Raw genomic sequence first — 115,343 nt, forward strand, 5'->3', positions numbered from 1 at the left:
CCGCTCTCGACCCTTACGGCTACGACACCCATGAAGTGCTGAACCAGGCGCCGGCGCTGGCGGATTACGATGCCTTCGCGGCGGACCCCGCGCTCGGACGCATCCTCAATGCCTTCGGCGCGGGCTGGTTCCGCGAGCAGGCGAGTGTCGTCGGCGGCCATGTCGGTTCGCAGCGCGTGCAGGATCTGGCGCGGCAGGCCAATCGCAGCCTGCCGGAATTGCGCACCCATGACCGCTGGGGCCGGCGCGTCGACCAGATCGAGTTTCATCCCGCCTGGCACGAATTGATGGGGCTCGCGATGCGCGACGAATTCCATTCGCTGTGCTGGACGAAGCCCCGGCCCGGCGCGCAGGTGGCGCGTGCCGCGGTTTCCTATCTCTGGAACCAGGGCGAGAACGGCATCTGCTGCCCGCTCGGCATGACCTATTCGGCAATCCCGGTCCTGCAGCGCGATCCCGAGCGCTGGGCGGAGTTCGGCCGGCTGGTCACCTCGTCAGACTACGATCCGCGCCCGCTGCCGGCGGCGCAGAAGCGCGGCGGCACGGTCGGCATGGCGATGACCGAGAAGCAGGGCGGCTCGGATCTCCGCCAGACCCAGACCGTGGCGACGCGCAATGCCGACGGCACCTATGCGCTCACCGGCCACAAATGGTTCTTCTCGGTCCCGCATTCGGATGTGTTCCTGACACTGGCGCGGACGGAGGAAGGCGTCTCCTGCTTCGTCGTGCCGGGCTGGCTGCCGGACGGCTCGCGCAACCGGCTGCAGATCCAGCGGCTCAAGGACAAGTGCGGCAACAAGTCGAACGCCTCCTCCGAGGTCGAATTCCGTGGCGTCATCGCCCATCTCATCGGCGAGCCCGGTCACGGCATCCGCGCCGGGCTGGAGATGAACCACTATACGCGGCTCGATTTCGCCGTCGGCTCGGCCGGGCTGATGCGTCACGCCGTGGCGCAGGCGGCGCATCACACCGCGCATCGCCGTGCGTTCCAGAAGGCGCTGATCGACCAGCCGATCATGACGAATGTCATCGCCGATCTCGCGCTGGAAGCAGAGGCCTCCGCCTGGCTCGCCTTCCGCTTTGTCCACGCGCTCGATCGCGAAGGCGAGAGCGAGGCCGAGAAGCTCATCGGCCGCATCGGCGCGCCGATCGCGAAATACTGGAACTGCAAGCGCGCCACGCCGGTCGTCACCGAGGCGCTCGAATGCCATGGCGGCAACGGCTTCATCGAGGACCATCTGATGGCGCGGCTCTATCGCGAGGCGCCGCTCAACGGCATTTGGGAGGGCACGGGCAATGTCGTCTGCCTCGACGTGCTCCGCTCGATCCGCCGCTATCCGGATTGCGTGGCAGCCCTGCTCGACGAGTTGCGCGCCGCGCGCGGCAACGATCCGCGCTACGATGCTTTCCTCGCAGAGTTGGAGACCGATCTCGTCGACGTGCTCAAGCATGAGCATCTGGCGCGCCGCTTCGTCGAGCGCATGGCGCTGGCCTTGTCGGCCGCGCTGCTGATCCGCCATGCGCCCCATGCGGTCGCCGATGCTTTCGTCGCCTCGCGGCTGGCCGGTGGCTGGTCCGGCCATTTCGGCTCGCTGCCTGCGGGAGCCGATCTCCAGGCGATCGCGCGTCGCGCCGTGCCGGTTCCGGATTGAGGCCGAAAAACCGAGATGCATGCCACGCGTCATGCTCGGGCTTGACCCGAGCATCTCATGCCTAAAGGGGCTTCGGTGCCTTATTTGCAAGAGATTCTCGGGTCTGCGCGCCGCTCCGCCCGAGAATGACGGGCGGGCGTCAGAGCAGCGCGGCAGCCAGCAGCGCCGCCAGCACCCAAAGCAGGCCGCAAGCGCGCCGGTAGAGCGCAAGCGCGCGCCTGATATCGGCCGCCGTTGCCTCGGCCCGGCCATCGCCCATCCAATGATCGTCGATGCGGGTCTGGCCGTAGACACGCGGCCCGGCGAGACGCAGGCCCAGCGCCCCCGCCATGGCCGCCTCCGGCCAGCCGGCATTGGGCGAGCGGTGCCTGCCGGCATCGCGCCCCACAGCCCGCCAGGCACCGCCGGCATCCGCCGACCGATCGAGCGCCGCCGAGGCAACCAGCAGCAACGCGGTCAGCCGCGAAGCCGGGAGATTGACGAGGTCGTCGAGGCGCGCAGCGGCCCAGCCGAAGGCGATATGGCGCGGCGTGCGGTGGCCGATCATCGAATCGGCGGTATTGATCGCCTTGTAGGCGGTGATGCCCGGTAGCCCGCCAACGCCGAGCCAGAAGGCCGGCGCGACGATGCCGTCCGAGAAATTCTCCGCCAGGCTCTCGATCGCGGCGCGGGCCACCCCCGCCTCGTGCAAACTCTGCGGATTGCGCCCGACGATCATCGACACAGCCGTGCGGCCGCCCTCCAGCCCATCCCGCTCCAGCCCTTCGGCAACGCGCGCGACATGCTCGTAGAGGCTGCGCTGCGCGATCAGCGTCGAGGCGATCAGCGCGAGCGGGATGAGACCGAGCGGTCCGAAGAATAGGCACAGGCGCTGGACCAATGCCGACAATGCGATGGTGACGGCGAGCAACAGCGCCAGCGCCAGCACGCCCATGGCCCTGCGGGTGATGAAGGACGAAGCGTCGCGGTTGAGGGCCCGGTCGAGCATGCCGATCACGCGCCCGATCCAGGTGACGGGATGGCCGATTGCGGCATAGAAGCGCTCGGGATAGCCGAGGGCTGCCTCGATCGTAAGCGCGAGCACGAGCAGCGGCAGGCTGGCGGAGAGGTTCATGCGGGGCGCGGGCAGGGTCGTGGCTGAGGACGGTATCTGGCATGGCGGCGATCTCGCCAGGGCCCGCGCGCTCTTTCCGGATGCGCCGCAGCCCTGGGTCGATCTCTCCACCGGGATCAACCCGATCCCCTATCCGCTTCCGGCGCTGCCGTTAAGCCTCTGGACGCGCCTGCCCGGTGCCGATGACGAGGCGGCGCTGATCGCCGCTGCCCGTGCGGCCTATCGCGTGCCCGATCATGCCGGCATCGTCGCAGCGCCCGGCACGCAGATCCTGATCGAGCTGCTGCCGCGCCTTGCGCCGTCTGGTCCCGTCGCCATCCTCGGCCCGACCTATGCCGAGCACGGCCATGCCTGGCGCAAGGCGGGCTTCTCGGTCGCCGAGGCGGGGCCGCCTGAAGAGACAGCCGCGACCATCGTCGTGGTCAATCCCAACAACCCCGATGGGCGGCAGCTCTCCCGCACCGAACTGGTGAGCCTCGCCGCGCGTTGCGCCAGGCGCGGCGGCCTGCTCGTCATCGATGAGGCGTTCGCCGATTTCACGCCCGAGACCAGCGTCGTGCCGGATTTGCCCGAAGGCGCGATCGTGCTGCGCTCCTTCGGCAAGACTTATGGGCTCGCGGGCCTGCGTCTCGGCTTCGCCATCGGCGCCGCCGACATGATGGCAAGGCTCAAGGCGGCGCTCGGCCCCTGGTCGGTGGCCGGTCCAGCCCTTCATGTCGGCGCCCAGGCTCTGGCGGATGCCGACTGGCTTGCCAGGGCCGGTGAAGCGCGGACGCATGATGCCTCTCGTCTCGACGCGCTGCTCGCGCCGCATGGCCGCATCGTCGGCGGCACCAGCCTGTTCCGGCTGCTCGAGACGCCCGCGGCGCCGGCGCTCTTCGCCCGCCTCGGTCGCCACGGCATCTATGTCCGTCGTTTCCAGAACGCGCCGGTTCGTCTGCGCTTCGGCCTGCCGGGCGACGAGGCCGGCTGGTCGCGCTTGCGGGCGGCGCTGGCCGCCGATGCGCGGGAGGCATCGCCTCCAGCGTGAAGCTTGCATGCGGCGGATGCGGGGACGGGAGCCGGCGCGCCAGCTAACGTCCACCGAAAAGGATTCGGGGAGAGACAACGCATGGCACTCCTGCCGCCGGAAGGCGAACTGACGATCGGCTTCGCCCACGCCGCCTATCAGCTGGGTGACGAGTTCGCGACGCGCGGCCATTCGGCCGGCAGCTTCGAGGTCCGCACCCTCGACGAATTGCGCGAGCGTGCGCCGGAGGCCGATGTGCTCGTCGTTTCCGGCCTGTGGCGCAACGAGCTGCTGCCGCGCCTGCCGAAGCTGCGTTTCATCCAGTCGATCAGCGCCGGTACCGACCAGTTCGACAAGGCGGCGATCGCCGCGGCCGGCGTCCGCCTTGCCAGCGCGCAGGGGAGCAATGAACGGGCGGTGGCGGAGCATGCGATGTCGCTGATCCTTGCGCTCGCCCGTCAGATCCATCTCGCTCGCGACAATCAGGCGAAGCAGCACTGGCGCCCGATGATCGGAGAGCGTGCTCGCCGCGAGGACGAGCTCGGCGGCAAGACATTGGTCGTCGTCGGGCTCGGCCGCATCGGCCAGAGGCTGGCGAAGCTGGCAGATGCCTTCGACATGCGCGTCATCGGCGTGCGGCGCAGCTCCGAGCCTCAGCCTCATGTCGAGGCGGTCGTCCATCCCGAAAAGCTCGAAGAAGCCGTGGCAAACGCGGATTTCGTCGCGCTGACCTGCCCGCTGACGCCCGAGACCGAAGGGTTGGTCGATGCCCGCATCCTCGCGGCGATGAAGCCCTCCGCCTTCCTGGTCAATGTCGCGCGCGGCCGCGTCGTCGACGAGGCGGCGCTGCTCGATGCCCTCGGCAACGGCCGGATTGCCGGCGCCGGGCTCGACTGCGTCCATGAGGAGCCGCTGCCGGCCGCCTCACCGCTCTGGCGCCTGCCGCAGGTCATCGTTACGCCGCACAGCGCCGGAGAGACCCGTGCCTATGAAGGCAATGTGGTCGACATCCTATTCGACAATCTCGCTCGCCTCGCCCGTGGCGAGACGGCGTTGCGCAACCAGATCGTCTGACCGGGAACAGGGGGCGGCCATGCCCTGGCCCAAATTCGGGCGGCCCGGCGGGCCGTCGCTCATTCTCGCGCTCGGCATCACCCAGGTCTTCGGCTACGGCGCGCTGTACTACGCCTTCACGGTGCTGGCGCCGCGCATCACCGCAAGCTTCGGCTGGGCGCCGGAATGGACCTATGGTGGTCTTGCGGCCGGTCTTTTTCTCGGTGGTGCCGTCGCGCCCGTCACCGGCAGCCTGATCGATCGCTACGGCACGCGGCTGGTGATGACCGTGGGCTCCGCGCTGGCCGGTCTCGCACTGCTGGCGCTGGCCGAGGCGCGCGGCATCGTCAGCTATGTCCTCGCCATGGTGGCTCTGCAGGCGGTCACCACCGCGGTCTTCTACGATGCCGCCTTCGCCGCGCTGACGCAGGCGCGCGGCAGCCAGGCGCGCCGCGCCATCAGCCAGCTCACTCTGATCGGCGGCTTCGCCTCGACGCTGTTTTGGCCGCTCACCAGCAGCCTGCTCGCCATTCTCGACTGGCGCGGTGTCTACCGGCTCTATGGCCTCGCGCAGATCCTGGTCTGCATGCCGCTGCATCTCGTCTTTCTGCCTGGGCGGGTGAAACGGCCGCTCTTGGCGCCGGCGGCTCATGCCGCGGCGACAGCCCCGCAGGAGCCGGAAGCGGCCTATCTGACGGGCGATGCCCGTCGCCGCGCCTTTCTGCTGCTGGCGCTGGCCTTTTCGCTGCAGGGCTTCGTGGTCTCGGCCATGGCCGTGCACATGCTGGCCCTGCTCCAGGGCTTCGGGCTCAGTGCCGCCGTCGCGGTCGGCCTCGGCGCCATGCTCGGGCCGTCTCAGGTCGCCGGGCGCCTCGCCGAGATGCTGTTCGGCCGCGCGCTCTCGCCGGTCACCACCGCCTGGGTCTCGGCCTGGCTGATGCCCTTGGGCCTTGGGCTTCTCCTGGTCGGCGGCTCGCTCCCGGTGGTCGCGGGCCTCTTCGCCATCGCCTTCGGCATCAGCATGGGGCTGAGCTCGATCGTGCGCGGCACCGTTCCGCTCCAGCTCTTCGGCCCGGTCGGCTTCGGCGCCACGATGGGCAAGCTCTCGGCGCCCGGCCTCGTGATCAAGGCGGCGGCGCCGCTCGTCTTCGCCGTTTCGCTGCAGCGCGGCGGCGTCACGGTCTCGACGTTGCTGCTGATCGCCTTCTCCGCTCTTGCGGCGACAGCGCTCGTCCTGCTGGCGCGCAGCCGGCGCTAGCGCGCTCTCAGGCGACGAGCCCCTGCCACCACCGCCGGGCGGCGTTGCGTGTGCGGATGGCGAAGCCATAGGCGGCCGAGGCGCGAACCCAGCCAAGCACCTGATCGCGCACGCGCACCACCTGCCCCATGATCCAGGCGAACCAGCGATAGCTCAACAGCTTCTCGCGGCCGGCATGGTAGATGCGCTCGACGAAGACGAAGCTCATCAGATGCGCGAAGGCCGTCACCACGAGCCCGGCCCAGAACTGCCCGCGCGCGAACAGCAGCAGGCCGACGAGCTTCAGCGGCTCGGCGATGGCGAAGGGGATCGCCAACGCCAGAAGGACGAGTGGACGCGGCAGCCCGGCGACAATCTCCTCAAGCCTGCGCATGACACGCAGGCCCGCGAGCCTGCGGATCAGCGGCCGGTAGAGCGGCCGCAGCAACTCGTCGAGGACGATGAAGACGGTGAGGACCGCGCGCAGTGCCGCAAGCAGCCCGCGCTTCAGCGGGCCGCGCTCCGGGGCGGGCGGGGGCGGGATTTTGTTGGACATTGCTGCCAGACTCATTGGCCCGAATTTATGGCATTTCGATGCAGCGCGCTGCTCGCATCGCGAGGAGCTCCAGCTGAGAAGCGATCCAGGAGGGCAGGGTGAAAGGTTCTCGCCCGGATCGCTTCGCTCCGCTCGCAAATGACGGTTCAGTTGCCCGCTCTAACCGCGCGCATCCTCTTTCAGCATCGCCACGCCCTTCTCGGCGATCATCATGGTCGGGTTGGCGGTATTGCCGGAGGTGATGGTCGGCATCACCGAGGCGTCGATGACGCGAAGGCCCGAGACGCCGCGCACGCGCAGCCGCTCGTCCAGCACGGCGCCCGGATCGTCGTCGGCACCCATCTTCGCCGTGCCGACCGGATGGAAGATCGTGGTGCCGAGCTTGGCGGCCGCCTCCAGCAGCGCTTCGTCGGACTGAGCCGTGTCGCCCGGCAGATATTCCTCAGGCAGGAAGCGCGCCAGCGGCTGCTGCGCCACGATTCGGCGCGTCAGTTTCAGCGCGTCGATCGCGACCTGCCGGTCTTCCTCGGTATCGAAGTAGTTCGGCGAGATCACCGGGTTGTCGAACGGACCGGCGGACCGCAGATGGATGCTGCCCCGGCTCGTCGGCCGGAGATTGCAGACGCTGGCGGTGAAGGCATCGAACGGGTGCAGGCCGGAACCCCAGCTGTCGAGCGAGAGCGGCTGGAAATGATATTGCAGATTGGCTGTCTCATAGCGCGGTGACGATTTGGCGAAGGCGCCGACCTGCGAGGGCGCCATCGTCAGCGGCCCGGAACGCAGGGCTGCCCATTGCAGCGCCATCAGCGGCCGGCGCCAGATCCTGGCGTAGTCGCTGTTCAGCGTCTTGACGCCGTGGACTTTGTAGACCGGCCGGATCTGGAGATGGTCCTGCAGATTCTCACCGACGCCGGGGGCGTCGACCAGCGTGTCGATGCCGAGGCCCTGCAGCCGCGCACCGGCGCCGATGCCGGAGCGTTCGAGCAGAAGCGGGGAGGCGACCGCGCCGGCCGAGAGCACGACCTCGCCGCCCACCTCGACCCGCAGCTTCTCTTCGCTGGGGGTGCCCAGGCCATGGGTGAACTCGACCGCTTTCGCCCGGCCGTCCTCGAAGACGATGCGCTCGACATGGACGCGCGTCTCCAGCCGGAGATTGGTGCGCTCGCGCTGGTCGAGCAGCGGCTTCAGGAAGGCGCGATAGGCGCTGAGGCGGCGTCCACGCCGCTGGTTCACCTGGAAATAGGAGGAGCCTTCATTATCGCCGGTGTTGAAATCCGGAATCTTGGCGATGCCCGCTGCCTCCGCCGCATCGCGGATGGCGTCGAGGATCGCCCAGCGCACGCGCGGATGCTCGACGCGCCATTCCCCGCCGGCCTTGTGCATCCCGCCGGGCGACGGCGCGATATGATCCTCGTGTTTCAGGAAGTACGGCAGCACGTCGTCCCAGCCCCAGCCGGTCAGGCCGCGCTGGCGCCAGCCGTCATAATCGGCGGCCTGGCCGCGCATATAGACCATGGCGTTGATGGCCGAGGAGCCGCCGACGACCTTGCCGCGCGGATAGGCCAGCGCCCGCCCGCCGAGGCCGGGCTGGGGCTCGGTCTGGAACAGCCAGTCGGCGCGGGGGCTGCCGATGGCGAAGAGATAGCCGACCGGAATGTGGAGCCAGATCCAGTCGTCCATGCCGCCGGCTTCCAGCACCAGAACCTTGGCCTCCGGATCGGCCGCGAGCCGGTTCGCCACCACGCAGCCGGCCGAGCCCGCACCGATGACGACGTAGTCGAAGGTGCCGATCAGGCGGCGGGCGGTGGAGGCGACGTCAGGCATGGCGTGTCCAGGGGCTTCGCTACCTGCCCGTTTTGTCGGCAGTCGGGAGCAATCTGGCATAGGTCGGAGTGCGGTGTCAGTCGGTGAAAACGCACAGCTCGTTGGCGGCGATTGAGGCGCTATCGATTTGCGTGCTCGCGGGCGTTCTCCGAGGCGATTGCTTAGGACAGATTAGGGTCGTCGCATTCTCCCGTTCGAAGGTAGGTCCGTCGACCCAGATGCGGTGGAGAATTACGGGGTCTTGCTTGCAATTGCGACCGCGTCGTTTTCATGCCGATCCGTTTTGATGCGCGACTCCGCGGCTAGACAGCATCACGCCGCGTTTTTGTCGTGAGCCGGGCGTTGATCCCAAAATAGCTGAGCGCGGAGTGCAGTCTGCTTGCGAAAGCACGGCGCTCCTACCAATTGCTGGCAGGCATATTGTCCAACTCAGTGGGTACTCCATTTGCCGACTTACGGCGTCCAAAACTTGCGTGCCGAAACACACCTGGTCGCCCTTTTTTAATCCCGCCTATCGCTCGAAACCGCGCAATCGCAAAGTTCCTCACTGAGAAACGCATACTACGCTACAACTACTTCTGGACATTTGCCTCGGATATTGAACGGTTGTCGCGCGCCCCGCCGAACGGATTTGGGCGCCGTTTAGTCTTATTTGGAGGCTTTCGCTCGTGCCAGTGCAAACTCTGGCTCACTTGGTAGGCCACTTGCCTACGCCGCTGCGCAGGTCGTTGCGGCGGGCCATCGGCGGCGAAGGCCATGCTCAACACTGGACGCACACTCTCTGGGCTTGGCACCGGGCCCGAGGCGAAAAGCGCATCGACCGAATTGGCCCTGGGCTCGCCGCCTCGATTAGAGACACATGTGGCTCCGTTGAAGGCCGTTCCTGCCTTGAATTCGGCCGTGGGCACTTGCGCTCGGAGGCGCTGGTCTTCTGGCTCGCCGGGGGGGCGCGTGAGTCGTGGCTGTCGACTATTTCTCCCTCTTGCACCTGCATTTCGCGCGCCGCGCGTTTACGTCTGCCGACCGCGATGTGTTGCTGGCCGCTTTGGCGCCGGCGGCGTCGGGGGCGACCGTTGCGGAACGCATCACAGAGCAGGGGATCGACTACCTGGCCCCGGCTGATTTTGGCCGGGAGACGGAATTCGCCGGCACCTTCGATCTCATTCACTCCGCCACGGTGTTGGAGCATCTGCCGCTCGCCGATGTCAGAGCCATCGTCGCCAACACGCAGGCCGCGCTACGCCCGGGTGGGGTTGCCTTGCATGCCATCCATCTTGAAGACCATCTCGATTACCGACATAATCCGCATGCCTTTCTTGCAGTCGACACCGACTGGCGGGAAAGCGATGCGGATGCACGCGGAAATCGGCTACGTGCATCAGATTGGCTACGAATCTTCCGATCGATGCCGGCTGCGCAGGTCGAGGTTCTGTGGGATGCCGTACGCGAAGACGCCCCATAGCCGAGCGTTCTTGATGCAGTGTTCGCGAATTACGCAGAACGTGATCTCCGTATTGGCGGGATCATGCTTGCGGGCCGCTCCAGCACCGAGGCTTCCGAGCAACTGCCCGTCAAATGAAGAGCTGGCTTACGGCGCATGGCTGAGCACGGCGCGCGGCGCGGCGTCCTCGCGCGCTACGATCTACAACTATTGCGATCATAGCTTCGGAAAGCCCGATGGCCGGGCCTACGGTCGCGCGCTAGAACGCCCTTCTAGTGAGCAAGCTCACAAGAGACGCTGCAATTCCTGGATTAGCTCTGCTTCGACCTGCTCGGCAATCGGCGCTCGATAATGGGTTCTATCGAAAAAGTTCTTGGGGGTTTTCGTGAGGGCATCCGCCTTTCTGCGGTCAATGAATATTCCGCGGTGAAGAGACTCGGCGAAGTTCTTGAAGGCGCGCTTGCACAGTCCCTCGGAGATCAGCTCGGCGCCTCCTTGTGGCAGCGTTTCGGCCCAAACGGGGAGCATAATCAGCGCGACGGCCACATCGGGTGGTGCCAGCGATAGAGTTTGCTGAAGTAATCCCAAGGCGGGATAAGTTCCGGACAAGTTGGTCGAGTGAATCCAAGGCTTGGAAAGCTCGGAGCGAATCTTCTCTTCGTCCCATTTATAGTCCAGTTCGAGATCCCAAAAACCGCGAGGATCAGGCGGCCGCGCGACGGATCTCTCGGAGTTGGTGAAGCGCTGTACCGCCTGCTCCACACTGTCGTAGCGAAACAGCTTTGCCGCATACGACAATGAACTGTCGCTGATGAGCCAAGTGGGAAGCGCAGGCTCCTCCACATATTTTGGCGATTGTCGGCACCAAACATCGTCGATGCCGACGACGATCAGCCTTGGCGGCGCTTTTCGATGGGTGAGGAACCACTTCAGCAGTTGCAACTCGGGTTGAACCGACGCTCCTGGAAGAGTCAGAGATACGAACTCCAGCCTGGTCTTGGTGGAGAGCCGATGGGGCGATAGAGGAGCAACATGGGAGTTACCGATGATCGCTGCATCGAACCGATCATTTCGGCCGAGGCTGGCGATTGCCATCCGCGTTGATATCGACGACAGCGGTCGCTTACCGAAGGTCGCGAAGCGACCCGTATCATACGGATCCGCCATCAAGGTGAAAAGCCATGTGGCTGCGACCGCAACGGCAATAGTTACAAGTATAGTCGCCGAGAAGCGGCTCCAAGATTGTTGCATTCGTACCATACTCGATCGGCCCAACTGGCCCCCAACTGTTCGACCACCGGACGTTCGGGGCCGGCATTCCTAGTTCGGAGACTGCGCTCCTCGATCGAACATTTTTTACCGTGGAACCCCAAACGAAGGAAGGCGCTGTGCCTACGTCTGCGCAATCCTATTGATTTCGCTCGTACCGCCTGCTTGGCAGGCTTGGCGAACTTTCGCCAGCAGCGATCCGTCATTTTCAGCCGATACCGTGCGCATGACCAATTTGGCCGTTGCCCTCAATCTTGTATGGCATAGGTCGGAACGGTGTCTCAGCGCGTGGGGCCGCACATCCGGACGGCTTGCCTACGGTTCATCTTTGCTCGAAAGCCAATCGCGAGTCGCCGCGCCGGAAGCAAGTTACGGACCCAGCATACTTGTCATGGCCGCGAGGATGTGGCCGAAAGTGGGTTGCTAGGCGTTCGCATGCATCCATTTCGCGAGGAGCAGCAACGGGTGCCCAGCATCGAAACTCCTGCTGTGTCCGTCTGAGAATGATCGCTATGAATGAAATTCTGCCGGATGAGGCGGCGAAGAGGCTGCTGCAGCGCGTGCGCGACCGTAGCTTTCGAGTTGGTGTCATCGGCCTGGGGTATGTCGGCGTCCCGCTCGCCTTGGCTGCTCTCCGTGCCGGATTCGACGTACTCGGTTTCGATATCAACCCTGCAAGGGTGTCCGAGCTCAACGCGGGCAGAACCGGGATCAAGCATATTCAAGCCGACGATCTCGCCATGGCCGCGAGGGCAGGGCGCTTTCTCGCCACGGACGATTTTTCGCGGCTGGATGAGCCGGATGGCCTTATTATCTGCGTGCCGACACCGCTCACGCGCCACCGCGAGCCGGATCTCAGCTTCGTCGTCCAGACCGCGGAAGCCATCGCGGGACGTTTGCGAAAGGGGCAGTTCATCGCGCTGGAGTCCACGACGTATCCGGGGACGACCGAGGAAATCCTCAAGCCGATTCTCGAACGAACCGGGTTAAAAAGCCAGAAGGATTTCTACCTGGCCTTCTCGCCCGAGCGGGAAGATCCGGGCAACCTGCGCTTTGGAACCGCCTCGATACCCAAGGTCGTCGGCGGCGATGGTCCCGAGGCGCTCGCGATAGCGCAGGCGTTGTATGGCGAATTCGTCGTTCAGACCGTGCCGGTCTCGTCGACCTCCGTTGCAGAAGCCGTGAAGCTGACGGAGAACATCTTTCGCTCGGTCAATATCGCGCTCGTCAATGAGCTGAAATTGATCTACGCGGCGATGGGCATCGATATTTGGGAGGTTATTGAGGCCGCCAAAACCAAACCATTCGGCTTCATGCCGTTCTATCCCGGCCCTGGGTTGGGCGGGCACTGCATCCCGATCGATCCATTCTATCTTTCATGGAAGGCCCGAGAATACGGGATCACGGCCCGCTTCATCGAACTGGCGGGCGAAATCAACACGGCCATGCCGCACCTTGTGGTCGAACGGCTCGCGCAGGGGCTGGATCAGCGTTTCGCGCGCGGACTGAACGGAGCGCGGATTCTCGTCTTCGGCGCCTCCTACAAGAAGAACGTCGATGACATGCGCGAAAGCCCGTCATTGCGCCTGATCGAGCTGATCGAGCAACGCGGCGCCCAGACGTCCTATCACGATCCGCATGTTCCGATCATTCCGCAGACCAGGGAGCACGGGGGCCTAGCCGGGCGCCGATCCATTGACCTCGCCCCCGGTACGATAGGCGATTTCGATGCCGTTCTCATCGCGACAGACCACGACGCCGTCGATTACAAAAGACTCGTCACGGAAGCTCGTCTGGTTATAGACACGCGTAATGCTTGCGAGCGGCACGGCGTCTTGGCTGCTAACGTGATCAAAGCCTGACGAGTTCTGCCACGCGAGGTCTGACTGATTGTCGACTTCGGCATGCGAGGTTCCTGCCGTTGACCGTGCTGTCGGGCGGGTGCTATGCGCTCGCTGCGCCGGTTGGGTTGAGGCGTCTTGGCCTTTCAGGATGTAGTACGCAGTATAATGAAGCGCTTAGCGATTGTCACAACTGCGGTGCCGCCCTCCGCCAGCGGTCAGGCGCGGGTGCTGGGCGCGCTTCTGGCACAAGAGCGCGGCGAGTCACGCCATCTTTTTCTATCCGATCAGCTTCATGCGCGCGACGCAGGCGAAGCTGGATTTGGGGTTTACGTCGCCTTGTCGCCGCCGAGATTCCAGATCATGCGGACTCTCGGAAATGAACATATCCAGCGGTTCAATAATTTCGCCGGGCTGGTGCGGGACGTTTGGGCACGCGCGGGCGAAATCGTGGCTGCCGTCAAGAGGCACCCGGTGCAGATGATCGTTGGATGCAGCGGCAACCCCTTCGATCTGCCGGCTGCTGCCATCGCTGCAAGGCGTTTGCATCTCCCCTTTGTAGCCTATCTGTTCGATGATCCGGTCTATCAATGGGAGGAGGGTCCCTACCGCAGTCTGGCCCGGTTCTGGGAAAGGCGGTGGGCCGTGGCTGCGGCGAAGGTGATCGTTCCGAATGAGGTGCTGGCCCAGGATGTGCGCGCCCGCGTTCCTAAAGCCTCCATTGCCATCGTCCGCAATCCGGTGGATCTGGCGCGGATCGAGCATGGGGAGATCGGTCCGGACAGCGCGGCGCAGGAAGTCCCCCTGCCGAGTGCGCAATCTCCCTGGACGGTGCTGTACACCGGTTCAGTTTATAGCGCGCAGGCGAGCGCGTTCCGGAATCTGATCGGTGCGCTGGAGCGGGCCGAGGGGCGCTTTCATCTTCATGTCCACACGGCGCAGAGCGAAGTGCAGCTTCGGTACAACGGTCTTGTTGGCCCCTTCGTTCGCCGTTTTGACCACTTGCCGCAGGAGCAGGCGCTCGTGCGGCAGCGCGAGGCCGACATTTTGTTTTTGCCGCTTGCTTTCGAATCTCCGATCCCTGAGGTCGTACGTTCATCGGCACCCGCCAAAGTCGCGGAATATCTCGCCTCGGGACGGCCTGTCGTGGTTCACGCGCCGCGAGGGTCGTTCGTATCGTCGTTTTTCACGGAGCGCGAGGCGGGGCTGGTGATCGATCAACCGGATGTCGAGACACTCGCACAGGCCCTGACTCGGTTGAGCGAAGATGCGACCCTGCGGGCCAATCTCGTCGCCAACGCGCGGGTCGCGGCGAAGGAATTTGGTGTCGATCGCGCCCGTGCGGCCTTTTCGGCCGCGCTTGGCGAGGTCGCATAGAATGAAGCCTTTGTCGGGCGGAAGACGCCCCCGCATCCTATTCGTGGCGATGCATCATTCCGTGCATGCGGCACGTTGGATCGAAGCTCTTCTGGACGCGGACTTCGACTTGCACTTGTATCCGGTCGACCCCGCTCCCCCACACGCTTACATCCGCGGCCTGACTCTACATCGACCGACGCCGGCATCCCCTGTCGCCGCACCGTCGGTTTCGATCAGCCGGCGGGTGGCACGCTTTCTTCGGCATGTTCTCCAGGATCCGTTGGACGCGATCCGCCTGCTGCGCGAGAAACTCGCCCGCCATGCGGCCTCGACGCCCGCGCCGGAGCCGCGGCCGCGCGCTGGAGACCCTCTTCGCGTTCGCCCGGTTCCGTTCGATGGCGACGATCCGCAGGCACGGGTGCGGCTCGGTCGCCCCGACGAAAGCGAGGAAACCATTATGGCGCTTCACGGTCCGCAGATGCTGGCCAAAGTGATCGCCGAGGTGCAGCCGGACCTCATCCACTCGCTGGAATTCCAGCACAACGCCTACCTTGTGCTGGCAGCGCGCGATCTCATGCTCGCGGCAGATCCGTCCCGTGGCTTCCCGCGTTGGCTGGCGACGAACTGGGGCAGTGACATCTATTACTTCGGTCGGGACGAAGCGCATGCGCGCCAGATTCGGCGGGTATGCGAGGCGGTCGACCTCTATTCGTGCGAATGTCGGCGCGATCTCGCGCTTGGGCGCAGCTTCGGCTATCAGGGCCCGGAATTGCCGGTTCTGGCCAATTCCGGTGGCATCGATGTCGACGCCGCCCAGCGCCTGCGCAGCCAAGTCCCCCCATCGCAGCGCAAGCTCATCATGGTCAAGGGCTACGACCACTTTGCCGGCCGCGCCATGGTCTCTCTTGCCGTGCTCGAGCGTTTCGCCGACCGCTTGAAAGACTATGAGATCGTCATGTTTTCGGTCGGTTCCCGTCCTCGCGTCCGTGCACTCGAATTGAAGGCCGCCGGTATCCTCAATATCCGCGTCATCGATATCGCCACGCATGACGAGATTTTGGAATGCTTCGGACGTGCTCGAGCATATCTGGCCGTTAGCATATCCGACGGAATCTCGACCTCGGTGCTCGAGGCGATGCTGATGGGTGCCTTTCCAATTCAGACCAATACGTCTTGTTGTGAGGAATGGTTCGTGCAGGGGGAGACCGGTTTCGCCGTTTCTCCCGACGATTTCGATGAGATTTGTACGCAGTTCGAACGCGCGCTAACGGACGACGCCCTGGTCGACGAAGCGGCGATACGCAATCTCGATATCATACGGTCCCGCCTCGATCAGACTGTCATGACACCGGCCATCCGAGACTTCTATCGTCAAGCGCTCGGCATGCCGTCCCGTCACGAGGGGAGTGAACCCCGCTGAAAGTCCTCCAGGTCAACGCAAGCGATGTCGTCGGCAGTCGTTTCAATAATTTCGACATTCGCCATCTGCTCGCCGCGGAAGGCATCGATTCGACGCATCTTGTGTGGAGCAAGCTGAGCGACAGCCCGGACTCCCGGCTCTTCTTCGACGTGCCCGGCGCGCGCCTGGCCAACAGGGCCATCAACCGGATCGAATCCAGACTGTCGATCCATTCGCGGCTGCAATGGCAGGCTTATACGCTGGCGTTGTCGAAAGCCTATCGCGAGGCCGATCTGGTCCATTTCCACATCGTCCATGACGGCTATTTCAGCCTGGACGCCCTGCCTTGGCTAACGCGCGGCAAGCCGAGCGTATGGACCTGGCACGATCCCTGGCCGATGACCGGCCATTGCATCTACTCCCTGGAATGCGAGCGGTGGCTGGATGGTTGCGGGCGGTGCCCGTCGCTCGACCTGCCCTTCGCTATGCGCAAGGATCGCACGGCCGAGCAGTTTGCCTGGAAGAAGCGCATCGTCGCCAAAAGCCGCGCGCAGATCGTCGTCGCCTCACGCTACATGCGCGACATGGCTGCACGGTCCCCTATCGCCGCGGGCAAAAACATCGAGGTTATTCCGTTCGGCATCGATCTCACACGCTTCCGACCCGTCGATCCAGAACCGGCGCGGTCCCGTCTGGGAGTCCTGCCCGGCAGGCTGGTGCTCGGCGTGCGTGCTTTTGCCGACAGCCCGTTCAAGGGGTTCGAATATGTCGTCGAGGCGTTGCGGCAGCTACCCGACACGGGCGTCCCTCTGACCATTCTGACGACCCACGGCAAAGGGCACCTCAACGAGTTTATCGGGCGTCATCAGATCATCGATCTCGGCTGGGTCAATGACAATGCGACCATAATGGATACCTTCGCTGCGACGGATATTTTCCTGATGCCCTCGACGGCCGAAGCCTTCGGCATGATGGCGATCGAGGCACTCGCCTTCGCCAAGCCGATCATTGTCTTTGAGGGCACTTCGCTGCCCGAGGTTGCGGGAGCGCCGGATGTTGCGATCGCCACCCCGATGCGGGATGCGGCCTCGCTAGCTGCAGCGATTGAACGCCTCGTCGGGTCGCCCGACGAGCGCGAGCGGCGGGGCGCTGCGGGCAGACGCTGGGCCGAAGCGCATTACAGCGACGTCGATTTCACGCGCAAGATGTCGGCGCTCTATCGAAAGGTTGTGCAGGGATGACGCGGGAGGCTCCGAAGAAGCGTATCCTTCTCCTGACCGACATCCCACCATGCAGCAATCTAACTGCGGGGATCGTGACGGCGCAGATGTGCCGCTTCCTGCCGAAAGATGAGCTTGCGATCTTCTGCGTCATGAATCCGCATCTTCAGCCGAAGCGCTACGACGATCTAGCGGGCATCGAGATGAAGACTGTCCGCAAGCCCACCGAATTGCAGAGCCGGGTGCTGCGCGGCATCAGGGTGGGGAGAGCGGGTGCGGCGGCGATCGAGGCGATGAGGCGCATAGCCTTGCCCCGCCGCCTCATCCGCCAAGCGATCGACTACGGCCGGGTGGTAGGTGCGACCGATCTGTGGGCGATTCTCCAGGGGCAGACGATGGTGCGTATCGCCGCGCCTGTGGCGCGGGGGCTCGGCGTGCCGTTGCGCGTTCACGTCTGGGACCCGCTGCGCTGGTGGCTCGACGCCCACGGGGTCGACCCGGTCAATCGCCAGCTCGATCTCGCGATGTTCGATCGCACCTTGCGGCAGGCGGCGAGCTGTGCCGCGGCATCGGACCCGATGGCGCGGCACTATGAGGAGACCTATGGCGTCCCCTCGACAGCGGTCATCGCCTCGATCGACCCGGCGCTCGCCCAAGCGCCGCCGCCGAAGCTTGTCAGCGACGACAGCGTCGTCATCGGCATGGTCGGCCAGTTCTATGCCAGCGAGGAGTGGGCACAACTGGTCGCAGCCCTCAAGATCGCAAAGTGGCGGGTCGGTGAACGGAAGGTCGTTTTAATGACGTTCGGCCACGAGCGACCGCCAAACGACGTTCCTGATGAGCATCTCAGGTTCATGGGCTGGATGGATCAACCTGACGTGATCCGAACGATCGCCCGGCATTGCGACATCGCCTATTGCCCCTATCCTTTCGCGGAAAGGATGGCGGAGGTCTCGCGTCTCAGCTTTCCGTCGAAGGTTCCCACCTATCTGGCGGCGGGGCGGCCGATCCTGTTTCACGGCCCGTCTTACTCGGCGCCTTACGCCTATTTGAAGGAACGGCGCGCAGCCTATCTCTGCCGTGACCTTCTGCCGTCGGCGGTCTATAACGGCCTCGCCCATCTGGTCGAGGATCGCGCGCTGTATGAGGCGACGGCGTTGGCCGCGAGACGGGCATTTCTCGCTGATTTCACCCTGCCGCAGATGGAGCGTGTGGTGCGCCGGTTTCTTGGTTACAAAGATGGCGAGGCGGAAGCAGGCCCAAGCATCGGGGACCGAGGCGTCTGACGATGGGCGGCGCTGATGTTGAGGCGGCGGCGATAGTTTGCTATCCGGGTTAAGTGACCAAAGCGGCGAGTTTTGCGAAGCTCACGGGTACGCGAGAAACGCGCCGTACCCGACTGCGATAGCCCTGACCTTCTTGAGCTTGTTGAAGAAGCTCCAGGCTCAATGCCGTCGAAGCCCTGAGCCAGGCTGCACTTCATCAGAGCGGCAATCGCCTTGCCTTTTGATCCAGCTTTGTGGAACTCTGAGCTCTCCGAGCGTCGAAGCTTGAATTTCTCCTGCGTACGACAGTTGCTTCGGCCTTCGATAACAGGATGCGAGTAATTGTGATGGTATTGCGTCGGATCGCTCGCGACACTGCCCGCCTCTTTCCGCCCTTTCGTCGCCTGCATGATTTTGCCCTGCAGGCCGAGACAGGGAGAATAGCAGCGAGGCAGGAAGCGGACAGGTTGGCTGCGGAGCTAAACGCGTTGCTTGCGCAGTCGGATGCGGAAGGGCGGACGAGCGCAACTGCACACTACGGGTTGCATTCAAAGCAGGATGCAATCGGCTCTGGTCCCGGGGTCTCGGCCGAAGAAAGCGACCGCAACGCGCATTGGCTATATCTCAAGAACCGCCGTCAGCTCATTGAACTGGACTTTCCGGTTACTCCAAAAGTGCGCCATGGCTATGGTCAGCCACCTGAGCCGCTCATGCTGGCTCGGCTAAAGGCTTGCTCGCATCAATTTGCTTCGCAAATGCGCACGATGCTCCCTTTGCTGGAGCCGATGCTGACGATCCCGAGCAATCCTGTTGCGGATGCAACTGAACCGAATTGGGTTAATCCGGCTTTCCCTGCCCTGGACGCGATGGCGCTCTATGGAATGATAGCGCTCCACAAGCCGCGGCGCCTGATCGAGATTGGTTCGGGCTTTTCCACCAAATTTGCCAGGCGCGCGATCCGCGATCATCGCCTTGACACGCAACTGATATCAATTGATCCGGAGCCGCGTACCGAAATCGACGCAATTTGCGATGAAGTAATTCGAGCGCCGCTTGAGGATGTTCCTATCGAATTTTTCGAGAAAGCTACGTCAAGCGATATGATATTTTTCGACGGTAGTCACCGGTCTTTTCAGAATAGCGATGTAACCGTATTTTTTAACGAAATACTCCCCCGTCTCAAGAGCGGAACCGTATTTGGAATACATGACGTATTCCTGCCGGACGACTACCCGGCTGCGTGGTTGGAATGGTATTTCAATGAACAGTATCTACTGGCCTGCTGGCTGCTTGCCGGTGATAAGTTGAGGCCCGATTTCGCCGCCTATTTTATTGGCGAGACGCCAGAGCTTCACGCGATCTTCTCATCCATGTGGCGCCATCCGAATCTTGATGGCGCAAACCACAAAGGGGGAGCCTTTTTCGCGACGATTTCCTGAGAGGCGTCATGCTGTCGCCTGCCTAAGGGAAATGGCGAGGGCGCTGGTGCCAAACGCTTGGTGCCCAAAGAGGACTCGGCATCGGATCGAAAAGCGGCTTCCACTTTTCAATCCGATGCTAAAAGGCACGGTCAGCGTCGAATGCTCGCCTCGCGCTGTGAAACCGCGTCATGCTTCATAGGGGAACACGCCACCAGACCGCAGCGCCGTCCACGGGCTCCATTGGCGCTTCGATGCCATGCTGACCACGAAAATCATGGATCGCCTTGGCACAGGGCTCGAGCACATAATCGTCCACGATGACGAAGCCTCCCGGCGATACTTTGTGATAGAGCGCGTTGAGCGCATCCATCGTGCTCTCATACATGTCGCCGTCGAGGCGCAGCACCGCCAGCCGGTCTATCGGCGCGGCGGGAAGCGTGTCCTTGAACCAGCCTTCAAGAAAGACGACTTGCTCGTCGAGCAACCCGTAGCGGCGGAAATTGCCGGAGACGGCCTCACGGGAAATAGCGAGCTGCCCATAGGTGTGGTGGGTGTCGCCAGTATCGGCCGGATTGTGAGCTGAGTCGGGTTCGGGCAGGCCGCGGAAACTATCGGCGACGAAGACCTTGCGATCCTTTGCGCCATAAGCCTCGAAGATTCCCTTAGCGTAGATGCAGGCGCCACCCCGCCATACGCCGGTCTCGATGAAATCGCCGGGAACGCCTTCTTCCAACGCCCGTGTCGCCAGCATCCGCAGATTGCGCATGCGCGCGGTTCCGATCATCGTGATCGCCTGCTCGGGCCAGTCGCGGCCGATGGCGCGCAGCGACGGGTCGAACTTCCGCTCCGTCCAGGGTGCCTGCGAAGCATCCTCGATCAGCAGGCCGGTCAGCGACGCTTCCAGCAGGTCGAGGTAGAGCTCCGCGGCGCGCCCATCGCCGCCAAGGCTGGCGCCGTCGCCGCGCAGCCGGCGCCCGAGGCGAGCGACAGCTTCCTCCTGACGCGCACTCACGCCGAGGATCTGGGCGGAGACATTGTCCAGCTTCAGATATGTGGAATCGTGATAGGCGCCGATCCGCTGGAGCAAATGGTTGACTTGGTCCTCCAGCGTCGCCTTCGCGGCCAACTGCTCGACCAGGGCGTTACGCTCCTCTGCAGACTTGCGCGCGGTCTCGCGCCAGGCGTCGCGCTCTTCGGCGGCCTTGCGAGCTGCCTCGCGCAAATCGTCGCGCTTGCGCGCTTCCTCGCGCAAAATTGGAAGACGGCGCAAAAGGCTGCTGGTGAAAGAAGATTGCGTCACTGGACTACCCATCGCTGCGCACCCAACCCTGCGGAAAATCGAGCGCTCGCATCATCAACCCGGCGGAGAAAGACCAAACTTTCGACGCCACTCGTGGATTACAAAATATTGTCAGTTCCATACAACCCATTGCCGAGATCCTGAATCCAGGAGCGGCACTGGCTAATTAATGAACCGACGACCTTGGTGGCGGCCCGTGTCGACCCGTGGTGGCCCCGGCTAGACATTCATCGGCGTCAAGCATCGGTCGTTTCCTTCGGCTGGTGCGGCTCGACAGGAGCGATCTCGACGCGGTCCATATCGATCGCGAGCAGAACACCGTTCCGGAACGGCGAATGGACGTCGAACATCAACGCGTCGTGCATCCATTGATGCTGCACGTGGTTCTCCAACGTTCCGGAAGCGCAGGCGGCGGTCACCGAATAGCGTCCGGACGCGAGCGCGGGCAATCGGAACGCGAAGGTTGTTTCGAGTGTCTGGCCGGCACGAGCTGTGAGCGGGTTGGCGAGAGTCTTGAGGAAGGTGTTGTCGCCGAGGATCGGCTGGCCGAGACGGTCCTTGACGTGGAAGCCCACGATCGGCGCCTCGAAATCCTCGAGGACGGCGATGTCTATGACAAGCTGCACGTCCTCCCCACCCTCTATCCAATGCAGCGGTGAGCCGTCGGCATGGGTGAGGCTCACGCGCTGGATGCGCGCCTTGCCGCTCCCGAAATCGGCGCTATCTGCCATGGTGTCGAAGATGGCCGGACGGTCCGGCCTGGGCGGCTCGGGGAGCGAAGCGCGTTTCGGCTTCGCTGCGGGCGGAGTCTCCTCGCCCGCCGTCGCCGGCGCATCGGCCGGGCCCGCATTCGCCTTGACGCGAGGCCGCGGGGCCGGCCGATCCGACAATCCTTGCGCCTGGCTCATGATGGCCGCTGAATAAGCTTCGCAGACATCCTTCGCGGAGCCCTGCATCACCAGATCGCCCTTGTCGATCCAGATCGCGCTGTCGCACAGGCTCATCACCGCGCCGGTGTCATGGCCGCAGAACAAGACTGTTCCGCGTTCGCGGAACTGCCGGAGCCAGCGCAAGCATTTCTGCTGGAAATAGGCGTCGCCGACCGCGAGCGCCTCGTCGATGATCAGCACGTCGGCGTCGACATGGGCAATCACCGCGAAGGCCAGGCGCATCGCCATGCCAGTCGAATAGGTCTTCACCGGTCTTTCGATGAAGTCGCCGATATCGGCGAAGGCGAGGATGTCGTCGAAGCGGGCCTGCGTTTCCTCGCGGCTCATGCCAAGGATTGAGGCATTGAGATAGACGTTCTCGCGGCCAGTGAATTCCGGGTTGAAACCCGATCCCAGTTCCAGCAGCGCAGCGACGCGCCCCTTGACGCGCGCCTCGCCCGCAGTGGGGGCCAGGGTCCCGCATACGAGCTGCAGCAGCGTGGATTTCCCGGAGCCGTTGCGGCCGATGATCGCCATGCTGTCGCCGCGCGGAACCTCGAAGGTGATGGATTTGAGAGCCCAGTGATTGGTGTAGTAGTTCTTCTCCGGCCATTTCACGCCGAACGCGCGCAGGGCTGGCGCCATCGCCCGCCGCAGACGCGGCATCACGGCCTGGGCGAGCCGGTCGGATGGGCTCTGATAGATGTGATAGGCTTTTTCGAGCCGTGTGGCCTCGATCGCGATCTCAGAGGACATCGGCGAAACCCGCGCGCAGGCGATTGAAGACCCAGAACGCGGCGGGCAGGCTCACCAGCGCTCCCAGCCACAGAAATGCCAGGGCCTGCCAGTCCGGAGCTCTGCCGAACAGTAGCACATTGCGGGACTCCTCGACCACGATGGTCAGGGGATTGAGCTGCATCACGGCCCGGAAACCAGGAGGAACCGAGGAGATCGGATAGAAGATCGGCGTCAGGAACATCGAGGCCGTGACGATGAAAGCCACGATCTGTCCGATATCGCGGAGATAGACGCCCAGGGCTGAAAGCACATAGGCCGTCGCGAGCAGCAGCAGCAGATAGGGGATGACGATCAGAATAAAGAGCGGCGCGGTCGCCTCGACGTGACCGCTATGCAGGAAATGGCCCAGCACGACGATCAGCAGGCCGAAGGCTGCGGTGATCAGGGCCCCCAATACGACGACGATGGGCAGGATGCCGAGCGGGAAGACGACCTTCTTGACGTAGCTGCTATGGGCGAGGATCAATCCCGCAGCCCGGTTCAACGTCTCCGCGAGCATCGAGTGCAGCAGAACGCCGACGAGCAGAATCAAGGTGAAGTTGGCATCGGTCCCGTCTTGCCCGGTTCCCCAGCGAGCCCGAAACACGGCGGAGAAGACGAAGGTGAAGATCAGCGCCGTCAGCAGTGGCGTCAGGAAAGCCCAGCCGACGCCCAATACACTGCCACGATAGCGCGCTTCGAAGTCACGCATTGTTAGGCGCAGGGTCAGTTCTGTCGTTTGGCGCAGATGGTCGCCCCAACTCGTCAACGCTTTAATCCTTGGACTCCAGCCGCACCGGGTGGTCGGCCGCGGCGCCCCTTTAGCACCTCGTATCCGCGTCCCGCAAACGCGTTCTGTCGTGGTGCGGGTCGGGCGGCTCGACAATCCCGGATCGGTTGAGTAAATCCTGCTCGCCTCGGCGGACGCGATTGCGACGGAAAGACGCCGTTTCACCGTTTGAGCGGAGATGCCCTTGACCAAAATCCTCATTCTCGGCGCGGCGGGCATGCTCGGCAACGCCGCCTACCGGTTCTTTGCCGCGTCGCCGGGCTTCGACGTCGTCGGCACGATCCGTGGCGGTGCGCCGGTCGGGCTCCCGCAGAGTGCGACGGCCCGCCTGCTAGGAGGGGTCAATGCGGCCGATCAGGACGGCCTTGTCCGGATGATTGGCGAGACGCGGCCCGACGTGGTGGTCAACTGCATCGGCGTGGTCAAGCAACTTTCTGCCGCCAAGGACCCGCTTGTCTCCATCTCGTTGAATTCGCTGCTGCCGCACCGTCTCGCTGAACTCTGTGCGGCGGCCGGGGCGCGTTTCGTGCATATCTCGACGGATTGCGTTTTCGACGGCCGCAAGGGTGACTACAAGGAAACGGACCTTTCGAACGCCGAAGATCTCTATGGCAAGAGCAAGTTTCTCGGCGAGGTCGACTATCCCAACGCGATCACGCTGCGCACGTCGATCATCGGGCATGAGCTCAATTCTGCCCATTCGCTGGTTGACTGGTTCCTGAGTCAGCCCGGTCCCGCGGTGAAGGGGTATCGCAAGGCGATCTATACCGGCCTGCCGACGGTCGAACTCGCGCGCGTCATTCGGGATGTCGTCATTCCGCGCCCGGAGCTGCGCGGCCTCTGGCATGTCGCCGCTGGCAAGATCGATAAATTCGAGCTGCTGAAGCTGGTGGCGCAGGAATACGGGAAGACGATCGACATCATCCCCGACGATGCGGTCGCGATCGACCGTTCGATGGACGGCTCGCGCTTCCAGGCGGCAACGGGATACGTGGCCCCGGCCTGGCCGGAGCTGATCGCACGCATGCACGCCGCACGCTGAGCGCACGCTAGGAGAAAGTGACCTATCCCATGGATATCAAGGGCAAGACCCTGCTCATCACGGGCGGAACCGGATCCTTCGGTAACGTTGTTCTGCGCCGCTTTCTGCGCGAGGGCATCGGCGAGATTCGTGTCTTCAGCCGTGACGAGAAGAAGCAGGAGGATATGCGCCTCGAGCTGAAGAACGATCGCGTCAAGTTCTATATCGGCGACGTGCGCGAGCCCGGCAGCTTGCGCGCCCCGATGCGCGGCGTCGATTTCGTCTTTCACGCTGCGGCGCTGAAGCAGGTGCCCTCCTGTGAGTTCTATCCGATGGAGGCGGTGCGCACGAACGTCCTCGGTGCGGGCAACGTGCTCGAAGCCGCCATCGACGCCGGCGCTCGGCGTGTCGTCGTGCTCTCCACCGACAAGGCGGTCTATCCGATCAACGCCATGGGCATCAGCAAGGCGATGATGGAGAAGATCACGGTCGCTCGGGCCCGCCTGCTCTCCAAGAGCGATACCACGCTGTGCGCCACCCGCTATGGCAACGTCATGGCTTCGCGCGGCTCGGTGATCCCGCTCTTCGTCTCGCAGGTGAAGGCGGGCCAGCCGATCACCATCACCGATCCGAACATGACCCGCTTCCTGATGTCGCTCGAGGAATCGGTCGATTTGGTCATCTATGCTTATCGCAACGCCGAGCAGGGCGACATCTTCATCAAGAAGGCGCCCGCCTCGACCATCGGCCATCTCGCCGAGGCGGTGATGCAGATCTTCGACAAGCGCGTTCCAGTCAAGGTGATCGGCACCCGCCACGGCGAGAAGCGCTATGAGTCGCTCGTCTCGCGCGAGGAGATGGCGCGCTCCATCGATCATGGCGGCTATTACCGCGTGCCGCAGGACGATCGCGATCTCAACTACGCCAAATATTTCGTCGAAGGCGAAAGCGCGATCTCGATGGCGGAGGACTATACCTCCGACAACACCGAGATTCTCGACGTCGAGGGGGTGAAGAAGTTGCTCCTCGGCCTCGATTACATCCAGGCTGAGCTGCAAGGCTAGACATGCGCAAGGTAATGTCGATCGTGGGCACCCGCCCCGAGCTGATCAAGATGTGCCGCGTCATCGCCCTGCTCGACGAGCAGACGCAGCACGTCCTCGTCCACACCGGCCAGAATTACGACTATGGCCTCAATCAGGTGTTCTTCGAGGATCTCGACATCCGCAAGCCCGATCATTTCCTAGAGGCGGCGGGCGGCTCGGCGATCGACACCATCGCTGAGGTGCTCAAGCGCTCCGACGCGGTGATGGAGCAGGAGAAGCCCGACGCCTTGATGATCTATGGCGACACCAATTCGGGCTTGGCGGTGATCGCGGCGAAGCGGCGCAAGATTCCCGTCTTCCACATGGAGGCCGGCAATCGCTGCTTCGATCAGCGCGTTCCCGAGGAGCTCAACCGCAAGGTCATCGACCACCTCTCCGACGTCAACATGACGCTCACGGAGCATGCGCGGCGCTATCTGGTTGCCGAGGGGCTGCCGCCCGAGCTCACGTTCAATGTTGGCTCGCACATGCATGAGGTGCTCGAGCATTTCCGCCCCCGCTACGAGGCCTCCGACGTCCTCGATCGCCTCGGTCTGACCGAGCGTCGCTTCTTCGTCGTCTCCAGCCACCGCGAGGAAAATGTCGACAGCGAGCGGAATCTCGCCGACCTGCTCGATTCGCTCAAGGGCCTCGCCGAAACCTATGATTGGCCGGTGATCGTTTCGACCCACCCGCGGACGCGCAAGCGGCTGGAGGCGCTGGGCGAGACCGATCTCGATCCTCGCATCCGGTTTCTGCCGCCCTTCGGCTTCCACGACTACATCAAGCTGCAGATGACAGCCGCCTGTGTCGTTTCCGACAGCGGCACGATCACCGAGGAAAGCTCGCTTTTGGGTTTCCCGGCCGTGACCATCCGCCAGGCGCATGAGCGTCCCGAGGGCATGGATGAGGGCACGCTCGTGATGTGCGGCCTCACGCGCGAGTCGGTTCTCGATTCCGTGCGCTTCGTCATGCACGCCGACGTGGCCGGACTCACGCCGCGGCCGGTCGCCGACTATGTCGCCGGCCCCGTGTCGCGCAAGGTCGTTGCTATCGTTTTGAGCTATATCGACTACATAAATCGCACGGTGTGGCGCAAACCGTGAGGCGAGAGGGCGCGGCATGGCCGGGCTGAAAATCCTGCATGTTGCGCCCCATCTGCGCCAGGGCGGTGCTGAACGGCTGCTGTTCGAGCTCGCGACGCATCCTTCTGACGGCGTAACCCACCATGTTGCGCTCATGCAGGACGAGGTCTTCTTCGACCGGGCCAGCCTACATGTCGAGGATCTCGGCTTCGACCTGGGGCACCGCTTCGGGGCCTTGACCCATCTGCCGGCGTCACGTCGGCGTCTGCGCGCCCTGATCGAACGGCTCAAGCCCGACGTCGTGCAGGGCTGGCTCTATTACGGCGCGTTCCTCAGCCTTGCCGTCGGCGCACGCGCGCCGCTCGTCTGGTCGATCCACAACACCACCTTTCCACGGCTTCTCGCCAATCCTCTGCTGCATCTGGTCGATCGCGCGCTCGCCACGCGCTCACGCGCGGCGCCCGATGCGATCGTCTATTGCGCGTCGTCCGCGCGAGCCTTCCACGAGGCGCGCGGCTATGCGGCGAAACGCGGCCTCGTCATCGAGAACGGTGTCGATCTCGCTCTTTTCCGCCCTGACGCGGCGCGGCGCGTGGCGCGCCGCGCCGGTTTGGGCCTTTCCGACGACGCCTTTGCCGTACTGTTGAGTGCCCGTAACGATCCACAGAAGGACTTGCCCAATTGCCTCGACGCCTTCGCTCTATTCCGGAGCAAGGCGCCGCAGGCACGGCTGCTGCTGGCGGGGCGCGGCATGGACGGTTCAGATGTGGGGCTGGGCGCCATGATCGCCGCGCGCGGACTTGAGGCCGCTGTCCTGACACTCGGGGCAGTCGCCGACATGCCCGGCCTCCTCGACGCCGCCGACGCCGTTCTGCTCGGCTCGCGCTATGGCGAGGCCATGCCCATGGCGTTGCTCGAGGCGCTGGCGATGGGCAAGCCGATCGCCGCGACCCGCATCGGTGATGTCGGGCGGCTGCCTTGTCCGCCCGAGGCGCTGGCACCGCCCGCCGACCCGCGATCGCTGGCTTCTGCCTTGTCCTTCGCGCGGGCCGGAGATCCGCGCTGGGCAGCGTCCTTTGCCGAAGCCCGCACGCATTACGGGCTCGACACGATGACGCGCGCCTATGAAGCGCTCTATCGCCGCCTTGCCGCGCAGGAGCAGGTGTCATGACGTCGGGTCCTCGGCTCGCCGTCGTCACGCCGGTCTTCAACGGCGCCGACTACATTGTCGAGACGGCGCGCTCCGTCACAGAGCAACTGCGTCCCGGCGACCGTTACGTCGTGGTCGACGACGGTTCGACCGATGACACGCGGGCGCGCCTCGTCGCTGCCGATCTGCCGATCGAGCTCGTCGCACAGGCCAATGCAGGCGAGGCACAGGCCGTCAATGCCGGGATCGCACATGCGGCCTGCGACATCGTCGGGATCGTGAACGCCGACGACCCGATCCTGCCTGGCCTCCTCGATGCGGTGCGGGCCGCCTTCCACGACGATCCCACCCTCGATGCTGTGTATCCCGACTGGCTCAAGATCGAGGCGGACGGGCGGCAACTCGCGCGCATCGCGACGCGCGAATACGACTACGATGTGCTGCTCGGCCAGCATTTCTGCATTCCCGGCCCGGGCGCCTTCTTTCGGGTCAGTGTTCTCGCCGGCGAGCCTGTCCGCGACGCTCGCGCCTCACTGATCTCCGATTACGACTTCTGGCTGCGTTTCGGCTCGCGTGGCGCCAAGGTCAGGCGACTCCCACACGTGCTTGCTACCTGGCGGTTGCACGCCGGTGGCGCGACCCGCCGCGGCCAAGGTCCGCGGCTGGCGCTCCAGAAAATTGAAACGATCAAGCGCCTCCTGGGCCGATCTGATCTTCCCCAACATGTGCGGAGGCTGGGGCCGCAGGCGCTCAGCGCCGCCTATTATCATGCTGCGCTCGTCGGGCTTCGCGCGCCCGACACACCGGCTCTGCGCTATGCCGTGCAATCCTATCTTCTGAAATGGCGCTGGGCCGAGCCGGTCGAGGCCACGCAGCGCCGGGCGGCAGGCCATCTCGCCTACGCTGCGGCGCAGCCTCTGTCGGGTTGGCTGCACGCGCTCGCGTCGCCCTTGCTGCCTGCCCGATTCAACAGGCAAGCGGTCCTCGACCAGACATTCGGTCTCGATCCCATCCCGCGGAAGGAGGAGACATGACGGCATCGACACCGCATGTCAGCGTCGTGATCCCGATGTTCAACCGCGCCGCCACCATCCGGCGGGCGGTGGAGAGTGCCCTGACGCAGAGCTTCCGCGACATCGAGGTGATCGTCGTCGACGACGCTTCGAGTGACGATTCCGTCGCGACCGTCGCCGCTATCGACGATCCGCGTGTGCGGCTGCTGCGCCGCGAGCGCAATGGCGGCGCCTCTGCCGCGCGCAATGTCGGCGTGGCCAACGCGCGCGGAGCTTTGATCGCCTTTCTCGACTCCGACGACGAATGGTTCCCGCGCAAGCTCGAAATCCAGGTTGCGGCGCTCGAAGCCGCGCCCGCCGAGGCCGCCGTCTCCTGCACCGGCGTCGAGATGCATCTGCTCGACCATGCGGTCACGCGAATGCAGCCACTGGAGGACAGCCCCGATTGGGCGCGGCGGCTGGCGATGGATTGCGACCTGAGCCCCGGCACGACACAGCTCACGCGCCGTGCGGTTTTCGACACCATCGGCCCGCTTGATGAGACCTTGCCCCGTTTCGAGGACTGGGACTGGCTGATCCGCTATACGCGCAAGGGCACGATCGTCGCGGTTCGCGAACCGCTGGCGCGCGTCTATAATCGCCGCGCGCGACTAGGGGAGGTTGTGGAGCGTTCGGCCGAGCTGCTGCTCGCGAAGCATCGCGATGTCTTCGCGGCCCTTGCACCGGCCGACCGCCGCAAGGCGGTGGCCGACGTTTGGTTGCAGGCGGTCGGCACCTATGCCTTCGAGGGCAAGCTCGGCGCCATCCTGCGCCCGGCGGCAGGAGCCTTCGCCCAGCGGCCCGTGCACACGCTCGGTCGCCTCGCGGCCGGGGCCGGGGCGGTGGCTCGCGGGCGGCTGGTGCGTGCTATGAAAGGACGCGGCGGATGATCCTCTACTGCGCGCCGATTTCGCCCTTCGCCCGCAAGGTGCGCATGCTGACGCGCCATCTAGGATTGGATGGGCAGGTCGAGGAGCGTTTCGTCGATACGGGCGCGCCCGACGCTGCCTTCCTTGCTGCCAATCCACTCGCCAAAATTCCCACGCTGGTCACGCCACAGGGTGAGGCACTCTTCGATTCCGCCGTGATCGCCGCCTATCTTGACGTCCGCGCCGGCAGCCCACTGACACCGCAGGGGGAGGCCGGCTTCGTCGCTCGAGCCTACGAGGCTTTGGCCGACGGCGTGATGGAGGCGATCGTCCTCGTTGTCTACGAACGGCGCTGGCGCGAAGAAGCAAAGCGCGAACCGCGCTGGGTAGCGCATCAGCAGGGCAAGATGTCACGCGGCCTGGCGCGCGCCGCTCAGATTGTTTCCCGACCTGATCACGGGCTCCAGATCGGTGATTTCGCCCTTGCCTCGGCGCTTGGTTATCTCGACCTGCGCTTTGAAGGCGCCTGGCGGACGGAGTTTCCTATGCTGACGGGCTGGCTCGATCGTTTCGCGGCACAGGTGCCTGCTTTCGAGGCGACGCGCTATCGCGATCCTGCCGCAGCCTCGCGCTGAGCGGTCCTTGCCTGGAAGGTGGCCGGGATGTGTATTGCTCGGCGACGAAGCTTCCGTCGAGATATCTGGGCAGGCGGATGCCTATCGCCTCAACACTGGCGGAATAGCGGCTAGCGGCTGGATTGACCTGCCTTGGGTTTCTTGATCCGTCAGCCGGGCCGGGATGCAGGAGCAGCATTGCTCTGGGATTATCGTCTGCGCGATAAGCAGTGGCCGTGTTGTCGGCGTCCGAGCCTAACGGAGTCTCCATGAGTTTCCGCAACATCCATTCGCACGGTCTCGTCCGGATCGCTTGCGCCGCGCCGCGCCTCAAGGTGGCTGATCCGGCCTTCAACGTGGCCGAGACGATCGCGATGCTGCGGCGGGCGGATGAGAGCGGGGCGTCGCTGACCCTGTTTCCCGAACTCGGCATCAGCGCCTATGCGATCGACGATCTGCTGCAGCAGAATGCATTGCTGGATGCCGTGCGCGACGCCTTGGGTCGCCTCGTCGAGGAGAGCCGCGCGCTGCGTGGCGTCGTCGTCGTCGGGGCGCCGCTGCGGGTCGAGGGGCGGCTGTTCAACTGCGCCGTCGCTGTTCATCGCGGGCGCATCCTCGCCGCTGTGCCCAAGACCTATCTGCCGAACTATCGCGAATTCTACGAGCGCCGGCAGTTTGCCTCGGGCGAGCGGGCGAGCGCGCTCTATATCGATCTTTGCGGCCAGGACGTGCCGTTCGGCACCGATATCCTGCTGGCTGCGGCCGATATCCCGGATTTCGTCGTCCATATGGAGATCTGCGAGGACGTCTGGACGCCGATCCCGCCCTCGTCCTTTGCGGCGCTCGCGGGCGCGACCGTCCTGCTGAATCTCTCGGCATCCAACGTCACCATCGGCAAGTCGGACTGGCGCCATGCGCTCTGCAAGGCCCATTCCGGCCGCTGCATCGCGGCTTACGCCTATTCCGCTGCCGGCACCGGCGAATCGACCACCGACCTCGCCTGGGACGGGCAGGCGATGATCTACGAAAATGGTGCGCTGCTGGCCGAAGCCGAGCGCTTCGCCGCCGAGCCGCAGCTCACCCTCGCCGATATCGATCTCGAACGGCTGGCCATGGACCGCATCCGCCAGAACACCTTCGGCGACAGCGCCGATGTGAACCGCGACCGGCTCGGCTTCCGCCGCATCGACTTCACGTTGGAACCAGACCGCGAGAACGATCTCGGCCTCGCCCGCACCGTCGAGCGCTTCCCCTTCGTGCCGAGCGACGATGCCAGGCTGAACGAACTGTGCTTCGAGGCCTACAACATCCAGTCGCACGGCCTGCGCAAGCGGCTGGAGAGCACGCGGCTCGACAAGGTCGTCATCGGCGTTTCCGGCGGTCTCGATTCGACGCAGGCGCTGATCGTTGCGGCCCACACCTTCGATGCGCTGGGCCTGCCCCGCGAGAACATCCTCGCCTATACCTTGCCGGCCTTCGCCACCAGCAAGGACACCAAGGACAATGCCTGGCGGCTGATGCGGGCGCTTGGCGTCAGCGCCGAGGAGATCGACATGACGCCGGCCTGCCGGCAGATGCTGGTCGATATCGGCCATCCCTTCGCGCAGGGCGAGCCGGTCTACGACATCACCTTCGAGAACGTGCAGGCCGGCGCGCGCACCTCCGTGCTGTTCCGCCTCGCCAACCGGCACAATGGCCTGGTGATGGGCACCGGCGACCTCTCGGAGCTCGCGCTCGGCTGGTGCACCTATGGCGTCGGCGATCACATGTCGCATTACAACGTCAACGGCTCGGTGCCGAAGACGTTGATCCAGCATCTGATCCGCTGGGTGGCGCAGTCCGGCCGCTTCGGAGCGGAGGCGTCGGATGTGATGCTCGATATCCTCGCCACCGAGATCTCGCCGGAGCTGGTGCCGGGCGATGGCGACAAGCCCGCCCAGAAGACCGAGGATTTCGTCGGCCCCTACGCGCTGCAGGACTTCAACCTGTTCTACACGACGCGCTACGGCTTCCGCCCGAGCAAGATCGCTTTCCTGTCCGAGCATGCCTGGCGCGATGCCGGAGCAGGCGACTGGCCGCCGAACATGGAAGCGGGCAAGCGCGTCGCCTACGATTTGCCGGTGATCAAGCGCTGGCTCGGTGTCTTCATCCGCCGCTTCTTCGAGACCAGCCAGTTCAAGCGTTCGGCCGTGCCGAACGGCCCGAAGGTCTCGTCCGGCGGCTCGCTCTCGCCGCGCGGCGACTGGCGCGCGCCGAGCGATGCGTCGGCAGCACCATGGCTCAAGGACTGGGAGCGGATTCCGGATTGAGGGAGGGAGCCGGGGCCGGCGGCCTCTATCCCAGCCCAAACGGCGAAACCCGTCACGTCGGCGGTCGACCCTGCGTGGCGCGCGTTTGCTCGGAACGATCTCCCCAAGGCGCCGGGCAACCTATCCGAACCCGGCCGGGCCTCCTGACGGCGCCTTGATCGGCTCCCGGCGGCACCTTGTCGAGATCATCGTTCAACGAAGGTGATTACCGAGTTGCTGATCGAGGCTACATTCACCTTGGGCGGTCAGGCGCCGGAGGCGGCTACGACGACGACGGGGATCGCGACCAAGCTGGGCAAAGCCCACCGATCTGTCCAAGAATAGGGGAGCGCCTTACTCGCCGGACAGAGCGGCTGAGCCAGCCGAAGACGGGGGAACAGGTCGATGCGATTTGTCCTATGGACAGGGGCTCTCCTCATCGTCGCCGCCCTCGCGGCGGCAATCCATTACTGGTCCCCGCACGCGACCTTGCGGGTGACAACGGGGGCCTTCGGCACCGACGCTCAGCGCTTTATCGGCGCTCTCATCACCGAGACGGCCAAGGATCACCCCCGCATCAGGCTCCAACCCGTTCAGGTCAACGATCTGGCTGCCAGTTCAAAAGCGATCGAAAACGGCGATGTCGACCTCGCGCTGATCCGCAGTGACGTCTCGCCTCCGACCAATGGCCAGACGATCGCGATCCTGCGCCGAGACGTCGTCGCTTTCGTGCTCCCGCCGAAATCGGCCATCGACAGCATCGGCAAACTCGCCGGCAAGACGATCGCAATTCCGCAAGGGCGTCTGCAGGACACCAACTCCGTGCTGCTCGACGTGATCCTGAGCTACTACAATGTCGCGCCTCAAGAGGTGAAGCGCCTGTTCCTCTCGCCCGACGAGCTGGTCGCGGCGGTTCACCTACGGCACGTTGCCGCCATCCTTGCCGTGGGGCCCATCGGGCCGGGGGAGGTGGTGGGCGCCGTTACGGCGATGGCCAAGGGGGCCGCGGGGACACCGACGATCCTGGCGTTCTCTGATGCGGATGCCTTCAATCGGCGCTTTCCGGCGTTCGAGTCGTATGATGTGCCGGAAGGTGCCTTCAAGTCTCGCCCGGCGACGCCCGACGACACGGTCACGACGCTCGCCGTGACATACCGGCTCGTCGCGCCTGACACGATGCTCGATCTTGTCGCCGGGGCCATAGGCCGGACCCTCTTCACCTCCAAGTCAAAGCTGACTGCGCTGACCCCCCTGGCGAGCCAAATCGAAGCGCCAGACCCCGACGCGAAGAACCCCATCCTGCCGATCCATCCCGGCGTCGCCAATTACCTCAACAACGGCGAACAGAGCTTTTTCGATGAGTTTCAGGGCTATTTCTACCTTGCGGCGGCCCTGTTCAGCCTCCTGGCTTCGCTTGCGACGATTATCATGGGGAGTGTGAAGTCGAGGCGCATGCATCAGGAACAGGGGCGGATCGGGCAGTTGATCCAGATCGCCGACCAGGCGCAGAGCGCTGATGCCGAGGCACTGGAGGCGCTTGATCGCTCACTTCATCACCTGATCGCCGAGGCCGTTGCCTCCGCTGGCCGCTCTGGCAATGATTCCACGATGGCCCTCGCGATCAACCACGCCCGTTATTCCGTCAGGGAGCGCCGGGCACTGCTGAGTTCCCGGGGCATGCGAGCCTCCGGGCATTCTTCGGTGTCGATCTAGAAGGCTGGGCCTCCGGCCCAGGCAGGAGGATCGCATGAGCGCCCGCTTACGGTCCCGAGGCCAAGGTCGGCGCATGGCGCCACCCGGCCCAGGGACGGCGCCCAACGAGCTTCCGCGTCCCACCCGACTGGGACATTCCCGCCGCCCAGTAAAAAGCCCGCGGCTGGCGCCGCGGGCTGATCGTTTCGAGTTTCGAAGGACTTAGGCCGCGACGGCGGCGGGCTCCTTCTTTTCCCATTCCTCGCCCCAGATCATCACGGCATGGCCGGGCGAGACCTCGCGGTACTGGCGCACGGGCACGACATAATCGGGCGCTCGCACCGGGCTCTTGATCTCGTCGTTCGAGACAGGGCGCTTTTCCAGGCGCCGGGCCGGGTCGGCAATCGGCACCGCCGCCAGCAGGCGCTTGGTGTAGGGATGCTGCGGGTTCTGGAAGATCGCCTCGCGCGGGCCGATCTCGACGATCTCGCCGAGATACATCACCGCGACGCGGTGGCTGACGCGCTCCACCACCGCCATGTCGTGCGAGATGAAGAGATAACCCAGACCCATGCGGGCCTGCAGATCGAGCATCAGGTTGACGACCTGCGCCTTCACCGAGACGTCGAGCGCCGAGACCGCCTCGTCCGCCACGATCAGGCGCGGCTCCACCGCGAGCGCACGCGCGATGCAGATGCGTTGGCGCTGGCCGCCCGAGAATTCGTGCGGGAAGCGGTTGGCCATCTCAGGCAGCAGCCCGACGCGCTTGAGCAGGTCGGCGACCTTGTCGCGCGCTTCCGAGCGGGTGGCGAGGTTGTTGATCAGCAGCGGTTCGGCGACGGCCGTGCCGACATTCATGCGCGGATTGAGCGAGGCGAACGGGTCCTGGAAGATCATCTGCATGCGCTTGCGCTGCTCGCGCAGGTCATGCTGGTTGAGCTTGAGGACGTCGACGCCGTCGAGCAGCACCGAGCCGGCGAGCGGCTCGATCAGACGCATCACCGAGCGGCCGGTGGTCGACTTGCCGCAGCCGGATTCGCCGACCAGCGCCAGGGTCTCGCCGGCCTTCAGGCTGAAGGAGACGTTCTCGACCGCGTGAACCCGGCCCTTGACCGAGGAGAGCAGGCCGCCGCGGATTTCGAAGCGGGTGGTGAGGCCGGCGACCTCGAGCACGGGGCGCTCGGCCGCCTGGACGGTATCGGGCACCTCGGTCGGCACGTCCGAGAGACCGGTCGCGCGGTCGACGACCGGAAAGCGCATCGGCCGCCGGCGGCCCTCCATCGAGCCCAGCTTCGGCACGGCCGAGAGCAGCGCCTTGGTGTAGGGCTTCTGCGGATTGCGGAAGATGTCGTCGGTGTTGCCCGTCTCGATCTCGTCGCCGTTGTACATCACGACGGTGCGGTCGGCGATCTCGGCGACGACGCCCATGTCATGGGTGATGAAGAGGACGGACATGCCCTCTTCGTCCTGCAACTGCTTGATGAGCTCGAGGATCTGCGCCTGGATGGTGACGTCGAGCGCGGTGGTCGGCTCGTCGGCGATCAGGAGCTTCGGCTTGCAGGCCAGCGCCATCGCGATCATCACGCGCTGGCGCATGCCGCCCGAGAAGCGGTGCGGATATTCGTGGAAGCGCGACTTCGCCGCGGGAATGCGGACCTTCTCGAGCAGGCGGACCGTCTCGGCCTCGGCCTCCGAGCGCGACAGGCCGCGATGCAGGATCAGCGCCTCGGCGATCTGGAAGCCGATGGTCAGCACCGGGTTCAGCGAGGTCATCGGCTCCTGGAAGATCATCGCGATCTCGTTGCCGCGGATGTGGCGCATGTCGGAATCCGGCAGCGTCAACAGCTCCTTCCCGTTGAGCTTGATCGAGCCTTCGATCTTGCTCGACTGGGGCGGGGTGAGGCGCATGATCGAGAGCGCGGTCACGCTCTTGCCGGAGCCGGATTCACCGACGACCGCCAGCGTCTCCTTCGGCTTGATGTCGAAGGAGATGTTGCGGACGACGGATTTCCATTGGCCTTCCACGCGGAAGGAGGTCGAGAGGTTCGAAACCGACAGGATCGGGGAGGTCATTTCGGGTCCTTCTCTGGATCAGATCACGCGGCGCGGGTCGAGCGCATCGCGCAGGCCGTCGCCGATGAAGTTGATCGACAACACGGTCAGGAAGATCGCGGCGCCGGGGAACAGCGCCCAGTGCGGCGCCGAGTCGAGGTGGTCCTTGGCGTCGAACAGCAGACGCCCCCAGGTCGGGATGTCCGGCGGGAAGCCGAGGCCAAGGAAGGAGAGCGTCGATTCCGCGATGATCGCCGATGACACCTCGATCGTCGAGGCGACGATGACCGGACCGAGCGCGTTGGGCAGGATGTGGCGCGTCATCTGGCGGAACTTGGTCGCGCCCTGGGCGCGGGCTGCCTCGACGAACTCCTTCTCGCGCAGCGAAAGGAACTGCGCGCGCACCAGCCGCGCCACCGGCATCCAGCGCAGCCCGCCGATGACGACGACGATCAGSACGAAGACRCCGCCCTCRACGCCGAACACCGCCTTCAGCTGCTCGCGGAACAGGTAGATGATCAGCAGCAGCAGCGGCAGCTGCGGCAGCGACAGGAACAGGTCGGTCACCCACATCAGGACGGGGTCGGCGACCTTGCGGGACATGCCGGCGAAGGCGCCGACGATGACGCCGACGATGGTCGCCACGATCATCGCGGCGAGGCCGACGGCGAGCGAGATGCGCCCGCCATACATCATCCGCGCCAGGATATCCTGGCCGAGGTCGTCCGTGCCGAGCGGGTGCGACCAGGACGGCCCCTGGAGCTGTGCCGAGAAGTCGATATCGTTGATCGGGATGGTCCAGAACCAGGGCCCGACGACGACAGCGAGGATCAGGAAGGCGAGCACGAAGGTGCTGGCCATGGCGAGCTTGTGCCGGCGGAACCGGCGCCACGTCTCGCGCCCCGGCGAGACCACGGCGGTGGTGGCTGCTGCGGTTGCCATCGGATCAGCTGAAGGAGATGCGAGGGTCGAGCCAGCCATAAAGGACATCCGCGATGAGATTGAACAGGACCACCAGGCAGGCGAAGACGAAAGTCACGGCCATGATCACAGGTGTGTCGTTGGCGAGGATCGCGTCGATCAGAAGCGAACCGATGCCGGGGATTCGGAAGATTTGCTCGGTCACGATGGCGCCGCCGAAGACGGCGGGCATCTGCAGCGCGACCAGCGTCACGACCGGGATCAGCGCGTTGCGCGTGATGTGCCGCAGCGTGACCTTGCGTTCGCTGAGGCCCTTGGCGCGCGCCGTGGTGACGTAGTCGAGCCGGATGACGTCGAGCACGGCCGAGCGCACATAGCGCGTATAGGAAGCCGCCTGGAACAGGCCGAGCACCATGATCGGCATGATCGCCTGGCGGAACATCTCCCAGTACCAGCGCCAGCCGGTGGCGGCGACGTCGGAGCGATAGACGAAGGGGAACCAGTCCAGCGTCACCGAGAAGAGCAGGATGAAGAGCAGGCCGGTGAAGAAGGTCGGCAGCGAGAAGCCGACGAAGGCGAGCGTGTTGGCGATCTGGTCGAAGACCGAATAGGGCCGCGTCGCCGCGTAGATGCCGACCGGCAGGGCGATGCATAGCGCCAGGATCTGCGAGGAACCGACCACGAACAGCGTCGTCGGCACGCGCTGCAGAATGAGCTGGTCGACATTGATGCGGCTGGCGAAGGAGAAGCCCCAATCACCCTGCACCATCGCGCCGAGCCAGCGCAGATAGCGCACCATGATCGGGTCGTTCAGGCCAAAGCTGGCACGGATGGCTTCACGCACCTCGGGCGGCACGTTGGGATTCGTCGCCATCTCGGAAAAGGGATCGCCCGGCGCCAATGCAAGCACCGTGAACAGGATCAGGCTGATTCCGAGAAGGCTGGGAATGGCGATCAGAAGCCGCCGTATGAGATAGGTCGCCATGTAGTGTTTTTCTCTTTGCGTGCGCGGCGTCGCCGCGGACCGAACGCCGATTGCAACCTACTCACCCCTTGCAGCTACCGAAAGCCGAGGGGATGAGCGGGTGCAAAAGCGCCCCTCGCGAAGATCACCTCTCCGCGAGGGGCTAATCGGCACTTAGCTGCGATACCAGGCCGCGAGGTTCCAGGTATCGACGTCCCAACCGGAGTGGTCGTGGGAGATATTGTTCAAGGCTGCAGCCACGCGGGTGCGCGAGAGCAGCGGCAGGATGATGTTGGCCTCGCAGAAGATCTCGTTGACCTTGATCAGGAGCGCTGCGCGCTTGGCCGGGTCGAGTTCCTTCTGCGCGGCCTTGTAGGCCTTGTCGGCCTCAGGGTCCGAGTAGCGCGAGACGTTGCGGCCGAGCCACTTGTTCTCCTTGGTCGCGATCTCCCAGGAGGTGAACTGGTTGAGGAAGCGCTCCGGGTCAGGCTGCGGCTGCGTCGTCGTATACATCTCCATGTCGACATAGAGCTTGGTGTAGGTGTCGGGGTTGGCGACGTCCGACGAGAAGAACACCGACGCCGTGACCGACTTGAGCTCGAGGTCAATGCCGGCGCGCTGGCAGGCCTGCTTGATGATGGCCTGGGTCTTCTGGCGGGGGGCGTTGATCGAGGTCTGGAAGACGTATTTGAGCTTCTTGCCGTCCTTTTCGCGGATGCCGTCGGCACCCTTCTTCCAGCCGGCCTCGTCGAGGATCTTGTTGGCCTTGTCGATGTTGAACTCGTATTTGAGCTTCTGCGACTTGAACTGCTTGGGCTCGTTGACGAAGCTCGCCGTCGCGGTGCCGCCGCGGCCATAGATGAACTTCTGCACCGAATCGCGGTCGATCAGCAGGTTGATCGCTTCGCGAACCTTGGGGTCGGACAGCGTCGGGTGCTTGGTCTTGACGCTGGAGCGCTCGCCATCGACCTCGGTCCACGGATCGGTCGGGTTCAGGATGATGAACTCGATGTCGCCCGAGGGCACGGCGCTGACCTTGCCGCGTCCACCGGTCTCCATGCGCTTGAGGACCTCGTCCTCGACCTGCAGGTTCCAGGCGTAGTCGTATTCGCCGGTCTGGAGGACGGCGCGCGCCGCCGAGACCGCGTCACCGCCGCCCTTGACCTCAAGCGTGTCGAAATGCGGCTGGTTCTTGACGTGGTAGTCGGGATTGCGCTCGGCGGTGATGATGTCGCCCGGCTTGAACTCGACGAACTTGTAGGGGCCGGTGCCGATGGGCTTCAGGTTGCCTGGAGCCTCGCGCGACTTGGCGCCGATGTAATCGCCGAACTGATGCTTCGGCAGGATCTGGCCTGTCACGCCGACGAAGGCGTCGGCCCAGAACGGCGTCGCCTCGGGGAAGATCACCTTGACGGTGAGGTCGTTGACCTTCTCGACCTTGATGTCCTTGTAGGCGCCCGTGGTGTAGGCGGCTGTCGCCGGATCCTTGGCATATTCCCAGGTGAAGACGACGTCGTCGGCGGTGAGCGGCTTGCCGTCATGCCACTTCACGCCCGGCTTCAGCTTCCAGGTGACGGACTTGCCGTCCTCCGAGAGGCCGCCATTGGCGCGGGTCGGAACTTCAGCCGCGAGCTGCGGAATGAGGTTGCCTTCCTTGTCCCAGCCGGCGAGCGGCTCGAAGAAGATGCGCGAGGCGATCTGATCCTTGGTGCCGGAGGCGAAGTGGGGGTTGAGCAGGGTCGGGGCCTGCCAGAGCAGGATCTTCAGCGGCCCGCCGCCACCGGCCTTGGTCGGCTTGTAGGGCAGCGTGGCATCCGCCATCGCAACGCCGTTCCAGACGAGGATCTGGCTCGCGATCGGCGCGGCAATACCCACCGCCGCCATCTTCTGGATGAAGGATCGTCGCGACAGCGCGCCACCCTTCACATCCGCGACCATGCCGCGGATTTCCTGCTCATTCATCGAACTGCCTCCACCATATAAACAATAAGTCATCCCCAGCGCTTTCGCGCCGTTTTCTCGTTGATGGTCTCAGCAAGGCATGTGCCAACGAAAGCGTCAACTGTGCGGCGCGGGACCGTTCGGTCCCGGTGAGGGCTTTGGGCGGTTTGAAGCGGTAAGCTTTGCATGAATGTGCCTTCCATTCACGCGATGTCGCAATTTTATGCGGGTCACCCCGTAAAGACGACAGTTTTCTTTCCGTTGAGAATGATGCGGTCCTCCAGATGATGGAGGACGGCACCCGCCAGGACCCGCCGCTCGATGTCGCGGCCCTTGCGGACGAGGTCGTCGGGCGTGTCGCGATGCGAAATCCGCTCGACGTCCTGCTCGATGATCGGACCCTCGTCGAGATCGGAGGTCACGTAGTGCGCGGTGGCGCCGATCAGCTTCACCCCGCGCTCATGCGCCTGATGATAGGGCTTGGCGCCTTTGAAGCCGGGCAGGAAGGAATGATGAATATTGATGCAGCGCCCGGCGAGCTTGGCCGAAAGCCCGTCCGACAGGACCTGCATGTAGCGTGCGAGAACGACGAGGTCGGTCTGCGTCTCTTGGATCAACTGCCAGATCTGCCCTTCCTGCTCCATCTTGGTCTGGCGGGTGACCGGCAGATGGTAGAAGGGCAGGTCGCCGAGATCGGTCGAGGCGATGTGCTCGCGCGCGTGGTTTGAGACGACGCCGGCGATGTCCATCGGCAATTCGCCGATGCGCCAGCGATAGATCAGATCCGCGAGGCAATGGTCGAATTTCGAGACCAGCAGCATGACGCGCTTCCGGCGGCTGGCCTCATGCAGGCTGAGCTCCATGCCGAAGCGCCGGCCGAGTTCGGCGAGCGCTTCGGCGATGGCCTCGTGCGGCTGGCTGCCTTCGAGCCGGTTGAACACGACGCGCATGAAGAACCGGTCGGACTCGGTGTCGTCGAACTGCTGGGCGTCGAGGATGTTGCAGCCGGCTTCGAACAGCAGGGTCGAGACGGCGGCAACGATGCCCGGGCGGTTCGGGCAGGCGAGGGTGAGGGTCGAGCTGAGATCGAGCATGGCTGACGCCGCCGAGGGGGCGGCCCTTTCAAGGAAACGACAACGACGCGGAACGAAGACGGCTGCGCGCGGCGCGCTGCGGTCAACCTCGTCCGGTCGCGCGCCGGAAGGCGACCGGTTCTGAGCTACGCTGTGGCCGGGAAAGGGCCTTCGGTCTCGCGGTCGTCATGATCGTATGGTTTGCACGGGCTCGCTGGTCGGGGACCATGCCGGACCAAACACCGCCTTCGCCGCTTTTTGTCAACGCGAGCGTCCGGATCGTCTTGACTTGCCTATGCCGGAAATGGAATGTTTATTCCATCGAGCGGGAAGCCTAAAAAATTCCTGCCGTTTCCGGGAGACAGCTACCTTGCCGCAAGCCAGTTCGTTCAGCCGTGACCTTCATGGCAAGGCGGCCGTCATCACCGGTGCCAGCCAGGGCCTCGGCGAGGCAATCGCGCGCGAATTCGTCGGCCGCGGCCTCAAGGCGGTGCTGCTGACCGGGCGCAATGCCGCGCGCGGCGAGGCGGTGGCGGAAAGCCTGCGCACAGAGGGCTGCGATGCCCGCTTCCATCAGGTCGATCTCGCCGACCTCGATGCCGTCAGGCAGATCGTCCCGGCAGCCGAGAAAGCCTTCGGCCGGCTCGACATCCTCGTCAACGCGGCGGGAGACACCGATCGCGGCACGATCTTCGACACCTCGCCCGCGCTCTACGAACGCATCATGGCGGTGAATCTGCGCGCGCCCTTCTTCCTGATTCAGGATGCGGCCGAGCTGATGCGCCGGCAGGAGATCGCGGGCGCCATCGTCAATATCCAGTCCATGTCGGCCCATGGCGGCCAGCCCTTCCTCGCCGCCTACAGCGTCTCGAAGGGCGCGCTCGCGGTGCTGACGAAGAACGTCGCCTACGGCCTGATCAAGCACCGCATCCGCGTCAACGGCCTGAATATCGGCTGGATGGCGACGCCGGGCGAGGATGCCATCATGAAGCTGCGCCACGACGCCAAGGACGGGTGGCTGGAGGAGGCCGAGGCCGGTCAGCCCTTCGGCCGGCTGATCGATCCGCGCGAGGTCGCCAAGGCCGTCGCTTATCTCGCATCGGCCGAGTCCGGGCTGATGACCGGCGCCAATATCGACTTCGACCAGAACATTCTCGGCGCGCACGACTAGCGCCGGCCCCAATCGCGGCAGGAGCGCCGCCTGACATGACCACGGGACTGAAGACGACCATGAAGATCGGATTGCTGGGCGCCGGCCGCATCGGGCGCATCCACGGGCTGAACGTTGCCGCGCGTGGCGATGCCGAGTTGGTCGCCGTCACCGACGCGATGCCGGGGGCCGCCGCCTCGCTCGCCGCCGCTGCCGGTGCCAAGGCGATGACGACCGAGGCGATCCTTGCGGATGCCGCGATTGACGCCGTGCTGATCTGCACGCCGACCGACACCCATGCCGATCTCATCGAGCAGGCGGTTTCCGCCGGCAAGGCCGTCTTCTGCGAGAAACCGGTCGATCTCGACGCCGCCCGCATCCGCCGCTGCCTCGCCACCGTCGAGAAGTCCGGCAAGCCGCTGATGATCGGCTTCAACCGCCGCTTCGACCCGAACTTCGCCGCGCTGGAGAAGCGGCTGCGCGCGGGCGAGGCCGGCGCGATCGAGGTCGTCACCGTGATCTCGCGCGATCCGTCGCCGCCGCCGGTCGATTACGTCAAGCGCTCGGGCGGCCTCTTCCGCGACATGATGATCCATGATTTCGACATGGCCCGCTTCCTCTTGGCCGAGGATCCCATCGAGGTCTTCGCGCTGGGCTCGGCCCTCGTCGACAAGGCGATCGGCGAGGCCGGCGACGTCGATACCGCCGCGGTGGTGATGAAGACGGCCAGCGGCAAGATCGCCCAGATCTCCAATTCCCGCCGCGCGACCTATGGCTACGACCAGCGCATCGAGGTCCACGGCTCGCAGGGCATGCTGCGCGCCGGCAATATCCACGAGACGACCGTGGAAATTGCCACCGCCTCCGGCTTCCGCGCCGATCCCGTGCAGAATTTCTTCCTCGAGCGGTACGCTGCGGCCTACCGCGCCGAGCTCGACGCCTTCATCGCCGCCTGCCACGGCAAGGCCGCGGCCTCGCCGACCGGCCTCGATGGCCTGAAGGCGCAGATCCTCGCCGATGCCGCGACCGAATCCGCGCAGACCGGCAAGCCCGTCCGCGTCGACCTGGGGGCCAAGTGATGGCTGGTGGTTCGATGACCCCGGCGGAACGCGATCTGCGCTACTATGCGGCGCTCGGCCTTGCGGCCGAGGCGAGCCATCTGGCGCTGGGCTACTTCAACAAGCGCGAGTCGCTCGGCATCACCATGAAAGGCGCGCAGGACTGGCTCACCGTCGCCGACGGCAAGGTCGAGGACTTCCTGCGCCAGCGCCTGTCCACGCTGTTCCCGAACGACTCCGTCATCGGCGAGGAGGGCGGGGGCCAGGCTTCGGACGCGGTCTGGATCCTCGATCCCATCGACGGCACCGCCAACTTCGCCCATGGCGACCGCAACTGGTGCATCTCGATCGGCTTCCTCGCGAACCGCACGCCCGAGATCGGTGTCGTGGCGGCGCCGGCGCTGGGCGAGGTCTATGCTGCCCGGCGCGGTGCCGACGCGACCCTGAACGGCGATCCGATCAAGGTTTCCGGCGCCACCGACATCGCCCGCGCCTCGGTGGAACTGGGATGGTCGACCCGCGTGCCCGCGGCGAACTATCTCAAGGTGATCGAGCGTGGCTATACCGCGGGCGCGGCGATGAAGCGCGGCGGTTCGGGCACGCTCGGTCTCTGCCATGTCGCCAACGGCAGCAGCGATGCCTATGCCGAGCTGCACATCAACGCTTGGGACGTTGCGGCCGGCATCGTCATCGCCAGCGAGGCGGGTGCCTCCATCAACGATTTCTTCGCGGGCGAGGGGATCGCGAAGGGCAACCCGATCCTGTGCTGCACGCCGAAACTGGCTCCGACACTCCAGGAGATCACAGGAATCGCTTAGCCGGCGCTGTATTTCGTTGATCTTTCGCAACCATTCGTCTCAGTTTCACATCAGTCACAAGAACCGGACATAGAAGCCGGGTTCTTCGATCAGGGAGGTTAGCATGTCATCGAAATCCTGGCTCAAGGCGGGGCTTTTCGCCGCGCTTGCCACAGCGGCCTTCGCCGCCACCCCGGCCCGCGCGCAAGGGTCGCTCGTCATGTATTGCGGTGTCCAGGAGGAATGGTGCCGCGCCATGTCGACGGCCTTCGAGAAGGACACCGGCATCAAGGTCGCCATGACCCGCAAATCGGCGGGCGAGATCTATGCCCAGCTCAAGGCCGAGTCCTCCAACCCGCGCGGCGACATCTGGTGGGGCGGCACGGGCGATCCGCATCTGCAGGCGGCTGAAGAGGGGCTGACCCTCGAATACGAGTCGCCGAAGAACGCCGAGCTGCATAGCTGGGCGCTCGATCAGTGGAAGGCGGCCAAGCAGCGCTCCATCGGCATCTACGCCGGCGCGCTCGGCTTCGGCTACAACACCGAGCAGATCAAGGCGAAGGGCATTCCGGAGCCGAAATGCTGGGCCGATCTGCTCAATCCCAAGCTCAAGGACGACGTCCAGGTCGCCGATCCCAATTCGTCGGGCACCGCCTACAACCTGCTCGCCACCGTCGTGCAGTTGATGGGCGAGGAGAAGGGCTTCGACTATCTGAAGCAGCTCCACAAGAACGTCAGCCAGTACACCAAGTCGGGTGCGGCACCGGCCAAGGCGGCGAGCCTCGGCGAGACCGCGGTCGGGATCGTCTTCATCCATGACGCGGTGGTCTTCGCCGTGCAGGGCGACCCGATCAAGCCGGTCGCACCCTGCGAGGGCACGGGCTACGAGATCGGCTCGATGTCGATCGTCAAGGGCGCGCGCAATCTCGACAACGCCAAGAAGTTCTACGACTGGGCCCTGACCCCGGCGGCCCAGGCGCTTGCCGCCCCGGCCAAGTCCTATCAGGTGCCGTCGAACAAGGCGGCGCCGGTGCCGGCGCAGTCGCCCAAGATGGATCAGATGAAGCTGATCAACTACGACTTCGTGAAATACGGCTCCTCGGCCGAGCGCAACCGCCTGCTCGCCAAGTGGGACAAGGAAGTCAAGGCGCTGCCGAAGTAAGGCGCGTCTCTCCGGCGTGTTTCCGGATGATCGCGGAAACACGTCGTCATCCCGGGCTTGACCCGGGATCCATGCCTGAACCTCCGCCGGATGCGCTCCGGCATGGATCCCGGATCTCCGCTTCGCTGCGTCCGGTATGACGCTGGAGATTCGGGCGCAGGACAAGGGCTGGGCTCTGAAAGCCGGGGCAACCGGTTCGGGCCAACGGAAACTGTGAGGGCAGGGCAAGCATGGCACCGGCGACGCGATTCGTGCTGCTGATCGGCTGGCTCGGCTATGCGCTGATGCCCTGGTATCTCGTCGAAGGCATGAGCCTGACGAGCTGGGGCTGGCTGGCGGAATATCCGTTCGGCAAGGCCGGTAGCGCGCTGGCGCTCGCCCTCTCCGGTCAGACGCCCTGGCTCCTGCCGGTCGGCGTCGCGCTCGCGGCGGCGACGTTCTTCTGGGGCAGTCAGGACCGTCAGCGCACGGCCGCCGTGCTGATCTGGGCCGGCGCGCTCGGCCTGCTGCTGTTCTTCGCCCAGGCCTTCGCCATCGTGCTGAAGGATCAGGGCATCGGCTGGCTCGCCGCCTTGCTCGGCGGCGCCGGCGCCGCGCAGCGCGGCATTGGCGGCGGCGCCTTCGTCACGCTGCTCTCGCTGCTCTTCCTGCTCTGTCACGGCCTCGCCTATCGCGGTGTCTGCCGGGGCGATCTCTTCACCACCTCGACGATCGGCCTGATCATCCTGCTGATCGGCGTCTTCATCTTCTTCCCGGTCGCGATCATCCTGAGGAGCGCGCTGGTCGACCAGAGCGGCGCCTTTGCCCTCTCGGCCTTCGTCGCGCGCTTCCTGGATTCCTCGATCTGGGGTCTTGGCTGCGTCACCAGCAACACCAATTGCGGCGTCGCCTGGAACACGCTGGTCCTGGCCGTGCTCTGCGGCGTCATCACCACGCTGCTCGGCCTCGCCTGCGCGCTGCTGATCCTGCGCACCGGCATGCCGGGCAAGCGCATCATGCGCGCGCTCACCGTGCTGCCGATCATCACCCCGCCCTTCGTCATCGGCCTCGCGCTGATCCTGCTTTTCGGCCGCGCCGGCGCCTTCTCGACGCTGCTGTATGAGTGGTTCGACATTCCGCGCTCGCGCTGGCTCTACGGCCTGCCGGGTGTCCTTCTGGCGCAGGTGCTCGCCTTCGCGCCGATCGCCTTCCTCGTGCTGATCGGCGTGGTGCAGGGCATTTCGCCCAGCCTGGAGGAAGCCTCGCAGACGCTCGGCGCCAAGCGCTGGCAGACCTTCCGCACCGTGACCTGGCCGCTGCTCAAGCCCGGCATCGCCAATGCCTTCCTGCTCGGCTTCGTCGAGAGCATGGCCGATTTCGGCAATCCGCTGGTGCTCGGCGGCAATTTCGAGGTGCTTTCGACCAAGATCTTCTTCGCGGTGGTCGGCGCTTCCTACAATCAGGGGCAGGCGGCGGTGCTCGCCATCGTGCTGCTTGCCTTCACGCTCGGCGCCTTCTGGGTGCAGCAGCGCTGGCTCGGCGGCAAATCCTATACCACCGTGACCGGCAAGGGTGACGCCGGCCTGCCGACGCCCTTGCCGCGCCGCATCACCTGGCTCTCCGTCGCTGTGATCGTGCCCTGGGTCGCGCTGACGCTGGTGATCTACATCGTCATCCTCATCGGCGGCTTCGTCCGCAACATGGGCCGCGACTTCACGCCGACGCTGCAGCATTATCTCACCGGTTTCGCCATCGATTTCAGCAACGGCATCTATTTCCAGGGCTCCGCCTGGCCGTCCTTCTTCACCACGATCAAGGTCGCGGCCATCTCGGCGCCGCTGACCGCGATCATCGGCCTGCTGACCGCCTATCTGCTGACGCGCCAGCGCTTCCGCGGCCGCGGCGCGCTCGAATTCGCGACGATGCTCTCCTTCGCCATTCCCGGCACAGTGCTCGGCGTCGCCTATATCCTCGCCTTCAACGTGCCGCCGATCGAGATCACCGGCACGGGGTTGATCCTCATCATCGCCTTCGTCTTCCGCAACATGCCGGTCGGCGTCCGCTCGGGCATCGCCGGCCTGTCGCAGATCGACAAGAGCCTGGACGAGGCTTCGACCACGCTGCGCGCTCGCAGCTTCACCACGCTCTGGCGCGTCGTGCTGCCGCTGCTGAAGCCCGCGCTGGTCTCGGCGCTGGTCTATTCCTTCGTGCGCTCGATGACGGCGGTCAGCGCCGTGATCTTCCTGGTCTCGGCCGAGTACAACCTCTCGACGGCCTATATCGTCGGGCGTGTGGAAGCCGGCGAGTTCGGTCTCGCCATCGCCTATTCCTCGGTGCTGATCGTCTTCATGGCGCTCGGCATCGGCCTCATCCAGCTCGGCGTCGGCGAGCGTAAGCTCGGCCGCCGCAAGCTCATCCCGCTGTCGAGTTCGGCCGCCGAGCCGCTCAAGCCAGGAGTAGCCGCATCGTGAAGGCCGGGCCCGCTTCCGTCGAATTCCGCAACGTCTCCATGCGCTACGGCGCGGTGACGGCGGTCGACAACGTCAATTTCACCATCGAGGCCGGCAAGCTCGTCACGCTGCTTGGCCCCTCCGGCTGCGGCAAGACCACGACTTTGCGCATGATCGCCGGGCTCGAGATCGCCAGCGAAGGCCAGATCCTGATCGGCGGCAAGGACGTGACGAAGCTCTCCGCCGCTGACCGCGACGTCTCCATGGTCTTCCAGTCCTACGCACTCTTTCCGCATATGAGCGTGCTGGAGAACGCGGCCTACGGCCCGACCGTGAAGGGTCTCGGCAAGGAGCAGGCGAAGCAGATGGCGCTGGAGAAGCTGGCGCTCGTCGGCCTCAAGGGCTTCGAGAACCGCTACCCGTCCGAGCTGTCCGGCGGCCAGCAGCAGCGCGTCGCAGTGGCGCGCGCCCTCGTGCTGGAGCCGCAAGTGCTGCTCTTCGACGAGCCGCTCTCCAACCTCGATGCGAAACTCCGTCGCCGCGTGCGCGAGGAGATCCGCGAATTGCAGCAGGATCTCAACCTGACCGTCGCCTATGTCACCCACGACCAGGAGGAGGCGCTCGCCGTCTCCGACCGCATCATCGTGATGTCGAATTCGCGGATCGCGCAGGAGGGCGCCCCCCGCGACCTCTATGAGCAGCCCTCCAACGCCTTCGTCGCGGACTTCATCGGCGATGCCAATCTGGTGGATGTCACCGTGAAGGCGGTGGCGGACGGCCGCGCCGATGTCGGCATCGGTTCGGCGACCGTGTCGCTGCCGGCGCGCGGGCTCGGTCCCGGCCCGGCCAAGGTCGCGATCCGGCCGGAATCCCTGCTGCTCGGCGAGACCGGTCTGGCTGGCTCGCTGCCGGGCACGATCCGCAAATGCGCCTATCTCGGCAATCACCTCGACATCATGGTCGAGACCGAGGTCGGCGAGCTTTTCGTGGTGCAGTATGGTGCTCGCGATTTGCTGGAGCAGGGTGCTCCGGTCGCGGTTTCCTTCGCGAAATCGGGCGTGACGCTGATTCCGCCGGCCTGAAGGCCGCCAGAGACAGGAAATCGCTCACATATGCGGCAGGAAACTGCCGCATTCTCAGCACTTTCACTGCTTATATCTGTTGAGTTGGCTAATCAAAAACTGTTAGATTCGGCCTGTCATCGTCACCTGAATCGGGAAAAGACCGCACAAAAATGGCCACGGGCGAGAGCGCAACCAATATCCTGATCCATCTGGCGGGCGGCGTCGCGCTGCTGATCTGGGCGGTCAGATTGGTGCGAACCGGCGCGATGCGCGCCTTCGGCTCGCAGCTCAGGCACGCCCTGCAGAGTTTCACACGGAATCGCTTCGCCGCCTTTGGCAGCGGCGTCGTCGTGACCATGGTGCTGCAGAGCTCGACGGCAACGACGCTCCTGGTCTCCTCCTTCGCCGGTCAGGCGCTGATCGGCTCGGCCATGGCGCTCGCCGTGCTGCTCGGCGCCAATCTCGGCACGGCGCTCGCCGCCTTCGTCATCTCGATGGATCTCGGCTGGCTCTGGGGCCTCTGCATCGCCATCGGCGTCGCCATGTATCTTTCGAGCGAGGCGATGGAGCGGCCGCGCAATATCGGCCGCGTCCTCGTCGGCATCGGCCTGATTCTGCTCTCGCTGATCGAGCTGAATACGGCGGCGGCCCCGCTCGCCCAATCGCCGACCTTCCGGGTTGTCCTCGGCGCTCTCGGCAGCGAGCCGCTGCTCGCCGTCCTCGTCGCCATCGCGGCGACCTGGATGGTGCATTCCAGCATCGCGATCATCCTGCTGGTCGCGACCTTCGCGGCGTCGGGCCTGTTCCCGCCGGCCACCGCGCTGACGCTGGTCATCGGCGCCAATCTCGGCAATGCGCTGATCCCGGTGCTCGACCAGCTCGGCGCGCCCGCAGCCCAGCGCCGCGCCGCCGTCGGCAACCTGCTGACGCGCCTCCTGCTGGCGCTGGCCGTCATCCCCTTCGTCGGCCCGCTCTCGGCCTGGCTCACCAGCCTGCCGATCACCGGCCAGCGTTTCGCCATCGAGTTCCATGTCGGGCTGAATCTGGTCGGCGCGCTGATCTTCCTGCCCTTCGTCGGGCCGATCGCCGCCCTGGTCGAGCGTTTCATGCCCGGCAAGCAGGAGAAATCCGAGGCGGTGACGCCGCGCTATCTCGACCCCAACGCCCTCGACAGCCCGACCGAGGCGCTCGCCGGCGCGATGCGCGAGGCGCTGCGGCTGGGCGACCGCGTCGAGGCCATGCTGCGCGACACGATGACCCTGCTGGAGAAGGACGAGCTCAAGCTCTCCCGCGCCATCGCCCAGGCCGATGACGGCGTCGACACCATCCACGAGTCCATCAAGCTCTATCTGGTCAAGGTCTCGCGCAACGAGCTGACCGAGGAGGAGAGCCGCCGCTTGTTCGAGATCATCACCCTGATCACCAATCTCGAGCATATCGGCGACATCATCGACAAGAACCTGCGCGAGCTCGCCGAGAAGAAGATCCGCAAACGCTACAGCTTCTCGCCTGAGGGGCTGGCCGAGATCCGCGATTTCCATCAGCGCGTCGCCTCGGCGCTGGCGCTGGCGCTCAACGTCTTCGCCACCCGCGACATCGTGCTCGCCCGCCAGCTCTTCGCCGACAAGGCGGCGATGCGCGAGGCCGAGCGGCATGCCGCTGACAGCCATTTCCAGCGCCTGCGTTCGGGCCGGCCGGAATCGATCGAGACCAGCGCGATCCATCTCGACATCATCCGGGACCTCAAGCGCATCCACGGCCATGTCGTCTCGATCGCCTATCCGATCCTCGAGAGCGCCAACGAATTGCGCGAAAGCCGCCTGCGCGAGAACAAGGAAGCGGCGCGCAACCGTGAGACGCCGGCCGTGCTCGTCCCCGCCCCGCATTCGGGCAGGTGATCCACCGCCCTACCGCGGCGCTGCCAGGATAATCGCGGCGCCGGCGAGGCAGATGGCGCCGCCGGTCAGGTCCCAACGATCCGGCCTGACGCCCTCGACGGCCCAGAGCCAGCCCAGCGAGGCGGCAATGTAGACCCCGCCATAGGCGGCGAAGGCGCGCCCTGCCGCCGCGCTCTCCACCAGCGTCAGCAGCCAGGCGAAGAGCCCGAGCGACACCAGCCCCGGCAGCAGCCACCAGACCGGCTTGCCGAGCCTGAGCCAGCCCCAGAAGGCGAAGCAGCCGGCGATCTCGAAGAACGCGGCGCCGATATAAGCGGCTATAGTGGGCATGGAGCGTCCTGGTGGGGCTTCTCGCGGCGGGAGCGCCAGTCTAAAGCCAAGCCTTGCGGAAACAACGCTGTCCTGGATCTCCGCTTCGCTCCGTCCGGGATGATGCCTCAGGATGCGAGAGCCCATGCCCGACATCGCCATCATCGGCGCCGGCCCCGCCGGACTGATCGCCGCCGAGCGGCTGGCAGAGGCCGGGCATCGCGTCACGATTTATGAGCGCATGGCCTCCCCGGCCCGCAAGCTCCTGCTCGCCGGGCGCGGCGGCCTGAACCTCACCCATTCCGAGCCGTTCGACGCCTTTCTCAGCCGTTATCGCGAGGCGCAGGGCTGGCTGGAGCCGGCGCTGCGGGCCTTCCCGCCACAGGCCTTGCGCGACTGGGCCGATGCGCTCGGCGCCGAGACCTTCATCGGTTCGAGCGGCCGCGTCTTTCCGCGCGCGATGAAGGCCTCGCCGCTGCTGCGCGCCTGGCTGCGGCGTCTCGAAGGGTTGGGCGTGACGCTCGCGTCGGGCCGGCTCTGGACCGGCTGGGACGTGGATGGCGCCCTGAACTTTCGCCTTGCGAGCGGCGACATGGAGCTTGTCCGCCCCGATGCGGCGTTGCTGGCGCTGGGCGGCGCGAGCTGGCCGCGGCTCGGCTCCGATGGCGGCTGGGTGCCTTTGCTGGCCGAGCGCGGCGTCGCTGTCTCGCCGCTCCGGCTGGCAAATGGCGGCTTCGCGGTCGCCTGGTCGCCATTGATGAAGGAGCGCTTCGCCGGCCACCCCCTCAAGCGCATCGTGATCCGTTTCGGCGGCGAGGCAGCCTCTGGCGAGGCGATGATCGATGCTGATGGCATTGAGGGCGGCGCGATCTACGCGCTCTCGGCGCCGATCCGCGAGGCGATCCTGCGCGATGGCGCCGCTGGGATCGCGATCGACCTGCGGCCGGATCTTGCGATGGGCGATCTTGCCATGCGCCTGGCGAAGCGCCGCAAGGGCGAGACGCTGAGCAACCACCTGCGCAAGGCCGGGGGGCTTTCGCCCGTCGCCGCCGCGCTCCTGCGCGAGTCGACTGGTAACGCACTGCCGACTGAACCGGAGGGTTTGGCATCGCTGATCAAGGCCGTGCCGCTGCGCCTCGACGCGCCGATGCCGCTCGCACGCGCCATCTCGACGGCCGGCGGCATCGTTCATAACGAGCTCGATGCCGGCTTCATGCTGAAGCGCCTGCCGGGCGTCTTCGCCGCCGGCGAGATGCTCGACTGGGAGGCACCGACCGGCGGCTATCTGCTGCAGGCGAGCTTTGCGACCGGCGTCGCTGCTGCCGCCGGAATCGCAACTTGGCTACAGGAGGAAGGCCGCACCGGTTGAACCTCTGCCTGCCCCTGGGCGTTGTTTCCAGACCGAAGGAGGGGAGTGTCGTGCGATGATCATGAGGGGAGCGGCTGCGATGCAGCATGTCGACCTCACGCCGCCTGAAACCGTCGCCAAGGCGGCTGCGAAAGGTCTGAGATTGCGCCAGAAGTTTAACCGCGGCGGCACGCAGATCGGCGTCGCGCGCGCCCGCGATCTCAGTCATCGCAGGCCCCTGAGCGAGGAAACCGTGCGTCGCATGGTGAGCTATTTCGCTCGCCACGCTGTCGACTGCCAAGCCAAGGGCTTCGGCGACAAGGACAATCCCTCTGCTGGCTGGATCGCCTGGCTGCTCTGGGGCGGCGACGAGGGCCGCGTCTGGTGCGAGCGCAAGCAGGCGGAACTCGACCGGGCCGAAGGACACGGGCAGAAGCCAGCCTGAGCCCGCTCATCCCGTGGCGCTCAAGCGGCGCGCGAAGCGGCGCCCGCCATCGGCAGTCGAGATTTCGCCGACGCGGGCCAGCGACACCAGGATGCCGCGGATTGCGCGCTCGACCTTGCGGCCCTGCCGGAAGCGCGCGGCGATTGCGGCAGCGTCGAGCGCTGTCGGAGCATAGACGAGAACCGACAGCACGCGGGCGACCCTCTCCACCGGATCGAGCGGGAAGAGCGGCCGCTGCGTGCCAGCCGGCAGCGCAGCAGCCAGCCCTTCCGCCTCGATCTGCTCGCCGCCCCGGCCGGCATCGCCGAAGCGCGGGCGCTGATAGTCCGGTCTCAGCCAGCGCACCATGCCGCGCGCCTCTTCCTGAAGGCGCTGCCGGTTCAGGGCGACGAGCCGCGTCAGCATCTCCTCGGCGGCCAGATCGACCGGCCAGCCATAGGCGGCGGCGACCGCGGCATCGATGGCGTCGTGATGCTCGTCGAGGATCAGAACAAGCCCGCGGTCGCGGATATCGGCTTCGGCCGTCGTCAGGGCGCGGCCGGCGCGGATCGCCTCGCGCACATTGTAGAGCTTGGTCAGGGTGAGATCGGGGTGATCGGCCAGCACCTGTTTGCGCAGCGCGTCCAGTTTCTCCGTGGGTCGGCGGATGGCTTCCTTCTGAAGCTCCGCCGCATCGGGAAGAGGGAAGGGGTCGAAGCAGCGGGATTTCGAGTAGCGCGGGCGATCTTCCAGAGTCGCGCCCTGCGCCAGGCACCAGGTGACGTGGATGCGCGAGGATAGCACGCCGAGATGGAACGCGTCGGATAGCGCCACCGCGACCAGCATGTTGTCGGGCAGGATCGACGCGTCGAGGAACTGGAAGACCCGGTGCTTGGCGGTCTCGACCGTGGCGATATAGCGCTGAAGCGGCGCGAGGACGGGGCGGATTTCATCGCGCGTCCGTCCGAAGAGCCACCATCGTGCCCTGATATCGGCATCCCTGTTGCGGTCACGCTCGACCTTCACGGTCCGGAGCAGATGCTGATAGACCTCCGGGTATTGTTCCCGGACATGGTCGGGCCGCAGCCCATAGAGATCGATGGCCATCGCGCCTCGCGGGCGAGCCATCAGGTCGCGGCCGTTGCGATAGAGGCGGATGTGCTCCTCCAGGCCTGCCCTGCGTCCGAGGCCGAGCGCTTCCGCCTGTTGAGGCGACACGATGAACCCCTTGCCGAACAGCATCATCCCGCGTGAGCTCAGCCCTGCATTGGCCTGCAGGCCCATGGCCTGGCTGGTATCGGTGCCGACCGTCAGATCGGCGTTGATCCGCCCCTCGCATGCGCGCAATTCGATATGAGGCTGGTCGGTGTCGAGCGCCGCCTCGGACGTGACCTCGCAAAGCCTTCCATCACGCCGCCCCGCCTGCGCCACCGTCATCGCGATCCGCACCGCGGCGGTGTCCTTGCCGGCCTTGGTCCAGGGGTGGTCGGGGATCGCCATGACCAGCGAGAGCGGCCGTCGCGCCGCCAGATGCCGCTCGATCGTGCGGCGCTGGAAGAGCTGCGTGATCGAGTTGGTGGTGACGAAGCCGAAACGCCGCAGTTTGGTGTCCGGCCGCGTCAGCAGCTCGGCGGCCCGGTCCCACCAATACATCACGAAATCGGCGCTCTCGTTCATCTGCGGATGCACCGCCCACAGCGCCTCCGCATAGACGTCGGTGAGTCGGCCGCGCAGGTCCTTGCCGCCGATGAAGGGCGGGTTGCCGACGATGAACTCGCTCTCCGGCCATTCCGGAAGGCGCGGATTCGGCAGGAATTCCTTGCCATTGCGCCAGCCCGGGATCGGCCAGTCGTCCCACGACAGAACGGCGTCGCGCTTGTGGATGTGATTGAGCTTTTCGAGGATCGGTTCCTTGGGAGCGAAGCCGCGCGTGCGGAAATGCCATTGCAGATGACCGATCCAGAGCACGAGATCGGCAATGGCGACAGCGCGGCGATTGATCTCCATGCCGAGGAACTGGTGCGGACCTACCGCATGTCGCGCAAAGCCGCCGAGCGATTCGGCACTGCCGAGCTCACTTGCGGCGTCGAGCACCTCGCCTTCGAGCTTCTTCATCAGCTCCTGAGCAACGTGGAGGAAGTTCCCGGTTCCGCAGGCCGGATCGAGCACGCGCGTTCGGCACAGGGCTTCGTGAAAACTTTCGACCAGCGCCAGCGCCTTGTTCGCGTCGCCGCCATCGCGCGCCTGCTGGGCGGCGGCGAGCACCGCCCGCCAATCGTCCCGCAATGGGCCGATCACCGTCTCGACGACAAGCCGCTCGACATAGGCCCGCGGCGTGTAATGCGCGCCCAGCCGGGCGCGCTCCTTCTCGTCGAGCGCCTGCTCCAGCAGCGTGCCGAAGATCGCGGGCTCGACTTCCTTCCAGTCATGCTCGGCGGCGGCGAGCAATTCGCCGATCTCCTCGCGCCCGAGCGGGTAGACCTTGGCGTCCTCGTAAAGCTTGCCGTTGAAGCGCTTCATCCGCTCTCGCACCGAGGTCGAGTAGGAGCCCTTGTCCATCGCCTGCCACAGCTCCGATACCAGCGGCAGGAAGGAGGCGGGGTCGTCGCGACAATCCCGCAGCAATGTCTTGAAGGCGTCCTTGCGGATCAGCCCGACATCCTCGGCGAACATCGTGAACAGGCAGCGCATCAGGAAGAGCGCGACCTCCTCGGGGTCGTGCTCGCGCTCCAATGCCTTGGAGACGGCCGCCAGCCTCTCGGCGATGGCGCGGGTAACGCGCGCCGCATGGCGGGTCGGGTCGAGCGAGAGCGGGTCGGTCCAGACCATCGCGAGGCGGCGACGCACAGCCTCGTCGCGCAGATCGTCGAGATAGACGCGGTAGCGCTGCCGGTCCGGGAACTGGACGTAGTTCTTACCATGCCCGGTGAAGTCGGCGTAGAACTCGAAGCAGTGGCCGACGTCGCAGACGATCAGGAAGGGCGGCCAGCCATGCGGGGCCGGCAGGTCCTTGGCATAGTCCTCCGCCTGGCGCCTGGCGTTGAGCATCAGCACGTCCCAGGCGCGATCGGCCCCGCGCCGGCCGCGCGGTCCCGCCGGCTCCGCGAAGGGCAGGGCGCCCTGTGCCGGCAATATCTCCTTCGCCTGCCCCTTCAGCCGGCTCTGCTTGGCTTCGAGGACGAAGGCGCCCTTTCGGTAAAGATCGATGCGCCCCGTGCTGTGGCCGCCCTGCCCATCGGGAAAGCGCACGGGATACTCGAAGCGATAGGTCACAGCGTCGGAGTCGCTGGTCGGCGGCTGCGGCGGCTCGACGCCGATCAGCCGGCAGAGCTCGCTGAGGAACTGCGCATAGGCGGCGCGCTCCGCTCCCTCCGAAACCCGCCAGCGGGCGATGAAGGTCTCGATTTCATCGCCCGCCGGCACGGACCTACTCCTCAATATGGCCCGTCCTTCAGGTTGTTGGAATCGATTATATACAACTTAAAATAGCAAGACGATCCCCTGTCAACTCCTGTCACCAATCGCGCTGGCGAGGCGCCGCGCCCTCTCGCATCCGCAGCCGTTCCGCCCCATATTGCGGCCATGCCGAAAAGCCCCGACAGCACGACCACCAAGCCGAAGGCCGCGAAGAAGCCGTCGAGCGCCCGCACGCCGAACTCGAAGGCGTCGAAGCCGGAGCTGAAGCCGCTCGAAGGCTATCTCGCCGATCTGCTGAACCCCGCGATCAACCGCGGCACGGCGGTTCCGGGCGGCGCCTCGGGCTTCAGTGACCAGCCGCAGGCCGGCTACGAGGCCGAGGCCGAGGCCCGCCCCGGCGATGGCGACACCCGGCCGAAGAAGAAGCTGTCGAAGAAGGCCGATTCCGCTTTCGCCGGCGCCGAGGGGGCGGCGGCCGCGACCGCGACTTCGCTGCAGCACCTCCTCGAAACCGGCAGCCCCTTCATCGATCCGGGCAAGGCCTGGACGCCGCATCGCCCGCCGCGCCCCGAGAAATCGGAAGGCGGCATCGCCTTCACGATGAAATCGGAGTTCTCCCCATCCGGCGACCAGCCGACCGCCATCGCCGATCTCGTCGACGGCATCCGCCGTCAGGAGCGCGACCAGGTGCTGCTCGGCGTCACCGGCTCCGGCAAGACCTTCACCATGGCCAAGGTGATCGAGGAGACGCAGCGCCCGGCGCTGGTGCTCGCGCCGAACAAGACGCTGGCGGCCCAGCTTTACGGGGAATTCAAAAGCTTCTTCCCCGACAACGCGGTCGAGTACTTCGTCTCCTACTACGATTATTACCAGCCGGAGGCCTATGTTCCGCGCTCGGACACCTATATCGAGAAGGAATCCTCGATCAACGAGCAGATCGACCGGATGCGCCACGCCGCGACGCGCTCCCTGCTCGAACGCGACGACGTGATTATCGTCGCCTCCGTCTCCTGCATCTACGGTATCGGCTCGGTCGAGACCTATACGGCGATGACCTTCTCGGTGAAGCTCGGCGAGCGCATCGAGCAGCGCCAGCTCATCGCCGATCTCGTCGCCCTGCAATACAAGCGCACGCTCGGCGATTTCGCCCGCGGCACCTTCCGCGTGCGCGGCGATGTCATCGAGCTGTTCCCGGCGCACTATGAAGACCGCGCCTGGCGCATCGGCTTGTTCGGCGACGAGGTCGAGAGCATCAGCGAGTTCGACCCGCTCACCGGCCAGAAGACCGGCGAGCTGGAGTTCATCAAGGTCTACGGCAATTCGCACTACACCACGCCGCGCCCGACGCTGACCCAGGCCGTCAAGTCGATCAAGCAGGAGCTGAAGGCCCGCCTCGACGAGCTCAACCGCATGGGCCGCTATCTCGAGGCGCAGCGGCTCGACCAGCGCTGCACCTTCGACATCGAGATGATCGAGGCCACCGGCTCCTGCAACGGCATCGAGAACTATTCGCGCTATCTCACCGGCCGCAAGCCGGGCGAGCCGCCGCCGACYYTGTTCGARTAYCTGCCCGACAAYGCGCTSGTCTTCACCGATGAGAGCCAYGTCWCSGTSCCGCAGATCGGSGSSATGTACMRGGGCGACTTCCGCCGCAAGGCGACGCTGGCCGAATACGGCTTCCGCCTGCCCTCCTGCATGGACAACCGGCCGCTGCGCTTCGAGGAATGGGACGCGATGCGGCCCCAGTCGGTGCATGTCTCGGCCACGCCCGGCGGCTGGGAGATGGACCAGACCGGCGGCGTCTTCACCGAGCAGGTCATCCGCCCGACAGGTTTGATCGATCCGCCGGTCGAGATCCGCCCGGCCAAGCATCAGGTCGCGGACCTCCTCGACGAGGTCAAGGAGGTCACTTCGAGCGGCTACCGCACCCTCGTCACCGTGCTGACCAAGCGCATGGCCGAGGACCTGACCGAATACCTGCACGAGAACGGTATTCGCGTGCGCTACATGCACTCGGACATCGACACGATCGAGCGCATCGAGATTCTCCGCGATCTCAGGCTGGGCGCGTTCGATGTCCTCGTCGGCATCAACCTGCTGCGCGAGGGCCTCGACATCCCCGAATGCGGCTTCGTCGCCATCTTGGACGCCGACAAGGAGGGCTTCCTGCGCTCTGAGACCTCGCTGATCCAGACCATCGGCCGCGCCGCGCGCAATGTCGACGGCAAGGTCATCCTCTATGCCGATCACATCACCGGCTCGATGGAGCGGGCGATGGCGGAGACCAATCGCCGCCGCGAGAAGCAGGTCGCCTATAACGAGGCCAACGGCATCACGCCGCAGACGATCAAGCGCGCCATCGGCGACATCCTCGGCTCGGTCTATGAGCGCGACCATGTCACGGTCGACAAGGGGCTGGTGGCGCCGGCCTCGGGCCACAACCTCAAGGCCGCGATCGCCGATCTCGAGAAGCGCATGCGCGAGGCCGCGGCCGATCTCGAATTCGAGACCGCCGCGCGTCTGCGCGACGAGATCAAGCGCCTGCAGGCGACGGAGCTGGCGATCTCGGACGACCCGCTCGCCCGCCAGAGCGATGTCGAGGCCTCCGCCGGCAAGTACAAGGGCGAGCGCTCTTACGGCTCCAGCGCCAACCTGCCGCCGACCCGCGCGCGGAAACCGACCGACGCCGATATGGGCCCCCATAATTTCGGCGGTGGCGAGGGCAAGCCGAAGAGCGACCCGCTCGCCTCACGCGCCCGCAAGCCGACCCTGGACGAAATGGGCCCGGTGCCGGAATCGCGGCCGAAGGGCGCGGGAGAGAGGCGGAGGAGGTAGGCTACTTCGCCATCAGCTTATTCGCCGCCGAAGCTAGGATCTTTGCGCGCTCGTCGATGAATTTTTCAAAGTCGTCATCGAATATAGATATAGGTATGAGATTTCCAGGGAGTGTTTTTTCAACGTTGTCGGCGAGCCTTGGCTTGTATTGAGATGGTTGAAGGCTGCCGACCTTTTTGTTGTCAGCAGCAGATAAGATGCAAAAATTTGCAAGAGCATTTATTCTTACGGAGTCGATTCCCTTTGATCGCAGGAAGGCCTGAGGATAAAGATGGTGAAACTCTGCTCGATTTCCGGCAGTGAGGACTTTTGAGATATTAATACTATTGCCATTTACAATAGATTTTGGGTTTTGATGGCTAAGGAGCAAAACAAAAACGCGTGTATCGACCGTTCCGATAATGAATCGACGATCCTTGAAGTAGCTCTCGCTTATAGGCGCGTCGAAATTTCCGAGCGTGCTATCTCCTTCCGCACGAAGGGTTTTCGCTCCGCTGATGTCGGCTTCCAAATTGCGTTTGGTCGCGCTGCTGTACCGCCGAGAGAATGCCGATCGCCAAAACCATTGCTTAATTACGTCGGATTGCTTGCGGTAAGCGAAAGTTGCTCTCCTTCCGGCCCTTCAAAGAAGGCCGTAAGAGGAATCAGCATTGTTGGATAAGGCAGGTTGCCTAGTCGCTGGATTCCGAAGTTTTGCTTAAGAAAATCGATAGACGCTTTGATGCCTTTCTTTATTCGAGGCAATGTGTCTCTAACGGTTGCTCCATCGACGAGTAGAAGGCTTTCCGGGCTTTCCTTGCCTAGCAATACTGCCGCTGCGCATCTAAGGAGCAAATCGGTATCGTCTCCGATTGACTCAAATCCAAAAGGCTCAAGCTCGTCGGCGAGTTCTTCGAACTGCTGTTTAAGCTCGAAATCTTCACTCCATGTCCAAGCTGTGAGAAGCTGAAACGTATCGAGCGGAATTCCTTTGCGATTGATGCGTTCAAATACGATTGCGATTTTTTGCTTTTCTTCCGTTTCCATCAGAAAATACGGAAATTGCGCCTGCTGGAAGCGTTTCTGTAGATCGTCTAAACGAGCGCTCAATTCATCGCTAAAATTTCGCGTTGTTCTTCTATAAGAAGTTGAATCGAAGATAATCTTGAGCGGAAAGTGCCTCTCAGGGTCGACTTCGGGAGGATCGAGCGCGATAAACTGAGAGTTCTGCGCGTTCTCGGGCGCTTGCATATCAAAATAAATATCCTTCCAATCTATGATGTTGGTTCTTGGAAGGTCATTTGCGAAAACACCCAAAATCGACGTTAGCCTTTGCTGCCCGTCGAGGACATAATCAATAGGGTAATCAGCTTCTGGCTTCGGTATCTCAAAGGGCCCTAAGTTCCTCTCTTGCGTGAGTTTTATTTTTGTTCGCCAGAGTAGGACGCTCCCGAATGGATAATCTTTATAGATGCTGTCCATAAGAAAGGCTACATCGTCCGGCGTCCAGACAAACCCACGTTGAAACGCGGGTATGCGAAGTTCGCCCCTTTTCAGTTTTCCAACAATGTCCTCAATAAAGAGATGAGCCACTAATCGCCCCGCTGATTCGAAATGCATTTCCGCTCAATTGGAGGTTGTGGGGTGAAGGCCGTCAAGAGGCTCCCGCATGACCGTCCCCTGCACCTCCACCTCCACCTCCACCTTCGTCTACGCCTCGCGCGATCTCGAACAACCTCGCTGCGCGATGCAATGAAGCGCGGAGAACCCCTCTCCCGGATGGGGGCGGGGCAGGGGTGAGGGACTGCCGCTGATCGTCAAGCCGCAACGGAGCCGCTGCGCCTTCTACGGATAGGGCGCGCCCTCATCCGGCGCTCCGCATCACCTTCTCTCCTGCGGGAGAAGGATAGCGTCGCGGTGCATGCGCTCTGCCGTCATGCTCGGCCTTGTGCCGAGCATCCACGTCTTGCGGCGTTGATGACGGGCGCCCCCATCGGGAATGCGTCGCTCGGCCAGGGCAAAGACGTGGATGGTCGGGACGAGCCCGACCATGGCGGAGGAGGCGCCATCGCTTATCCTCCCGCCATGACATCCCCTCCACCTTCGTCTACGCCTCACGCGATCTCGAACGACCTCGCTGCACGCGATGAGTTGAGGCGCGGGGAACCCCTCTCCCGCAGCGTAGTCGGCTGTTGCCGACTACGCCACTTGAAGTGTTGATCTCGGGCAACCCCGAGGTCAGTGAGAGGGGCAGGGGTGAGGGGCCGCCGCTGACTACCAGAGCGCAACGGAGCCGCTGCGCCTTCTATGGATACGGCACACCCTCATCCGGCGCTCCGCGCCACCTTCTCCCATCCGGGAGAAGGATAGCGTCGCGGTTCATGTGCTCTGCCGTCATGCTCGGCCTTGTGCCGAGCATCCACGTCTTGCGACGCTGATGACGGGCGGCCCCATCGGGAATGCCTCGCTCAGCCAGGGCAAAGACGTGGAAGGTCGGGACGAGCCCGACCATGACGGCGGAGGCCCCGTCGCCCATCCTCCGGCGATGACCGTCCCCTCCGGCGTCGCGGTCCCCCGCACGAAACTTGTCCCCGCCTTGCCAAATCGCCCTATCCTCGGCCCACCTCACCCCGAGGGGCGGCCATCCGGAGGCATGCTGCATGGCGGGGTGGGGGCGGCGCCCTGCGGCCGGGTTTGCACCCCGGACTCGGGAGGCTGCGGGGCACCGCCCTGGGGGTACTACGGCCCCTGTGCGAGGAGCTCGCTGGAAGGTTGGGGGCGTCCAGCTTTGACGCGGAGCGGATGACGAGGCGATGAGCCGAACTGATCCGCGAAGCGTCGGGCACGAGGAGACCCCGGCCGGATAAGCGCGGCCCGTGGCTTTCAAATCGCCGGCAAGCGGAGCGCCACGGGGCGTGCGGAAGGTGGCTCAATCCTTCCGCGCCGCGTCCTGGCTCAACGGAAGCGGCCCGATACCTCGCGCCTCGCGGCGCTCCGCTGCCCCTCGATCGCGAACGCCCGCGCGGAAGCGTGGGCGGGTGAAAACACGCGCGTCATTCTCGGGCGACCGGCGGGAGACCCGGGAATCTCAGGCCGGAACAGCCTGCGGGAGACTCCTTGCCCGGAGATGCCCGGGTCAAGGCCGGGCATGACGCGAGCGGCAAGCCCGGGCGTGAGACGGGAGGGAGGCCCGGGTGTGATGCGACAACAAATACATCGATCGCCGCCAGCGCGTCCGGTCGGGCGCATGGTGATCCACGCGCGGTCCCTCTCAGGGGGAGATGCCCTGCACCGCCCAGGCGCGCGCCTCCAGCGGGATCGTGCCGTCGGAGGCGAAGCACAGGCTTTCGCGCAGCCGCTGCCGCAGCAGTTCGCGCGCGGCCAGTGACAGATTCGCGCAATAGCCGGGCGCCGGGCCGGTGCCGAGCGTGAAGGGTTGCCAGAAATCGTCGAAGCTGCGGAACAGCGTCGGCACGGAGATCGGCTCGCAGGCGATGTCGATCAGCCCGGCGGCGGCGGCGAGTTCCGTCAGCCCCTCAGGCGTGCAGAAGGGAAAGCGCCTGTCCACGGCCAGGTCCGTCGCCTGCGGGTCGAGCGCCGTCGCCGCGGTCCAGAAGGCGTGCACGAATTGTGGGGCTCCGCCCGGATAGTCCCAGACATAGAAGCTGACGAGCCCGCCCGGCCGCACGGCGCGGCGCATCTCGGCCAGCGCCTTGCCCCGGTCAGGCACGAAGTTGAGCATCAGCCCCGAGCCGACGGCGTCGCAACTCGCGGTCTCGACCGGCAGCGCCTCGGCGCTGCCCTGCCGGAAGCTGACGCGCCAGTTGGTGATGCGCTCGCGCGCCAGTGCCAGGAGCCCCTCCGAAGGGTCGATCCCGATGATGCTGACCGGCACGGCGCCGCCGAGCAGCGCCTCGGTCAGCGCGCCGGTGCCGCAGCCGACATCGAGCCATTCGAAGCCGGGCAGGGGATTGAGCCAGTCGACGAAAAGAGGCGCGAGCTCGCGGCTCCAGCGCCCCATATAGCGATCGTAATTCTCGCCGGCCTGCCATGCGTCATGGCGAGTCTGGTCGGGCATTCTTTGGCCCTTTGGTCCGGAAAGGCTGACTTTACGTCATTTGGGCAGATTCTGCCAGTTGAAGATGTGTTGCAGCGCGCAAGCGGCGATGCCTCGGCGGAATCTACACGAATTCGTTTCCGTTTTTTATTGGCTTCAACTTATTCGCGAGCCGTGCCATCAGAACGATATGCCGTATTCGAGGTGGACGCGGCTGCGCTCATGCATCGAGAGGCGGCCTCACGCCGCCAAAGCGGGCAGGCGTTCCAGCTTGCGGATGGCCGTGCTGAGCTCCGGCTCGTCGACGAGATCGGCGGCGTCGGCCAGTTTGAACCAGTGCAGGTCGCGCTGATGCTGCTCGGAGAAGTTCTCGAACTGCTCCTCGACCTCGAGCAGATAGAGATTGACCTCGCAGAGCACGAAATGGTCGCTCATGCGCTTCCAGTAATTGTAGCGCCCCGCCGGCTCGCTGCTGATGCGGCCGACGACGCCGGCCTCCTCGAAGGCCTCGCGGGCGGCCGCGTCATGATCCTTCAGGCCCTTCATGGGCCAGCCCTTAGGCACGATCCACCGGCGCGTCGTGCGCGAGGTGACGAGCAGGATCTCCCGCGAGCCGTCGGCAGCGTGGCGGATCGGCATGGCGGCGATCTGCGACCGCTTCTCCCCCGGTTTCCGCTTGGCCTTCTTCATCGGCTCTGGACGCTCCTCGCTGCTTGCGGGCTCGCTCCGGCTACGAATCGGGAATGGCTGCCGGACCGAATAAATATTGCATCGCTGCGCGAAAATGGAAGAGGCGTTCTGCCAAAAAGGTGAACAGATCAGCCTTGCTTCTTGTGCATAACCTCGCCCGGACAAAGCCTTAGCAGCAGCCAGCCGCCGATGCCGGAGAGCAGCGAGCCGGCCAGGACACCGATCTTGGTCTGGTTTTGGAGCGCCTCGGAATCCGGGAAGGCGAGCAGGCCGATGAAGAGGCTCATGGTGAAGCCGATGCCGCAGAGCAGGGCGATGCCATAGAACTGCGGCCAGGAGGCGCGAGCCGGCAGATCGGCGAGGCCGGCGCGGATCGCTAGCCAGCCGAAGCCGAAGACGCCGACCTGCTTGCCGAGGAACAGGCCGAGCATGATGCCGAGCGGCACCGGCGCGGCGAGCGTCGCGAGCCCGAGGCCGCTGAAGGAGACGCCCGCATTGGCGAAGCCGAAGACGGGGATGACCAGGAAGGCGACATAAGGGTGGAGCCCGTGTTCGAGCTTGTGCAGCGGCGATGCGGCGTCATCGGGCCGGGCCGGGGAAGGCTTCAGCGGGATGGTCAAGGCCAGCGCGACACCCGCCAGCGTCGCATGCACGCCGGACTTCAGGGTGAAGTACCAGAGCGCCGCGCCGAGCAGGAGATAGGGCACCAGCCGCGTCACGCCGAAGCGGTTCAGCGCCGTCAGGACGACAAGCGTCGCCGCGGCGAGGCCGAGATACAGGCCCGACAGCTCGGCAGTGTAGAAGATCGCGATGATGATCACCGCGCCGAGGTCGTCGAGGATGGCGAGTGCCGTCAGGAAGACCTTGAGAGAGGCCGGCACGCGCGGCCCGAGCAGCGAGAGCACGCCGAGCGCGAAGGCGATGTCGGTCGCCGTCGGGATCGCCCAGCCCCGCAGGCTTTCCGGTGAGCCGAGGTTGAAGGCGAGGTAGAACAGCGCCGGCGCGATCATGCCGCCGAGCGCGGCGAAGCCGGGCAGCACCCGCCGCCCCCAGCTGGAAAGCTGGCCGTCCAGCATCTCGCGCTTGATTTCGAGGCCGACGAGCAAGAAGAACACCGCCATCAGCGCGTCGTTGATCCAGTGCAGGACGGAGAGGCCGAGCATATAGCTCTTCAGCGCGCCGAAATAGAGCGGCGCCGCTGGCGAGTTGGCGATGACGAGCGCAAGCGCCGCTACCGCCATCAGGATGATGCCGCCGGCGGCCTCGCTGCGCAGGAAGTCCCGCAATGCGGAAAGGGGTCTCGTCCGGGGGGCGGGGCCGGCCATCGGGCTCTCCTCTGTCGATCAGGCAGAAGGAGATACGACAGGCCGGCGCCGAAGGCCAAATTCGCTGTCGTCGCAGCGCGGTTCAGAGCTTCCGGCCGTCCTTGTCGAATTGCTTGAGGAAGACGATCAGATCCTTGATCTCCTTCTCGCTCTTGATGCCCGCGAAGATCATCTTGGTGCCGGGGATCTTGGCCCTGGGATCCTTGATGTAGTCGGTGAAGGTGGCCTCGTCCCAGGTCAGGCCGGAAGTCTTGTTGGCGGTCGAATAGCTGTAGGCTTCGACCGCGCCCGAATGCCGGCCGATGAGGCCGTTGAGCTCGGGGCCGACGAGGTTGCGCGCGCCTTCGCCGATCTGGTGGCAGGCGCGGCATTTGTTGAAGGATCGCTCGCCGGCAGCGGCGTCCTGCGCTGCGGCAGGCTGCGCGAAAAAGGGCAGGATGAGGAGGAGGCTCGGGAGAATCACGCGCATGGGCAGGTCTTTCGACTTGGAGGCGTTCTCATTTAGCCCGAAGCCGCGCGGCGCCGCATGGGCCATTTCGCCGCGCCGTTGCTCCAGGTTCGGCCTCAGAGTTCGCCGATCCACTCCGCCACGGTCGCCGTGAAGGCGTCCGGCCGCGACACCGGGAACAAATGCCCGCCGGTCTCCATGATCGCCCGGCGGCAGCCGGGCAGAGCGGCAGCGAGCGCTTCCTGATGGTAGACGGGGACGACGATGTCGTCGCGCGTGCCGAGGATCAGGATCGGCATCGGCAGCGAGCCGATATCGGCCGAGCCGTCGAAGGCGAGGAGGGCGTTGAGCCGCTCGCGGGTCACGATCTTCGCGTGCTCGCTGACCGGGGCCGCTTCCAGCGCATCGTCATAGACGTGCCAATTCTGCTCGATCCAGCGTGGCTGATAGCCGCTGAGCACCGAAATGGCGGCATAGGCGTAGGGGTCCGCCTCGAGGATTGCGAGGCGCGCCCCGAACAGCGCGCTCAGGAAACGGCTGGGGGCAAGCCAGCTTGCGCTGAGGATGAGTCCGTCCACGCGCTCCGGCGCGAGTTTGGCGATCATCTGGGCGATGCAGCCGCCGGTGGAATGGCCGAGCACCACGGCGCGCCCCACGCCGGCTGCGTCGAGCACGGCAAGGCTGTCGCGGGCCAGGAGTTCCATGTCGCAGGGAGCATCGCCGCGCGTGCTGGCGCCGATGCCGCGCTGATCGAAGCGGATGACCTGAAAGGAGCGCGACAGCGTCGTCGCGATGTCTTTCCAGAACGCGGCTGTGCCGCTGAGGCCGCTGACCAGAAGAAGCGGCTGCCCATGTCCTTCCTTGAAGGCGTGCAGCGTCGCGCCGTCGGGCGTTTCGACCTTGAAATCGGTGATCTCGGTGGTGGCTGTCATGCGTCACCTCGCGAAAGGCGGCATGCGTTGTTGCGCCTGGCGCGCAGGATCCCGGACATGGCCCCATCCTCCCTGAAAGCTTAGGTCGCCCACCCGCCGGTCGTTCGGCCTTGATCTGGCCGATAGGACCGGTTCGTGCGAGGATGGCGCATCAGGGCCGCACCTGCCATGGCTTGAGCGCAGGGGGCGGGATGTTCCTGGCGCAGGTCGAATAGACCAAAGACTAATTGGCCTGCGTCTAGTGCATGGCTTTGTGCCTTATCGCCGCAAGCCATTCTGCCGAGCAGGGAAGAGGCTTGGCGTACAGGTGTCAGCGACGCCGGTTCGCCGCTGCCGGATCCTCGCGCCAGGTCGTCACGGACATGGTCGGCAGGTCGAAATAGTCGCGCGTGGTCGCGTAGCCATGTCCGCCCATGCGGCCGACGGCATCGAGCGCGGCCGGGTCGACATAGAGCTTCTGCGGATCGACCGCGTCGGCGCGGAAATGGGCGTAGACGACCTCGCCGAGAATGATTTCGCGCGAATTGCCGATGCCGAGCGTCGTGTGGTGCCGGCATTCGAAGGCTGCCGGCGCCTGTCCGATCCACGGGCAGGGCACCTTGACGCCGGGCATCGCGGTCAATCCGGCTTCGGCCAGTTCGTCGGCGCCGGGCTCGAAGGGCACCGCGCAGACATTCATGCCTTCCAGGAGCGCGTCCGAGACGATGTTGACGGTGAAGGCCAGGGTCTGCCTGACATTGCGGCCGGTGTCCTTCTGCGCCCCGGTCGGTCGGTATTCGACCCCGAGCGCGAGGATGGCCGGGTCGGCGGACAGGCAGTTGAAGAAGGAGAAGGGGGCAGCATTGACCGTGCCGTGCTCGTCGACCGTGGTCACCAGCGCGATCGGGCGCGGCACGACGGCGCCGATCAGCAGCTTGTAGCGCTCGCGCGGGGTCAGCGCTGCGAAGTCGAAGGTGACGATGCCGGGGGCAGTTTCGGCGCGCGGCTGTCCGGTCGGGTGGGCGGTCACGATGGGGTCAATCCTTCGCTGCGGGCGTAGGGGGCGAGCACGTCGCGGATGTCCCGCTCGACGCGTGGCGTCAGCAAGGCGCGGGTCACGACGGCGCGCAGATGGTGGTCCATGAGATCGGCGGCGCGGGCGGCATCGCCGGAGCGCAGGGCCTCGATCAACTGGCGGTGCTCGGAGACCGCGCATTCGCTGGAGTGCGGGCGGCCGTAGATGGCCAGGATCAGCGAGCAGCGCGACGATGCTTCCTGGACATAGCGCAGCAGCAGCGCATTGCCGGTCATCGTTGCGAGCTTGATGTGGAACTCGCCGGAGAGGCGGATCGATTCCGGCCCGTCCTGTTCATGCGCCTTCTCTTCCTGCTCGACATGGGCTTCGAGCTCGGCCGCCTGGGACGCCGTCAGGCGCCCGGCCAAGTTCTCCGCGACCAGCCGCTCCAGCCCGCGCCGGACCTCGAAGACGTCGCGCGCTTCTTCCAGAGTCGGATAGGCGACGGAGGCGCCGCGATTGGGCTTGAGTTCCACCAGCCCTTCGACGGCGAGGCGCCCGAAGGCCTCGCGCACCAGCGTGCGGCTGACCCCGAGCTGCTCCCCGATCGAATCCTCCGGCAGCTTCACGCCGGGCTTCAATGCCTGCTCGATGATCGCGCGCCGGAGCGCCCTGTATACGGATTCCGCCCGCAGAACCGGCGTACGACGCTCGCCCATCTCCGCTTTCCCTCGTCCTGATCTGACCATTTGCGGGGGCGTCAATGTCACGATCGCGGGCTCCGATCCAGTTTCTGCTTGTGTTCAATAATTGCATACAATACGATATTTTCATCGTATGCAAGTTTGTTCAATAATCGCACACGAGATGGCGATCAAAACGCCACGGTGCCCAAACAGGCGGCAACGACGATCCGGGCCCGCTACGGCGGGGTCGAACACAAAAGGGGAGAGTTGGATGAAGAAGGCCTGGTTACTGGCGGCCGTTGCCGCTTTCGCCCTGACGGGAGCCGCCGAGGCGAGGACGCTGAAATGGGGGTCGGCGCGCGAAATCGCCTCGCTCGATCCCTACTCCTTCGGTGAGACCTTCACCCTGTCGGTGCTGAACCATGTTTATGAGGGGTTGGTGCGCTACACCGGCGACCTCAAGATCGAGCCGGCGCTGGCGGAGTCGTGGGAGACGGTGTCGCCGACGATCTGGCGCTTCAAGCTGCGCCAGGGCGTCAAGTTCCACAACGGCAATCCCTTCACGGCCGATGACGTCATCGCCTCGCTGGCGCGCGTCACCCATCCCGACTCCCCGCTCAAGGGCAATTTGCCGGCCTATAAATCCTCGAAGAAGATCGACGACTACACCGTCGAGATCGAGGTCAACGGCCCCTATCCGCTGCTCCTCAACGACCTCACCAACATCTTCATCTTCGACAAGGAGTGGATGGAGGCCAACAACTCGCTGCTCCCCACCGATTCCGGCAAGGGCGTGAAGGGCTATGCCACCGACAACGCCAACGGCACCGGCCCGTTCTTCGTCGAAAGCCGCCGCGCCGACTCCAAGACCGTCTTCGCAAAGAACCCGAACTGGTGGGACAAGCCGAAGCACAACATCGATAAGATCGAGTTCACGCCGATCACCTCGTCCTCGACGCGGGTCGCGGCCCTGCTGTCCGGCGAGATCGACTTCACCAACGTCGCCCCGCTGCAGGACCTGCCGCGCCTGTCCGCCTCCCCGGATGTCAAGGTGCTGCAGACCAACGAGCTGCGCTCGGTCTTCTTCGCCTTCAACCTGACCGACAAGCTCTTCGAGAGCGACGTGAAGGACAAGAACCCCTTCAAGGACATCAAGGTGCGCGAGGCGCTTTACCGCGCCATCGACATCGATGCCGTCCAGAAGCGGGCGATGCGCGGTCTCTCGCGCAACACCGGCGCGCTCGTCGCCCCCGCAATCCCCGGCTACGAGCCCTCGCAGGACGAACGCCTGCCCTTCGACCTGAACGGCGCCAAGAAACTCCTGGCGGATGCCGGCTATCCCAACGGCTTCTCCTTCCAGCTGAACTGCCAGAGCGACTCCCTCGTCAACGAGGAGGAGTTCTGTCAGGCGGTCGCCTCGATGTGGGCGCGCGCGGGCCTGAAACCCAATCTCAGCATGGCCCCGCGCAGCCAGCAGGCGCCGAAGCGCGTCAAGGGCGATTTCGACGTCATTTCCTTCGGCTGGGCCAACGAGCCGATGATCGACGCCTATTCGCTGCTGGTGCAGGTGATGCGCTCGAAGAGCGGCACGGGCGGCGTCTTCAACTGGGGCAATTGGGGCGATCCGCGCATCGACGCGCTGATCGACAAGGCCGGTGTCGAACTCGACACGCCCAAGCGCATCGAGCTGATGAAGGAAGCGCTCAAGATCGCCAAGGCCGAGCACCTCTTCATCCCGCTGCACCAGCAACCGATGGCCTGGGCGATGCGTTCGACCGTGGCCTCGACCGTGCAGGCCTCGGACAACAAGCCGCGCCTCTGGCTGACCATGATGAAGTGAGGCAGGCGCGACGTCATGGCCGGGCTTGACCCGGCCATCTCGGAAACCAGCGCCCTCTCGTCCTGAGATTCCCGGGGTCTTCGCTCTGCGAAGCCCGGGAATGACGCCGGAACGCAGGAGCTTTCCATGCCGGCCTTTCTCTTCAAGCGACTGCTCAACGCCGCCGGCGTCATGCTGGCGGTGGCCTTCCTCGCCTTCCTGATCTTCCGCTTCGTCGGCGATCCCGTCGAGCTGATGCTGAACGAGCAGGCGAGCCAGCAGCAGCGCGACGAGCTGCGCGTCCGGCTCGGCCTCGACAAGGGCTTCGCGATGCAGTTCGCGACCTTTGTCGGCAATGCCGCGCGCGGCGATTTCGGCATCTCCTACCGCAACCAGCAGGACGTCTTCACGCTGATATCGGAGCGCTTCCCGGCGACCTTCGAGCTCGTCCTCGTCGCGACCTTCCTGTCGCTCGCCATCGGCATCCCGCTCGGCGTCTATACCGCCATCCGGCGAAACAGCATTCTCGCCAGGGCGCTGGAGTTCGTCTCGGTGCTCGGCGTTTCGCTGCCGAGCTTCGCGCTCGGCATCCTCTTCATCCTGGTCTTCTCGGTCTCGCTGCAATGGCTGCCGGCCTTCGGCCGCGGCGAGGTCGTTCAGCTCGGCTGGTGGAGCACCGGCTTCCTCACCGCTTCCGGCCGCAAGGCGCTGATCCTGCCCGGCATCACGCTCTCGCTCTTCCAGATCACGCTGGTGATGCGTCTCGTCCGCGCCGAGATGCTCGAGACCATGCGCACCGATTTCATCCGCTTCGCCCGGGCCCGCGGCCTGCCGTCGCGCGCCATCCATTTCGGCCACGCGCTGCGCAACTGCCTGATGCCGGTGATCACCGTCACCGGCCTGCAGATCGGCAATCTCATCGCCTTCGCGCTGGTGACGGAGACGGTGTTCCAGTGGCCGGGCATGGGCATGCTCTTCGTCCAGGCCGTCACCTTCGTCGATATCCCGGTGATGGCGGCCTATCTGATCGTCGTCTCCCTCATCTTCGTCACGCTCAACACGCTGGTCGACCTCACCTATGCCTGGGTCGATCCGCGCCTGCGCGAAGACGCCCTCACGGGAGGCGCCAATGCTCGTTGAGAAGACCCGGCCCGCTGACACCGCCAGGAAACCCGGCCGCCTGCGCCGCTTCCTCGACAGCGACATCGGTTGGAGCTTCTGCCACACCCCGGTCGCCTGGCTCTCGGCACTGGTGCTGGCGCTGCTCGTGCTCAGCGCGCTCTTCGCGCCGCTGATCGCGCCGCAGAACCCCTACGACCTCACCCAGATCTTCATCGACAAGGCGGAGATTCCGCCGATCTGGCAGGAGGGCGGCGAGTGGCCCTTCCTGCTCGGCACCGATCCGCAGGGCCGCGACGTGCTCTCCGCCATCCTCTACGGCTCGCGCATCTCGCTGATCATCGGTTTCTCCGCCGTCGTCGTCTCGATGCTGATCGGCGTCTCGATCGGGCTTTGCGCCGGCTTCTATGGCGGGCGCGTCGACAACCTGCTGATGCGCCTCGGCGATACCGTACTGTCGATCCCGACGCTGCTGATGGCGATCCTGGTCTCGGCGATCTTCCGCGAGATGCTGCCGCCGGCTTTGCGCGAACCCTTCGCCGCCGTGGTGCTGGTGCTCTCGATCGCGCTGACGAGCTGGGTGCAATACGCCCGCACCGTGCGTGCGCTGACCATGGTCGAGCGTCGCAAGGAATATGTGCTGGCAGCCCGGATCATCCGCGTGCCGGCGGCGCGGATCATGGGCCGCCATATCCTGCCCAACACCATGACCCCGGTGCTCGTCTCGGCCACACTCAATCTCGGCCTCGCCATCCTCTCGGAGGCGACTTTGTCCTTCCTGGGGGTCGGCATGCCGATCACCCAGCCTTCGCTGGGTACGCTGATCCGCATCGGCAACCAGTACCTGTTCTCCGGTTCCTGGTGGCTCGTCGTTTTCCCCTCGCTGCAGCTCGGCCTGATCGTGCTCTCGGTCAACCTGCTCGGCGACTGGCTGCGCGATGCGCTCAACCCGAAACTCCGCTGACAAGAAACCACGAGGATACGCCCGCGATGACTGCCTCCCTCCTGATCCGCAATCTCCGCCCGAACGCCGGAGCGGCGGTCGACATCCTGGTCGAGAACGGCCGCATCAGCCGCCTGGCGAAGGATATCGCCGCGCCCGCAGGTGTGCCGGTCGAGGATGGTCGCGGCGAGATCGTCATTCCCGGCCTCGTCGAGGCGCACACCCATCTCGACAAGAGCCTCTGGGGCCAGTCCTGGTACGTCAACGAAGTCGGCCCCAAGCTCCTCGACAAGATCGACAATGAGCGGGAGAGCAAGAAGCGCCTCGACATCGATCCCGCGCGCCAGTCGGCCCGGCAGGCGATCCAGTCCTCGCTGATGGGCACGACCCATATCCGCAGCCATGTCGACATCGACACCGAGCACGGGCAGTGGGGCGTCGAGGGCGTGATGAAGACCCGCGACGGCTATCGCGACATCGTCGACATCGAGCTCGTCGCCTTCCCGCAATCGGGCCTGCTGCGCCGCCCCGGCACGCTGGAGCTGATGGACCAGGCGATGAAGGCCGGTTGCGAGATCGTCGGCGGACTCGATCCCTGTGGCATCGACCGCGACCCGAAGGGGCATCTCGATGCGGTCTTCGGCCTCTGCCAGACCTATGGCAAGCCGCTCGACATCCACCTGCACGAGCCCGGCGAGATGGGCGCCTTCTCGATGGACCTGATCATCGAGCGCACCCGCGCGCTCGGCATGAAGGGCAAGGTCACGGTCAGCCACGCCTTCTGCCTCGGCTCGCCCGACATGGCCCTGGTCGATCCGCTGATCGAGCAGCTTGCCGAGCTGGACATCGCGATCATGACGACGGCTCCATCCCGCAGCGCCGCGCCGCCGGTCAGGAAGCTGCTCGAGGCCGGCGTGCGCGTCTGCTCCGGCTCGGATGGCATCCGCGACACCTGGGGCCCCTATGGCAATGCAGACATGGTCGAGCGCGCGATGTTCGTCGGCCTGCGCAACAACTTCCGCCGTGACGACGAGCTGAAGCTCGCCTTCGACGTCTGCACGACCGAAGGCGCCAAGGTCATGGAGATCGCCGATTACGGTCTCGCCGAGGGCAAGGCCGCCGATTTCGTCATCATGCCCGGCGAGACGCTGGCGGAGCTGATCGTCACCCGTTCGCCGAAGCGCCGCGTCGTCAAGCGCGGCCGCGTCGTCGCCCGCGACGGCGTATCGGTGAGGGCCGCCCCGTGAGCCTGCAGGCAGCCAAACGGCCGCAGGGCCGCGTCCTGATGACCGCGCGCTGGGTCGTCGGCCACAAGGACGGGCGCCATCGTCTCTACGAGAACGGCGAGGTCGTGTTCGAGAACGGCGCAATCGTCTTCGTCGGCCACGGCTTCCCCGGAGAGATCGGCAGGCGCATCGACTATGGCAATGCCCTGATCGGGCCGGGCTTCGTCGATTGCGACGCACTCTCGGACCTCGATACGACGATCATCGCCTATGACAATCAGCCGGCCTGGAAGAAGGGCCGGGTCTGGCCGCGCAGCTATCTCGAGGCCGGCCCCTACGAGATGTATACCCGCGAGGAGCTGGCCTTCCAAAAGCGCTATGCCTTCGCCTCGCTGATCCGCAACGGCATCACGACCGCCCTGCCGATCGCCTCGCTGTTCTACCGCGCCTGGGGCGAGACGGTGCAGGAGTTCGAGGATGCCGCGCAGGCTGCCGCCGATCTCGGCCTGCGCGCCTATCTCGGCCCGGCCTATCGCACCGGCAACCAGATCGTCGAGACCGATGGGCGCGTCGTCACCCACTATGACGAGGCGCGCGGCCTCGCCGAGCTCGACGCCGCCATCGACTTCGCCAAGCGCCATGAAGGCGCGGCCGGAGGCCTCATCCGCGCCATGTTCGCGCCCGACCGGGTCGAGACCTCGACCGCCGAGCTGCTGCGCCGCACCGCTGCCGCCTCGCGCGAGCTCGACGTGCCCTTGCGGCTGCATTGCTGCCAGTCGAAGATCGAATACGACCTCGTCCTCGCCCAGCACGGCATGAGCCCGCCGGAATGGCTGGAGAGCCTCGGCTTCCTCAGCGAGCGCTGCCTCCTGCCGCACGGCACGGTCGTCTCCGGCAGCAGGCTGATCGATCGGCCCGGCCGCGATCTTGAGATCATCCGGGATTCCGGCGCGAGCATCGTCCACTGCCCCCTGGTCTCTGGCCGGCACGGCAATGCCATCGACCATTTCGGCCGCTACCGCGCCATGGGGCTGAACATCGCCATGGGCACGGATACCAGCCCGCCGGACATGGTGATGAACCTTCAGACCGGCATGATCCTCGCCCGCACCATGGCGGGAAATGTCGCCGCCGTGCGCTCGGAGGACTATTACGACGCAGCGACCATCGGCGGCGCGGATGCGCTGCAGCGCCCCGATCTCGGGCGGCTCAAGCCGGGTGCGCGGGCCGACATCACCGTCTTCGAGCTCGACCGGCCCCATAGCGGCCAGGTCATCGACCCCATCCAGACGATGATGCTCACCGGCCATGGCCGCGATTTCGCGACGGTGGTGATCGACGGGCGCTTCGTCATGGAAAACCGGGCAATCGCTGGCCAGGACGAGGCTGCGGACAACGCCCGCGCCCAGAAGCAGTTCGAGGGCGTCATGGCGCGTTATCCCGAGCGCACGCTCGGCCACCCGCCGATGAGCGAGATCTTCTCGTCGAGCTACGCGATCGAACGCAGCGAGGCCATCGCATGACCGCTTCCGCCGCCGCGCCTCTCCTGTCCGTGCGCGACCTGCGCATCGTCTTCGACGGCCGCCACGGCCCGTTGACGGCGCTGGACGGCATCAGCTTCGACATCGCGCCCGGGGAGATCCTCGGCATGGTCGGCGAGTCCGGTGCGGGCAAGTCGCTGACGGGCACCGCGGTGATCGGTCTGCTCGATCCGCCCGGGCGCGTCGCCGGCGGCGAGATCCATCTCTCGGGCCAGCGCATCGACAACCTGCCGGCAGAAGCGATGCGCAAGCTGCGCGGGCGGCGCATCGGCGCGATCTTCCAGGACCCGCTGACCTCGTTGCATCCGCTGCTCAGGGTCGGCGACCAGATCGTCGAGACGATCATGACCCATCTGCCGGTGAGCCGGGCGCAGGCCCGCAAGCGGGCGCTCGATCTGCTCAAGGAGGTCGGTATCCCCGCCGCCGAGTCGCGTATCGACGCCTACCCACACCAATTCTCGGGCGGCATGCGCCAGCGCGTCGTCATTGCGCTCGCGCTTTGCGCCGAGCCCTCGCTGATCATCGCCGACGAGCCGACGACCGCGCTCGATGTCTCCATTCAGGCGCAGATCACCACGCTGCTGAAGCGGCTCTGCCGCGAGCACGGCACGTCGATCATGCTGGTCACCCACGACATGGGCGTGATCGCCGAGACGGCCGACCGGGTCGCCGTGATGTATGCCGGCCGCATCGTCGAGATGGGGCCGGTCGAGGAGGTCGTGCGCCGCCCGCGCCACCCGTACACCGCCGGGCTGATGGCCTCGATCCCCAGCGTCCACGCCCGCCACGAGCATCTCAACCAGATCGACGGCGCGATGCCGCGCCTCAACGCCATCCCGCCCGGCTGCGCGTTCAATCCGCGCTGCGGCCGGGCCGAGGCCTTCTGCCGGGACCACAAGCCGGGCCTGCCGGTGATGGGCCATGCCGCAGCCTGCCATTTCCCGCTGAAGGAGGCGGCGCATGCGTGAGCATATGGAAGCCCCTATCGCGAGCCCTCATCCTGAGGAGCCGCGCGGCGGCGTCTCGAAGGATGTTCCGGTGCGCTCTGAGGCATCCTTCGAGACGCAAGCTGCGCGTGCGCCTCAGGACGAGGGCTCAGTTGGCCGATCGTCTGGGGGAGGCAGCGATATCATTCTCGACGTCGCCGCGGCGTCCTGCCGCTTCAATGTCTCGGCGCCGGCCCTGTCCCGGCTGTTCTCGAAGGAGCCGCGCCGCATCCTGCGCGCGGTCGAGAACATCTCCTTCACGGTGAGGCGTGGCACCACCTTCAGCATCGTCGGCGAGTCCGGCTGCGGAAAGTCGACGCTGGCGCGCATGGTCGTGGGGCTGCAGCGTCCGACCGAGGGCAAGCTCAGCTTCCGCGACATCCGCCGCGGCGATGGCTCGTTCGGCCCGCCGCGCGTGCAGATGATCTTCCAGGACCCTTATGCCTCGCTCAACCCGCGCTGGCGGGTCGGGGACATCATCGCCGAGCCGATCCGGGAGCTGAAGCTCAGGCCCGACGAGACGGCGGTCCAGCAGCGTGTCGGCGATCTACTGGAGGTCGTTGGCCTCTCCCGCACCGATGCGAGCCGCTACCCGCATGCCTTCTCCGGAGGCCAGCGCCAGCGCATCTCAATCGCACGCGCGCTCGCCACCGAGGCGGATTTCCTCGTCTGCGACGAGCCGACCTCGGCGCTCGACGTTTCCGTGCAGGCGCAGATCCTCAATTTGATGGTCCGGCTGCAGAAGCAGTTCGGGCTGACCTATCTCTTCATCAGCCACAATCTCTCGGTCGTCCGGCACATGTCGGACGATCTCGCCATCATGTATCTCGGCCGCTTCGTCGAGGCGGGGCCGGCTGAGGACGTTTTCACCAACCCGCGCCACCCCTATACGCGGCTGCTGCTCGACACGATTCCCGATGTCGAGCGGCCGAACCGGGAGCGCCGGCCGATGTCCGGCGAGGTGCCGAGCCCAATCGCCCCGCCGCCGGGCTGCAGCTTCAACCCGCGCTGCTCGCGTGTAGCCGAGCGCTGCCGGGCCGAGCGGCCGGAGTTGCGGATGCTGGGCGACGTCCGCGTCGCCTGCCATTATGCCTGACCGGCCAGGCGTTGTTCCCGGGCACCGCGGAACCCATGAACGCAACACCCGTCATGGTCGGGCTTGTCCCGACCATCCACGTCTTCGCTGGTCGAGGGCAGTGTTCAAGACGTGGATGCTCGCCACAAGGGCGAGCATGACAGCACGGCTCGTGAAACTCAGCCGACCAGCGTCGCTTCCAGCGTGATCGGCGCCTTGAACAGCTTCGAGACCGGGCAGCCGGCCTTGGCCTTGCCGGCCAGCGACTCGAACGTCGCCTGGTCGGCACCCGGCACCTTACCCTTGAGCGTCAGGTGGATCGCGGTGATCGCATAGCCGTCGTCGAGCTTGTCCAGCGTCACGCGCGCGCTCGTGTCGAGCGCATCGGCCTTGAGATTGGCTTCGCCCAGAATGAGCGAGAGCGCCATCGTGAAGCAGGCCGCATGCGCTGCGCCGATGATCTCCTCTGGGTTGCTGCCGGGCTTGCCTTCGAAGCGGCTGGAGAAACCGTAAGGGTAGGCGCTGAGCGCGCCGCTCTCGGTCGAGATCGTGCCCTTGCCGTCCTTGATGCCACCTTCCCAATGGGCCGAGCCGGTCCTGTTGATCGCCATGACGCTATCTCCTGTTCTGGTTGGGGTGGATATGCTGCGGCTGGAAAGCTACCCTTCGATAACGGTTTCGGGGCGCCTCGGGTTCACTTGCTGGTGACCGGCACTCGAAGGCGGCGAAAAATGTGTTCGAATGGGATGATCATAGCGGGAAAGGCAGGATAGGTAAGTCGGCTTCCAGCCCATCCCGGACATCGGCCTGGGTCAAATCCGCAAATGCGGCTTCGCAGCGAAACGATTGAACATAGTTCGCAACGGGAGACAGGAAGATGAGAACGATTCAACGGGCATGCCTGTTTATCGCCATCGGGATGTTGCTGTCGGGCTGCGCGGTGACAGAATATCGGAGCCCGGAGCTTGCTTCCGTCTGTGCCGTTCCGGTCAATCGAACCATCCAATCCGCATACTGGCTTGACTGCCAGTCGTTCTATTCGTCCTCAGACCCTTATCTTAGCCACTATTAGGCGCCGATCGGGCGCTGGAACCGGCGCGCGCGTGGATCGTGTCTCCGCGGATGAGCCGCCTGTCATCCAATAGGGAAGCCCGCACCGATCGCTCGATGCGGGCCAGGTGTTTGCGGTGCGCTCAGCGGAACAGAGCCAGCGATTTCGACAGCGTGATCCAGACGCCCCAGGCGATCGGCAGGCCGACCACTGCCCAGGCGAGCAGGGCCGTGCCGTCGAAGCCGCCCTTGCCGATGCCGTAGGAGCCGTAATGCGTGGTCGCGGTGGCATTGGCGGTCTTCGCCTGCAAGGAGGCGACCTCGGCATCCTTCATGAACCACTTCGCCGCGACGGGGCGGATCAGCAGGTTGCATATGAAGCCGAGCACCAGCATGCCGGCGAGGATGTACATGGTGCGGTCATAGACCTGCGCGCGCGGCACGCCGGCATTGATCTGCGCCTCGCGGATATAGTTCACGACGACCGGGCCGATGATGCCGGCGGTCGACCACGCCGTCAGCAGGCGGCCATGGATCGCGCCGACGAACTGCGTGCCGAACATGTCGGCGAGATAGGCCGGCACCGTCGCGAAGCCGCCGCCATACATCGACAGGATGATGCAGAAGAAGCCGACGAAGAGCGCCAGCGACCCGGCATGCGCCGCCCAGGGCGAAAGCGCGTAGAGCAGGATGCCGAGCCCGAAGAAGGTGGCATAGGTCAGCTTGCGGCCGAGCTTGTCCGACAGCGAGGCCCAGAAGAAGCGCCCGACGATGTTGAACAGCGAGAGCAGCCCGACGAAGGCCGCCGCGATTGTGGCGATCTGCGTCTTCTGCCCGGCGTCGAGGGCGGCGAAGCCGATCTCCGGCTTCCCGATGAGTTTGCCCGCGAAGATCTCCTGCAGCATCGGCGAAGCCATGCCGAGCACGCCGATGCCGGCGGAGACGTTGAGGCAGAGCACGGCCCAGATCAGCCAGAACTGCGGCGTCTTATGCGCGTTCTTCAGATGGACATGGCCCGAGGTGATCATGGCGTTCTGGGTCGCGGGCGGCGTCCAGCCTTCCGGGCGCCAGTTCGACGGCGGCACACGGTAGCCGAAGGTGCCGGCCATCATGAAGACGAAGTAGATCGCTGCCATCGCGACGAAGGTCTGCCAGACGCCGACCGAGGCGGGCGTCTTGAAATAATTCATCAGCATGTCCGCCAGCGGCGAGCCGATCATCGCGCCGCCGCCGAAGCCCATGATCGCCATGCCGGTCGCCATGCCGCGCCGGTCCGGGAACCACTTCACCAGCGTCGAGACCGGCGAGATGTAGCCGAGGCCCAGGCCGATGCCGCCGATGACGCCCGAGCCGAGCCACATCATCCAGAGCTGGTGCCAGTAGACGCCGAGCGCCGAGATCATGAGGCCGCCGCACCAGCACAGGGTCGAGACGAAGGCCGCCTTGCGCGGGCCGACGCGCTCGAGCCACCCGCCCCAGATCGCGGCGGAGGAGCCGAGGAAGACGAAGAACAGCGTGTACATCCAGCCGAGATCGGCGACCTTCCAATCGCAGGCCGTGGTGAACAGCGAGGCGACGAGGCCGACATCGGCGGCGCAGGCCACCGGCTTGGTGATGCCGATCGCCTGGCTGAGCGGCAGCCAGAACACCGAGAAGCCATAGGCCATGCCGATGCAAAGATGGATGCACAGGGCGGCCGGCGGCACGAGCCAGCGGTTGAAGCCCGGTTTGGCGATGGTTCGTTCGCGGTCGAGCAGGCCGATGCCGCCCCCGATCTGTCCGATATCCTGTGCGACGCTCATTCCCCGTTTCCTTTCCCCATGGCTTCGCCGTTCGGGCCGGGTAGGTTCCCGGCTCGTTGAATTGCTCCGCGCACCGCTCTGGCGGCGCCTTGCTTGCTAACCGCCGCGCCCCGGCCTGATCCGCGGCAGGGCGCGCCGCAGCAGGGGCGGGAGGTCCTCCGGACAAGTGGCGAAGGCGGCGAGGAAGTCCCCGCGCATGCGCCCGGTCCAGAACTGGTTGATGTGATCGGCGACGGAGGCGGCCGCCTCCTCTTCCGGATAGGCCTTGAAGAAATCCGCGATCTGCCCGGCCATGCGCCGGAGCTTCGCGATGTTCTCGTCGTGATGGTCGCCTGGGGCGTGCCCGGTCGTCAGCGCAGCCTCCATCATTGGGCGATGGTCTCGGGCTCGGGCGCGAGCGCCCCGGTGAAGACGATGCAGCCGTCGCGCCGTGCGACAGCGGCGAGCGTCAGGCCGAGATGCCGGGCACGCTCGATCGCGAGCGAGGTCGGCGCGGAGATCGCGACCAGCGTTGCCGCGCCGAAGATCGCGGCCTTCTCGACCATTTCGAAGGAGGCGCGGCTGGTGACGAGCAGGAAGCCGTCGCTGGCATCCGCCCCGGCGCGCAGCCGCGCGCCGATCAGCTTGTCGAGCGCGTTGTGGCGGCCGACATCCTCGCGAACAGCGAGGATCGCGCCGTGGAGATCGCACCAGGCTGCGGCATGGACGGCGTGGGTGAGCTGGTTCAGCGGCTGACGGCGGTCGAGCGCGGCCAGCGCAGCTTCGACCGCCGAGGCGGGTACGGCGCGCGAGGCTCGCGTCGCGGCATCGGCCATCGGAATCTCCTCGATGGTCTCGACGCCGCAGAGTCCGCAGGAGGTGCGGCCCGAGAGATTGCGCCGCCGCGCCAGATGCTCGCGGAAGCGCCCGGGCGCGAGCTCGACCGTGACGACGACGCCCTCGTCTTTCGCCTCGACGGCGATGCCGCGGATCTCGGAGGCCTCCCGGACGACGCCCTCGGTCAGGCTGAAGCCGGTGACGAAATCCTCGAGATCGGACGGGCTCGCCATCATCACCGCATAGGGCATGTTGCCGTAGACGATGTTGATGGGAGTCTCGACCGCGACCTCGATCTCGCGCCCACACTCCGGCGCCGCGCCGAAGCGCAGCGGCTGCGCCTTCACGGCAGCCGAGGCCGGCGGCTGGGCGGGCGGGTTATCGGGCGGGTTATTCTGCGGCATCGGGCAGGCGCTCCGCGATCCGGCGCAGGGTCACGTCCTCCTCGAAGTTCTTCTCCTGCCAGGCCGACCAGGCGTTGGTGCGGCGCACCTCGACGGCGGTGACCTTGTATTCCGGGCAGTTCGTCGCCCAGTCCGAGAAGTCGGTGGTGATGACGTTGGCGCCGGTCTTGGCGTGGTGGAAGGTGGTATAGACCACGCCCGGCTGCATGCGCTCGGAGATTTCGGCTCTCAGCGCGATGTCGCCCGAGCGGCTGGCGAGCGCGACGAGATCGCCGTCGCGGATGCCGCGGCTCTCGGCGTCGAAGGGGTGGATTTCCAGCACGTCCTCGTCATGCCAGGCGCCGTTCTCGGTGCGCCGCGTCTGCGCGCCGACATTGTATTGCGAGAGGATGCGCCCGGTGGTGAGCAACAGGGGGAAGCGCGGGCCGGTCCGTTCCTCGGTCGGGACATATTCCGTGATCATGAACTTGCCCTTGCCGCGCACGAAGCGGTCGACATGCATCAAGGGCGTGCCGGTCGGCGCCTTGTCGTTACAGGGCCACTGCACCGAGCCGAGTTTCTCCAGCTTGTCATAGGAGACGCCGGCGAAGCTTGGCGTCAGCCGCGCGATCTCGTCCATGATCTCGCTCGGATGGCTGTAGCCCATCTCGTAGCCGAGTGCCCGCGCAAGATCGATCGTGACTTGCCACTCGTCCTTGCCGGAAAGCGGCGCCATCACCTGCCGCACGCGGTTGATGCGCCGCTCGGCATTGGTGAAGGTGCCGTCCTTCTCCAGGAAGGAGGCGCCGGGCAGGAAGACATGGGCGTATTTCGCCGTCTCGTTCAGGAAGATGTCCTGGATGACGACGCACTCCATCGCGGCGAGCCCCGCCGTGACATGCTTGGTGTTGGGGTCGGACTGGGCGATGTCCTCGCCCTGCACATAGAGGCCCTTGAACGTGCCGCCGACCGCCTCGTCCAGCATGTTGGTGATGCGCAGGCCCTGCTCGGGATCGAGCGGCACGCCCCAGAGCATCTCGAAGACCTGGCGGGTCGAATCGTCGGAGACGTGGCGATAGCCCGAGAATTCGTGCGGGAACGAGCCCATGTCGCAGGAACCCTGGACGTTGTTCTGCCCGCGCAGCGGATTGATGCCGACGCCGTCGCGCCCGATATTGCCGGTCGCCATGGCCAAATTCGCCATCGCCATCACCGTGGTCGAGCCCTGGCTGTGCTCGGTGACGCCGAGCCCGTAATAGATCGCGCCATTGCCGCCGGTGGCGTAGAGACGCGCCGCGGCGCGGACATCGGCCGCGGGCACGCCGGTATATTGCTCGCTCGCCTCGGGCGAGTTCTCCTCGCGGGCGACGAAGCGGGCCCAGTGCTCGAAATCGCCGAGGTCGCAGCGCTCGCGCACATAGGCCTCGTCGATCAGCCCCTCGGTGACGACGACATGGCTGAGCGCGTTGAGCAGCGCGACATTGGTGCCGGGGCGCAGGGGCAGGTGATAATCCGCCTTGATGTGGGGCGACTGCACCATGTCGATCCGGCGGGGATCGGCGACGATCAGGCGGGCGCCCTCCCGAATGCGCTTCTTCATCCGCGAGGCGAAGACCGGGTGGCCGTCGGTCGGGTTGGCGCCGATGACGAGGATGACGTCGGATTTGGCGACCGACTTGAAATCCTGCGTGCCGGCCGAGGTGCCGAGCGTCGTCCGCAGACCGTAGCCGGTCGGCGAATGGCAGACGCGGGCGCAGGTATCGACATTATTGTTGCGGAAGGCGGCGCGCACCAGCTTCTGGACGAGGAAGACCTCCTCATTGGTGCAGCGCGACGAGGTGATGGCGCCGACCGATTCACGGCCATACTTCGCCTGGATGCGCTTGAATTCCGAGGCCGCGTAGTTGATCGCCTCTTCCCATGACACTTCGCGCCATGGGTCGGTGATCTCTGCCCGGATCATCGGCTTGGTCATGCGGTCGGTATGGGTCGCATAGCCCCAGGCGAAGCGGCCCTTCACGCAGGAATGGCCCTCGTTAGCCTTGCCGTCCTTGTAGGGCACCATGCGGATGACACGGTCGCCTTGCATCTCCGCCTTGAACGAGCAGCCGACGCCGCAATAGGCGCAGGTCGTGACCACGGAGTGCTCCGGCTGGCCGTGCTCGATGACCTTGTTCTCGATCAGCGTCGCCGTCGGGCAGGCCTGCACGCAGGCGCCGCAAGAAACGCATTCCGAGCCGAGGAAATCAGTCGGTCCCGCCGCGACGCGAGACTCGAAGCCCCGGCCCGTGATCGTCAGCGCGAAGGTGCCCTGCACCTCCTCGCAGGCGCGCACGCAGCGATTGCAGACGATGCATTTCGAGGGGTCGTAGGTGAAATACGGGTTAGAGATGTCCTTCGCGAGCCAGTTCTCGTTGACTGCGCCGTCCTTGCCTTTGGCGAAGATGTGGTTCTCGCCCTCGTAGCCGTAGCGCACCTCGCGCAGGCCGACCGCGCCGGCCATGTCCTGCAATTCGCAATCGCCATTGGCCGAGCAGGTCAGGCAGTCCAGCGGATGGTCGGAGATGTAGAGCTCCATCACGCCTTTGCGCAGGCCGGAGAGGTTCTCCGATTGGGTACGCACGACCATGCCCTCTTCGGCCGGCGTGGTGCAGGAAGCCGGCGTGCCGCGCCGCCCCTCGATCTCGACGAGGCAGAGCCGACAGGAGCCGAAGGGTTCGAGCGAGTCGGTGGCGCAGAGCTTGGGGATCTTGGTGCCGAGGCTCATCGCCGCCGCCATCACCGAGGTGCCGGCCGGCACCGTGACGCTCTGGCCGTCGATGCTCAGCGTCACCGTCTTCTCGGAGAGCCGGATCGGCGTGCCGTAGTCGATTTCCTTGATCAGGCTCATCTCAGCCTCCTCACTCGGCCGCCAAAGGCAGCGGAGGACGGTCGAAATCCTCGGGGAAATGGTTGAGCGCGCTGAGCACCGGCATGGGCGTCAGCCCGCCCATGGCGCAGAGCGARGCGTCGGTCATCAGSYKCGARAGATCGCGCAGCACGGCGATGTTCTTCGGCACTTCTGTGCCGGAGATAATGCGGTCCATCGTCTCGACGCCGCGCGTCGCGCCGATGCGGCAGGGCGTGCACTTGCCGCAGGATTCCTTGGCGCAGAATTCGAAGGCGAAGCGCGCCTGCCTGGCCATGTCGACGCTGTCGTCGAAGACGACGATGCCGCCATGGCCGAGCATGGCGCGCATGGAGGCGAGCGCCTCGTAATCCATCTGCACGTCGAGCTGTTCGGCCGTGAGATAGGCGCCGAGCGGCCCGCCGACCTGCACCGCGCGGATCGGCCTGCCCGACAGCGTGCCGCCGCCCATATCCTCGATGATCTCGCGCAGGCTGATGCCGAAGGCGAGCTCGATCAGCCCGCCGCGCTTGACGTTGCCGCCAAGCTGGATCGGCAGCGTGCCGCGCGAGCGGCCCATGCCGTAATCCGCATAGGCCTGCGCGCCATGGTTCATGATCCACGGCACGGCCGCGAAGGACAGCACATTGTTGACGACGGTCGGTTTGCCGAACAGACCCTGTAAGGCCGGCAGTGGGGGCTTGGCGCGGACGATGGCGCGCTTGCCTTCCAGGCTTTCGAGCAGCGAGGTCTCCTCGCCGCAGATATAGGCGCCTGCGCCGAGCCGTACCTCGAGATGGAAGGCGTGCTCCGAACCAAGCACCGAGGCGCCGATCAACCCCGCCGCTTCCGCCTTGAGGATCGCGCGCTGGAGCATGCGATGGGCGTGCGGATATTCCGAGCGCAGATAGATGTAGCCGCGTGTCGCACCGACCGCGATGGCCGCGATCGCCATCCCCTCGATCGTGAGATAGGGGTCGCCTTCGAACAGCATGCGGTCTGCGAAAGTGCCGCTGTCGCCCTCGTCGGCATTGCAGACGATATATTTCTCCTCGGCCTTGGCGTCGTGCACCGTCTTCCACTTGATGCCGGTCGGGAACCCCGCCCCGCCGCGTCCGCGCAGTCCAGAGGCTTTCACGGCCTCGACGATCTCGCCGCCGGTCATGGCGAGCGCCTTCTTCAGCCCGATGAGGCCGCCATGGGCGCGATAATCCGCAATCGACAGCGGGTCGATGACACCGACGCGCTCGAAAGTCAGCCGCTGCTGGCGCTTCATCCAGTCGAGCTCTTCGGTCTTGCCGAGGCGCAGTGCATGCGCCCCGCCGGCGATCAAGCCGGCATCGAAGAGCGAAGGCACATCCTTGGCCGCGACCGGCCCGTAAGCGATACGCCCTTCCGGCGTCTCGACCTCGACCAGCGGCTCCAGCCAGAGCATGCCGCGCGAGCCGTTGCGGATGATCTCGACGGAAAGCCCGCGCGCGGCCGCTTCGCTGGCAGCCGCCTGCGCGACGGCTTCTGCGCCGACCGAAAGGGCGGCGGCGTCGACGGGGATGAAGATGCGAACCGGGGCGGCGCTCATCATTGCGCCTTTCCGTGCTGGCAGAGCCCGGCGATGCGGGCAGCGTCGATGCGCCCGATCAGTTCGCCATCGACCAGGGCCGAAGGCCCGAGCGCGCAATTGCCGAGACAATAGACCGTTTCGACCACGGCGTCGCCGGTGTGGTGGTCGTCGACCGTGATGCCGTGCTCGGCGGCGAGCTCGGCGACGATCTTTTCGCAGCCGAGCGACTGGCAGGCTTCGGCCCGGCAGAGCTTGATCACGCGGGCAGGCTGCAGCGCGGTCTTGAAGTCGTGATAGAAGGAGATCGCGCCATGGACCTCGGCGCGCGACAGGTTCAGCGCCTCGGCGATCAGCGGCACGGCCTGCGGGTCGACATAGCCGAACTCGTCCTGCAGGGCATGCAGCATCGGCAGCGTGGCGCCTTCCAGATGCGCCAGGCCGGCAATGAGCGTGCGCGCGTTGTCCTGATCCCAGGCCGGATAACCCGCCATCTTTCCTCCATCGGCCCGGTTCGCCGGGCGCTCCTTGTCGGAAAAGGTGGGGTATCCTGGAATGATTTCAAATCGTTTGTTTCAACTGCATGATAGTTTTTAGCTATCAAACCTGCGCGATTGCTGGGCCTCGCGGCCAAGCGAGCCGACGCGGCGGTCCAAAAATTTCGCAACCAAGCAATTTTGCGCCGCACAATGCTGCGGTGCTTCTAAGACGATAGGCTAGGTCTATCGCACGATGGGCCGCCGCGGCAGCCGCGCATCGGTCACCGGCTTCGTCATCATCAGCAGGTTGCGGGCGAGTGGCGCGACGGGCTGACGGTCCGCCACGATCAGCCCGATCGTGCGCTGCGCCTCGGGCTCGACCAGCGACAGCGCCCTGGTGCCGAGCGGCACGCCGAAGAATTCCAGCAACTGCAGCGAGACGATGCTGGCGACGCCCTGAATGCCGGCATGGGAGCACAGGTTGAAGATCGAATTGGTCTCGATGACCGGGCGCGGCGCCGTGCCGACCGAGCGGAAGATGCCGTCGATGATGCGCCGGTTCTGCATGTCGCCGGTGAGCAGGCAGAGCTTATGCTCGGCCGCCTCGGCCCAGGTGATGGTGTCGCGCGCGCCCAGCGGCCCGTCCTCGCGCGTCAGCAGCACATATGATTCCTGATAGATCGGCTTGGAGATCACCCGGTCGAGCGGTTCGTTGTCGAGATAGGTCAGCCCGACATCGAGCTCGAAATCGTCGATGCCCTGTTGAATTTCCTGCGAAGTCAGGGAGAGCACCGTGAGCGATACCGCCGGGTAGCGATCCGAGAAGGGCGCGGTGATATGCGCGATCATCGGCAGCGCGGTCGGGATCGCGCCCAGCCGGATGCGGCCGGAGACGCCCTCGCGCAGTTCGGCGATCGAATCCTTCATCACCTCGGCTTCGGCCAGGATGCGCCTGGCATGGGCGAGCACGACCTCGCCTTCCTTGGTGAAGCCCTGGAAGCGCCGGCCGCGCTCGACGATCATCACGCCGAGTTCTTCCTCCAGCTGCACGATCGCGGCCGAAAGCGTCGGCTGCGAGACATGGCAGGCCTCGGCCGCGCGGCGGAAATGCTTCTCGCGGGCGAGCGCATCGAGATAGACTAACTGGCGAATGATCATGGTGTCGTTTCGGAAGCGGCGGAGAGCGCCGCGCGCCCGAGCATCGGCAGCTTGCGCGGGCGATGCAAGCGCGGCGGTTGCATCCGTGCAAACAGCCTGTTGCTGCCGGGGCAACGCCTGGAGAATTGCGCTGCGGCAATCTCGATCCTAACTCCCTCAGGCCGGGATGGCCGGCAGGCAAAGGGTCGCGTCGCGGCCTCGGGATGATCATGGCACAGGACCTGGAATTCGGACTCGACACCTTCGGCGACGTCACCAACGGGGCGGACGGCAAGCCGCTGCCGCATGCGCAGGTGATCCGCAATCTCGTCGAGGAAGCCGTCCTGGCTGACAAGATCGGCATCGATTTCATCGGCGTTGGCGAGCATCATCGCGCCGATTTCGCGGTGTCCTCGCCCGAGACGGTGCTGGCCGGCATGGCCACGCGCACCAGCCGCATCAAGCTCGGTTCCGCCGTCACCGTGCTGAGCTCGGACGATCCGATCCGCGTCTTCCAGCGTTTCTCGACGGTCGATGCGCTCTCGAACGGGCGCGCCGAGGTCATCCTCGGGCGCGGCTCCTTCACCGAGTCTTTTCCGCTCTTCGGTCTCGACCTGCGCGATTACGAGAAGCTCTTCGAGGAGAAGCTCGATCTCTTTGCCGGCCTGCTGCCGCAGGAACCGCTGACCTGGCAGGGCTCGATCCGCCCACCGCTCAAGGATCAGCTCGTCTACCCGCCGGTGGAGCATGGCCCGCTCAAGACCTGGATCGGCGTCGGCGGCAGCCCGGAATCGGTCGCGCGTGCGGCGCGCTACGACCTGCCGATGATGCTCGCCATCATCGGCGGCGATCCGCTGCGCTTCAAACCCTATGTCGATCTCTACCATCGGGCTTATGGCCAGATCGGCAAGCCCGCGAAGCCGGTCGGCGTGCATTCGCCGGGCTATGTCGCAGCGACCGACGAGCAGGCCAGGGAGGAGTTCTTCCCGGCCTTCAAGGCAAACCGCGACCGCATCGGCGCCGAGCGCGGCTGGCCGCCGATGAGCCGGGAGGATTTCGAGCAGGAGGTCGCGCGTGGCTCGCTCTATCTCGGCTCGCCCGAGACGGTGGCGCGCAAGATCGCAGCGACCGCCAAGGGGCTCGGCATCGCCCGATTCCAGCTCAAATACAGCGCCGGGCCGCTGCAACACGAGCGGGCGATGGAGTGCATCCGGCTCTACGGCGAGAAGGTCGTGCCGTTGGTGCGGGAGATGTTGGCGTAAGAGGCCTGTCGGGCTCTGGTACCGCGGCGCTGTTTCCTTCTCCCGGATGGGAGAAGGTGGCCCGGAGGGCCGGATGAGGGCCCGCGCTCACCGCCGAGGGCGAAACGGCACCGCTCCGTTTTAACAAGCAGCGGCAGGCCCTCACCCCTGCCCCTCTCCCATCCGGGAGAGGGGTTCCCCGCGCCTGTCATCGACGACACCGCTCACCCCACAACCTTCAACGGATCGACCGACAGCGTCCGCTTCAGCGCCCTGAGACCGAAGGTCGTCCGTGTCTGGCGCACGCCGGGGATGCGGTAGATCGTTCCGCGCAGGAAGCGCTCGTAATGGTCGGTGCCGCTGACCACGACCTTGGCGAGATAATCGTACTCGCCGGTCACGAGATGCGCCTCGACCACCTCCGGCGCGCGGCTCAGCGCTTCGCCACACTGGTCGAGCACCTTGTCGTCATGCTTGTCGAGCGTGATCTCGACGAAGACGATATTGTTGTAGCCGAGCGCCTTGTGGTCGAGCAGCGCGACATATTTCTCGATCGCGCCGGACTCCTCCAGCCGCTTCACCCGCGTCCAGCAGGGCGAGGGCGAGAGCCCGACCTTCTCGGCCAGTGCCTGCGTCGTCAGCCGTCCGTCATCCCGCAACGCAGCGAGAATCTTGCGATCGATCAGATCCAGAGCAGGACCGTTCTGGCTCTTTTTAATCATCGGCGGATCATTCTGCGTTGGGTAATTCTTCCAGAAATATCTTCTGCCGGATTTTGTCGAAGCCGGCAAATTCGGAAGGAACCTCCGGGGCGGCACCGCTAGCGTTGGTTGCAAGGGGAACGATCGCAGCGCCGGCTGCGTTCGCCGCTGCATCACGGCCGGGCGCGAGAGGCGCTTGCGGGATGCGCGCGAAGGCGGAATGCTGGCGGCGACAGGGATGGAGGCGCTCATGAGCAGCGACAAGGCAGGCCAGGCGCCGGCGGCAACCCAGCCACTGCAGTTCCATGTCCCCAAACCGGCGAGCCGTCCCGGCGAGAAGCCGGACTTCTCCCATGTCGTGATCCCGAAGGCGGGCTCCGTCGCCCGCCCGCCTGTTGATGTCGATCCCAAGGACATCCGCGACCTCGCCTATTCGATCATCCGCGTGCTCGACCGCGAAGGCGAGGCGGTTGGCCCCTGGGTGCCCGATCTCTCGCATGAGGACCTGATCCGGGGCCTGCGCCACATGATGACGCTGCGCACCTTCGACGGGCGCATGCAGATGGCGCAGCGCCAGGGCAAGACCTCGTTCTACATGCAGCACACCGGCGAGGAGGCGGTGAGCTGCGCCTTCCGCATCGCGCTCCAGCCCGGCGACATGAATTTTCCGACCTATCGCCAGGCGGGCCTGCTGATCGCGAACGACTACCCGCTCGTCTACATGATGAACCAGATCTACTCGAATGAGCGCGACCCGCTGCGCGGCCGGCAATTGCCGATCATGTATTCCTCGAAGGAGCACGGCTTCTTCTCGATCTCGGGCAATCTTGCCACCCAGTTCGTCCAGGCCGTCGGCTGGGCGATGGCCTCGGCAATCAAGCAGGACACCCGCATCGCCACCGCCTGGATCGGCGACGGCTCGACCGCGGAATCGGATTTCCACGCCGCGCTCGTCTTCGCCTCGACCTACAAGGCGCCCGTGGTGCTCAACGTCGTCAACAACCAGTGGGCGATCTCGACCTTCCAGGGTATCGCCCGCGGCGGCTCCGGCACCTTCGCGGCCCGCGGCCTCGGCTTCGGCATTCCGGCGCTGCGCGTCGACGGTAACGACTACCTTGCGGTCTATGCGGTCGCGCAATGGGCGATCGAGCGCGCCCGCCGCAATCTCGGCCCGACGCTGGTCGAATACGTCACCTACCGCGCCGGCGCCCATTCGACCTCGGACGATCCTTCCGCCTACCGCCCCAAGCATGAATCCGACGATTGGCCGCTGGGCGATCCGCTGATCCGGCTGAAGCAGCACCTGATCGCGGTCGGCGCCTGGACGGAGGAGCGCCACAAGCAGGCGGAGGCCGAGATCCTCGCCACCGTCATCGCCGCGCAGAAGGAGGCCGAGAGCTTCGGCACGCTGCATTCCGGCGGCAAGCCTTCGGCGCGCGACATCTTCGAGGACGTCTATGCCGAGCTGCCGCCGCATCTGCGCCGCCAGCGCCAGCAGATCGGGGTGTGACGATGGTTTGCGACGAATTCCACCGCGTCATTCTCGGGCGAAGCGAAGCGCAGACCCGAGAATCTCAGGACGCGAAGGCTCTGGCTTCCGAGATGCTCGGTTCAAGCCCGAGCATGACGCCCTGCAACGCCCGCAACGTCGTCATCGGAGCCCGCTGAGCATGGCCAGGATGACGATGATCGAGGCGATCCGCTCCGCCATGGACGTCTCCATGGGCCGCGACGACGATGTCGTGGTCTTCGGCGAGGATGTCGGCTTTTTCGGCGGTGTCTTCCGCTGCACGCATGGGCTTCAGCAGAAATACGGGGTGTCGCGCTGCTTCGACGCGCCGATCAGCGAGGCCGGCATCGTCGGTACCGCGATCGGCATGGCGGCCTATGGCCTCAAGCCCTGCGTGGAGATCCAGTTCGCCGACTACATGTACCCGGCCTACGACCAGATCGTCTCGGAAGCCGCTCGCCTCCGTTACCGCTCGGCCGGCGATTTCACCTGCCCGATGGTGATCCGCATGCCGACCGGTGGCGGCATCTTCGGCGGCCAGACCCATAGCCAGAGCCCGGAAGCGCTGTTCACCCATGTCTCCGGCCTGAAGACCATCGTCCCGTCCAATCCCTACGACGCCAAGGGCCTGCTGATCGCCGCGATCGAGGACCCTGATCCGGTGATCTTCCTGGAGCCGAAGCGGCTCTATAACGGCCCCTTCGACGGCCATCATGACCGCCCGATCACGGCCTGGTCGAAGCATGAACTCGCGGAGGTGCCGGAAGGCCACTACATCGTGCCGCTCGGCAAGGCGGTGACGCGGCGCGAGGGCAATGCCGTCACCATCCTCGCCTATGGCACCATGGTCCATGTCGCGCTGGCGGCGGCTGAGGACACCGGTATCGACGCCGAGGTGATCGACCTGCGCACCCTCGTTCCCCTCGATCTCGAAGCGATCGTCGCCTCGGTCGAGAAGACCGGGCGCTGCATCGTGCTGCACGAGGCGACGCTGACCTCAGGCTTCGGCGGCGAACTCGTCGCACTGGTGCAGGAGCACTGCTTCTACCATCTGGAGGCGCCGGTGATGCGCGTCACCGGTTGGGATACGCCCTATCCGCATGCGCAGGAATGGGACTATTTCCCCGGCCCCGCCCGCCTCGGACAGGCGCTGCTAGATATCATGGAGGCACGCTGATGGGCGAGCGCATCATCAAGCTGCCGGATGTCGGCGAAGGCATCGCCGAGGCGGAGCTGGTCGAGTGGCACGTCAAGGTTGGCGACATCGTCCGCGAGGACGATCTGCTCGCTGCCGTGATGACCGACAAGGCGACGGTGGAGATTCCCTCGCCGGTCGAGGGCGAGGTGACCTGGGTCGGAGCCGAGGTCGGCGACACCGTCGCGATCGGCTCGGCCATCGTGAAGCTGAGGGTCGCGGGCGCGGGTGCCGCGGCAGAGGAACCCGCGGAAGAAGCGCCCGCCGAGAAGCCGGCTCCGGCTCCTGTCGCTGCTCCGCCCAAGGCCGAAAAGCCAGCCGCGTCGGCTGTTCCAGCCAAGCCGGCTGCTCCGCCTCCGCCGGCTCCCAAGCCCATGCGCGCCGACGCAGCCCCCGCCCAGCGCCGCGCTCCGGGCGAGAAGCCGCTGGCGTCGCCGGCCGTGCGTCTGAAGGCGCGTGAGGCCGGCGTCGACCTGCGCCAGGTGCCGGGCACCGGCCCAGCCGGCCGCATCACCCATGAGGATATCGACGCCTTCCTGCTGCGCGGGCCGGAGCCGGTCCGGGGCGGCGGGCTCGTCGAGCAGAGCGCCGTCACCGAGGTCAAAATCGTCGGCCTGCGCCGCCGCATCGCCGAGAAGATGGCGCTGTCGAAGGCGCGCATCCCGCACATCACCATTGTCGAGGAGATCAATGTCTCGCCGCTGGAGGATTTGCGCGCGACGCTGAACAAGAAGCCGACGCCCGAGCGGCCGAAGTTGACGCTGCTGCCCTTCCTGATGCGCGCCATGGTCAAGGCGCTCGCCGAGCAGCCGGCGCTGAACGCGCTCTATGACGACGATGCCGGCATCGTGCGCCAGCATGCCGCGATCAATATCGGCATCGCCACGCAGACGCCGACCGGCCTGATCGTGCCGGTGGTGAAGCATGCCGAGGCGCGAGACCTCTGGGGCTGCGGCATCGAGCTCGCCCGCCTCGCCGAGCGCGGCCGGCAGGGCAACGCGACGCGCGACGAACTGACCGGCTCGACCATCACCATCACCTCGCTCGGCGCGCTCGGCGGCATCGCGACGACGCCGGTGATCAACTACCCGGAGGTCGCCATCGTCGGCGTCAACAAGATGGTCGTGCGCCCGGTCTGGGACGGCACTACCTTCGTGCCCCGCAAGATGATGAACCTCTCCTCCAGCTTCGACCATCGCGTGATCGATGGTTGGGACGCCGCCGTCTTCGTGCAGCGGCTGAAGGAGCTGCTGGAGAACCCGGCCACGCTCTTCGTGGACATCTGAGGGGCGTGCCATGACAGAAATCACCTGCAAGCTCCTCGTCATCGGTGCCGGCCCCGGCGGCTATGTCTGCGCCATCCGCGCCGGCCAGCTCGGCGTCGACACCGTCATCGTCGAGAGCACCAAGCTCGGCGGCAGCTGCCTCAATGTCGGCTGCATCCCCTCCAAGGCGATGATCCATGTCGCCGAGGAATTCGAGAAGGCGGCTGACGCCGCCGCCGGCAAGACGCCTTTCGGCCTGACCGCGGCCGAGCCGAAGCTCGACCTGAAACAGGCCGTGGCCTGGAAGGACGGCATCGTCCAGCGCCTCAACAACGGCGTCGCCGCCCTGCTGCGCAAGGCCAAGGTCAAGATCGTCCATGGCAAGGCGCGTTTCCGCGACGGCAAGACCGTCGTGGTCGAGACCGAGACCGGCCCGAAGACGATCCAGGCCGAGGCCATCGTCATCGCGACCGGTTCCGTCCCAGTCGAGCTGCCCTTCCTGCCTTTCGGCGGCAATGTCATCTCTTCGACCGGCGCACTCGCGTTGACCGAAATGCCGAAGCGCTTCGTCGTGGTCGGCGGCGGCTATATCGGGCTGGAGCTGGGAACGGCCTTCGCCAGAATGGGCAGCAAGGTCACGGTGGTCGAGGCGCAGGACAAGATCCTGCCGCTCTACGATGCCGAGTTGACCGGCCCGGTCGCGAAGCGTCTGACCGGGCTCGGCGTCGAGGTGCTCACCGGCGCCAAGGCGCTCGGGCCAACCGCGAAGGGCGATGGCCTGCGCATCGAGACTGCCGATGGCACCGAACGCAGCCTGCCGGCCGACAAGATTCTTGTCACGGTCGGCCGCAAGCCGGTCACCGGCGATCTCGGCCTCGAAAACCTCGTCCTCGACATGGACGGCCGCTTCATCCGCATCGGCGAGCGCTGTGAGACGGCGATGCGTGGCATCTATGCGATCGGCGACGTCACCGGCGAGCCTATGCTGGCCCATCGCGCCATGGCGCAGGGCGAGATGGTGGCGGAGATCATCGCCGGCCTGCCGCGTGCCTGGGACAAGCGCGGCATCGCGGCGATCTGCTTCACCGATCCCGAGATCGTCTCGGTCGGCCTCTCGCCGGAGGAGGCCAAGCGTGCCGGCCATGAGCTCAAGATCGGCCAGTTCCCCTTCGCCGCCAATGGCCGGGCCATGACCCGCCATGGCGAGGCTGGCTTCGTGCGGGTCGTGGCGCAGGGCGGCAGCGAACTGGTGCTCGGTATCCAGGCGGTCGGGCAGGGCGTTTCGGAGCTCTCGGCCGCTTTCGGGCTCGCGATCGAGATGGGGGCGACCCTGCAGGACATCGCCGGCACGATCCACGCCCACCCGACGCTGGGCGAGGCCTTTCCGGAGGCCGCGATGAAGGCGCTGGGACACGCGCTGCATATTTGAGGGGACCGGCGCTCCTCTCCCTAAAAGGGCGCGGGTCATCCCGGCCGGAGCGCAGCCCAGAGCCGGGATCCATTCCGGAGCGCCCCGCCGTCATGCTCGGGCTTGACCCGAGCATCTCCTGCCGGAGGAGGCTTTTGTGCCTCACCTGCCAGAGATTCTCGGGTCAAGCCCGAGAATGACGCTCTGCATTGGTCTCGGCCTTCGGGGCTCTTCGCTAAGGCGAGCGCCGCAATCACTGGTTCTTGGTTCTCACAGACCACGCCATCCCGCGACCGATCCGCGCAGGCAGTCAGCTAAGATGCATACAATCTTGACATTGTCTTCATCGAAGAAGATCTGAAAGGCGACGCCGATCGAACGGCGCCGTCCCGAGGAGACATCCCATGTCCGGCGAGCATTGGCCGCCACTTTCTCCGCTCCAGACCGGCCTGCGCGGCCGCTGCCCGCGCTGCGGACAGGGCAAGATGTTCGAGGGCTTCCTGAAGCTGAAGCCGAAATGCGAGGTCTGCGGCCTGGATTATTCCTTCGCCGACCCGGCCGACGGACCGGCCTTCTTCGTGATGATGTTCGTCTGCATTCCGGCCGCGGCTTTTCCGCTCTGGCTGGAACTGACCTACAACCCGCCGACCTGGGTGCATCTCGTCACGACGCTGCCGCTGATCCTGCTGACCTGCATTCCACCGCTCCAGCCGCTCAAGGGCTGGCTTGTCGCCTCGCAGTTCTTCCACAAGGCCGAGGAAGGCCGGCTCGCCCGCCCGGCTCCGCAGGACAAGCCGGTCGCCTCCAACTGAGCTGATCGGGCGCTCAGCGCCCGGCTTGCCCACCGTCGCGGATCAGGCCGGCGAGAAGGCTCAGTGCCTCCGCCAGCCTCGCCCGCTCCGGTATCGCACCGAGCGCGATCCGGATCGCGTCCGGCGCCGCGCCGTCCGTGCTGAACGCATCGGCGGCCATCACGCCGAGCCCGGCGACGCGGGCGCGCCCAATCAGGCTGTTGCGCTCCCAATGGGCAGGCAAGGTCTGCCAGACATGCAGCGCATGCGGATGGCCCTGCATCGTCTCCGGCAGGATTTCCCGCGCCAGTAATTGTCGCTCGGCTGCCTCGCGCCGGACGCCCTCCAGCAGATCCTTGGCCGCGCCAATCCTGATCCAGTGCGCGGCGAGCGCCGTCATCAGAGGCGGGGGCATCAGCGCCGTCGCGCGCAGGGCGGCGAGGAACGGAGCGCCGTCGGCTCGCTCCGGCATGACGACGAAGGCCGTGCGCAGGCCGGGCGTCAGCACCTTCGACAAGGTTGCGACATGCCATGTCCGCTCGGGTGCCAGCGCGGCCAGCGGCGCGGGCGCATCGCCGGCGAGCAGGCTGTAGGGATCGTCCTCGATCAGGATGAGGTCACGCCGTCGGGCTACCGCGACGAGGTCCCGCCGCCGCCGTTCGGACAGCGTGATGCAGGTCGGATTCTGCAGCGTCGGCGTCAGCGCGAACAGTCGCGCGCCAAGACGGGCGGCAGCTTCGTCCAGTGCGTCCGGCAGCGGTCCATCCGCGTCGCTGGTCACGGGCACCATGGAGAGAGCACGCTGCCGCGCCGCGCCGATCAGGCCGGGATAGGCGAGGGGTTCCATCAGGATCGTTTCGCCGGGCCGGGCCAGCAGCGAGAGCAGCGCGTTGAGCCCGGGCTGGGCGCCCGGCACCACGGCGATCCGCAGCGGCGCGATTGAGCCCATGAGCGGCGCGAGCCAGGCCGCTCCGGCCGCGCGCTCGGCCAGCGATCCCGCGCCGCCATGATAGTTCATCAGTTGGTCGGCATCGCTGCGCGCCAGGATTTCGGCAATGCCGCGTTGCATCAGCTCGCCCAGCCGCAGGCCCTTGGGGGCGGGCGGGATCGTCATGCTGAGGTCGAGCGGCGGCCCTTTCTGCTCCTGCCGCGCGGAGATGAAGGAGCCGCGCCCCGTCACAGCGTCGGTCAGGCCGCGCTCGCGAGCCTCGCCGAAGGCGCGCGTGACCGTGGTGAGATCGACCGCGAGATGTTCGGCCAGCCGGCGCTGCGGTGGCAGACGGTCGCCCGGCCTGAGCAGCCCGTCTGCAACCGCCCGCTCGAGCTGTGCGACGATCTGGAGGTAGCGCGGTCCTGCCGCCGGGTCGAGCCGGCCGACCCAGTGGAGCGCTTCGTCGCTAGCGGCCTTCGCCCGAACCAATTCCATACATTCCCGCGATTGTAGGTATCGCATAGCGCGGACGGCCCATCCGCGCCAGTGGCATGTCGTTGCTGCCGTCTGGCACCGCCGCGATGCAGATGGTAGCCAGCAGCCGCTCCTGTAAGAGAGCCAAGTCAGCCGGGACCGGAGACAGGGAATGGCACGCCTGCGCCTCGATGCGCTCGACCGCAAGATCATCGCGGAACTGCAGATCAATTCGCGCCTTTCGGTGCAGGACCTCGCCCAGCGGATCGGCCTCTCGGCTTCGCCCTGCGCGCGCCGCATCCGCATGCTGGAGGAAGCCGGCGTCATCCAGGGCTACGCGGCGATCATCGACCAGACCAAGGTCGGGCTGCCGATCAGCGTCTTCGTCTCGATCAAGCTGGAGCGCCAGCGCGAGGACGAGCTCGACCGCTTCTCGCAAGCCGTGGCGCGCTGGCCCGAGGTGGTCGACTGCTATCTGATGACCGGCCAGCGTGACTATCTCCTGCGCATCGTGGTGCGCGATCTGCCAGCCTATGAGCGCTTCCTCAAGGACAAGCTTACTCGCCTCGATGGCGTCGCCTCGATCGAATCGAGCTTCGCGCTGGGGCAGGTGAAGCGCTCTAGCGCCCTGCCGATCGCGGCGGTGGCGGAGGAGGATTGAGCCGTGCCGTCATTCTCGGGCGCCGCGCAGCGGCGACCCGAGAATCTCGGGACGCACTGGTCGAAGAGATGCTCGGGTCAAGCCCGAGCATGACGGGCAGCGTCACCGTTCCGCCGAAGCTGCCCAGATATTGACGCCGCCCTCGACGGCGTGCCTGTCGATCGCCGCCAGCTCTTCGGCGGAAAATTCCGGGTTCTTCAGCGCCGCGACGCAGTCCGTCACCTGCTCCGGCCGGCTCGCGCCGATCAGCGCCGAGGTGACGCGCCCGCCGCGTAGCACCCAGGTGATCGCCATCTGGGCGAGGCTCTGGCCGCGCGCCCTCGCGATCTCGTTCAGCGCCGCGATGCTCTTGAGATTGGCCTCGCTGAGGAAGCCCTCGCGGAAGGAGGGCGCCTTCTTGTCGGCGCGGCTGCCGGCTGGCACGCCCTTGAGGTACTTGTCGGTCAGCATGCCCTGCGCCAGCGGCGAGAACACGATCGAGCCGATCCCTTCCGCGTCGAGCGTGTCGAGCAAACCGTCCTGCTCGATCCAGCGATTGAGCATTGAATAGCTCGGCTGATGGATCAGGCAGGGCGTGCCGAGGCGGCGCAGGATCGCGACCGCCTCCTGCGTGCGCTTGGAGTTGTAGGAAGAAAGCCCGACATAGAGCGCCTTGCCCTGGCGCACGATGGCATCGAGCGCGCCCATCGTCTCTTCCAGCGGCGTGTTCGGGTCGAAGCGGTGCGAATAGAAGATATCGACATAGTCGAGCTTCATCCGCTTCAGGCTCTGGTCGAGGCTGGAGATCAGGTATTTGCGGCTGCCCCATTCGCCATAGGGGCCCGGCCACATCCGGTAGCCGGCCTTGGTCGAGATCACCAGCTCGTCGCGAAGCCCGTCGAAATCCTGCTTCAGGATCTCGCCGAAGGCGGTCTCGGCCGAACCGGGCGGCGGCCCGTAATTGTTGGCGAGGTCGAAATGGGTGATGCCGAGATCGAAGGCCGTGCGGCAGATCTCGCGCATATTGGCGTGGGCACCGGTCTCGCCGAAATTCTGCCAGAGGCCGAGCGACAGCGCCGGCAATTGCAGCCCGCTGCGGCCGCAGCGATTGTAGCGCATCGCGTCATAGCGGTTGGAATTGACCATGGCCTCTGCCTCTCAATCGATTGAATCGGTCATAAAATGAAGGCCCGGTGGCGTTTCGTCCACCGGGCGCATCAATGGGAACCACGCCGTCATGCTCGCCCTCGTGGCGAGCATCCACGTCTTGAAAGAGGCTTTCGACCAGCGAAGACGTGGATGGTCGGGACAAGCCCGACCATGACGGGAGCCGCGTGTTCACGGGCTCCGGGCTCGGGCCTGACGGCCCGCCCCGGAAAGACACGCGGTGAACCGATCAGGCCGCGGCGTAACCGACCGTGCCCTTGATCTCGAGGAACTCCTCGAGGCCGAAATCGGCGTATTCGCGGCCRTTGCCSGACTGCTTGTAGCCRCCGAASGGSGCGCCMGCRTCCCAGGCCGGGTAGTTGATGTAGACATTGCCSSYGCGCATCTGSGMCGCRACCTTGCGGGCGCGMTCCWGCGARCCGGACTGGACATAGGCCGCAAGGCCGTAGGGCGTGTCGTTGGCGCGCTCCACCACCTCGTCGTCGCTCTTGTAGGGCAGGATCGAGAGCACGGGCCCGAAGATTTCCTCGCGCGCGATGGTCATCTCGTCGGTGACGGCGCCGAACACTGTCGGGCGGACATAATAGCCGCGGTTCAGTCCTTCCGGACGGCCCGGGCCGCCGGTGACGAGCGTCGCGCCTTCCTTGATGCCGGCCTCGATCAGGCGCTGGATCTTCTCGTACTGGACCTCGCTGACGACCGGGCCGAGGAAGACGCCGTCCGCGGAGGGAGCCCCGACCTTGAGCGGCTCGGCGACCTGCTTGGCGATGGCGAGGGCTTCCTCATGCAGCTTCTCCGGCACGAACATCCGGGTCGGCGCGTTGCAGGACTGGCCGGAGTTGCGCATCACGCTCTCGACGCCGAGCTTCACCGATTTCTTCAAATCGGCATCATCCAGGATGATGTTGGCCGACTTGCCGCCGAGCTCCTGATGCACGCGCTTGACCGTATCCGCCGCCGCCTTGGCGACGAGGATGCCGGCGCGGGTCGAGCCGGTGAAGGAAACCATGTCGACGCCGGGATGCCGGGAGATGGCTTCGCCGACCGTCGGGCCGTCGCCGTTGACGAGGTTGAACACGCCCTTCGGCACGCCGGCCTCCTCCATCGCCTCGGCGAAGATCAGCGCGTTGAGCGGCGCGATCTCGGAGGGCTTCAGCACCATCGTGCAGCCGGCGGCCAGCGCCGGCGCGACCTTGCACATGATCTGGTTGAGCGGCCAGTTCCACGGCGTGATCATGCCGACGACGCCGATCGGCTCCTTGGCGATCAGGGTGGTACCGCGCAGCTCCTCGAACTCGAAGTTTTCGAGGGTCTCGATCATCTTGGCGAGATGGGCCGTGCCCATCGCGGCCTGCGCCCGGTGCGCCAGCTCCTTCGGCGCGCCCATCTCGCGCGAAAGGACATTGGCGATGTCGTCGTAGCGCTTCTTGTAGGCCTCGGCGAGGCGGCGCATCAGGGCGAGGCGCTCGGCCTTGGAGGTCTTCGCGAAGGCCGGGAAGGCGGCGCGGGCGGCGGCGACGGCCTTGTCGACATCGGCCTGCTCGCCCAGCGCGATCGTGGCGAAGGCTTCTTCGTTCGAGGGGTCGATCACGCCGAGCGTGCGATTGCCCGACGGCTTCACCCACTGGCCATCGATATAGAATTCGAGTTCATGCGCCATGGTCTGATCTCCCTGAACATGTCTTGGCTCAAAGCGCGAGGAGCCGGCCGGGAAGCGACCGGCGGTCCATGCCCCAAGCAAGGAACTGTCGATGTCGGACGTGAACGGGCGGCCTTGCGCGATCATGCATCGCCGGCCGCCATCGACGCTTTCGTCTGACGGGACGCACGTTAGGGGGGCGGCGCGTGCCTGTCACGGGGCAGCGTGTCGCATTTGCGGATGGCGGCCATGCAGCGGCGCTTCTTGTGGGGCGACCGGTGTCGTTCGGCATCCGCCAAACCCTCCGCGTCATCCCGGACAAGCCGCGCCAGCGGCGCCGATCCGGGATCCATCGTAGAGTGCGGGGGCCCTACGATGGATCCCGGGTCTACGCTTTGCTCCGCCCGGGATGACGGCGTGGTTCGCGCAGATTGACTTCTACAGCCGCGCCTTGACGCTGCGCGGCGTCGCCAGCAGCAGGCTGGTCTCGCTGTTGGTGACGCCGGGGATCAGGCGGATGCGCCGGAGCACTTGGTCGAAGGCGATCAGGTCGGAGGTGCCGAGCTCGACCACGAGGTCCCAGTTGCCGTTGGTGGTGTGAATGCTGGAGACCTCGGTGAAGCCGGAGAGCGCGTCGATCACCGAATCCGCGGCCTGGCCGGCGATCTCGATCATGGTGATGCCGCGCACCGGCAGATCGATCGCGTCCGAGCGCAGGATCACGGTGAAGCCGATGATCTCGCCGGACTGCTCCAGCTTTTCCAGCCGTGCGCGCACGGTCGCCCGCGTCAGGCCGAGATCGGCCGCGAGGTCCGAGATGCTGCGGCGCCCGTCATGACGCAGCAGGGTGATGAGCTTGCGGTCTAGATCGTCCATCGCCCGAAATGGATAATTCTGTTTGCCGTTTCGATCAATATCGGCGCCGATAGGATCATTCTGGCTTCTTTCGGCTGCCGCCGAAAACGAGGACAATGGCCCCTTCAACGAGAACAGCGCGGGGACCCATGATTCAGCAGCTCAACGTCGTGCCTTTCGTCAGCGTCGACCACATGATGAAGCTGGTCCATGCGATCGGCATCGAGCGGATGCTGGCCGACATCGCCGCCTATATCGAGGACGATTTCCGGCGCTGGGAGATCTTCGACAAGACGCCGCGCATCGCCTCCCACAGCCTCGAAGGCGTGATCGAGCTGATGCCGACCAGCGACGGCAAGCTCTACGGCTTCAAATACGTCAACGGCCACCCCAAGAACATGAAGGCTGGTCTCCAGACCGTCACCGCCTTCGGCCTGCTCTCGGATGTCGCGACGGGCTATCCCGTCCTGCTCTCGGAGATGACCTTCCTGACCGCGCTGCGCACGGCGGCGATGTCAGCCGTCGCGGCCAAGCACCTTGCGCCCAAGAACGCGGCGACGATGGCGATCATCGGCAATGGCGCCCAGTCGGAATTCCAGGCCTTCGCCTTCCGCGCCCTGCTCGGCATCGAAAATCTGCGGCTCTATGACGTCGATCCCGCCGCGACCGAGAAATGCGCCCGCAACCTCGCGCGCCACGGTTTCAGGATCACGCGCTGCGCCACGGCGATGGAAGCGGTCGAGGGCGCCGAGATCGTCACCACCGTCACCGCCGACAAGCAATATGCGACGATCCTGACCGACAACATGGTCGGCGCCGGCGTCCACATCAACGCGGTCGGCGGAGACTGCCCCGGCAAGACCGAGATTCACCGCGACGTGCTGCTGCGCTCCTCGATCTTCGTCGAATACCCGCCGCAGACCCGCATCGAGGGCGATATCCAGCAGCTCGACGCCGACCATCCGGTCGAGGAGCTCTGGAAGGTCATCACTGGGGCGGCGGCGGGCCGCACCGATGCCAGCCAGATCACGCTGTTCGACTCGGTCGGCTTCGCCATCGAGGATTTTTCGGCGCTGCGCTATGTCCACGAACGCATCCGCGAGGCCGGCACCTATGTCGATCTCGACCTGATCGCGGACCCCGACGATCCGCGCGATCTCTTCGGCATGCTGATGCGCGCCGCGCCTAGCGCCGTCGCGGCGGCGTGAGGCCATCCGGCTTGGTGGTGGTCGCTGTAACCACGTCGTCATCCCGGGCTTGAACCCGGGATCCATGCCAGAGCGCTTCCACAAGAGGTTCAGGCATGGATCCCGGATCTCCGCTTAGCTCCGTCCGGGATGACAGCGACGTTTGGACTTACGCCGCGTCCCGCTCCCAGCGCGGGAACGGGTCTTCGAGCCCGAGCAGCGCCTGCGTCAGCCCTGTGCTGGGGCTCCCGGTCAGGCAGGAATCGAGTTCGGTGCGGATCGCCGCCTCGTCCATCTCGAGGCCGCCGATGAACACCATCTCCTGGCGCCGGTCGCCCCATGTCGGCGACCAGTGCTTGTTCATCAAGGATTGGAATTCCTCCGAGCGGGGCCAGCGCTCCCTGGGCACTGACGCCCACCAGCGCCCCATGCCCTCTGTGCGGGTGATGCGCCCGGCCAATGAGTATTCGCCAACCCAGTGTGGCCGGCTCGCCAGCCAGAAATGGCCCTTGGCCCGGATCACGCCGGGCAGGCGCCTGCCCATGAAGCCGTGCAGTTTCGCCGGATGGAACGGCCGTCGCGCCCGGTAGACGAAGGAGCGAATGCCATATTCCTCGGTCTCGGGCTCATGGTCGCGGAAGCCGTAGAGCTCCTTGTGCCAGAGCGGATGGGTCTGCGCCTTCTCCTCGCTGTAGAGCTTGGTATCGAGCAGCCGGTCGGGCGGAACGCGGCCGAAATCGGCCTCGACGATGCGGGCGTCGGCATTGAGGCCACGCACCACCTGCCTGACCTTGTCCAGCTCCTCGAGTGAAACCTCGCCGGCCTTGTTGATCACCACGACATCGGCGAACTCGATCTGTTCGACGAGCAGATCGACCAGCGTCCGTTCGTCGCCGTCGCCGGCCGTCTCGCCGCGGTCGCCGAGGAAGTCGCGGCTGTCGTAATCCTCGAGGAGGTTCAGTGCGTCGACCACCGTCGCCATGGTGTCGAGGCGGGCGACATCGTCGAGCGAGCGGTCTTCCTCGTCGCGGAAGGAGAAGGTCGCGGCGATCGGCAGCGGCTCGGCTATGCCGGTTCCCTCGATCAGCAGGTAGTCGAATTTCCGCTCCTCGGCGAGGCGGCGCACTTCGGTCAGCAGGTCGTCGCGCAGCGTGCAGCAGATGCAGCCATTGCTCATCTCGACCAGGCTCTCCTCGGTCTTGGAGAGGTCGGCGCCGCCCTCGCGCACGAGATCGGCGTCGATATTCACCTCGCTCATGTCGTTGACGATGACGGCGACGCGCCGGCCCTCGCGGTTGTTGAGGATGTGGTTGAGCAGCGTGGTCTTGCCGGCGCCGAGAAAGCCGGAGAGGACGGTGACCGGCAGGCGCCGGTCGACGAGGAGGGGAGACGAAGCCATCGGAGGAAGTCCGGTCTGATGAATGAAAATTTGTTACATTATAACATTTCATCATTGTCAACCGCGCCGCGGTGGCGGGGCAGCGCGAGGACGTTCAGTGCTTGTTGTTTTCAGCCAGCGCGAGAAAGGCTGCTGCCGCCTTGGCGAGGTAGCGTTCCTTGTGGCGCAGCGCGAGGAAGCGGCGCTTCGGCAATGGCAGCGCGACCGTGACGAGGCGCCCTGCCGCGATGGCATTGGCGGCGACGAGCCGCGAGATCGCGGTGGTGCCCGCACCGGCGGCGACCGCGGCGCAGATCGCTTCGTTCGACGGCAGTTCGAGCGCGACAGCAAGGTCCGTCGCGACAAGGCCGAGCCCCGGCAGCGCCGCCTCGAACATGGCGCGCGTGCCGGAGCCGGGCTCGCGCAGCACCCAGGCGCCCTGCTTGAGTTCAGCGGGTGAGGGAGGCGTCTGCGCCCAGGGATGACCGGCCGGAACGATGATGACGAGTTCGTCCTCCGCCACCGCGGTCATGGCGAGGGCCGGATCGTCGATCTCGCCTTCGATGAAGCCGAGATCGGCGTCGCCGTTCTGGATGGCGGCGCTCACCGTTTCGGTGTTGCCGATGGCAAGCGAGACCGTGATGCCGGGATGCTCCCGGCGAAAGCGCTGGATCAGCGGCGGCAGCCAGTAATTCGCGACGGTCTGGCTCGCCATCAGTGCGAGCGAGCCACGGGCGAGTCCCGAGAGATCGGAGAGCACCGCTTCGGCTGCTGCTGCCCGTGTCAGCACGGCGCGGGCCTCGGTCAGAAAGAGGCGGCCGGCATCGGTCAGCGCGATGCGCCGGCCGATCCTGTCGAACAGCTTGGTCGCGTAGCGCGCCTCCAGCGTCGCGATCGCGGAACTCACGGCCGATTGCGTGAGGTTGAGGGCGCGGGCGCCTTGCGTCAGATGCTCCCGCTCGGCGACGGCGACGAAGATGCGGAGTTGTTCGAGCGTCATGCCCTGACCTTACAGCTCGGTTGTAAACACTCAGCCCTCATCCTGAGGAAGCCCGAAGGGCTGCATCGAAGGATGATCCAGATGGTTCCGGAGCCTCCCGGACCATCCTTCGAGATGCGCCTGCGGCGCTCCTCAGGATGAGGGCTGCAGGGCGGCGGCCTGGTGATCAATCCGCACCGGTGCGCTCCGACAGGAAGGAAAGATAGGCCGGGTTTTCGCTCTCGCTCCAATAGGGGTAGCCGAGCGCATCGAGCCGCTTGGTCAGTTGGCTGCGCTGGGCCAGAGGTATCTGGACGCCGGCGAGCACGCGGCCGTAATCGGCGCCGTGGTTGCGGTAGTGGAACAGCGAGATGTTCCAGTCGGCCGAGAGGCTGTTCAGGAATTTCAGCAGCGCGCCCGGCCGTTCGGGGAATTGGAACCGGAACAGCAATTCGTCGCCGAGCCCTGGCGCCTTGCCGCCGACCATGTAGCGGATATGCAGCTTGGCGAGTTCGTTGTCGCTCATGTCGAGCACGGGATAGCCGTGCTCGCCCAGCATCGCGATGATCTGGCGCTTCTCGGCCTCGCCCTCGGACAGCTGCACGCCGACGAAGATGCGCGCCGCCTTGGGATCGGAATAGCGGTAGTTGAACTCGGTTATGGCGCGCCTGCCCAGCAACTGAATGAAGGCGCGGTAGCTGCCGGGCTTTTCGGGGATGGTCACCGCCAGCAGCGCTTCGCGATGCTCGCCGATCTCGGCCCGCTCGGCGATATGGCGCAAGCGGTCGAAATTCATGTTGGCGCCGCTATTGATCGCGATCAGCGCGCCGGCGCGTTTGGCCCCACGCGCCGCATAGGCCTTCAGCCCCGCGAGGCTGACGGCACCGGAAGGCTCGGCAATGGCGCGGGTATCCTCGAAGATGTCCTTCACCGCCGCGCAGATCTCGTCGGTCGAGACGGTGACGACCTCGTCGAGCAGTTCGCGGCAGAGCCGGAATGTTTCCTCGCCCGCCTGCCGCACCGCGACGCCGTCGGCGAAGAGCCCGACCTGATCGAGCACGATGCGCTCGCCCGCCGCGATGGCGCCGGCCATGGAGGCGGCATCCTGCGGCTCGACGCCGATCACCTTGATCTCGGGCCGCAGGAACTTGGCGTAGACCGCGACGCCGGCCGCGAGCCCGCCGCCGCCGATCGGCACGAAGATCGCCTCGATCGGATCGGGATGCTGGCGCAGGATTTCCATGCCGACCGTGCCCTGGCCGGCGATGACGTCCGGATCGTCATAGGGGTGGACGAAGGTCCGCCCCTTTTCGGCCTCGAGCTTGCGGGCATGGCCATAGGCTTCGTCGAAATTCTCGCCATGCAGCACGACACGCCCGCCGAGGCTGCGCACCGCCTGCACCTTGATGTCGGGCGTGGTGCGCGGCATCACGATGGTCGCCTTCATGGCGAGCTTGCGCGCCGCCAGCGCCACGCCCTGCGCGTGATTGCCGGCCGAGGCGCAGATCACGCCGCGCTCGGCCTCCTCGGTCGAGAGGCCGGCCATCTTGTTGTAGGCGCCGCGCAGCTTGAACGAGAAGACGGGCTGTAGATCCTCGCGCTTCAGCAGCGCCTGCCCGCCGATCCGGGCCGAAAGCCGCGGCAGCGGGTCGAGCGGGCTCTCGATCGCGACGTCGTAGACGCGCGCTCCGATGATCTTGCGGATGTAGTCTTGCATGGCAGCTCGTCCTCTCGGGCGGCGATAGCCCGCTGTACCGCGATGTCAATCGTCCCGGCCGCGCTGGCGCTGGTGCGGAAGGCGCTCCAGCTGTGCGAGTCCTCATTCTGAGGCGCCGCGCCCGCGGCGTATCGAAGGATGCTCCCGATGGTCCGGAGCCTCCGCGAACATCCTTCGAGACGCGCCTGCGACGCTCCTCAGGATGAGGGCTGCCTGTCTTTGGCGCGGTTATGTCGGCCATGCGCGGGGCGGGATTGCCAAGCCCCCGGCCGGCGCGCCAAAGCCTTGTGCGAAACGAGCGCCCCCGAAACGAAGGCGCGGTAGAGGCGGAGACGACGGATGAGTTGGGGCAAGCGCGATTTCATGGTTCCGGGCCGGCCGGTTGCGGTCGGTGACCGCGGCATGGCGGCGACCTCGCATCCCGCCTCGACACTGGCCGCCGTCGATATCCTGCGCGCCGGCGGCAACGCCATCGACGCTGCCATCGCGGCGGTCGCCGTCCAGGCCGTGGTCGATCCGCACATGACCGGCATCGGCGGCGACTGCTTCGCGATCTATGCGCCGGCCAAAGGCAAGATGGTCGCGCTCAACGGCTCCGGCCGCTCCGCCGCCAAGGCTGAACTCGGCTGGTTCCTCGGCCAGGGCATGACCGCGATCGCCGCGGATTCGCCCCATGCGGTCACCGTGCCCGGCGCCATCGACGCCTGGTGCCGCCTCGTCGCCGACCATGGCAGCAAGAGCCTCGACGAGATCTTCGCGCCGGCGATCCGCGCCGCCGAGGAGGGCTTCGTGGTGACGCCGCGCGTCGCGCTCGACTGGGCGAAGGCCCGCGGTCGCATCGAGAAGCACGGGCTCGGCAACGCCGTCTACCTGCCGGGCGGCAATCCCCCTGCCGTCGGCGACAAGATGGTCCATCCGGCGCTCGGCAGGACGCTGCGCCGCATCGCCCGCGAGGGCCGCTCAGCCTTCTACGAAGGTGAGCTCGCCGAGGACATGGTCGCGGTGCTCAAGGGCGCCGGCAGCCTGATCGGGCTCGATGACTTCGCCGCTGCGAAGTCCGATTATGTCGATCCGATCGGCGCGGATTATCGCGGCCACCGCCTCTGGGAATGCCCGCCGAACGGCCAGGGCATCGCCGCGCTACTGATCGCGCGCATCCTCGAAGGCTTCGACCTCAAGGACGGGGCGCTGAGCGAAGCCGATCGCATCCATCTCCTGGCCGAAGCCAGCAAGGCCGCCTATCGCCAGCGCGACGCGCTGGTGGCCGACCCCACCGTCAGCCCCTTCGACACCGGGGCTTTCCTTTCCGACCAGTTCGTCAGCCGCATCCGCAAGGAGATCAGCCTCGAGAAGGCGGCGGCGGCGGAAGCCTTCGACATGCCCCTGCACAAGGACACGATCTATCTCTGCGTCGTCGACGGCGACGGCAACATGGTGTCCTTCATCAATTCGCTGTTCTCCGCCTTCGGCAGCGGCATCTACGCATCGAAGGCCGGCGTCATGCTGCAGAATCGCGGCTCCGGCTTCCGGCTGATCGAGGGGCACCCCAACGCCATCGCGCCGCGCAAGCGCCCCTTCCACACGATCATTCCGGGCATGCTGGCCAAGGACGGCAAGGCGATCATGCCGATGGGCGTGATGGGCGGCCAGTATCAGTCGACGGGCCATGTCCATTTCCTGTCCGGCATTCTCGACCGCGGCCTCGATCCGCAGCAGGCCTCGGATGCGCCGCGCAGCTTCGCCTATGACGGCAAGCTCTCGCTGGAAACGACGATCCCGGCCGCTGTCGCCGCCGATCTCAAGGCGCGCGGCCATGACGTGGTCTGGGCAGAGGAGCCTCTCGGCGGATGCCAGGCGATCTGGGTCGACCACAAGCGTGGCGTGATGTTCGGCGCCTCCGACCATCGCAAGGACGGCTTCGCGCTGGCGGTGTAAGGCCGCCACGCCCGAGGCGTGAAACGCATTGAAGCACCGTGCGCCCATCGAGGCGCACGGTGTTTTCGTTTTTGGATTCAGGCTGCGCCGATGGCGTTCGACGGCGTCTGCCGGTCGGTGATCTGCTGGCCGAACAGGCTGCCGGCGAGCTCGACGGCGAGGCGGGCCGTCTGGCCGCGATCGTCGAGGAAGGGGTTGAGCTCGACGATGTCCATCGAGCGCACCAGCCCGGAATCGTGCAGCAGCTCCATCACCAGATGCGCCTCGCGATAGGTCGCGCCGCCCGGCACGGTGGTGCCGACGCCGGGCGCCAGCGGCGGGTCGATGAAATCGACGTCGAAGCTGACATGGAGCACGCCATCCGCCGCGCGCACCTTGTCGATCACCTTGCGGATCAGCACGCCGACGCCGTGCTCGTCGATGGCGCGCATGTCGGCGATATCGACGCCGCGTGCCTTCACCGCCGCCTTCTCCAGCGGGTCGATCGAGCGGATGCCGAAGAGGCTGAGCTGCTCCGGCGAGATCGAAGCGCGCGGCTCGGAGCCGAGCAGGTCGTCGAGGCCGGCTTCGCCGCAGAGGAAGGCGGAGGACATGCCGTGCATATTCCCGGAGGGCGAGATCGCCGGCATGTTGAAATCGGCATGGGCGTCGAGCCAGAGCACGAAGAGCTTGCGGCCCTGCTCCTGCCAGTAGCGGGCAACGCCATTGACCGAGCCCATCGACAGGCTGTGATCGCCGCCGAGGAAGATCGGCGTGTCGCCGGTGCGGGCAAGCTCATAGGCGCCGGCGCTCAGCGCGCGCATCCAGGCGGCGATCTCATGGTAGAAGCGGGCATTGTCGGGCGCCGGGCCGTCCACCGGTTTCAGGTCGCGCGCGAGAATGTCGCCATGGTCCGCGACGGCGTAGCCGAGGTCTTCCAGCACGCGCACGAGGCCCGCCGTGCGCAGGCCGGCCGGACCCATCAGCGCGCCGCGACGCGAGGCGCCGACCTCGATCGGGCAGCCCAGCAGGGCGATGCGGCCCTGTGCGGCCGGGTTTTTGGCGGAAATGTCGGTCATGAGAGCAGGCTGTCCATGTCTGCGAAGGGGCGTCTGTCGCCGATGCGCCGTCCATGGCGCATCGGCTCCAGCCTGTCGAGTGCCGCGCTCGCGTGACCGTTCTGTGTCAGGTCGGCTTCCCGAACTGCGGAAGCCGCTTCCCTCGAAGATCCGATGGGGACTCAGCCGAGTCCGAGCACGCCGCGCAGCTTGGAGAGGTCCTCGGCCAGGGTCGTGATCATCGCGGCCAGCGCCTTGCGGTCGGTCTCGCTCAGCTTGTCATAGGTCTCGAAGCCGCCATCCCCGAGCTTGTACTTCGCCAGCGTCTTGTCGACGGTCGCGAAATTCGCGTCGATCTTGGCCGCGAGCGCCTTGTCTTCCTTTGTGACCAGGGGCCGCAGCAGGTCGACGATTGTCTTGGCGCCGTCGACATTGGCCTGGAAGTCCCAGAGGTCGGTGTGGCTGTAGCGGTCTTCCTCGCCGGAGATCTTGGTGGCCGCAACCTCCTCGATCAGCACGGCCGCGCCGCCGACCATCTTGTCCGGCGGGATCGTCAGGCCCTTGATGCGGCCCTGCAACTCGGTGACATCGGCGAGCAGCTTGTCGGCGATGGGGGCGAGCCCGTCCGTGCTGTTCTTGGCGAAGAGCCCGTATTCGATGCGGTGGAAGCCGGTGAACTCCGGATCTTCCTCCTTCTTCTCATGGTCGTCGGCGCGCGAGTCGATCTTGCCGTCGAGGTCGCTGAACAGCTCGGCGACCGGCTCGATCTTTTCGTAGGAGACGCGGGTCGGCGCGTAGAGCGCCCTGGCCTTGGCGAGATCGCCGGCCTTGACCGCGTCGGTGAAGGCCTTGGTGTCCTTCACCAGCTGGTCGACGCCCTTAGAGACATAGATCTTGTACTCGGAGACCGGTGCCACGAGGTCGAGCGGCGAGACGGCGAAGGCCGGCCCTGCCGCGATGATGGCGAACAGGCCGGCCCCGGCCAGCCATGCGAAGCGCAAGCTCATATCAGTCTCCTGTCTTGCGGGGGAAAGTCCTGGCCGAGGCAGGCGCGATGCCGCGCGCGGCCCGGATCAAACCGGCGCCGAGATAGCTTCCGGCATCGGGCACGCCGGGCAGGGCGAAGAAATAGCCGCCGCCGACCGGCTTGATGTATTCCTCCAGCGGTTCGCCATCGAGCCGCTTCTGCACGGCGATGAAGCTGCGCTCGAGGTCCTGCTGGAAGCAGATGAAGAGCAGCCCCATGTCGAGCTGGCCGGCGCGGGTGACGCCGTTGGAATAGTTGAAGGGCCGGCGCAGCATCCGGCTGGCTTCCGTCTCCGGCCGGCGCGGATTGGCGAGCCGGATATGGGCGTCGAGCCTGGTGCGCTTTCCCTCGAGATCGTCGGCATAGACCGGCTCGTCATATTCGCGCTGGCCGCCGAAGGGCGCGCCGCTCGCCTTCTGGCGGCCCATGATCGCTTCCTGCTCGCCGAGTGGCGTGCGATCCCAGCGCTCGACGAAGTTCCGGATGATCCGGACCACCTGATAGCTGCCATTGGCGGCCCATTCCGGCTCGTCCGAGCCGGGCTGAATCCAGACGAGACGGTCCATCGACGCCTTGTCGGCGGCGTCGGGATTGGCGGTGCCGTCGCGGAAGCCGAGCAGGTTGCGGGCGCTCTCGGCCGGCCCGCTGGACTTGGGTTTGAGGACGGGGACAGTACCCTCCTGCTTCCAGCGCAGCAGGATGAGGTCCGGCGCGTTCTTCAGGATATCGCGCAGCGCGTGGATGCTGGTGTCGGCCGTGTTGGCGCAGAATTGCAGCAGCAGGTCGCCATGGCAGAGCGCGCCGTCGAGCGCGTCGTTGCGGAAGCGCTTCATCCGCTGCAGGCGTTTCGGCTTCAGCGGACCTAAGCCGAAGCGCTCGTCGAAGAGCGAGGCGCCGAGCGCGACCGTTATAGTCAGGTTGTCGGGTGCGATGACCGGGCCGAGAATGCCGCTGTCCGGTGGGGGGAAGCCGGGATCGGCGGTGGGGGCCGGCCCGCCCTGCATCAGGAAGGCGATGCGTTCGCTGAGCAGCCGGAAGAGCCGTTCGAGCTCGTCGAGCGAGGTCGCGGTGACGTCGAAGGCGGCCACCAGGCCGGTCGCCGGGCGAGGCGTGACGATGCCGGATTGATGGATGCCGTGAAAGGGCTGGCGCTGGGCGGTCGCGTCGCTCTCCGGCGCAGCCGCAGGATTCTGTGCCGGTTCGCTCGCCGCCCGTGCCAGCGAGGCGCTCCCGATCGCCGCTGCGCCGCCCGTCAGCAGCGACCGCCGCGATGGTGTGAAGCTCTTGCCCGGCCTGGTCATGATTTGCGCTCCGCTTCGGGGAGGGCGAGCGCCTTACGCATGGCCGAAAGATCCTCGACGAGCGACCGGATCGCGCCGCCCGGCTTGGCGTCATTGGGGAGGGCCGCGAGCACGGCTTTCGTCCGCGCCGCCAACTCGGGGTCGATCCGCGCCGTCAACGGCAGTAGCAGCCGCGCGATGCCGCTTGCAGCGGCAACATCCTCCGGCGAGGCCGTCTCTCCGTCCTGAGCGGACAGAAGAGCGATTGCACCTGCCAGCATCGTGTCGGGCAGGACGGTGCGTTGGCCGAGAGCGACGCGGAAGGCTTCGGCATCCAGCTTGACCTCGGACGCTGCGACCGCGGCCTCGCCAGCGAGGGCTATCTGCACCTTGCCGAAGAGGGCTTCGAGTCTGGCATCCCCCATGGTTGCCGGGCGCAAAGTGGGCAGCAGCACGGCGGCATCACGGCGGGCCTCGTCCGCAGCCTCGGCGTTGCCTGCGCCGTGCGCTTGCTCGAGGGCGTAGAGCGCCGCGCCGAGGGCGGCCGAGCGCTCGCTCAGGAAGGCGCGATATTCGGCGGCCGGGCCGACCATGTCCATCAGCGTCAGGGCAGGGCGCGGCTGCGCCGCCGAGGCCTGCACGACGAGCCTGCCGCGCGGCGCGCTGAGCAGCCCGCAGGTGATGGCGTATTCGCCGGGATGGAGCTGCGTCGTCAGCCGCCGGGACTGGCCGGGCGCAATGTTCTCGCGCTCCTCCAGCACCATCACGCCGTCGAGGATTTCCCATTCCAGCACGCGCTCGCCGCGATTTGTCACGACGAAACTGGCCTTGCCGGCAGGAATGGTCAGCGTCGAAGGCTCGCAGGTGCGATCGGTGATGGCGACGGCGATGTCGCTTGTGCTGGCCTCGGCGCCACGGCGCGCGCCGTTTCCGGCCGCGTAGATGAAGGCGCCGACACCGCCGCAGATCAGCAGCAGCGTGCCGATGCCGGCCAGCCTCAGGCGCGGCGAGCGCCTGGCCTCGGGCCGAGGCGTGACTGCGTTGCCCCGCTCTTCGCGCCCGGCAAAGAGAAACAGGGCAAGCGTCGGGAGCAGGAAGCCCAGATAGGCGATGACTTCGCCGAGCGTCGCCCGCTCCTGATAGCCCAAGAAACCCGATAGGACGACGCCGAGCGGGCTATCCGCCGGCAGCGTGGCGCTGAGGTCGTAGACATTCTGCTGGAGATGGTTCCAGAGCCCCGCTTCGTGCAGGGAGCGCACGGCATTGGCCACGAGCCCGGCGGCGACGAACAGGATCAGGATGCCGGTCCAGCGGAAGAAGATGCGCAGGTTGAGCTTCACGCCCAGCGCATAGATTGCGTAACCGGCTGCCGCCGCAAGCAGGATGCCCAGAGTGGCGCCGAGCGCCGGAGCCCAGCCGCCGTTCTGCTGGAAGATAGCGAGCAGGAAGAAGACTGACTCCAACCCCTCGCGCACCACCGCGAGAAAGGCGAGGCCGACCAGCGCGAGACCTTGATGCCCGCCGGCTAGCGCGGCGTCGACGCCAGCCTGCAGCTCGCCCTTGATCGAGCGGGCCGCCTTGCGCATCCAGAACACCATCGAGGTCAACATCGCCGCGGCGATCAGGCCGATGACGGCCTCGAACAATTCCTGCCCGCGCTGCGGCAGTTCACCGACGATGATGTCGAGCGCCGCACCGGCGGCGAGGCTCACCGCGCAGGCGAGTCCGACCCCGAGCCAGAGCGCGGGCAGCCACTCGCGCCGGCCGGTCCGGACCAGATAGCTCGCGACGATGCCGACGATCAGCGCGGCCTCGATGCCTTCGCGGAGCATGATGAGAAACGGAACGATCACGACGAGCCTGGCCCGGTTGCGCGTCGCGATCAGCTATTCGCGGCGCATGTAGCCAGTGCCTAGGCACCCGAGCGGCAAGGGTCAATCAAATCTTATCAGTTTAGAATGGTCGTAAACTGATGATATTGCGTCGGATACTTGCTGAAAACGCAGTCGTTTCCGAGTTTTGTCTTGTGGGGGTACTCTGGATTCTGCCGGTTGGCAGGGCGCGGCGAAGCGTCACGCTCCGCCGCGCCGCGCGTTCAGCGTCGCTTCAACAGGATCATCTTCTCCTGCGTCATGTCGCGCATGGTGTAGGGGATGCCGCCGGTGCCGTAGCCCGAGACGCGCCGGCCGGCGAAGGGCATCCAGTCGGTGCGGAAGGTCGTGGGGTCGTTCACCATCACCGCCGAGGCCTCGAGCCGGTTCGCGGCCCTCATGGCCACGTCGATGTCCTGCGCGAAAATGCTGGCCTGGAAGGAAACGGGCAGAGAGTTCGCCCGCGCGATGGCGTCGTCGAGCTTGCCGTAGCGGTAGATCGCGACGACCGGGCCGAACACCTCTTCGCTCGAGATGCGGGCTTCCGGTGCCGGGTCGATCAGCACTGCGGGCTCCAGCGTCGTCTCCGACAGGCGCTTGCCGCCGGTCGCGAGCTTGGCGCCACCCTTCACCGCTTCGTCGATCCAGGACGCCACGCGGTCGGCCTCCTTGGGGATGATCAGGGGGCCGACCTCGGTATCCCCCAGCGTCGGATCGCCGGTGCGCAGCTTCTTCACCCGCGCGATGAGCCGCTCGGTGAAGTCGTTGACGATGTCGTCATGCACATAGATGCGCTGCGTCGACACGCAGACCTGGCCCGCATGATAGTAGCCGCCCTTCACGAGCGGCTCGATGATCGCGTCGAGATCGGCGCTCTTGTCGACGATCGCCGGCGCGACGCCGCCATGCTCCAGCGCCGAGCGGGCGCCATGGGCGAGCTTGGAGTGCAGATACCAGCCGACCTTGGCCGAGCCGATGAAACTCAGGAAGGCAACGCGCGGATCGGTCGCGAGCTTCTCGGCCAGCGCCGTCTCGGTGGGCACGAAGGTCTGGCACCACGCCTCGGGCAATCCGGCCTCATGCACCAGCTTGACGAAGTCGATGCAGGAGAGCGGCGTCGTGCCGGCCGGCTTGACGATGACCGGGCAGCCGACAGCGATGGCCGGCGCAACCTGATGGACGATCAGGTTGAGCGGGTGGTTGAAGGCCGAGATCGCGGCGACGATGCCGATCGGCTCCTTGGTCGTGAAGGCCCAGCGATCGGCGGCTGCAGCCGTGAGCCCCATCGGGATCTCGCGCCCGGCGAAATTGCGCAGCTCGTCGGCGGCATTATGGATGCCGTCGACGGCCCGGTTCGCCTCGACGATCGCGTCAGGCAGCGGCTTGCCGCCTTCGCGGGCGATCTGCATGGCGAAATGGTCGCGCTTCGCTTCGAGGAGGCCGGCGAGCTTGCGCAGGATCGCGATGCGCTGATGCGGCTTCAGCCAATTGTCACGGTCCCGGAAGACCTCTTGGGCCGCCTGGAGCTTGCGTTCGAGCGCGGCCTCGTCGTCGGTCTCGATCTCCGTGATCGTGGCGCGGTCATAGGCTTGAACAACCCTGAGCATGGTCGTCTCTCCTTTAGAACGTTGATCGTCACGCTCCGGAGCCCTCATCCTGAGGAGCCATTCTCTCGGGAATGGCGTCTCGAAGGATGTTTCAGGAGGCTCCGGAAGCATCTGAACCATCCTTCGAGACGCAAGCTCCGCTTGCTCCTCAGGATGAGGGCTTCGGTGATAGCGACTGCTAAGCCAGATCGACGTCCGGCACCTTGTTGCGCAGTTCCTCGACCAGGACGCGGGTGTTCTCGGAATAGTCGATCGGGCAGTCGACGAGATGGACACCCCCGCCCTTGAAGGCGGCCTCCAGCGTCGGCACCAACGCCTCTGCCGAGGTCACGCGCGAGCCCTTCGCGCCATAGGACTCGGCATAACGCACGAAATCGGGGTTGCCGAAGGTCATGCCGTAATCGGGGAACTTGTCGACGGCC

91 protein-coding genes and 1 pseudogene (2 of these 92 cut by a window edge) are annotated in these 115,343 nt (G+C 65.8%); 46 read left to right on the forward strand and 46 right to left on the reverse strand.

Annotation, left to right across the window (positions count from 1 at the left end; translation table 11 throughout):
* Positions 1-1,652, forward strand: partial view of an acyl-CoA dehydrogenase family protein gene (locus AC1DEZ_RS12630; RefSeq protein WP_441509421.1) — the 3' portion only. 4 nt of this gene lie to the left of the window's left edge; only the last 1,652 of its 1,656 coding nucleotides appear in the window; its start codon lies off the left edge, out of view; it ends in the stop codon at positions 1,650-1,652.
* Positions 1,653-1,791: 139 nt separating this feature from the next.
* On the opposite strand, the gene cbiB is transcribed toward AC1DEZ_RS12630, so the two are convergent.
* Positions 1,792-2,766, reverse strand: coding sequence for an adenosylcobinamide-phosphate synthase CbiB (gene cbiB, locus AC1DEZ_RS12635; protein ID WP_441509420.1), 975 nt, complete (start codon positions 2,764-2,766; stop codon positions 1,792-1,794).
* Between cbiB and cobD the strand changes: the two genes are divergently transcribed.
* From cobD to AC1DEZ_RS12650, 3 genes are all read left to right on the forward strand, one after another.
* Positions 2,765-3,796, forward strand: a complete 1,032-nt coding sequence (gene cobD, locus AC1DEZ_RS12640) for a threonine-phosphate decarboxylase CobD (protein ID WP_441509419.1) — start codon at positions 2,765-2,767, stop codon at positions 3,794-3,796. The two genes, cbiB and cobD, sit on opposite strands and share 2 nt — an antisense overlap.
* An 81-nt stretch (positions 3,797-3,877) precedes the next feature.
* Positions 3,878-4,849, forward strand: coding sequence for a D-2-hydroxyacid dehydrogenase (locus tag AC1DEZ_RS12645; protein ID WP_441509418.1), 972 nt, complete (start codon positions 3,878-3,880; stop codon positions 4,847-4,849).
* Positions 4,850-4,868: 19 nt separating this feature from the next.
* Entirely contained in the window at positions 4,869-6,086 is a 1,218-nt protein-coding gene (locus AC1DEZ_RS12650; RefSeq protein ID WP_476779775.1) for an MFS transporter, read from the forward strand.
* Positions 6,087-6,093: 7 nt separating this feature from the next.
* Here the strand turns inward: AC1DEZ_RS12650 and AC1DEZ_RS12655 are convergent, their stop codons facing one another.
* Together AC1DEZ_RS12655 and AC1DEZ_RS12660 are read right to left on the reverse strand one after the other, a co-directional pair.
* The gene (locus tag AC1DEZ_RS12655; protein WP_441509416.1) at positions 6,094-6,621 is read right to left on the reverse strand and encodes a hypothetical protein; all 528 of its coding nucleotides are present in this window, start codon (positions 6,619-6,621) and stop codon (positions 6,094-6,096) included.
* A 159-nt stretch (positions 6,622-6,780) separates the two neighbouring features.
* On the reverse strand, positions 6,781-8,445 hold the full coding sequence (locus AC1DEZ_RS12660; protein ID WP_441509415.1) for a GMC family oxidoreductase: 1,665 nt from the start codon (positions 8,443-8,445) through the stop codon (positions 6,781-6,783).
* 958 nt (positions 8,446-9,403) lie between these two features.
* Here AC1DEZ_RS12660 and AC1DEZ_RS12665 point away from each other — a divergent pair.
* Entirely contained in the window at positions 9,404-9,907 is a 504-nt protein-coding gene (locus AC1DEZ_RS12665) for a class I SAM-dependent methyltransferase (protein WP_441509414.1), read from the forward strand.
* Between the two features lie 264 nt (positions 9,908-10,171).
* Here the strand turns inward: AC1DEZ_RS12665 and AC1DEZ_RS12670 are convergent, their stop codons facing one another.
* Complete coding sequence (locus AC1DEZ_RS12670) at positions 10,172-10,981, reverse strand: hypothetical protein (protein ID WP_441509413.1); 810 nt, start codon at positions 10,979-10,981, stop codon at positions 10,172-10,174.
* Between the two features lie 686 nt (positions 10,982-11,667).
* Between AC1DEZ_RS12670 and AC1DEZ_RS12675 the strand changes: the two genes are divergently transcribed.
* From AC1DEZ_RS12675 to AC1DEZ_RS12700, 6 genes are all read left to right on the forward strand, one after another.
* Positions 11,668-13,017, forward strand: a complete 1,350-nt coding sequence (locus AC1DEZ_RS12675) for a nucleotide sugar dehydrogenase (RefSeq protein WP_441509412.1) — start codon at positions 11,668-11,670, stop codon at positions 13,015-13,017.
* A 147-nt stretch (positions 13,018-13,164) separates the two neighbouring features.
* Complete coding sequence (locus AC1DEZ_RS12680; RefSeq protein ID WP_476779776.1) at positions 13,165-14,373, forward strand: glycosyltransferase; 1,209 nt, start codon at positions 13,165-13,167, stop codon at positions 14,371-14,373.
* A 49-nt stretch (positions 14,374-14,422) separates the two neighbouring features.
* On the forward strand, positions 14,423-15,775 hold the full coding sequence (locus tag AC1DEZ_RS12685; RefSeq protein WP_476779809.1) for a glycosyltransferase: 1,353 nt from the start codon (positions 14,423-14,425) through the stop codon (positions 15,773-15,775).
* Between the two features lie 101 nt (positions 15,776-15,876).
* Positions 15,877-16,995, forward strand: a complete 1,119-nt coding sequence (locus tag AC1DEZ_RS12690) for a glycosyltransferase (protein ID WP_441509410.1) — start codon at positions 15,877-15,879, stop codon at positions 16,993-16,995.
* A 221-nt stretch (positions 16,996-17,216) separates the two neighbouring features.
* On the forward strand, positions 17,217-18,260 hold the full coding sequence (locus tag AC1DEZ_RS12695; RefSeq protein ID WP_441509409.1) for a glycosyltransferase family protein: 1,044 nt from the start codon (positions 17,217-17,219) through the stop codon (positions 18,258-18,260).
* Positions 18,261-18,571: 311 nt separating this feature from the next.
* Positions 18,572-19,678, forward strand: coding sequence for a class I SAM-dependent methyltransferase (locus AC1DEZ_RS12700; protein WP_441509408.1), 1,107 nt, complete (start codon positions 18,572-18,574; stop codon positions 19,676-19,678).
* A 175-nt stretch (positions 19,679-19,853) separates the two neighbouring features.
* Here the strand turns inward: AC1DEZ_RS12700 and AC1DEZ_RS12705 are convergent, their stop codons facing one another.
* From AC1DEZ_RS12705 to AC1DEZ_RS12715, 3 genes are all read right to left on the reverse strand, one after another.
* A complete protein-coding gene (locus tag AC1DEZ_RS12705; RefSeq protein ID WP_476779777.1) occupies positions 19,854-20,930 on the reverse strand; it encodes a TylF/MycF family methyltransferase in 1,077 nt (358 codons plus the stop codon).
* A 266-nt stretch (positions 20,931-21,196) separates the two neighbouring features.
* Positions 21,197-22,645 (reverse strand): ABC transporter ATP-binding protein, encoded by a 1,449-nt coding sequence (locus AC1DEZ_RS12710; protein WP_441509406.1) that lies wholly within the window; start codon positions 22,643-22,645, stop codon positions 21,197-21,199.
* The gene (locus AC1DEZ_RS12715; RefSeq protein ID WP_441509405.1) at positions 22,635-23,648 is read right to left on the reverse strand and encodes an ABC transporter permease; all 1,014 of its coding nucleotides are present in this window, start codon (positions 23,646-23,648) and stop codon (positions 22,635-22,637) included. Before AC1DEZ_RS12715 ends, AC1DEZ_RS12710 begins: the two co-directional genes overlap by 11 nt.
* On the opposite strand from AC1DEZ_RS12715, the gene AC1DEZ_RS12720 reads away from it, so the two are divergent.
* From AC1DEZ_RS12720 to AC1DEZ_RS12760, 9 genes are all read left to right on the forward strand, one after another.
* Positions 23,641-24,498, forward strand: a complete 858-nt coding sequence (locus AC1DEZ_RS12720) for a dTDP-4-dehydrorhamnose reductase family protein (protein ID WP_441509404.1) — start codon at positions 23,641-23,643, stop codon at positions 24,496-24,498. The genes AC1DEZ_RS12715 and AC1DEZ_RS12720 overlap by 8 nt on opposite strands.
* Before the next feature lie 29 nt (positions 24,499-24,527).
* A complete protein-coding gene (locus tag AC1DEZ_RS12725) occupies positions 24,528-25,541 on the forward strand; it encodes a polysaccharide biosynthesis protein (protein ID WP_441510095.1) in 1,014 nt (337 codons plus the stop codon).
* 2 nt (positions 25,542-25,543) lie between these two features.
* The gene (wecB, locus tag AC1DEZ_RS12730) at positions 25,544-26,668 is read left to right on the forward strand and encodes a non-hydrolyzing UDP-N-acetylglucosamine 2-epimerase (protein WP_441509403.1); all 1,125 of its coding nucleotides are present in this window, start codon (positions 25,544-25,546) and stop codon (positions 26,666-26,668) included.
* Positions 26,669-26,684: 16 nt separating this feature from the next.
* Entirely contained in the window at positions 26,685-27,818 is a 1,134-nt protein-coding gene (locus tag AC1DEZ_RS12735) for a glycosyltransferase (protein WP_441509402.1), read from the forward strand.
* Complete coding sequence (locus AC1DEZ_RS12740) at positions 27,815-28,831, forward strand: glycosyltransferase (protein WP_441509401.1); 1,017 nt, start codon at positions 27,815-27,817, stop codon at positions 28,829-28,831. The genes AC1DEZ_RS12735 and AC1DEZ_RS12740 overlap by 4 nt, the downstream gene beginning before the upstream one ends.
* Positions 28,828-29,739, forward strand: coding sequence for a glycosyltransferase family 2 protein (locus AC1DEZ_RS12745; protein WP_441509400.1), 912 nt, complete (start codon positions 28,828-28,830; stop codon positions 29,737-29,739). Before AC1DEZ_RS12740 ends, AC1DEZ_RS12745 begins: the two co-directional genes overlap by 4 nt.
* A complete protein-coding gene (locus tag AC1DEZ_RS12750) occupies positions 29,736-30,353 on the forward strand; it encodes a glutathione S-transferase (protein WP_441509399.1) in 618 nt (205 codons plus the stop codon). The genes AC1DEZ_RS12745 and AC1DEZ_RS12750 overlap by 4 nt, the downstream gene beginning before the upstream one ends.
* A gap of 248 nt (positions 30,354-30,601) precedes the next feature.
* Entirely contained in the window at positions 30,602-32,641 is a 2,040-nt protein-coding gene (locus tag AC1DEZ_RS12755; RefSeq protein WP_441509398.1) for an NAD(+) synthase, read from the forward strand.
* Positions 32,642-33,025: 384 nt separating this feature from the next.
* On the forward strand, positions 33,026-34,333 hold the full coding sequence (locus AC1DEZ_RS12760) for a TAXI family TRAP transporter solute-binding subunit (RefSeq protein WP_441509397.1): 1,308 nt from the start codon (positions 33,026-33,028) through the stop codon (positions 34,331-34,333).
* A 201-nt stretch (positions 34,334-34,534) separates the two neighbouring features.
* Here AC1DEZ_RS12760 and AC1DEZ_RS12765 read toward each other — a convergent pair whose 3' ends face one another.
* From AC1DEZ_RS12765 to purU, 5 genes are all read right to left on the reverse strand, one after another.
* Positions 34,535-36,385 carry an ABC transporter ATP-binding protein gene (locus AC1DEZ_RS12765; RefSeq protein ID WP_441509396.1) on the reverse strand — a complete coding sequence of 617 codons (1,851 nt, stop codon included), beginning with the start codon at positions 36,383-36,385 and terminating at the stop codon, positions 34,535-34,537.
* 18 nt (positions 36,386-36,403) lie between these two features.
* Positions 36,404-37,345 (reverse strand): ABC transporter permease, encoded by a 942-nt coding sequence (locus AC1DEZ_RS12770; RefSeq protein ID WP_441509395.1) that lies wholly within the window; start codon positions 37,343-37,345, stop codon positions 36,404-36,406.
* The gene (locus tag AC1DEZ_RS12775) at positions 37,311-38,270 is read right to left on the reverse strand and encodes an ABC transporter permease (protein WP_441509394.1); all 960 of its coding nucleotides are present in this window, start codon (positions 38,268-38,270) and stop codon (positions 37,311-37,313) included. The genes AC1DEZ_RS12770 and AC1DEZ_RS12775 overlap by 35 nt, the downstream gene beginning before the upstream one ends.
* A 153-nt stretch (positions 38,271-38,423) precedes the next feature.
* Positions 38,424-40,211, reverse strand: coding sequence for a peptide ABC transporter substrate-binding protein (locus AC1DEZ_RS12780; RefSeq protein ID WP_441509393.1), 1,788 nt, complete (start codon positions 40,209-40,211; stop codon positions 38,424-38,426).
* Between the two features lie 209 nt (positions 40,212-40,420).
* Complete coding sequence (purU, locus tag AC1DEZ_RS12785) at positions 40,421-41,284, reverse strand: formyltetrahydrofolate deformylase (RefSeq protein WP_441509392.1); 864 nt, start codon at positions 41,282-41,284, stop codon at positions 40,421-40,423.
* Positions 41,285-41,633: 349 nt separating this feature from the next.
* Between purU and AC1DEZ_RS12790 the strand changes: the two genes are divergently transcribed.
* From AC1DEZ_RS12790 to AC1DEZ_RS12820, 7 genes are all read left to right on the forward strand, one after another.
* Entirely contained in the window at positions 41,634-42,434 is an 801-nt protein-coding gene (locus tag AC1DEZ_RS12790; protein ID WP_441509391.1) for an SDR family oxidoreductase, read from the forward strand.
* 35 nt (positions 42,435-42,469) lie between these two features.
* On the forward strand, positions 42,470-43,492 hold the full coding sequence (gene iolG, locus AC1DEZ_RS12795) for an inositol 2-dehydrogenase (protein WP_441509390.1): 1,023 nt from the start codon (positions 42,470-42,472) through the stop codon (positions 43,490-43,492).
* On the forward strand, positions 43,492-44,289 hold the full coding sequence (locus tag AC1DEZ_RS12800) for an inositol monophosphatase family protein (protein WP_441509389.1): 798 nt from the start codon (positions 43,492-43,494) through the stop codon (positions 44,287-44,289). Before iolG ends, AC1DEZ_RS12800 begins: the two co-directional genes overlap by 1 nt.
* Positions 44,290-44,392: 103 nt before the next feature.
* Entirely contained in the window at positions 44,393-45,430 is a 1,038-nt protein-coding gene (locus AC1DEZ_RS12805) for an ABC transporter substrate-binding protein (RefSeq protein WP_441509388.1), read from the forward strand.
* A 230-nt stretch (positions 45,431-45,660) separates the two neighbouring features.
* Positions 45,661-47,880, forward strand: coding sequence for an ABC transporter permease (locus AC1DEZ_RS12810; protein WP_441509387.1), 2,220 nt, complete (start codon positions 45,661-45,663; stop codon positions 47,878-47,880).
* Complete coding sequence (locus AC1DEZ_RS12815; RefSeq protein WP_441510094.1) at positions 47,874-48,941, forward strand: ABC transporter ATP-binding protein; 1,068 nt, start codon at positions 47,874-47,876, stop codon at positions 48,939-48,941. The genes AC1DEZ_RS12810 and AC1DEZ_RS12815 overlap by 7 nt, the downstream gene beginning before the upstream one ends.
* Positions 48,942-49,093: 152 nt before the next feature.
* A complete protein-coding gene (locus tag AC1DEZ_RS12820) occupies positions 49,094-50,821 on the forward strand; it encodes a Na/Pi cotransporter family protein (protein WP_441509386.1) in 1,728 nt (575 codons plus the stop codon).
* Between the two features lie 9 nt (positions 50,822-50,830).
* Here the strand turns inward: AC1DEZ_RS12820 and AC1DEZ_RS12825 are convergent, their stop codons facing one another.
* A complete protein-coding gene (locus tag AC1DEZ_RS12825) occupies positions 50,831-51,151 on the reverse strand; it encodes a YnfA family protein (protein ID WP_441509385.1) in 321 nt (106 codons plus the stop codon).
* 124 nt (positions 51,152-51,275) lie between these two features.
* On the opposite strand from AC1DEZ_RS12825, the gene AC1DEZ_RS12830 reads away from it, so the two are divergent.
* On the forward strand, positions 51,276-52,499 hold the full coding sequence (locus tag AC1DEZ_RS12830; protein WP_476779778.1) for a TIGR03862 family flavoprotein: 1,224 nt from the start codon (positions 51,276-51,278) through the stop codon (positions 52,497-52,499).
* A gap of 55 nt (positions 52,500-52,554) precedes the next feature.
* Positions 52,555-52,923: a hypothetical protein gene (locus tag AC1DEZ_RS12835; protein ID WP_476779779.1), complete on the forward strand. Its 369-nt coding sequence runs from the start codon at positions 52,555-52,557 to the stop codon at positions 52,921-52,923.
* 6 nt (positions 52,924-52,929) lie between these two features.
* Here AC1DEZ_RS12835 and AC1DEZ_RS12840 read toward each other — a convergent pair whose 3' ends face one another.
* Entirely contained in the window at positions 52,930-56,325 is a 3,396-nt protein-coding gene (locus AC1DEZ_RS12840) for a class I SAM-dependent DNA methyltransferase (protein ID WP_441509382.1), read from the reverse strand.
* Between the two features lie 159 nt (positions 56,326-56,484).
* On the opposite strand from AC1DEZ_RS12840, the gene uvrB reads away from it, so the two are divergent.
* On the forward strand, positions 56,485-59,154 hold the full coding sequence (gene uvrB, locus AC1DEZ_RS12845; protein ID WP_476779780.1) for an excinuclease ABC subunit UvrB: 2,670 nt from the start codon (positions 56,485-56,487) through the stop codon (positions 59,152-59,154).
* A 1-nt stretch (position 59,155) separates the two neighbouring features.
* Here uvrB and AC1DEZ_RS12850 read toward each other — a convergent pair whose 3' ends face one another.
* The 9 genes from AC1DEZ_RS12850 to AC1DEZ_RS12890 form a co-directional block, all read right to left on the reverse strand.
* Entirely contained in the window at positions 59,156-59,665 is a 510-nt protein-coding gene (locus AC1DEZ_RS12850) for a hypothetical protein (RefSeq protein WP_441509380.1), read from the reverse strand.
* A gap of 62 nt (positions 59,666-59,727) precedes the next feature.
* Positions 59,728-60,753, reverse strand: coding sequence for a DUF262 domain-containing protein (locus tag AC1DEZ_RS12855; protein WP_441509379.1), 1,026 nt, complete (start codon positions 60,751-60,753; stop codon positions 59,728-59,730).
* A 1,651-nt stretch (positions 60,754-62,404) separates the two neighbouring features.
* Entirely contained in the window at positions 62,405-63,211 is an 807-nt protein-coding gene (locus AC1DEZ_RS12860) for a class I SAM-dependent methyltransferase (RefSeq protein WP_441509378.1), read from the reverse strand.
* Positions 63,212-63,430: 219 nt separating this feature from the next.
* Positions 63,431-63,880 (reverse strand): NUDIX hydrolase, encoded by a 450-nt coding sequence (locus AC1DEZ_RS12865; RefSeq protein ID WP_441509377.1) that lies wholly within the window; start codon positions 63,878-63,880, stop codon positions 63,431-63,433.
* Positions 63,881-64,008: 128 nt separating this feature from the next.
* On the reverse strand, positions 64,009-65,205 hold the full coding sequence (gene nhaA / locus AC1DEZ_RS12870) for a Na+/H+ antiporter NhaA (protein WP_441509376.1): 1,197 nt from the start codon (positions 65,203-65,205) through the stop codon (positions 64,009-64,011).
* 82 nt (positions 65,206-65,287) lie between these two features.
* Complete coding sequence (locus AC1DEZ_RS12875) at positions 65,288-65,674, reverse strand: c-type cytochrome (protein ID WP_441509375.1); 387 nt, start codon at positions 65,672-65,674, stop codon at positions 65,288-65,290.
* Positions 65,675-65,769: 95 nt separating this feature from the next.
* Complete coding sequence (locus AC1DEZ_RS12880; RefSeq protein ID WP_441509374.1) at positions 65,770-66,585, reverse strand: alpha/beta fold hydrolase; 816 nt, start codon at positions 66,583-66,585, stop codon at positions 65,770-65,772.
* Between the two features lie 310 nt (positions 66,586-66,895).
* A complete protein-coding gene (locus AC1DEZ_RS12885; protein WP_441509373.1) occupies positions 66,896-67,594 on the reverse strand; it encodes a flavin reductase family protein in 699 nt (232 codons plus the stop codon).
* On the reverse strand, positions 67,591-68,298 hold the full coding sequence (locus AC1DEZ_RS12890) for a GntR family transcriptional regulator (RefSeq protein WP_441509372.1): 708 nt from the start codon (positions 68,296-68,298) through the stop codon (positions 67,591-67,593). The genes AC1DEZ_RS12885 and AC1DEZ_RS12890 overlap by 4 nt, the downstream gene beginning before the upstream one ends.
* Before the next feature lie 238 nt (positions 68,299-68,536).
* Between AC1DEZ_RS12890 and AC1DEZ_RS12895 the strand changes: the two genes are divergently transcribed.
* The 7 genes from AC1DEZ_RS12895 to AC1DEZ_RS12925 all read left to right on the forward strand — a co-directional run bounded on the left by AC1DEZ_RS12895 (position 68,537) and on the right by AC1DEZ_RS12925 (position 76,995).
* The gene (locus AC1DEZ_RS12895; protein WP_441509371.1) at positions 68,537-70,105 is read left to right on the forward strand and encodes an ABC transporter substrate-binding protein; all 1,569 of its coding nucleotides are present in this window, start codon (positions 68,537-68,539) and stop codon (positions 70,103-70,105) included.
* Between the two features lie 126 nt (positions 70,106-70,231).
* Positions 70,232-71,224, forward strand: coding sequence for an ABC transporter permease (locus AC1DEZ_RS12900; protein ID WP_441509370.1), 993 nt, complete (start codon positions 70,232-70,234; stop codon positions 71,222-71,224).
* Positions 71,214-72,167 carry an ABC transporter permease gene (locus tag AC1DEZ_RS12905; protein WP_441509369.1) on the forward strand — a complete coding sequence of 318 codons (954 nt, stop codon included), beginning with the start codon at positions 71,214-71,216 and terminating at the stop codon, positions 72,165-72,167. The genes AC1DEZ_RS12900 and AC1DEZ_RS12905 overlap by 11 nt, the downstream gene beginning before the upstream one ends.
* A gap of 26 nt (positions 72,168-72,193) precedes the next feature.
* Positions 72,194-73,393 carry an amidohydrolase family protein gene (locus AC1DEZ_RS12910; RefSeq protein WP_441509368.1) on the forward strand — a complete coding sequence of 400 codons (1,200 nt, stop codon included), beginning with the start codon at positions 72,194-72,196 and terminating at the stop codon, positions 73,391-73,393.
* Between the two features lie 38 nt (positions 73,394-73,431).
* Positions 73,432-74,895, forward strand: a complete 1,464-nt coding sequence (locus tag AC1DEZ_RS12915; RefSeq protein WP_441510093.1) for an amidohydrolase family protein — start codon at positions 73,432-73,434, stop codon at positions 74,893-74,895.
* On the forward strand, positions 74,892-75,881 hold the full coding sequence (locus AC1DEZ_RS12920) for an ABC transporter ATP-binding protein (protein WP_476779781.1): 990 nt from the start codon (positions 74,892-74,894) through the stop codon (positions 75,879-75,881). Before AC1DEZ_RS12915 ends, AC1DEZ_RS12920 begins: the two co-directional genes overlap by 4 nt.
* The gene (locus AC1DEZ_RS12925; RefSeq protein WP_441509366.1) at positions 75,874-76,995 is read left to right on the forward strand and encodes an ABC transporter ATP-binding protein; all 1,122 of its coding nucleotides are present in this window, start codon (positions 75,874-75,876) and stop codon (positions 76,993-76,995) included. Before AC1DEZ_RS12920 ends, AC1DEZ_RS12925 begins: the two co-directional genes overlap by 8 nt.
* 158 nt (positions 76,996-77,153) lie before the next feature.
* Here the strand turns inward: AC1DEZ_RS12925 and AC1DEZ_RS12930 are convergent, their stop codons facing one another.
* The 8 genes from AC1DEZ_RS12930 to AC1DEZ_RS12965 form a co-directional block, all read right to left on the reverse strand.
* A complete protein-coding gene (locus AC1DEZ_RS12930; RefSeq protein ID WP_441509365.1) occupies positions 77,154-77,585 on the reverse strand; it encodes an OsmC family protein in 432 nt (143 codons plus the stop codon).
* A 582-nt stretch (positions 77,586-78,167) separates the two neighbouring features.
* The gene (locus AC1DEZ_RS12935) at positions 78,168-79,826 is read right to left on the reverse strand and encodes an OFA family MFS transporter (protein WP_441509364.1); all 1,659 of its coding nucleotides are present in this window, start codon (positions 79,824-79,826) and stop codon (positions 78,168-78,170) included.
* Between the two features lie 96 nt (positions 79,827-79,922).
* Positions 79,923-80,195 carry a formate dehydrogenase subunit delta gene (locus AC1DEZ_RS12940; RefSeq protein WP_441509363.1) on the reverse strand — a complete coding sequence of 91 codons (273 nt, stop codon included), beginning with the start codon at positions 80,193-80,195 and terminating at the stop codon, positions 79,923-79,925.
* The gene (gene fdhD, locus AC1DEZ_RS12945) at positions 80,192-81,046 is read right to left on the reverse strand and encodes a formate dehydrogenase accessory sulfurtransferase FdhD (protein WP_441509362.1); all 855 of its coding nucleotides are present in this window, start codon (positions 81,044-81,046) and stop codon (positions 80,192-80,194) included. Before fdhD ends, AC1DEZ_RS12940 begins: the two co-directional genes overlap by 4 nt.
* Positions 81,033-83,915: a formate dehydrogenase subunit alpha gene (gene fdhF / locus AC1DEZ_RS12950; protein WP_441509361.1), complete on the reverse strand. Its 2,883-nt coding sequence runs from the start codon at positions 83,913-83,915 to the stop codon at positions 81,033-81,035. Before fdhF ends, fdhD begins: the two co-directional genes overlap by 14 nt.
* A 10-nt stretch (positions 83,916-83,925) precedes the next feature.
* Positions 83,926-85,494 carry a formate dehydrogenase beta subunit gene (locus tag AC1DEZ_RS12955; RefSeq protein WP_476779782.1) on the reverse strand — a complete coding sequence of 523 codons (1,569 nt, stop codon included), beginning with the start codon at positions 85,492-85,494 and terminating at the stop codon, positions 83,926-83,928.
* Positions 85,491-85,964, reverse strand: a complete 474-nt coding sequence (locus AC1DEZ_RS12960) for an NAD(P)H-dependent oxidoreductase subunit E (RefSeq protein ID WP_441509359.1) — start codon at positions 85,962-85,964, stop codon at positions 85,491-85,493. The genes AC1DEZ_RS12955 and AC1DEZ_RS12960 overlap by 4 nt, the downstream gene beginning before the upstream one ends.
* A gap of 228 nt (positions 85,965-86,192) precedes the next feature.
* On the reverse strand, positions 86,193-87,107 hold the full coding sequence (locus tag AC1DEZ_RS12965; protein ID WP_441509358.1) for a LysR family transcriptional regulator: 915 nt from the start codon (positions 87,105-87,107) through the stop codon (positions 86,193-86,195).
* Positions 87,108-87,316: 209 nt separating this feature from the next.
* Between AC1DEZ_RS12965 and AC1DEZ_RS12970 the strand changes: the two genes are divergently transcribed.
* Entirely contained in the window at positions 87,317-88,348 is a 1,032-nt protein-coding gene (locus tag AC1DEZ_RS12970) for an LLM class flavin-dependent oxidoreductase (protein WP_441509357.1), read from the forward strand.
* 203 nt (positions 88,349-88,551) lie between these two features.
* On the opposite strand, the gene AC1DEZ_RS12975 is transcribed toward AC1DEZ_RS12970, so the two are convergent.
* Positions 88,552-89,049 carry an Lrp/AsnC family transcriptional regulator gene (locus AC1DEZ_RS12975; RefSeq protein ID WP_441509356.1) on the reverse strand — a complete coding sequence of 166 codons (498 nt, stop codon included), beginning with the start codon at positions 89,047-89,049 and terminating at the stop codon, positions 88,552-88,554.
* Between the two features lie 229 nt (positions 89,050-89,278).
* Between AC1DEZ_RS12975 and AC1DEZ_RS12980 the strand changes: the two genes are divergently transcribed.
* The 5 genes from AC1DEZ_RS12980 to AC1DEZ_RS13000 all read left to right on the forward strand — a co-directional run bounded on the left by AC1DEZ_RS12980 (position 89,279) and on the right by AC1DEZ_RS13000 (position 95,218).
* Positions 89,279-90,538, forward strand: a complete 1,260-nt coding sequence (locus AC1DEZ_RS12980) for a 3-methyl-2-oxobutanoate dehydrogenase (2-methylpropanoyl-transferring) subunit alpha (protein ID WP_441509355.1) — start codon at positions 89,279-89,281, stop codon at positions 90,536-90,538.
* 160 nt (positions 90,539-90,698) lie between these two features.
* A complete protein-coding gene (locus AC1DEZ_RS12985) occupies positions 90,699-91,715 on the forward strand; it encodes an alpha-ketoacid dehydrogenase subunit beta (protein ID WP_441509354.1) in 1,017 nt (338 codons plus the stop codon).
* Positions 91,715-93,019, forward strand: a complete 1,305-nt coding sequence (locus AC1DEZ_RS12990) for a dihydrolipoamide acetyltransferase family protein (RefSeq protein WP_441509353.1) — start codon at positions 91,715-91,717, stop codon at positions 93,017-93,019. The genes AC1DEZ_RS12985 and AC1DEZ_RS12990 overlap by 1 nt, the downstream gene beginning before the upstream one ends.
* 10 nt (positions 93,020-93,029) lie before the next feature.
* Entirely contained in the window at positions 93,030-94,427 is a 1,398-nt protein-coding gene (gene lpdA, locus AC1DEZ_RS12995; protein WP_441509352.1) for a dihydrolipoyl dehydrogenase, read from the forward strand.
* 383 nt (positions 94,428-94,810) lie between these two features.
* Positions 94,811-95,218 carry a DUF983 domain-containing protein gene (locus tag AC1DEZ_RS13000; RefSeq protein ID WP_441509351.1) on the forward strand — a complete coding sequence of 136 codons (408 nt, stop codon included), beginning with the start codon at positions 94,811-94,813 and terminating at the stop codon, positions 95,216-95,218.
* A 13-nt stretch (positions 95,219-95,231) separates the two neighbouring features.
* Here AC1DEZ_RS13000 and AC1DEZ_RS13005 read toward each other — a convergent pair whose 3' ends face one another.
* The gene (locus AC1DEZ_RS13005) at positions 95,232-96,623 is read right to left on the reverse strand and encodes an aminotransferase-like domain-containing protein (RefSeq protein WP_441509350.1); all 1,392 of its coding nucleotides are present in this window, start codon (positions 96,621-96,623) and stop codon (positions 95,232-95,234) included.
* 151 nt (positions 96,624-96,774) lie between these two features.
* On the opposite strand from AC1DEZ_RS13005, the gene AC1DEZ_RS13010 reads away from it, so the two are divergent.
* The gene (locus tag AC1DEZ_RS13010; protein WP_441509349.1) at positions 96,775-97,263 is read left to right on the forward strand and encodes an Lrp/AsnC family transcriptional regulator; all 489 of its coding nucleotides are present in this window, start codon (positions 96,775-96,777) and stop codon (positions 97,261-97,263) included.
* 102 nt (positions 97,264-97,365) lie between these two features.
* Here AC1DEZ_RS13010 and mgrA read toward each other — a convergent pair whose 3' ends face one another.
* The 3 genes from mgrA to AC1DEZ_RS13025 form a co-directional block, all read right to left on the reverse strand.
* Positions 97,366-98,388 carry an L-glyceraldehyde 3-phosphate reductase gene (gene mgrA / locus AC1DEZ_RS13015; RefSeq protein WP_441509348.1) on the reverse strand — a complete coding sequence of 341 codons (1,023 nt, stop codon included), beginning with the start codon at positions 98,386-98,388 and terminating at the stop codon, positions 97,366-97,368.
* Positions 98,389-98,638: 250 nt separating this feature from the next.
* On the reverse strand, positions 98,639-100,069 hold the full coding sequence (locus AC1DEZ_RS13020; protein ID WP_476779783.1) for an aldehyde dehydrogenase family protein: 1,431 nt from the start codon (positions 100,067-100,069) through the stop codon (positions 98,639-98,641).
* 417 nt (positions 100,070-100,486) lie between these two features.
* On the reverse strand, positions 100,487-100,924 hold the full coding sequence (locus tag AC1DEZ_RS13025) for an Lrp/AsnC family transcriptional regulator (protein ID WP_441509346.1): 438 nt from the start codon (positions 100,922-100,924) through the stop codon (positions 100,487-100,489).
* A 128-nt stretch (positions 100,925-101,052) separates the two neighbouring features.
* On the opposite strand from AC1DEZ_RS13025, the gene AC1DEZ_RS13030 reads away from it, so the two are divergent.
* Positions 101,053-102,111, forward strand: a complete 1,059-nt coding sequence (locus tag AC1DEZ_RS13030; RefSeq protein ID WP_441509345.1) for an ornithine cyclodeaminase — start codon at positions 101,053-101,055, stop codon at positions 102,109-102,111.
* A 148-nt stretch (positions 102,112-102,259) separates the two neighbouring features.
* On the opposite strand, the gene AC1DEZ_RS13035 is transcribed toward AC1DEZ_RS13030, so the two are convergent.
* The 3 genes from AC1DEZ_RS13035 to ilvA all read right to left on the reverse strand — a co-directional run bounded on the left by AC1DEZ_RS13035 (position 102,260) and on the right by ilvA (position 106,164).
* Positions 102,260-103,489 carry a GTP-binding protein gene (locus AC1DEZ_RS13035; protein ID WP_441509344.1) on the reverse strand — a complete coding sequence of 410 codons (1,230 nt, stop codon included), beginning with the start codon at positions 103,487-103,489 and terminating at the stop codon, positions 102,260-102,262.
* A gap of 94 nt (positions 103,490-103,583) precedes the next feature.
* Positions 103,584-104,468, reverse strand: a complete 885-nt coding sequence (locus AC1DEZ_RS13040; RefSeq protein ID WP_441509343.1) for a LysR family transcriptional regulator — start codon at positions 104,466-104,468, stop codon at positions 103,584-103,586.
* A 166-nt stretch (positions 104,469-104,634) separates the two neighbouring features.
* Positions 104,635-106,164, reverse strand: coding sequence for a threonine ammonia-lyase, biosynthetic (gene ilvA / locus AC1DEZ_RS13045; protein WP_441509342.1), 1,530 nt, complete (start codon positions 106,162-106,164; stop codon positions 104,635-104,637).
* A 339-nt stretch (positions 106,165-106,503) separates the two neighbouring features.
* Between ilvA and ggt the strand changes: the two genes are divergently transcribed.
* Positions 106,504-108,099: a gamma-glutamyltransferase gene (ggt, locus tag AC1DEZ_RS13050; RefSeq protein WP_441509341.1), complete on the forward strand. Its 1,596-nt coding sequence runs from the start codon at positions 106,504-106,506 to the stop codon at positions 108,097-108,099.
* 77 nt (positions 108,100-108,176) lie between these two features.
* On the opposite strand, the gene rocF is transcribed toward ggt, so the two are convergent.
* From rocF to AC1DEZ_RS13085, 7 genes and pseudogenes are all read right to left on the reverse strand, one after another.
* Positions 108,177-109,157, reverse strand: a complete 981-nt coding sequence (gene rocF / locus AC1DEZ_RS13055) for an arginase (RefSeq protein WP_441509340.1) — start codon at positions 109,155-109,157, stop codon at positions 108,177-108,179.
* Between the two features lie 161 nt (positions 109,158-109,318).
* Positions 109,319-110,143: an iron uptake system protein EfeO gene (gene efeO, locus AC1DEZ_RS13060; RefSeq protein WP_476779784.1), complete on the reverse strand. Its 825-nt coding sequence runs from the start codon at positions 110,141-110,143 to the stop codon at positions 109,319-109,321.
* A gap of 1 nt (position 110,144) precedes the next feature.
* Positions 110,145-111,464 (reverse strand): iron uptake transporter deferrochelatase/peroxidase subunit, encoded by a 1,320-nt coding sequence (efeB, locus tag AC1DEZ_RS13065; protein ID WP_476779785.1) that lies wholly within the window; start codon positions 111,462-111,464, stop codon positions 110,145-110,147.
* The gene (locus tag AC1DEZ_RS13070) at positions 111,461-112,537 is read right to left on the reverse strand and encodes a cupredoxin domain-containing protein (protein ID WP_476779810.1); all 1,077 of its coding nucleotides are present in this window, start codon (positions 112,535-112,537) and stop codon (positions 111,461-111,463) included. Before AC1DEZ_RS13070 ends, efeB begins: the two co-directional genes overlap by 4 nt.
* Positions 112,511-113,296, reverse strand: a pseudogene (efeU, locus tag AC1DEZ_RS13075) (iron uptake transporter permease EfeU); the annotation flags it as partial. The pseudogene efeU and the gene AC1DEZ_RS13070, both read right to left, overlap by 27 nt.
* Positions 113,297-113,538: 242 nt before the next feature.
* Complete coding sequence (locus AC1DEZ_RS13080; protein WP_441509338.1) at positions 113,539-114,921, reverse strand: aldehyde dehydrogenase family protein; 1,383 nt, start codon at positions 114,919-114,921, stop codon at positions 113,539-113,541.
* Between the two features lie 178 nt (positions 114,922-115,099).
* Positions 115,100-115,343: the end of an acetolactate synthase large subunit gene (locus AC1DEZ_RS13085; protein ID WP_441509337.1), read on the reverse strand. It continues 1,412 nt past the right edge of the window; 244 of the gene's 1,656 nt are visible here — the last part of the coding sequence; its start codon lies beyond the right edge, outside the window — the gene reads right to left on this strand; its stop codon occupies positions 115,100-115,102.

Source organism: Allobosea sp. 10L422 (assembly GCF_056395345.1).

Coding starts and splice junctions, on each gene's coding strand:
- cobD (WP_441509419.1), top strand. CDS start 2,765: ATGCGGGGCGCGGGCAGGGTCGTGGCTGAGGACGGTATCTGGCATGGC.
- cbiB (WP_441509420.1), bottom strand. CDS start 2,766: ATGAACCTCTCCGCCAGCCTGCCGCTGCTCGTGCTCGCGCTTACGATC.
- AC1DEZ_RS12645 (WP_441509418.1), top strand. CDS start 3,878: ATGGCACTCCTGCCGCCGGAAGGCGAACTGACGATCGGCTTCGCCCAC.
- AC1DEZ_RS12650 (WP_476779775.1), top strand. CDS start 4,869: ATGCCCTGGCCCAAATTCGGGCGGCCCGGCGGGCCGTCGCTCATTCTC.
- AC1DEZ_RS12655 (WP_441509416.1), bottom strand. CDS start 6,621: ATGTCCAACAAAATCCCGCCCCCGCCCGCCCCGGAGCGCGGCCCGCTG.
- AC1DEZ_RS12660 (WP_441509415.1), bottom strand. CDS start 8,445: ATGCCTGACGTCGCCTCCACCGCCCGCCGCCTGATCGGCACCTTCGAC.
- AC1DEZ_RS12670 (WP_441509413.1), bottom strand. CDS start 10,981: ATGGCAATCGCCAGCCTCGGCCGAAATGATCGGTTCGATGCAGCGATC.
- AC1DEZ_RS12675 (WP_441509412.1), top strand. CDS start 11,668: ATGAATGAAATTCTGCCGGATGAGGCGGCGAAGAGGCTGCTGCAGCGC.
- AC1DEZ_RS12680 (WP_476779776.1), top strand. CDS start 13,165: ATGAAGCGCTTAGCGATTGTCACAACTGCGGTGCCGCCCTCCGCCAGC.
- AC1DEZ_RS12685 (WP_476779809.1), top strand. CDS start 14,423: ATGCATCATTCCGTGCATGCGGCACGTTGGATCGAAGCTCTTCTGGAC.
- AC1DEZ_RS12700 (WP_441509408.1), top strand. CDS start 18,572: ATGCGAGTAATTGTGATGGTATTGCGTCGGATCGCTCGCGACACTGCC.
- AC1DEZ_RS12710 (WP_441509406.1), bottom strand. CDS start 22,645: ATGTCCTCTGAGATCGCGATCGAGGCCACACGGCTCGAAAAAGCCTAT.
- AC1DEZ_RS12725 (WP_441510095.1), top strand. CDS start 24,528: ATGGATATCAAGGGCAAGACCCTGCTCATCACGGGCGGAACCGGATCC.
- wecB (WP_441509403.1), top strand. CDS start 25,544: ATGCGCAAGGTAATGTCGATCGTGGGCACCCGCCCCGAGCTGATCAAG.
- AC1DEZ_RS12735 (WP_441509402.1), top strand. CDS start 26,685: ATGGCCGGGCTGAAAATCCTGCATGTTGCGCCCCATCTGCGCCAGGGC.
- AC1DEZ_RS12740 (WP_441509401.1), top strand. CDS start 27,815: ATGACGTCGGGTCCTCGGCTCGCCGTCGTCACGCCGGTCTTCAACGGC.
- AC1DEZ_RS12745 (WP_441509400.1), top strand. CDS start 28,828: ATGACGGCATCGACACCGCATGTCAGCGTCGTGATCCCGATGTTCAAC.
- AC1DEZ_RS12750 (WP_441509399.1), top strand. CDS start 29,736: ATGATCCTCTACTGCGCGCCGATTTCGCCCTTCGCCCGCAAGGTGCGC.
- AC1DEZ_RS12755 (WP_441509398.1), top strand. CDS start 30,602: ATGAGTTTCCGCAACATCCATTCGCACGGTCTCGTCCGGATCGCTTGC.
- AC1DEZ_RS12760 (WP_441509397.1), top strand. CDS start 33,026: ATGCGATTTGTCCTATGGACAGGGGCTCTCCTCATCGTCGCCGCCCTC.
- AC1DEZ_RS12765 (WP_441509396.1), bottom strand. CDS start 36,385: ATGACCTCCCCGATCCTGTCGGTTTCGAACCTCTCGACCTCCTTCCGC.
- AC1DEZ_RS12775 (WP_441509394.1), bottom strand. CDS start 38,270: ATGGCGACCTATCTCATACGGCGGCTTCTGATCGCCATTCCCAGCCTT.
- AC1DEZ_RS12780 (WP_441509393.1), bottom strand. CDS start 40,211: ATGAATGAGCAGGAAATCCGCGGCATGGTCGCGGATGTGAAGGGTGGC.
- purU (WP_441509392.1), bottom strand. CDS start 41,284: ATGCTCGATCTCAGCTCGACCCTCACCCTCGCCTGCCCGAACCGCCCG.
- iolG (WP_441509390.1), top strand. CDS start 42,470: ATGACCACGGGACTGAAGACGACCATGAAGATCGGATTGCTGGGCGCC.
- AC1DEZ_RS12800 (WP_441509389.1), top strand. CDS start 43,492: ATGGCTGGTGGTTCGATGACCCCGGCGGAACGCGATCTGCGCTACTAT.
- AC1DEZ_RS12805 (WP_441509388.1), top strand. CDS start 44,393: ATGTCATCGAAATCCTGGCTCAAGGCGGGGCTTTTCGCCGCGCTTGCC.
- AC1DEZ_RS12810 (WP_441509387.1), top strand. CDS start 45,661: ATGGCACCGGCGACGCGATTCGTGCTGCTGATCGGCTGGCTCGGCTAT.
- AC1DEZ_RS12820 (WP_441509386.1), top strand. CDS start 49,094: ATGGCCACGGGCGAGAGCGCAACCAATATCCTGATCCATCTGGCGGGC.
- AC1DEZ_RS12825 (WP_441509385.1), bottom strand. CDS start 51,151: ATGCCCACTATAGCCGCTTATATCGGCGCCGCGTTCTTCGAGATCGCC.
- AC1DEZ_RS12830 (WP_476779778.1), top strand. CDS start 51,276: ATGCCCGACATCGCCATCATCGGCGCCGGCCCCGCCGGACTGATCGCC.
- AC1DEZ_RS12835 (WP_476779779.1), top strand. CDS start 52,555: ATGATCATGAGGGGAGCGGCTGCGATGCAGCATGTCGACCTCACGCCG.
- AC1DEZ_RS12855 (WP_441509379.1), bottom strand. CDS start 60,753: ATGCATTTCGAATCAGCGGGGCGATTAGTGGCTCATCTCTTTATTGAG.
- AC1DEZ_RS12860 (WP_441509378.1), bottom strand. CDS start 63,211: ATGCCCGACCAGACTCGCCATGACGCATGGCAGGCCGGCGAGAATTAC.
- AC1DEZ_RS12865 (WP_441509377.1), bottom strand. CDS start 63,880: ATGAAGAAGGCCAAGCGGAAACCGGGGGAGAAGCGGTCGCAGATCGCC.
- nhaA (WP_441509376.1), bottom strand. CDS start 65,205: ATGGCCGGCCCCGCCCCCCGGACGAGACCCCTTTCCGCATTGCGGGAC.
- AC1DEZ_RS12875 (WP_441509375.1), bottom strand. CDS start 65,674: ATGCGCGTGATTCTCCCGAGCCTCCTCCTCATCCTGCCCTTTTTCGCG.
- AC1DEZ_RS12880 (WP_441509374.1), bottom strand. CDS start 66,585: ATGACAGCCACCACCGAGATCACCGATTTCAAGGTCGAAACGCCCGAC.
- AC1DEZ_RS12890 (WP_441509372.1), bottom strand. CDS start 68,298: ATGGGCGAGCGTCGTACGCCGGTTCTGCGGGCGGAATCCGTATACAGG.
- AC1DEZ_RS12895 (WP_441509371.1), top strand. CDS start 68,537: ATGAAGAAGGCCTGGTTACTGGCGGCCGTTGCCGCTTTCGCCCTGACG.
- AC1DEZ_RS12900 (WP_441509370.1), top strand. CDS start 70,232: ATGCCGGCCTTTCTCTTCAAGCGACTGCTCAACGCCGCCGGCGTCATG.
- AC1DEZ_RS12905 (WP_441509369.1), top strand. CDS start 71,214: ATGCTCGTTGAGAAGACCCGGCCCGCTGACACCGCCAGGAAACCCGGC.
- AC1DEZ_RS12910 (WP_441509368.1), top strand. CDS start 72,194: ATGACTGCCTCCCTCCTGATCCGCAATCTCCGCCCGAACGCCGGAGCG.
- AC1DEZ_RS12915 (WP_441510093.1), top strand. CDS start 73,432: ATGACCGCGCGCTGGGTCGTCGGCCACAAGGACGGGCGCCATCGTCTC.
- AC1DEZ_RS12920 (WP_476779781.1), top strand. CDS start 74,892: ATGACCGCTTCCGCCGCCGCGCCTCTCCTGTCCGTGCGCGACCTGCGC.
- AC1DEZ_RS12925 (WP_441509366.1), top strand. CDS start 75,874: ATGCGTGAGCATATGGAAGCCCCTATCGCGAGCCCTCATCCTGAGGAG.
- AC1DEZ_RS12930 (WP_441509365.1), bottom strand. CDS start 77,585: ATGGCGATCAACAGGACCGGCTCGGCCCATTGGGAAGGTGGCATCAAG.
- AC1DEZ_RS12935 (WP_441509364.1), bottom strand. CDS start 79,826: ATGAGCGTCGCACAGGATATCGGACAGATCGGGGGCGGCATCGGCCTG.
- AC1DEZ_RS12940 (WP_441509363.1), bottom strand. CDS start 80,195: ATGATGGAGGCTGCGCTGACGACCGGGCACGCCCCAGGCGACCATCAC.
- fdhD (WP_441509362.1), bottom strand. CDS start 81,046: ATGCCGCAGAATAACCCGCCCGATAACCCGCCCGCCCAGCCGCCGGCC.
- fdhF (WP_441509361.1), bottom strand. CDS start 83,915: ATGAGCCTGATCAAGGAAATCGACTACGGCACGCCGATCCGGCTCTCC.
- AC1DEZ_RS12960 (WP_441509359.1), bottom strand. CDS start 85,964: ATGGCGGGTTATCCGGCCTGGGATCAGGACAACGCGCGCACGCTCATT.
- AC1DEZ_RS12965 (WP_441509358.1), bottom strand. CDS start 87,107: ATGATCATTCGCCAGTTAGTCTATCTCGATGCGCTCGCCCGCGAGAAG.
- AC1DEZ_RS12970 (WP_441509357.1), top strand. CDS start 87,317: ATGGCACAGGACCTGGAATTCGGACTCGACACCTTCGGCGACGTCACC.
- AC1DEZ_RS12975 (WP_441509356.1), bottom strand. CDS start 89,049: ATGATTAAAAAGAGCCAGAACGGTCCTGCTCTGGATCTGATCGATCGC.
- AC1DEZ_RS12980 (WP_441509355.1), top strand. CDS start 89,279: ATGAGCAGCGACAAGGCAGGCCAGGCGCCGGCGGCAACCCAGCCACTG.
- AC1DEZ_RS12985 (WP_441509354.1), top strand. CDS start 90,699: ATGGCCAGGATGACGATGATCGAGGCGATCCGCTCCGCCATGGACGTC.
- AC1DEZ_RS12990 (WP_441509353.1), top strand. CDS start 91,715: ATGGGCGAGCGCATCATCAAGCTGCCGGATGTCGGCGAAGGCATCGCC.
- lpdA (WP_441509352.1), top strand. CDS start 93,030: ATGACAGAAATCACCTGCAAGCTCCTCGTCATCGGTGCCGGCCCCGGC.
- AC1DEZ_RS13000 (WP_441509351.1), top strand. CDS start 94,811: ATGTCCGGCGAGCATTGGCCGCCACTTTCTCCGCTCCAGACCGGCCTG.
- AC1DEZ_RS13005 (WP_441509350.1), bottom strand. CDS start 96,623: ATGGAATTGGTTCGGGCGAAGGCCGCTAGCGACGAAGCGCTCCACTGG.
- AC1DEZ_RS13010 (WP_441509349.1), top strand. CDS start 96,775: ATGGCACGCCTGCGCCTCGATGCGCTCGACCGCAAGATCATCGCGGAA.
- mgrA (WP_441509348.1), bottom strand. CDS start 98,388: ATGGTCAATTCCAACCGCTATGACGCGATGCGCTACAATCGCTGCGGC.
- AC1DEZ_RS13025 (WP_441509346.1), bottom strand. CDS start 100,924: ATGGACGATCTAGACCGCAAGCTCATCACCCTGCTGCGTCATGACGGG.
- AC1DEZ_RS13030 (WP_441509345.1), top strand. CDS start 101,053: ATGATTCAGCAGCTCAACGTCGTGCCTTTCGTCAGCGTCGACCACATG.
- AC1DEZ_RS13035 (WP_441509344.1), bottom strand. CDS start 103,489: ATGGCTTCGTCTCCCCTCCTCGTCGACCGGCGCCTGCCGGTCACCGTC.
- AC1DEZ_RS13040 (WP_441509343.1), bottom strand. CDS start 104,468: ATGACGCTCGAACAACTCCGCATCTTCGTCGCCGTCGCCGAGCGGGAG.
- ilvA (WP_441509342.1), bottom strand. CDS start 106,164: ATGCAAGACTACATCCGCAAGATCATCGGAGCGCGCGTCTACGACGTC.
- ggt (WP_441509341.1), top strand. CDS start 106,504: ATGAGTTGGGGCAAGCGCGATTTCATGGTTCCGGGCCGGCCGGTTGCG.
- rocF (WP_441509340.1), bottom strand. CDS start 109,157: ATGACCGACATTTCCGCCAAAAACCCGGCCGCACAGGGCCGCATCGCC.
- efeO (WP_476779784.1), bottom strand. CDS start 110,143: ATGAGCTTGCGCTTCGCATGGCTGGCCGGGGCCGGCCTGTTCGCCATC.
- efeB (WP_476779785.1), bottom strand. CDS start 111,464: ATGACCAGGCCGGGCAAGAGCTTCACACCATCGCGGCGGTCGCTGCTG.
- AC1DEZ_RS13080 (WP_441509338.1), bottom strand. CDS start 114,921: ATGCTCAGGGTTGTTCAAGCCTATGACCGCGCCACGATCACGGAGATC.